This is a genomic window from Flavobacterium sp. BFFFF1, assembly GCF_002256285.1.
GTDB lineage: Bacteria > Bacteroidota > Bacteroidia > Flavobacteriales > Flavobacteriaceae > Flavobacterium.
In genome coordinates this window covers 1-89,239 of the sequence record NZ_NKJE01000016.1, presented here as the reverse complement: position 1 = coordinate 89,239, position 89,239 = coordinate 1, and the positions used below count along the sequence as shown (strand labels likewise).

Sequence of the window (89,239 nt, the reverse complement as noted above, 5' to 3'; positions counted from 1 at the left end):
TTGAATGGCGTCAGGCATTGGACCCCACACAGAAAGGGTTTACGCAATGGAGTCCGTTTAATGAAAAGACCCAATATTTTGCGCCCTCCACGAAGGAGTTTATGATCAATTACCGCGTGGCCAACATGGGTGCGTTGCTCGCGCAGTTAAAGCAGCAGGGCGTCGCGCCGGTCGACTCGGTACAGGCCTATGATTATGGCAAGTTTGTACACCTGATGGACCCGGAGGGCAATAAGATTGAATTGTGGGAGCCGGTCGATGCGGTGTACGACAAGATGGGGAAAGACATGGGCTACCCGACTACAAAGTAACCTTTTCCTAAGAACCGCCGTAGATCCTGTTGTACAGGTCGCGGTATTTTTCCAAAACGATCTTGCGTTTTAACTTCAGCGTGGGGGTGAGTTCGCCACCGTCAATAGACCATACATTGGGCGTGAGCTCAAAACGCTTGATCTGTTCCCAGTTGCCAAACTTTTTGTTGAGTTCGTCAACCTCCTCACCGATACGGCGGATCACGTCGGCATTTTCAGCAATTTCTTTATAGCTGCTTCCGATTTGGAGTTGGTGAATTTTGGCCCATTCCCGGACGAATTCAAAATTCGGCTGGATGAACGCGCCGGGCATTTTCTCCCCATCGCCCACGACCATGATCTGCTCGATAAAACGCGACTGCTTCATGGCATTTTCCAGCAGTTGCGGCGCGATGTACTTGCCGCCGGATGTCTTGAACATTTCTTTCTTGCGGTCAGTGATCTTCAGGAAGCCATCGGCATCGATCACACCGATGTCGCCGGTGTGGAAATAGCCGTCCTGCAATACTTCGGCGGTCTTTTCGGGATCTTTGTAATAACCCATCATCACATTCGGGCCTTTGCAAAGGATTTCGCCGTCGGCAGCGATCTTGACTTCGACATTGTCAATGACTTTCCCCACGGTTCCAATGCGGAAGCCATGGTTGCGCATGTCGTTCACCGCAATCACGGGAGACGTTTCGCTCAGGCCGTAGCCCTCCATCACATAGATTTCGGCCGCAGCGAAGATCCGCGCGAGGCGGGGCTGCAGCGCCGCACTTCCGGAAACCATCAGTTCGAGTTTGCCGCCCAGGCCTTCTTTCCATTTGCTGAAGATCAGCTTGCGCGCCATGGCGAGCTGGAACGTGTACCAGGGGCCATTCTGCCCATAAGGTTCGTATTTCAATCCGAGGTCAATCGCCCAGAAAAACAGTTTTTTCTTGATGCCGGTCAGCTCGCTACCTTTGGCATAAATGCGGTCGTATACTTTTTCGAGCAGCCTTGGGACGGCCGTAATTACCGTAGGGTGTGTCTCCTTGAGGTTGTCGACGAGTTTTTCAATCGACTCCGCAAAGTACACTGAAACACCATAGTACTGGTAAATGTACAGGATCATGCGCTCATAGATGTGGCAGATCGGCAGGAAGCTCAGCGCACGGCTTTGGCCTTCCTCAAACGGGATGCGCGGGGCACTGCCGAGTACATTCGACACGATATTGTTGTGCGACAGCATCACGCCTTTGGGTTTGCCGGTGGTTCCGGAGGTATAAATGATCGTGGCGAGGTCTTCGGACTGAATGGTTGCTTTGATTTGGTCGACTTCAGCCTGGTTGCTTTCGTCGCTGCCCAGTTCCAACAGCGTTTCCCAGTGGTCACAGCCGTCGATGTGGTCGAAGCAGAATACTTTCAGCAACGAAGGCACATTGTCCTTAATCGCATTGACTTTGCCGAGCACTTCAGGATCGGAAACGAAACAGTATTTGGCTTCCGAGTGGTTCAGGATGTATTCGTAGTCTTCTTCGGAAATCGTCGGATAGATCGGTACATTTTGTGCGGCGACCTGTAAAATACCGATGTCCATGATGTTCCATTCGGTGCGGTTGGATGACGAGATCACGGCAATCTTATCGTCTTTTTGTACGCCCATACGCAGCAATGCCCGCGAAATGGCATTGGCTTTGGAAATATACTCCCGTGTCGATGTGGCAACCCACTGCCCATTGTATTTGGTTACCAGTGCTTCTTTTAGATCGTGTTTTTCAAGCTGGTAATAGGGAAAGTCAAAAAGCCTGGTAATTGTCGTCATATCGGTCGGTATATTTGGCTGCAAATTAACGATTTTATGCAGAACGGCAAATTTTGTTTTGTCAGGCCCTTACAACGTGTTGGAATTACTTTTTGGCGAGCCTCGTCCGTACTTTGCTCAGGAACTCGGCCGAGATGCCAAGGTACGAGGCGATGTAGTGTTGCGCGACACGCTGTGGAATCGTAGGGTACTGTGCGACGAACTCGAGGTATTTTTCGGTCGCCGTCTTCGCAATGGTGTTGAACAGCCGGGCCTGGGTAACGGCGAGGCTGCGCATCATCAGGATGCGGAAGGCGCGCTCGAACTTCGGCGCTTTGGCAAAAAGCATTTCCTTGGTTTCCGGCGTGAATACCAGGAATTCGCAGTCTTCGAGCGTTTCGATGTACAACTGGCTCGGCTTGTCTTCATAGATACTGAACGAGGTATCGCTGACCCAGGCGTCCTCAATGGCAAACTGCAGGATGACCTCAAAGCCGTTCGCATCGATAAAATACTTGCGGATGCAGCCACTGACGACAAAAGCCTCGAAGTTGCATTTTTCGCCTTCGCGCAGCATGATGGTCTTTCGCGGCACTTTTCGGTATTCCAGCAGGCTGTGCATGGTATCGAGTTCTTCCTTGGAGAAGGTAACGTAACGTGAAATGGCGGCATCAATCTGCTCAAACATGTTTTTTTTCGTAAAGTAACAAAAATCTGCTGAATCGCGCACCACCTGCCACGGCGTTCATAAAAAAAGCCCGCTGGACACGGGCTTTGCTGTTTTTGTATGCGGTCGAAATAGGTTATGCTTTGATTGCGCCTAAAGTATACAGCTGCTCCATCGTAGGTGTCGGGCTTCCTCCGGCAGGCTCGAGGGTAATCCCGAATCCCTGCGGTGCCGCGGCACTGTCCACAGCGAACAGTTTGTAGTTGTTGGCTTTAAAGTCGGCAAGCAGACCGATGCTTGTAGGCACGAGCTGCGGACTCAACTGCAGTGCCCATACCTGGTATTCTTTTCCTTCCGGTGGTTCCGGCAATCCGCTTGCATCGACGTAAACGGCCTGTGTGGACTTGTTCCAATAGATCCTGGCTTTGGCTTCGGGTGCTACGGTTTGTCCACCAAGTGGTACGATGATGTTGTTTTCATCCCGAACCACGGCCAGCATGCTTTCAGTAGTTTTCGTTTTTTGCTCGAGCTGGTTCATGTCGCCTTTCATCCGGTTGTTTTCAGCGGACATGGTTGCGACCTGGTTTTGGGCAGAGGCATTCTCGTTGTAGAAGTAGTACGTACCCACGAGCAGCAGTATCGCCGCGGCCCATCCGATGTAGGCGCCGGCATTGCTGCGTTTCCTGATGTCGATCACGCCCGCATGTTTGTCAATCAGCTGTTTGCGGATGCGGTCAAAATTGGCGGCGGATAGGTAAGGGGACATGCTGAAGGACAGGCTGATCACGGCCTTCTCAATGGACAGGATCTCATCGCGGATATCCTGGTGCTTGGCGGCCATTTCGCTCACTTCCTTCATTTCGTCTTCATTTAGCGCCCCAAATACATAGAGCTCTAAAATTCCTGATTCAATATATGATGTATTTTCCATTTATACCTGTAAAAAGTTTCTCAAATCATTCATGCAGTTCCGGTTCTGGGTCTTGACGGTCCCCAGCGGGATTTCAAGCTCGTCAGAGGCTTCCTGTTGGGTGTAGCCTTTAAAGAAAAGCAGGTCGATGATCTGAATGCATTTCGGTTTCAATTTTTTGACGAATTCCTTGATACCAATCGTATCGATCCGGTTGGCCATCTTGTTGCTGTCGTCAAGTAGATGTACGAAATTATCTGCACTGAGGTTTTTCTGGCTGTTGTTAAAGCCCTTGGAACGCAGCTTGTCAATCGCGGTATTCCGTGCAATATTCAGGATCCAGGTGAAGAAGCGCCCTTTGCCTTCGTTATAGGTTTCAATGTTTTTCCAGATCTTTACAAATACCTCCTGGAGTACATCTTCGGCTTCTTCGCGGTCCTTTACAAGGTTGTAAATCACGCCGTAAAGGTTTTTCGAATACATGTCATACAGTAGGGTGAAAGCACGGTCGTCTTTTCTGAGGACCATGGGGAGTAATTCTTCCTGTGTCATTTGTGATGGATTAATGTTCTTACAAACATAGAAAATCGGCGTTACATAATAAAAGAAAGTTAATGTTTTCGTCGAAACATCGGCTGAAGAAATCATTTTGACGGTTAACCGCTGTTTTTTAGACGCGAAATTTTTATATGTTGGCGGATTTGAGTAATTTCCTCGAAAATTTTAAACAATGAAAAAAATAGCAATGCTCATCGGCTTTTCATGCCTGCTGTCGCCGGTTCGTATGCCAGCGCAGGAGAAAATGGCGCAGCCTGAATTAATCCAAACTGATATGAATGCGGAACCTGAGAAAAAGCCCAAAGTAAGTTTTTATGATTTTGTGGTAACCGATATTGACGGCAAGGAGTTTAAGTTCTCGACACTTAAGGGTAAGAAAGTCATGGTGGTGAATACTGCCTCAAAATGTGGCTATACCCCGCAGTACAAAGAATTGGAAGCGTTGTACCAGAAATACAAAGACATGAATTTTGTGGTTATTGGTTTTCCATCCAACGATTTTGGCGGGCAGGAGCCTGGGACCAATAAAGAAATCAGCACGTTTTGCCAGAAAAACTACGGGGTAACCTTCCCCATGATGGCGAAGGTGTCGGTGACCAATGAACAAAAGGCCCCGGTGTACCGTTACCTGACCGATGCGACGTTAAACCAATTTAAAACCACGACGGTAAAATGGAATTTCCAGAAATACCTGATCAGTGCTGACGGCAGGCTGGAGAAAATCCTGGAATCGGATGTCACGCCGATGGATCCAAAGATTACAAGCTGGATCGAAGCAGGAAATCCTGCCAGAAAATAATAAAGTAAAAGGGCCCTTACGGGCCCTTTTTTATACACTGTGTTTACTCTTTGATGTCCTGTTGGCCCATCATCATCAGGTAGGCTTTCAGGAATTCGTCAATTTCGCCATTCAGCACGCCATCGGTATCGCTGGTTTCATATCCGGTGCGTACGTCTTTCACGAGTTTGTACGGGTGCAAGACGTAGTTGCGGATTTGCGATCCCCATTCGATTTTCATCTTTTTGGCTTCGATTTCGTCCCGCAGCGCCTGCTTTTTCTTGAGCTCAATTTCGTACAGTTGTGATTTCAGCAACTGCATTGCCTTGGTCTTGTTGTCGAGCTGTGAGCGCGTCTCTGAATTCTCAATGATGATGCCTGTAGGATGGTGCCGAAGGCGTACTGCCGTCTCCACCTTATTGACATTCTGCCCACCAGCCCCGCTCGAACGCATGGTTTCCCATGAGATGTCGGAGGGGTTGATTTCGATTTCGATCGTATCGTCGGCCAGCGGATACACATATACGGATACAAAAGAAGTGTGGCGTTTCGCATTGCTGTCAAACGGCGAAATGCGCACGAGGCGGTGTACGCCATTTTCTCCTTTGAGGTATCCAAACGAGTAATCGCCTTCAAACTCGAGTGTGACCGTCTTGATTCCGGCGACCTCGCCACCCTGGAAGTTCAGTTCCTTGATTTTGTAGCCGTTCTTTTCGCCCCACATCATGTACATGCGCATCAGCATCTCCGCCCAGTCACAGCTTTCCGTACCTCCGGCGCCTGCGGTGATCTGTACGACGGCACTTAGCGAGTCGCCCTCATCAGACAGCATGTTTCGGAATTCGATATTTTCAATATGGGAATTGGCCTGGTCATACGCCTCATCGAGTTCGGTTTCAGAAAGCTCCCCTTCCTTAAAAAACTCGTAGGCGAGCTGTAACTCATCAGCCAGCTCGGTGGCTTTCTGGTAATCTTCGACCCATTTCTTTTTGGCCCTGAGGTTCTTAACGTAGATTTCGGCTTCTTTGGCATTGTTCCAAAAATCCGGAGCCAGTGTTTTCTCCTCTTCGTTTGTAATTTCGATTAGCTTGGCATCAACGTCAAAGATACCTCCTCAACGCACCAAGGCGCTCCACAATACCTTTTATTTGTTCGGTATTTGTCATAAATAGTTTAATTTTGTTTCCGCAAAAATAAGACATCCTTTCGAGAATATGGAAATAAATTTGGTCAGCGATACCGTTACAAAGCCTACCCCGGACATGCTCCGGTACATGTTTCAGGCTGCAGTAGGGGATGACGTATACAAACAGGACCCCACCGTGAACGCGCTCGAAGCAAAAGTGGCGGCGCTTTTCGGAAAAGAGGCGGCGATGTTTTTTCCATCCGGAACGATGGCAAACCAGACGGCGATTAAGCTGCACACACAGCCCGGCGAGCAGCTGATCGCTGACAAATGGGCACATGTGTTCAATTATGAAGGCGGGGGCGCTTCGTTTAATAGTGGTGTATCGTGCTGCCTGCTCGATGGCGACCGCGGCATGATCAATGCAGAACAGGTAGCCTCGGCGATCAACCCGCCGGAGTTTTATCACAGCCCGCTGACGAGCCTGGTGTGTGTAGAGAATACAACCAATAAAGGCGGTGGCGCCTGTTATGATATCAATGAGCTTGCCCGCATCAAACAGGTTTGTGCGGCCCACAACCTGAAGTTCCACCTTGATGGGGCGCGGTTGTGGAATGCGCTGGTGGTCACGCGGGAAAACCCGAAGGTATACGGACAATTGTTTGATACCATTTCGGTCTGCCTTTCAAAAGGGCTGGGTGCACCCATAGGCTCACTGCTTGTCGCAGACCAGGAAACAATCAACCGTGCGTTGCGCATCCGGAAAATCCTTGGTGGCGGGATGCGCCAGGTGGGGTATCTGGCCGCTGCCGGTATCTATGCACTGGACCACCATGTGGCACGGCTTGCTGATGACCACCGCAGGGCCAAAGAGCTCGGCGCGTTGCTGGAAACACTGCATTGGGTAGAAAAAGTAGAGCCTGTGGAAACCAATATCCTGATTTTCTCACTGAAAGCGGGTTTGAAGGAACACCAATTGGTTGCAGCCCTCAAAGAACGCAACATTGCGATCAGTTCGATGGGACACGGCAAACTGCGCATCGTCACACACCTCGACTACAAGGAGGTGATGCATGATTATGTGCGTGAAATCCTGTCTAAAATCAGTGTCCGCGTCTGACGGCTATTTGAAAAACTGGTCCATGCCGGGAAGGTTCGGCATACCGTCCTTTGCTGCTGAGGCCAGTTCTGCTTCGCTGATCTGTGTCGCTTTTACAATGGCATTGTTCATAACCATGATCAGGTAGTCTTCCAGTTGCTCTTTATCTTCGAGCAATTCGTCGTTGATTGCGATGGACCGGATGGTCCTGTTGGCAGTCATGGTTACTTTTAAAAGCCCGTCAGCGCTTTGTTCATCAATGAGTACCGTATCCAGTCGTTGCTTTGTTTCTGCTACTTTTTTCTGGGCTTCCTGCAGTTTGCCCATCATTCCCATCAGGTCTCCGAACATGTTGATAATTTTAAATAATTGTAAACGCAAAATTATTAAATTGCGGGTTACTATATAATACATTTCATGAAAAATATAACTGCAATGGTATGTGTTTCGCTTATTTTAGCAGTTTCATGCACTAAAAAAAGCAATCCAGAAATGACAGAAAAATTACCAGCCCCGGTAGCAAAAATAATCCCCAAACAACTTGAGAAATTCGGCGACGTCAGGACAGACAATTATTACTGGCTCAACGACCGTGACAATCCTGAAGTCATCGATTACCTGAAACAGGAAAATGAGTATTATGCGAGAATGACCGCCCACACAAAGGACTTCCAAAAGGACCTTTTCACAGAGATGAAGGCCAGGATTAAAGAAGACGACAGTTCTGTCCCGTATTTCTACAATGGCTATTTTTATATCACCCGCTACGAAACCGGTAAAGATTACCCTATTTATTCAAGGAAGAAAGGCAGCCTGGATGGGGCAGAGGAGGTATTGTTTGATTGCAATGTGCTCTCCAAAGGGCACAGTTATTTCCAATTGGGCGGCATGAGCATCAGTCCGGACAACCGGTTTGCGACTTTCGGTGTTGATGTCGTCGGACGCAGAATTTACACGATCCAGATAAAAGACCTGGGCAGTGGTGCCGTCATGCCCGACAAAATTGAAAATACGACGGGAAGTGCGGTTTGGGCGAATGACAACCAAACGATATTTTATACCCGTCAGGACAAAACAACCTTACGTTCAGACAAAGTGTACCGCCACAAATCGGGAACTGATGCTGCAAAAGACGTATTGGTCTATGATGAAAAGGACGACACTTTTTCTGTTGATGTGAGCAAAACCAAATCAAGGAAATACATTGTTATTGAGTGCGGAAGTACATTGACGACGGAATACCGCTTTTTGAGTGCAGACCATCCTGAAGCGGAGTTTAAGGTATTCCAGAAGCGGATTCGCGGGTTGGAGTACTCGATTTCGCACTACGGTAATGATTTTTACATCCGCACCAATGCGGATAAGGCAGAAAATTTTAAGCTGATGAAAACCCCGGAAACGGCGACGTCGAAAGACCATTGGAAAGAGGTGATTCCGCACCGCAAAGATGTCCTGCTCGAAGATGTAGAGATATTTAAGGATTTCCTGGTTGTGGAGGAGCGTTCGAACGGACTGACTAAAATCCAGATCAGGCCCTGGAGTGGGGAAGGAGCCTATTACCTGCCGTTTGAAAGCGAAACGTATACGGCCTATCCGGTGACGAACGTCGATTTCAACACGGACATCCTGCGTTACAGTTACCAATCGATGGCCACGCCTTCCTCGGTGATCGATTTCAACATGAAAACGAAGGCAAAAGAAGTGAAGAAGGAGCAGCAGGTGCTGGGCGGAACCTTTGACAAGCACAATTATACCGAAGAGCGGTTGTGGGCCACGGCGGGCGATGGTACAAAAATACCGATGTCGGTGGTGTATAAAAAAGGACTTAAAAAGAACGGCAGCAATCCAGTGCTGTTGTATGCATACGGGTCTTATGGCGCCTCGATGGATCCTTATTTCTCCTCGACGAGGCTGTCTTTACTGGACCGGGGTTTTGTGTACGTGATTGCGCACATCCGTGGTGGAGAAGAGCTTGGCAGGAACTGGTATGAAGACGGTAAGCTGCTGAAAAAGAAGAATACGTTTACCGACTTTATCGACTGTTCGAAATACCTGATTGCGGAAAAATACACCTCTGCAGCGCATTTGTACGCTGAGGGCGGTTCTGCAGGAGGCTTGTTGATGGGTGCGGTTGCGAACATGGCACCGGAATTGTATCACGGGATCATTGCACAGGTACCTTTTGTGGATGTGGTCACGACGATGCTTGACGATTCGATCCCACTGACGACAGGAGAATATGACGAATGGGGAAATCCAAACGAACAGGCTTATTATGAGTATATGAAATCGTATTCGCCCTATGATAACGTGGCGGCTAAAGCTTACCCTAATATGTATGTTTCTACGGGACTACACGACTCACAGGTGCAGTATTGGGAACCTGCAAAGTGGGTGGCTAAGCTGAGGGCGATGAAAACAGATCGGAACCTGTTGTTTCTGGACACAAACATGGATGCCGGACATGGTGGCGCTTCGGGCCGCTTTGAGGCGTTGAAGGAGCTGGCGAAGGAATTCAGTTTTTTATTAGATTTAGAAGGAATAAAAAGATAGTTTAAAATATTTTACTAAATTTGCAATGTTTTGAAGTCCGCAAAAATTGATTCCAAAACACGCCTTGACTAATTTATTTTATGAAAGAAGATATAAAAGCTTACGATAATGTTTTAGGTTTAATAGGAAATACACCTCTTATAAAACTCAACAAAATCACTGAATCTTTAACCGGGAATTTTTATGCTAAAGTAGAGGCATTTAATCCGGGACACTCAACAAAAGACAGGATCGCATTATACATTATCGAAGAAGCTGAAAAAAGAGGTATTCTTTCTCCAGGTGACACCATTATAGAAACCACTTCAGGAAATACAGGCTTTAGCCTTGCCATGGTAAGCATTATAAAAGGATACAGTTGTATCCTGGCGGTCAGTTCGAAGTCATCGAGAGACAAGATTGACATGCTCCGCAGCCTTGGTGCGAAGGTGTATGTTTGTCCGGCACACGTTTCTGCTGATGACGAGCGGTCTTACTACAACGTCGCAAAACGCCTTCATGAAGAAACCAAAGGTTCGGTTTACATCAACCAGTATTTCAACCAATTGAATATTGATGCCCATTATAAGTCTACTGGACCTGAAATCTGGGAGCAGACGAATGGCAAAATTACGCACCTTATTGCCTGTAGCGGAACAGGAGGTACGATTTCCGGTGCTGCAAAGTTCCTGAAAGAGAAAAATCCAAATATCCGTATCCTGGGCGTAGATGCCTTTGGGTCCGTGTTGAAAAAATACCACGAGACCAAGGAATTTGACTCGAACGAGATTTATCCTTACCGTATTGAAGGATTGGGCAAAAACCTGATTCCTACCGCTACTGATTTCGACGTAATCGATCATTTTATGAAAGTAACCGACGAAGAAAGCGCGCATACGACAAGGGAAATTGCGAAAAAGGAAGGCCTGTTCGTGGGGTATACTTCAGGTGCGGTGATGCAGGCCATCAAGCAGTATGCTGAAGAAGGCGAATTCGATGAAAACAGCAATGTTATTGCCATATTCCCGGATCATGGATCGCGTTACATGAGTAAAGTGTTTAGCGATGAATGGATGAATGAACAAGGCTTCTTTGACAGTGTGAATGCTGAAGAAGTGCAAAAGATAGAGTTTATTAAATAAGATGGCGCCTACTGCTTTTTAAAAGAAATATTGGGTATTTCCTTATTGATCGTTTTAAGTGGTAATTGCTGAATACAGACATACATCGTCCCCTTATAAATGCACAAACCCCGGAATCACTTCCGGGGTTTTTCGTTCTGTGTCAAACTACTAACTTTAACCGTATCAATACATTATTTTTTTTCGATACTTCCAGAACCAGAAACTTTGGTATCTTCTGCAGCGGGGTTTCCGCCATACTTGATGTCGCCTGAGCCTTCCACCCGGGCCATAATGGCTTTGGAAGCATACACGGACGCATCGCCTGAACCAGAGACATTGACTTTAACATTCTCGGATTCCAGCCTGATCGCTTCAAGATCGCCCGATCCAACCAGGTAAGCCTCGAAGTTTGAAGCCTTCCCTTCAAGCTTTAAATCTCCTGAGCCGTTTAGCGATGCTTTGACATTTTCTGCCCGAACATTTATTGTAATGTCCCCGGAACCCACTAATTCTACTTGTAAATTTGGCGTGTCGATATGGTCCTTTGTAACGATATCACCCGAGCCATTAAGGATGATCTGACGCATGGTATTGAAGGAAACTTCAATATGCACTTCGCCTTTTGCCTTGTATTTGCCTTCCATATAAATGTACAGGATGTCATTCTTTACCTCTGTTTTTAAATGATCGGTTACCTCTTTGCTGGCAGATACTGTGACACCTTCAGCCCCCTTTATTAGGGTTACATCCAAGGAACCGGTGACATTCAGGCCGGTGAAATGACCGGGGTTGCGCTTTTCCTGTGCCTGAATAACCATCGTGACGAACAATGCGGCTAGGATTTGGATTGTTTTTTTCATTTTAAATTTGTTTTTGATTAGAATTAATGATTGAAATACTTAAATTTTGGTCAGTTTTATGTTGCCGTAATCGGCGTTGATGCTCATTTTGTTTTTGCCGCTGCTTTTGTAAAAGCCTTTGTATAGTGCCGTGCTGACGCTTTCTTTCTTAGCCTGGAACGTTAGTCCGGGAGACTTCAGGTCGGTGTATTTCAGGCTGTAGTCGAAGTCAAAACTGTAGTCCTCATCATATTTAAGGTCGACGGTAGTGTAGGACAGATTTAATGCGATATTGTTTGCTCTCGCGGACACATTGCCAATAATTACCGTGCTGTAATCACTGTTGACCACCAGGTTGCCATCCAGCTTTCCTATTTTTATCTGGAGATAATCCCCCCGTAGCGTAAGGTTTGTCACAGACAATAGGTTCAGGTCTCCGTAATCGGCGTTATAAGTAACATTTTCAAACGCTTCAGAATCCAGATTGGAGTACTGTCCTTTGTAAGTGAGGTTAACGCCCTTTTTAAGTTTTAACCCCGAATACTGGCAGTCTACGACAACGTTTTTAGCATATCCAATGGCGGATTTGTCGCAGTATTTTAGTTTGATCGTATTGCTGTCTCCCTGCAGCTCTGCCACATTGATGTTTCCATAGTGGCATTCAATGGCACTGTTGGACAATATTTTATCGACAACAATGTTACCATACTGGTTGTTTAGGTCAATACTGCCCTTACGGGGGATTTTCACGGTATAATTGACCTGCATGTTGATATTGCCGGTTGACGATCCAAATACTGTCTTAGCAGCAATCCTTGCTTTCAATGGGTTGAACTCCACATCAATTGCATTTAGCCGTCTATTTACCACATCCTCATTTTTGCCTTCTACTGTAATAACGACATCGATCTGGATTTTGTCTTCCTCCCATGTCGTGACATAAATACTTCCGTATTTGTTGGTAATTTCAGCTGTTGCATCGGCATTGACATTATATGCCTTACTGATTTTCTTTTCCTTTTTTACTGGCAGCACTTCGGCCCTAGCGATGGGCATTTGCAATAGTAATACCAGTATGGTAAAACATTTAAAGATTTTGATATTCATGATGATTTGATTTTAACTTGTTGATGTTGTCAATTTGCTCGGATACTTTTTCCAAAAAGGAAATCCTGGTTTGAAGGTTTGTGATCATCGCATGGATAATTTGGCTGTTTTCGCCTTTCTCGGACAGCTCTGCCATTAGTTTGGTGTAGTCGCTGTCTAATTTTTTCAATTGCTGTAACGCATCATCTATAAGTGGTTTCGTTTCGGGCGAACTTTGTTTTTTCAGTTCGTCAAGTTCCTTGCAGATGATGTTACTAAAATACTGCTGCGTCTCCCGGTTTTGGGCAGACAAATGTACGGTGGCTTTATCATTTCCTGTCGGGATGTTCATCCAGATACCCAATAAAACTAAAATAGTAGCGGCAACCGAGAGTACACTGCCGTAAGGGAATCTCCTTTTGGCTTTCTTTTTGCCTTCCAACCGCTCCATGAAGCGTTGGTGGTGGCCTGTCGGCGGCTCCTCAGTGTCAAAATCTGTGGGAGTAAAGCCATATTTGTTGTGGTGTTCCATATTATATTTTGTCTATTTTCTGACGCAGGCTCTCTTTGGCACGGCTAATCAGGGTTCTGCAGTTGCCTGCGCTAATATTCATAATTTCACCAATTTCCTCCTGGTCGTATCCTTCTACGAAAAGCAATGTCAGGGCGATCCGGTAATTGTCCTTAAGCATTTTAATACACTCCAGGATTTGCTGTGCTTTTAGGCCCGCGAAGTCAAAACCTTCATCTTCCTGATCGTTATCAGGCACTTTATACAGGATGTCATCTACGGAAGACATTTGGTTCTTATTTATTTTTTTATAGTTGTCAATGCTGTGGTTGATGACAATCCGTTTTAACCAGGCCCCGAAAGTCACTTCTCCTTTAAAGGCATCGAGCTTTGTGAAGGCTTTTAAAAACGATTCCTGCATGATGTCCTCTGCCCAGTGGATGTCCTTGACAATCCGCAACGCGGTATTATACATCGTCTTGTAATAACGGTTGTATAATTCAAACTGCGCGGAACGGCTGTTCTCCTTGCACAGCCTGATCAGGTCATCGATATGGTTTCCGGTTTGTTCCAAACTTGGTTAGTAGCTTTTGGTTTAATGACTGTGCTTGTTTTCAGTTGTTACAGTTCACACGTTTTTTTTTCCAAATGTAATCATTAATGGCCTGTGTGTCGGTAATCTCATCAACACGCACAACCGCAAAACGGAGTCTGCACCAGCCTATGTATTAAACAAAAAACTCCGAAGTTTCCTCCGGAGTTTTCATTTTTATGTATTTTAATCGACCGTAATTGATACTATTCCTGCATCGTATGGTACACGTTCATCACGTCGTCATCTTCCTCGATTTTCTCAATCAGCTTCTCCACATCGGCGACCTGAGCTTCGGTGAGCTCCTTTGTGATCTGCGGAATCCGTTCAAAACCGGAGGATAGGATTTCAAGGCCCCTTCCTTCGAGTTCTTTCTGGATGGCACCAAAACTTTCAAATGGTGCGTAAATAAGAATGCCATCCTCATCGGCAAAAATTTCTTCGGCACCGAAATCAATAAACTCCAATTCCAGTTCCTCTACATCAATCCCTTCTGAAGGAATTCGGAAATTGCAGGTATGGTCAAACATAAATTCGACAGATCCCTGCGTCCCCATGGTACCATTACATTTGTTAAAATAACTGCGGATGTTTGCTACAGTTCGGTTGTTGTTGTCGGTCGCGGTTTCAATAAGCAGTGCAATGCCATGCGGTGCATATCCTTCAAATAAGACTTCTTTATAGTTTGCCGTATCTTTATCAGTTGCTTTTTTTATCGCACGCTCTACGTTTTCCTTAGGCATATTGGCTGCCTTGGCATTTTGAATGACGGCACGCAATCTTGAGTTGGCTTCAGGATTTGGCCCGCCTTCTTTAACAGCCATTACAATGTCTTTCCCGATTCTTGTGAATGCCTTGGCCATTGCGGACCAACGTTTCATTTTTCTGCCTTTTCTAAATTCGAAAGCTCTTCCCATAGTTGTATAATTTTCTTAACGCACGCAAAAATAATGTTTCTGCTTGTTTTTACAAATGATTTTTATCCTACCGGCACATGTTTTGCAACAAAATTGTCGGCGGTGATGTTCCAGTTCTCTATCGCACTGCTGCGATCGTTGTTATATTTGGTATTGATTTTGTTATAATTGTTTACGCCTTTGTTAAACTCTTCCACAAGTTTGTTGAAGCTATTGATATCTTCCTTTGTTTTCTGGCTGTCGGTTTTTGCATCCATAAGCTTTTTACTTTCCTCAAATTTCTGATTTAGCATCAGGAAGGCCGCAGCCTGTGTGGCATAATCAGTGGCTTCTTTTTTAGCAAATTCAAAATACTTTTTGGAAGCATTTACCAACATGGGATCATTCTTGTAAGGCTTAAAAATTTTCAGTTTTTCCAGTCCCTCGTCAGCATATAAAGAGAGCGCGTTTGCACTTTGCTGTATGGCATTGAGGTCCTTTTTCTCCAGGGCTTCCAGCATGGAACCCTCCGTAAAATTTACTTTGAAAAACAGCAGGTACAAATCGGTACGGTTGTCAAAAACTTCGTTAGAAGTTCTGATTTTTTGGCCTATGGCTGTCATTTCGCTGCTGATCCGGATATTGTATTTTTTAGCGAAAACATCCTGCGCCGCATTGATCTTGTCCACTTCGGAGCTAAATTTCTCATTGATCTTTTCCTGCATCATGATGTATGCCTCCATATAATCATAGGATTGTTCCGCTACTTCCTGCATGTCAATAATCGTTGCGTAATCTTCATTCACCATCTTTTCAGACATCGAAAGGTAAGCGATCATCTGGTCGCGGTATTCGACATCACCCTTGTAGCCGTCTTTAAGTGCCTGGATCTTTTTAGACGCGGACTGGATGGTCTTGAGTAATGCTTCCCGTGTATTGTTGATTTTACGCACGCGCTTGCTGTGTGCGGCCGCTTCCATGTATTTCCACGTCGACCTGGATATGTTGTCCGATTCTTTGCCAATATAATTCAGGTAGTCGACCGGCGTGTTGAATTGCTGTGCTTGGATAAGGAGTGTTCCCAGGAACAGGAACAACAGGGTACATTTAGCTTTCATTGTTTTGGTGGTTTAATTTCATTTTTGCAATCCGTTATAATCTTTGATGATATTGATTGCTTCCTCCAGGTACGGATTGCTTTTTACATCTTTCATGCGGTAATCACTGATTTCCTTTTCAAAGGCGTCGTTAGAGATCTTTCCTTTTTCGTATGAGGTGTTGCTGATGGACACGCCTGAAGGCTTTTCAGCCACCTCCTTGATCTTATTCCACAGCGGGTCGATTTCGTGAATATCTTTAAAAACGTCTGCGAATGTCAGCCTTATTGGACCGCGTGTTTTGTTGTACATGAGATTGATCTCACCGTCAAGTTGTTTCAACTCGTTAAACTTTACGCTGTTTTGTATACGGGATGTGCTCAGCGCGATGATTTTTTCTTTGTTCGGAATTAACATGGGTTGAAAGCGCGCTTTTGTGACAATCACGTCATTCGGCAGTGCAGTCTTGTAGCTGTCTTCCCGTTTGGTAACACTATCAAAAAGCATAGGGAGTTTGATGTCCGGTACTACACCTTTGATCTGGCCGCTTTCGCCGGTCACGCGGTAAAATTTTTCTGTCGTGAGTTTTACAAAGTCTTCATTTTTATTGTCCAAAGGCATGATGTTCTGCATGGTCGCTTTCCCTAATGAAGTGGCGCCAATAATAATCGCACGGTTGTAATCCTGCATCGCTGCTGAAAAGAACTCGCTCGCCGACGCAGAGTTGCCGTTGATCAGCACAACCAATGGTCCGGTATAAGCCATGCCACGGTTGCCATCCTTGAGCACATTCTGCTTTCCTTTGTTGTTGACCAATACGGAAACAGGTCCGATATCGACAAACATGCCTACCAGATTAATAGCCTCCTCCATCGAGCCGCCACCATTGTCTATAAGATCAATGACGATGCCTTCTACGTTATCATGCTGCAGTTTGATCACCTCTTTTACCACATCGTCAGCACAGCCATCGACAGTCCTACTCTCAAAATCAGAATAGAAATTGGGAATATTGATGTAACCGACTTTTGTGCCGTTTTTCTCAGCAATATAGCTGAACACGCTGTTTTCACTCGCTTTCATCACTTCTTTCCGGAGGTTCACTTCGACGATACTTCCGTTTTTCTTGCGAAGGGTAAGGTTAATTTCTTTATTGGAATCTGAAAAAATCATTTCCCCAATCATATCAAGCGAAGTACAGGAAACCCAATACTCCTGCCCGCGGTTATTGGCCACTTTGATGATGTTGTCGCCTTTTTCGAATTTCTCGCTTCGGGCGGCCGGACCACCGGGAACCACATCACCAACGATGATTTCCTCCTTTTCGTTAAGGCCGACATTGAGGCCCAAAGACAAATTGCTCGTTGACAGCGCCGAAAGAAAGCTGGACTTGGCGTCCATCGAAAAATAATTAGAATGTGGGTCAAAATAATTGCAGAATAGGTCCAGTAAAAAAGTCTGGAGTTGGTATTCAATGCCTTTTGAATCCTCTAATATGGTCGTCACCTTACATAAATTGCTCTCAATCATCTTGTCTTTTGATAATTTTTCGAGCGCAGTGAAGTGCTGCTTTAACGAATCGCCGTTTTTACTGAGTTTGGCAATGTCATCGAGAATCTCAAACCGCAGGCGCTTCTTCCAGACGCGGTCAAAATCGCCTTCGACAAGATCAAATTCGAAGTTTTTTTTGCTGAATTTCACGCTGTCTTTCGAATTGTAATCGAAATTTACGGCTTTCATCGATTCAATGATTTTCCTCTTTCGGAGCAGCGCGGTTTTCCAGGTGCTCGTAAAATCGTCAAGGAACGCACAGTCGTTGGCGTTCAGGTAATCATCAATTCGGGTTTTATGCACCAACAGTTTCTGGTATTCTTCTTTTGTGAAAATATTACGGCCGATGTCGAGCCGGTTCATCATTTCATCAAAAACATAAGCCGAAAGACTGTCGTCAATCGGCTTTGGCTTGTAATGCTCGCTTTGTACGAGCTTGTTTATTTTAGAAAGTAACTCACAGGCTTTGCCGCTGTCCTGCGCGAACAACGATACGGAACATAACAGCAAAACAGGTAACAGTCTTTTCATCAATTACTTTTTGTAAAAGGGCATTTTTACCACTTTCGCAGGGACATCATTTTTCCTGATCCGGATATAGATTTCACTATCGACCGCGCTATGTGACGAGGTGACATACCCCATTCCAATTCCTTTGTTTAGTGAAGGCGCCATGGTTCCCGAAGTAACCTGGCCAATCACAGCACCTTCCTTATCTACAATTTCGTAATCCTGTCTGGGAACACCCCGCTCCAGCAATTCAAACCCGACAAGCTTGCGGTGTACACCATTTTCCTTTTGCTTTTTTAGGTTTTCTGAATTCGTAAAATCCTTCGTAAACTTTGTAATCCATCCCAATCCGGCTTCCAGAGGCGATGTGGTATCGTTAATATCATTTCCATATAAACAAAAGCCCATCTCGAGGCGCAATGTATCTCGTGCCGCCAAACCAATCGGCTTGATCCCAAAAGCGGCACCAGCTTCAAACACTTTGTTCCAAAGCGATTCTACCTGGTCGTTTTTGCAGTAAATCTCAAAACCACCCGAACCTGTGTATCCCGTTGCTGAAATGATCACATCATCAAACCCAGCAAACGCACCAACTACAAAATGATAATAGGCTATATCCGAAAGATTTACAGTAGTCAATGACTGCATTGCTTCAACTGCTTTTGACCCTTGGATTGCGAGTAAGGAGTAATCATCTGAAAGGTTTTTCATGTCTACTCCGAGGTCGTTATGCGACGAAATCCAGTCCCAATCCTTGTCAATGTTCGACGCGTTGACCACCAGTAAATATTCGCCCTCTTTCATCATATAGACAATCAGGTCGTCGACGATACCGCCGTCATTGTTTGGCAAACAAGAGTATTGTGCCCGTCCCGGCGTGAGCACAGCGGCATCATTTGAAGTGACTTTTTGGATCAGTGTAAGTGCATTCGGTCCAGAAAGCAGGAATTCGCCCATGTGTGAAACATCAAATACACCCACACCGGTGCGCACGGTTTCATGTTCAGCATTAACGCCTTCATATAAAATAGGCATATTGTAACCTGCAAAAGGAAGCATCTTTGCTCCAAGGCTTTCGTGGACGTGTGTCAACGCGGTATTTTTCATTCTGGTTTTTATAAAAGTTTGTCCGCTAATGTATTATTTTTTATTGATTTCATAAAATTTTACCGCTGTCGTTATCAAAATATTTACATGGGTTTTTCAGGGTTTTCCTGAAATAAGAATATTTTATTTCGCGGCAAATTTCCGCTCTTGGTTTTATCTTTTTTCTTCGAAAAAGAGGAAAAAGGATACCGCCCCTCCCGAAGCTTCGGAAGGGGCCTCTCCGTATTACATTCAGGTGTCGTCGATTTTATTTATATTTAAGGTATGAAAACGACTAAAATAGACCGCGGACAAATTCTCACGCGGTACAAGCCCATGGAATCCTCGGCACACAAAGGAACACAGGGCCACGCTTTAATCATCGCGGGAAGCTATGGGAAAATGGGCGCAGCCTGCCTCGCCACAAAAGCGGCACTGAAATCGGGATGTGGATTGGTGACCGCTTTTATTCCGCGTTGTGGTTACGAAATTCTCCAAATCAGTGTGCCTGAGGCAATGGTGGTTACCGATGAGAAAAGGAGTCACTTGTCCGATATCAAATTTTCGGTCGCGCCACAAGCGATCGGCATTGGGCCGGGAATAGGGCAGGAGCCGGAAACGAAGAAGGCGTTTGCTAAATTCCTAAAAACGAATACATCACCGTTGGTCATTGATGCAGATGGCTTAAATATACTGGCGGCGAACCCCAGCCAATTGCAGTGGCTTATGTCAGGCTGCATCCTGACTCCTCATCCGAAAGAACTGGAACGCCTCCTTGGAAAATGGGATTCTGAAAAACAAAAGTTAGCGTTGGCGGTCCGTTTTTCAACGGAATATAAAGTGTTAATAGTGATGAAAGGCGCACCAACTTATATTGTGGACCAGGACAATATTTATGAAAACACAACGGGTAACGCGGCGTTGGCTACTGGGGGAAGCGGAGATGTACTGACTGGAATAATTACATCACTACTGGCTCAGGGATATGACGCTGTGTCGGCGGCGATCTTAGGGGTATACCTTCATGGTCTTACTGCTGATATTGCCGCCCCTGATATCTCACAGGAAGCTTTTATGGCGTCAGACATCATCAATAATTTGGGGAGAGCCTTTGTAAATATCCAGCAACCAATCGCTTAAGGTTAAAAAAAATCTAATTTTTTGATTTTAAAGTTTGTTATCCGAATAAAATGTTGTAGATTTATTTTGTAGCAATGATTGATTATAAGAAAGTTACGCGCGTAATGGATTTTTCCTGAAGCAATGTTTTTTCTTGCCGCAAAGTACTGTCAACGTAGAAAGCGGGTTGATCACCTCACTATAAGAGAGAGGCCTTTTAAAGAAGTGCCTCTCTTTTTTTATGATGAAATGGAAAGGTTTTTTCTGTTTTTTCGGCGCTTGTAGTGGGTTTGTCTTAAATGCTGGTCGCCTGAAATTATGCTGATGTTACCGTCAATTTCCAGCATACCCAATTTTACATCTTTAACATTTTCAATGCCGTGCTCGTGAATGGCTTCCATCAGCTCGTCGTATGATATGCTTTTGCTTGCCAGGACCTTATAGTCAGGTTTTCCATTATGGATTAATACCAATGGCTTTTCCTGCAATATTTCGCCGAAGAACTTGTACTTATAGATCAATTTTTTAATGATGAAATTTAGCGTAAATAATACCAATGCCGCGGCCAGGCCACCTAAGAGCGTGCTGTTTGAACCCACCATTGCGTTTTGCACGGAATTGCTGATCAATAGAATAAGCACAACGTCTGCCGTGTTTAACTGCGACAATTCCTTTTTTCCGAAAATGCGCAATGCCACCAGCATGAATACATAGACCGCAACGCTGCGGAGCAAAATATCAACGTATGGATTCATGCCTGAAGGTTTTGGAATTTTTGTTTTTAAAGTGGGCCTCAATGGCTAAAATCATTTCGCCTGCGATGTCTTTATTGGTAGCGCCTTCAATGCCTTCGAGCCCAGGTGAGGAATTGACCTCCAGAAGCAGCGGCCCCTTCGAGGAACGGATGATATCGACTCCTGCCACTTTTAAATCCATGGCTTTTGCCGCCTTGATGGCTATTTTTTTCTCTTCAGCGGTAATTTTAACGACTGAGGCGGTACCCCCCAGGTGAATATTGGCGCGAAACTCGCCCGGTAATGCTTCCCGCTGAATGGCTGCGACCACTTTGCCGTCAATTACAAAACAACGGATATCTTTCCCATTGGCTTCTTTGATGAATTCCTGCACCAATATATTGGCGTTTAGGCTTTTAAATGCGTTGATGACACTCTCCGCAGCTTTCTTGGTTTCTGCCAATACTACACCTTTTCCCTGAGTCCCCTCAAGCAATTTGACGATAATTGGAGGACCTCCAACCATTTTGATCAGGTCATTGGTGTCCAGTGGAGAGTTTGCGAAGCCAGTTGTAGGAATGTCAACACCATGATTCAAGAGCAATTGGAGCGAAAAGAGTTTATCCCTGGACTGGGTGATTGCAGCGGCGGAATTTAAGCAGAAAACCTTCAGTGCTTCAAATTGTCGCGTCAGTGCACAGCCGTAAAACGTAATGCTTGGCCTGATTCTTGGGATGATCGCGTCAAAATCGTTTAGGATGCGCCCCCCGCGATAGTGTATTTCGGGCGTGGTGGCATCAAGCTTCATATAACATTCCTTGATGCTGAGGAAATGCATCTCATGTCCGCGCATCTCGCCGGCTTCCATAATGCGTTTGTTGCTGTACAGTTCCGGGTTACTTGCGAGAACGCCGATTCGGAGGCCGCCCTGATGTGTGACGGCGGCTTTATAAATCTCTTTCAAACTGTCTGAGGTGGGTTCGCCTAACAAGTACTTTTCTTCCGGATCAACCAGGACCCTTCCGCTCATGGCCTCCCGGCCCAGTAACATCCGGAAACCCATAGAGTCGCGGTTGGTTAGTGTGATTTCGATTTGCCATCTTTTCCCGCCGATTTCGAGTTCGGAACCGATCACATAGCGTTGCTCGCGGTATCCGCTTGAGCTTTTTACGATCCTTTTGTCAATCAATTTCGATTCACAATGAATGATGGTTTTTGCATTGTTCTGGATTGGATTGATATCAAATTTTACCCAGTTTTCACCATTTTTCAGAAATGGCGCGATATTGATGGCGTGTAGTGCGGAAGTTTTTGCTCCCGAATCGACGCGCGCTTTGATGGTAGGGATTCCGAGGGCAGGGAAGGAGCACCATTCCTCACTTCCGACGATAACTTTTTCTGCGTGCATTTTTAAAGCTTATAGATATCAAATGTATGTTGAAAAAACTTAAGTGTAAAAAGAAAAGCCCCTGAAATTTTAGTTCCAGGGGCTTTGTGATCATAAAACTGCATTTAATTCGTTGGCTCTTCGGCTTTTTGTACCTTAACGGTCAGTTCCTGAGCGGTATCATCTTCAAGGTCCATGAAGATTTCATCACCATTTCCAATTTTAGAAGTAATGATTTCCTCTGCCAACGCATCTTCGACATACTTCTGGATGGCCCTTTTCAATGGTCTTGCTCCAAATTGTTTGTCGAATCCTTTGTCGGCAATAAAAGCTTTCGCCCGGTCTGAAAGGTTCAGTTTGTAACCAAGGTCAGCGATCCTGGCATATAATTTCCTTAATTCAATTTCGATAATCTGGTCAATATCGTGTTTTTCCAACGGATTGAAAACAATCACATCATCGATCCTGTTCAGGAATTCCGGTGCGAATGATTTTTTCAAAGCGTTCTCAATCACACTTTTCGAATGTTCATCCGCTTGGGAAATCTTCGCAGAAGTTCCGAAACCAACGCCCTGACCGAAATCCTTTAATTGGCGTGCGCCGATATTCGAGGTCATAATAATAATCGTGTTCTTAAAGTCGATTTTGCGTCCCAGACTATCCGTCAAGTAGCCATCGTCAAGCACCTGGAGCATCATATTGAATACATCGGGGTGCGCTTTCTCAATTTCATCCAAAAGTACTACGCAATAGGGTTTTCTTCTTACCTTTTCTGTCAGTTGCCCTCCTTCTTCATAACCAACATATCCCGGAGGTGCGCCAACCAATCGGGAAATGGCAAATTTTTCCATATATTCGCTCATGTCAATTCGAACCAGTGCGTCTTCAGAATCAAACAATTCCTTTGCCAAAACCTTGGCCAATTGGGTTTTACCAACTCCGGTTTGTCCAAGGAAAATAAAGGACCCAATAGGGCGATTCGGGTCTTTTAGCCCCGCACGGTTACGCTGAATGGAGCGTGCAATTTTTAACACCGCTTCGTTTTGTCCAATTACCTTATCTTTGATGAGATCAGGCAGCTTGGCCAGTTTGTTGCTTTCCGTCTGTGCGATGCGGTTAACCGGAATGCCCGTCATCATCGATACCACATCCGCCACATTGTCTTCAGTGACTAAAATTCGGTTGCTTTTAGAATCTTCTTCCCATTGTTCCTGTGCAATAGCGAGGTCTTTTTCAATGCGTTTTTCATCATCGCGAAGCTTGGCCGCTTCCTCGTATTTCTGTTTTTTAACCACCGTATTTTTAAGCTCACGCACTTCTTCAAGCTGGCGTTCGAGGTCCAGAATCTGCTTAGGCACGTCGATGTTCGTGATGTGTACCCTTGAACCCGCTTCGTCCATAGCATCAATGGCTTTGTCCGGAAGGAACCGCTCTGACATGTACCTGTTTGTCAACTTGACACAGGCATCAATCGCTTCTGGCGTGTAAATCACATTGTGGTGGTCTTCGTATTTGTTTTTAACGTTATTCAATATGGTTATCGTCTCTTCGACGGAAGTCGGCTCTACAATCACTTTTTGAAAACGACGTTCTAACGCACCATCTTTCTCGATATACTGGCGGTATTCATCCAGTGTTGTCGCACCAATACATTGGATTTCGCCTCTGGCCAGTGCAGGCTTAAACATGTTCGACGCATCTAATGATCCTGTCGCGCCACCAGCGCCTACAATGGTGTGAATTTCGTCAATAAACAGAATAATATCATCATTCTTTTCAAGCTCATTCATGACCGCTTTCATTCTTTCTTCAAACTGGCCGCGGTATTTGGTGCCTGCCACAAGGCTGGCCAAATCCAAAGTAACCACGCGTTTGTTGAATAGGATGCGCGATACTTTTTTCTGAATAATGCGCAAGGCAAGTCCCTCTGCGATGGCTGATTTACCAACGCCAGGTTCCCCGATTAACAATGGGTTGTTTTTCTTGCGACGGCTTAATATCTGCGAAACGCGCTCAATTTCTTTTTCGCGCCCGACTACGGGATCGAGTTTCCCTTCCTCTGCCATTTCAGTCAGGTCCCTTCCGAAATTGTCCAAAACGGGCGTTTTCGATTTCTTATTTGACTTATTGGCGGGGTTGTTAAAGCTGCCTTCTTTCAGGCTGTCATCTTGTCCTGAATCTTCGTTATAAGATTCGTTTTTCGGCAGATTGTCTAAAAATTCTTCTTCGCTTGGCGTCATATTTAAATATTGTTCTTTAGCTGTATCATAATCGATTTTGAGCTTATTTAACAGCTTGGTTGTGGGGTCATTTTCATTTCGTAAAATGCATAGTAAAAGGTGCGCTGTACTGATAGAACTACTCTGGAAAACCTTTGCTTCAAGAAACGTGGTTTTTAAGGCGCGCTCTGCCTGACGGGTAAGGTGGAGATTCTTTTTATCATTACTGATCTCAACGGTCGGACTGGCAGGACTGAGGATTTCCACCTTACGGCGCAAATGTTCCAGGTCTACTGAAAGGTTGTTGAGTATATTAATCGCTTTTCCGTTTCCGTCACGCAGGATGCCAAGCATCAGGTGCTCCGTACCGATAAAATCGTGCCCCAGACGCAATGCTTCTTCCTTACTGTAAGTAATAACATCTTTTACCCTTGGTGAAAAATTATCATCCATAATAAATAAGATTGGTATTGTAAATTTAATGATTATATCCTGCAAAAGCAAAAACCATACCTGCTCAGGGTGCTGACAGCTAATTGACAAAAAAATATCGGAAAATAAAAGTTAAATGGTCATCAACTTATTAACCGTTACCGCCGCGACTTTTGTTAATAAATCAGGCAAATTTCTACTCGTTTATATACGGGAAATAATGTGAAAAGGTTATATTAGCGGGATTTTATAACTAAGTAATTTTAAACCAAAATAAAGAATATGTCTGACGGAGAAAGGTTGATTCCTATTAACATTGAAGACGAAATGAAGTCAGCTTACATCGATTATTCGATGTCAGTTATTGTATCAAGAGCGTTGCCTGATGTCAGGGACGGTTTGAAACCGGTTCATAGGAGGGTACTTTACGGAATGTATGAATTAGGGGTGCTTTCTAACAGGGCCCATAAAAAATCAGCGAGGATTGTTGGAGAAGTTCTCGGTAAATATCACCCCCATGGTGATACCTCTGTATACGATGCCATGGTGCGTATGGCACAGGAATGGAGTCTGCGGTACTTATTGGTCGACGGCCAGGGTAACTTTGGCTCTGTCGATGGTGACAGCCCAGCGGCAATGCGTTACACCGAAGCCAGGATGAAGAAAATCTCGGAAGAGATTATGGCTGACATTGACAAAGAAACAGTGGATTTTCAGCTTAATTTTGATGATACGCTCTATGAGCCAAAGGTAATGCCTACCAAGGTTCCTAATCTTTTGATCAATGGGGCTTCCGGAATTGCTGTGGGTATGGCTACCAATATGCCTCCCCACAACCTCACAGAGGTGATTGACGGAACGTTGGCTTACATCGACAATAATGATATCGAAATTGATGAACTTATCCAGCATATTAAGGCGCCAGATTTTCCGACAGGAGGCGTGATTTATGGATATGAGGGTGTGCGGGAAGCATTTAAGACAGGTCGTGGCCGGATCGTGATGCGTGCCAAAGTCAACTTTGAAGAGGTTGAAGGACGTGAATCCATCATTGTTACTGAGATTCCTTACCAGGTCAATAAAGCTGAAATGATCAAGAAGACGGCGGACCTCGTGAATGACAAAAAAATTGAAGGCATTGCCAACATCCGTGATGAATCGGATAGGAATGGGATGCGCATCGTTTACATCCTCAAGCGGGATGCGGTTCCTAACGTAGTTCTAAATACCTTATATAAGTATACGCAGCTCCAGTCTTCTTTCAGTGTCAACAACATTGCACTTGTCAACGGCAGGCCGCAGATGCTGAACCTGAAAGACCTAATCCACTATTTTGTGGAGCACCGCCATGACGTGGTCGTGCGCCGTACGCAATTCGATTTGCGCAAAGCAGAAGAAAGGGCACATATCCTTGAAGGTTTAATCATTGCTTCGGACAACATTGATGAAGTTATTGCTATAATCCGCAGTTCTGCAAATACCGATCAGGCACGTGAACGCTTGATGGAGCGCTTTAGCTTATCTGACATCCAGTCGAAGGCCATCGTTGAAATGCGTTTACGCCAGCTTACTGGCCTGGAGCAAGATAAACTCCGTGCAGAATACGAAGAAATCATGAAGCTGATCGAGCGCTTGAAAGCGTTATTGGCAAGCAAAGAACTCCGTATGGAATTAATTAAGGAAGAACTGGCTGAAATCAGGGATAAATATGGAGATGAGCGTCGTTCGCAAATCGAATATTCCGGCGGGGATGTCAGCATTGAAGACTTGATTGCGGATGAAAATGTGGTAATCACAATTTCGCATGCCGGTTATATCAAGCGTACTCCGCTTACGGAGTACAAGACGCAAAACCGTGGTGGAGTCGGGCAGAAAAGCGCCGGTACCCGTGACCAGGATTTCCTGGAGCACATGTATGTGGCCACAAACCACCAATACATGTTGTTCTTTACACAGAAAGGAAAATGTTTCTGGATGCGTGTATATGAAATTCCTGAGGGAAGTAAAACCAGTAAAGGCCGCGCCATTCAAAACCTTATCAATATTGAAAGTGACGATAAGGTGAAAGCCTTTATCTGTACACAGGATTTAAAAGACCAGGATTATATCAATAACCATTACCTGATTATGGTGACGAAGCAGGGACAGGTGAAGAAAACTTCATTGGAGCAATATTCAAGGCCAAGGGTTAATGGCGTCGCTGCAATTACGATTCGCGAGGATGACGAATTACTGGAAGCAAAACTCACCAACGGTGAAAGCCAGGTACTCGTCGCGGTAAAATCAGGAAAGTTAGTGCGCTTCGAGGAAAGCAAAACCCGACCTATGGGTCGAACTGCCTCAGGAGTAAGGGGAATCACATTGCAGGATGACAAAGATGAAGTCATCGGGATGGTTACCGTAAATGATATGAATAGTGAAATTCTCGTAGTGGCTGAAAATGGCTATGGAAAGCGCTCAAGCCTTGAAGAATATCGCGTTACCAATCGTGGTGGAAAAGGTGTGAAGACTTTAAATATCACTGAAAAAACAGGTAAACTCGTTTCTATTAACAGCGTGACAGATGCCGATGACCTAATGATCATCAATAAGTCCGGACTTACCATTAGGATGGCAGTTGAGGATCTAAGGGTGATGGGCCGCGCTACTCAAGGTGTAAAATTGATCAACATCAAAGGCAACGACTCCATCGCTGCTGTAACTAAAGTAATGAAGGAAGACGAGGTTGAAGCACTCGAAGGTGCTGTAGAGGAAGCAGTTTCTGAAGGCAGGCCTCTTGAAACCGACGACATCACTTCTGAAGTCAATGACGACGAAAACGATGGGCCGGTCTCAGATGGGGATATCGATATTGAGGAATAGTAATTTAAATAATTTAATATGAAAACTAAATATGTAATATTGGCTTCGGCATTATTGTTTTCAGCAGGATCTTTTGCACAGAAAGACCAGTTAAAAGCCGCTGAAAAAGCCATAAAGTCTGGAAATACTTCCGGAGCGGAAGCAAGCCTTGCAGAAGCAGAACCACTGCTTTCAAACGATGATGACCGGGCACAGTTTTATTTTGTTAAAGGAAACATGTATGCGAAGCTGGCGGATCGGGGTGTCGAAACTACAAAAAATTACACCCTTGCTTTAAAAGCCTTCCAAAGTCTTAGCGAACTGGAGAAAAAGAATGGCAAATCCAAATACACCAAGCAAGTTGAAGCGGCACAGCTTATTGCAGTCAACGGATTGAAAAATGACGCATATAAAGACTACACTGCGAAAAATTATAAGGAGTCTGCAAAAAAATATTACCAGCTTTATGATTTGGACAAAACACAGGTGGATTATCTCTACAATGCGTCGAATGCCGGGTTACTTTCAAAAGACTATGATCTGGCGCTTCCATATTTGATCGAACTTAAAAAAATCAATTACACCGGAGAAGGAACTTCATTTATTGCGGTATCCAAACTTTCTGGCCAGGAAGAAGGATTTTTGACAAAAGAGGCAAGAAATAATGCAGTCACCATTGGAACACATGAGAAGCCGAAAGATTTGAAAATCGAATCAAAGAAGCCTGAGATTTTAAAGAACATTGCTTTAATAGAAATGGATAAGGGTGTCTTAAATGATGATGTCAAAACTGCCATTGCCGATGCCCAGGCCGCAAACCCCAGTGATACTTCCCTTTTGATGAACGAAGCGGTATTGTATTATAAAAATAAGGATACAGAAACATACAAAAGAATCATCACAAAGATTCTTGAAAAAGATCCTAACAACGCGGAGCTGGTGTTTAATCTTGGGGTGATCAGCTATAATAACAAGGATTATGCAAATGCTGAGAAGTTTTATAAAAGAGTTTCCGAGATTAATCCGAAATACAAAGGTGTAGATTTTAACATGTCCGCTTTGAAGCTTGATAATGCTCAAAATCTGCTCGACCAGATGAACAAACTAGGTACTTCACCCGCAGACAATAAAAAATACGATGAACTAAAAAAGCAACGGGATGCTGTATTGAAAGAATCAGTCACGTATTTGGAGCGCGCAATGGAGGCTGAGCCTACAGACTTAGATATAAAAAGATCTCTTGTAAGTGTTTATAAGGCCCTTGATATGATGGATAAGGCGGCTGCGCTGAAAGCAACGATCAAAGAATAAGTATTTTAAGTACTATAAAAAAGCCTGCATTTTGCAGGCTTTTTTTTATATGATTTTTTTAATCACCCTTAGTTTATGGGTGTGCCGATTGGTCTCTGCATTATAAATCCCTAAATGGTCCAACCGGTCAATCCGGACTTTTCCGCTCGCGTGAATGATGTAGTTGTCTTTCATGATAATGCCAACGTGGATAATGTTTCCTTCTTCATTGTCAAAAAAAGCCAGATCACCGGGCTCACTCTCTTCGATGAAGCTTAACGGTTCGCCCTGCGTAGCCTGTTGCGAGGCATCCCGCAAAAGTTTATATCCATTTAACTTGTATACCATCTGCGTAAAACCGGAACAGTCAATTCCAAACGGGGTTTTTCCACCCCACAGATAAGGTGCGTTGAGATACATAAAAGCCGTATTGATCATTTCATGCTTGGCCTTAACACCACTTGTCCTCATGCCTTCAAATACAAAATCAGTAGTATTTATATCTGTATGGTTGAGAAACGAGAGTGATGCGCCCAGAGGAACAGGCATCAGGATATTATTTCCCGAGGTAACATATTCTATCAGATCGGCATTCAATACGACTGCATCTTCGCAAAGCTGCAAATAGTCGTTTTTCGAAACTACCTGGAACTGTTTTACATCGACCCATCCCTCGTATTGGTCATAATGCAGTTTTATTTTTGCCCAGGGTCCGTATTGTTCAAGAACCTCAAAATGCTCGCCAAATAGTACCTGCGATACAATTTCACTCTTGTCGCTCGCCTCGGCGCGTAAAGGAATAATGGCCAGGTTACAGATTCCGTGCATTAATGGTTGGTTTTTTCTGGAAATTAGTTCCAAATGTCCGAAAATCATTCGGTATTTTAAAATTATAATCTAAAATTTGAAGTATAAATCCGATTCAAAAACAAGTAGCCGATGTTTGGATTCCGCGCTTTCACCCGGATTATTTTTTTGAGAAGCTATTCCTCCTGTCCGCTGTATTCGCGATTAACAAAAACTACGGCAAAAAGCCTTGTTTTTCTAAATCGCGAGATGCCACCCGACTTTTCGGGGCCATTAGGGCTAGGCGCGCCGGTGCAAAAAAAATAGATTCCAAATGAACCAAGCTGTGGTCATCTGAAATCTATTATTCCTGCCATTGTGGGTTTATACCCGTTCGATGACAATCGCCGAAGCGCCACCGCCACCATTGCAAATCGCAGCAGCACCGATTTTTGCATTATTTTGCTCGAGGACGTTAATTAGCGTTATGATAATCCTTACTCCGGACGCACCCAGCGGGTGTCCCAGTGAAACCGCTCCTCCGTTTACATTTACTTTATTGTTGTCTAATCCCAATATTTTTGCATTGGCCAAACCTACAACGGAAAAAGCTTCGTTGAATTCGAAATAATCAACATCAGCGATGGAAATACCTGCTTTTTCCAGTGCTTTCGGTAGGGCTTTCGCTGGAGCTGTAGTAAACCATTTTGGTTCCTGGGCTGCATCGGCATAGCTCTTGATATAAGCCAAAGGCTTTAAGCCCATCGATTGCGCTTTTTCCTCGCTCATTAATATTACGGCGCCGGCACCATCATTTATCGTAGATGCGTTTGCGGCTGTTACCGTCCCGTCTTTTGTAAAGGCTGGATTTAAGGTGGGGATTTTATCCAGTTTTACATTTGTATACTCTTCGTCCTTTATAACCATTACAGGCTCACCACGACGCTGTGGTACTGCTACAGGAACTACTTCATTGTCAAATTTTCCTTGCTCCCAGGCTTTTGCTGAACGCTCGTAAGACTGGACCGCAAAAGCATCCTGATCTTCTCTGGTAAAGCCATACTCTTTGGCACACATATCGGCGCAAACACCCATCGCGTTGTTGTCATAAGCATCAGAAAGGCCATCTTTTTGCATGCCGTCAATCATGGTCGCTGGGCCAAATTTATTTCCTGTCCTTAAATGAAGATAGTGCGGAATCAAACTCATATTTTCCATGCCACCCGCAACAACGATTTCTGCATCGCCAGACATAATCGCCTGCGCACCCTGCATCACTGCTTTCATTCCCGAAGCGCAAACTTTGTTTACTGTAGTTGCAATAACGCTGTTCGGAAGTCCTGCAAACAATGCGGCTTGGCGGGCTGGCGCCTGTCCAACACCGGCCTGTACCACATTACCCATGATTACTTCATCGACAAGGTTTGGGTCCAGGTTAATTTTTTCCAAAGCGCCTTTTATGGCAGCAGCACCCAAATTGGGAGCAGATACGGTGGATAAAGCACCCATAAAGCTTCCTATAGGCGTCCTTGCAGCAGAAACTATTACAACTTTTTTATTCATGACATGGTATTTGTTTAATTAAGTTGCGAATTTAATAAATTGCCATAAATAAATGTAGAATGAATTAAGAATATTGCATTTTAAAATCAATCGATTTCGTGAACACCTGCTAATCTTATTTTGTTTGTGATTTCAATACATTAATCGGAACGATGAGATTAGTTGCGCGTGATTGAGTTGAAGCAGCCTGCCATCGATACTAAGTACAGTCAGATTGGCATGCGTAAATGCAGGCGATTGATAATCCTGCGAAGCATTCTTTTTTGAAATAGAAAAATGCGACCGTTTATGAATAAAAAAGAAATTGAAAATCAGTGGTTATGTTGTGATCGCAGCATTCCCGAAGCTTCGGGAGAACCTTCGACCGTCCAACAATAACGAATCATTTTTGGAAGGAACTGTGCGTAAATAAAAAAACCACTGAAAATCAGTGGTTATGTTGTGATCGCAGAAGGATTCGAACCTTCGACCGCCTGCTTAGAAGGCAGGTGCTCTATCCAGCTGAGCTATGCGACCGCTTAAGAGCTGCGTCCGAGAACTTCAATCTGTCGGGGTGGCAGGATTCGAACCTGCGGCCTCCTGCTCCCAAAGCAGGCGCGATAACCGGGCTACGCTACACCCCGAAAAAAACAGCGGAGAGACAGGGACTCGAACCCTGGCGACGTTTGCACGTCGACAGATTAGCAATCTGCTCCGTTACCACTCCGGCACCTCTCCTGTTTTTTAAGAACGCTCTATCGTTTTAAAGCGGTTGCAAATGTAAGTGTTCAATATATATTTTACAAACAAAATAATTGTTTTTTTGGAAGTTTTTTTAAAGCTGTTAACAATCAGTTACATACATTTTCAAATTTAGTGATAAATTGACTTTACAATTAAGATTGGTTCCGTATTCATTTTTGACTAACTTCGTTCTAAGCCAATTTCAGCCTATATGAAGCATTTCCTCTTACTCTTATTTCTATTGATTTCGTTTAGCAATTCAGCCCAGGAAATCATCTCAGACACAACATTCGTAAGGCTTAGCGACTACAGTTCGGATTTTGTCTTCGACATGAAGTATGCCACAGCTGATAATTTTCTTAAAGCAAAAGTATACGATTGTGCTGAATGCTACCTTCGGTTAAAGACAGTGAAATCGCTTATTGTTGCCAATAATAAGTTTATGAAACTTGGTTACAGAATCAAACTATTCGATTGTTACAGGCCCATTTCCGTGCAGAAGAAAATGTGGATTATCGTCAATAATCCAGACTATGTGGCTGATCCGTCGAAAGGTTCGATCCACAATCGGGGCGGAGCGGTGGATATTACCCTTGTTGATATGACAGGCGCAGAATTAGATATGGGGACTGCTTTCGATTTCTTCGGAATTGAAGCGTCACACCGTTACGATGGATTTTCGGCAACGGTCAACCGCAACCGCAGGAAGCTTAGAAAAATAATGGTCAAGAGCGGGTTTAAATCGTTTGACTCGGAATGGTGGCATTATAATCTTGCAGGTTCAAATAAGAATTCCTTGTCTGATTTTAAATGGGAATGCCCCTAATCTTCAATGCACTTTAGGTATTCCAGAAAATAACGCGCAGGTTGGTAGGACTTACCAGTCAACTCTGATGTTAGTTCCTTTTTTATAATATAATCAACTACCTCTGTACTATATTTCACACGTAAAAGGGAAACAGGAGAAGTCTTTAAATCGTCCATACCGCCCTGAATGAATAAAAAATTCCCAGATAAAAAACGGGTATATTTGTTCTCTTCTTCCACGCGCATCATGGTACCGCACGTCTCCTCCTTGGTATGCAGAAGCGTCACAATCTTACCGTTTTCAAGCTGCAAATAAATCCTGGAGTTTGCATCGAAGCAATTGGCCTTGATGAAGTCACCACTTTTTTGGATGTTCTGTAACTTTAAAATCGGTGTACCACTGCTGTTAACGAGCGAAAAAAAGACATAGGCAGATTTTCCTGCGAAATTTTTTTCCGTCATTACATAATCTGCCGTAGCCCTATAAGTACCGAGGCTATCGGTAAATTTCTGTGCATAGTCACAGTCCTGGGCTTTTGTCGTCAGACCAGTAATAAACGATAAGATAATTAGGGCGTATTTCATTGTCGTGTAATTTTGGCACAAATTAAAGCTATTTTATTATTATCGGCGTCGGTGGTGAAAAAACAATAATCGTTACCACCGTCTTTTATTTTCCATTTTTTTCGGATGGCGTCAACCGTTTCGGGAAAATTACGAGTAGAAATATTAATTTTCCTGCCTTCGAACTTTGTTTTCATGGTTGTTTTGTCATACTTAAGTGACTCCAGAACCTCGAAAATACGTCCAGGAAACCCGCAAACTTCATCTGATGTATATAAGTGCGAGTGCCTGTGCAGTTTTTCAACGTTGTATTTTACTGCAACCGCATCAAATCCTCCTGATTTCATGATGGCGCTGTTTGGTTCATACAAATATTTTTTCGGCATCGATAAAGGAGCATGACAAACCGCGCTTGCATCAAAGGCAAAGACTTGCCGGCCATCTTTCTTAAGGTTGACGGTCTTGATTTGTGTACTGCCCCTGTGGTTGCGATCCAGCTCCCACAGCAATTCTTTCACCTCGTTTTCCAACGCAACAACATGGATACGCTTTATATGCTTCAACTCTGAACCGCCGGCGGATATATCCAATAATGGTGCAGTTTTGATGAAGACTTTGTCTGATTTTAAGAAATACGTATCTAGTAATTCCGGGACATTTGGCAGGCAGTCCTTCAACATAAAAACTTTTCCCTTAACATCGTTGCGGCGCGAGGGGTCGACATAAATCCAATCGTATCCGGCGGCTGAATTTTGAATAATCGAATCGCTGTTTCCTGAAATGCAGGTGATGTTATCGGCATGAAGCTGTTTAAAATTATGCGCGACAATCGATGATAGCTCAGGGTTGATTTCACAATGGATCACTTGTGAAACCACTTTTGCAAAGTAATAGTCATCCACGCCGAAACCGCCCGAAAGGTCAATCAGGCTTTCTCCTGAAACGATTTCAGATTTGTATGCAGCCGTTTGCTCCGACGAGGTTTGCTCGACCGAAATCCTGGAAGGATAATAAATATCAGCAGTATTAAACCAGGTGGGCAGCTTGGTTTTGGCTTTGGTTTTGGCTGCGATCTGGTTTAAGATTTCAATCCAATTTGTCTCCGGGAATGGGTTTCTTTGGAATGCCAATGCATTCAAGTCGGCATCAATATGATCGTCAATAAAACTTTGAATTTCAAGGGATAGTAATGAAGCTTCCAAAGCCTAGATATTTTTTGTCAAAGCCTGTATGATCTTATTATCAGGAAGGAATTCTTTACCGATAACTTTCAGTATCGTATACACCGGTACCGCGATAATCATGCCCAGTACACCAAATAGAAAACCACCAATTAAAATGACCAGAAATATCTCCAACGGATGTGAGTTGGTGCTTTTCGAAAAGATAATGGGCTGTGAAAAGTTGTTGTCAATAAACTGCACGGCGGCAAAACCCAACATCACATAAATGGTTTTGGGCAGTATTTCCGACTGAAAATCCAATCCCAGATTACTGATCATTGTGAGGACTGCTGCCAATACCGATCCAATCAGGGGGCCGATGTATGGAATGATGTTCAGCACAGCGCACAGGAATGCGATCACAAACCCGTTTTCAATGCCGAAAATCAACAATACAATCCAATACAAAACGAATACGATAAACAATTGCAATAGAAGCCCAATGAAATAGCGGCTTAAGAGGTCATTGATCTTGTTTAACGAGTTTAAAATTTTCTCCTCATGATTGTCAGGCAGGATTCTCTTAATCCCTATGATAAACATGATTTTATCCTTGAGGAAAAAGAACGCGATAAACAGCGTAGAAGCCAGCCCCATTCCAAAGCTGCTTAACGTGCCCAATACGGAATTAAGGAAAACAGGAATATAGTTAAAATCTAGGCTCGAAGTTATTTTTGAAACATTGATTGTGTTTTCAGCGTCAACACCATGGTTCATCAGGAAGTTGTTTATTTTAGCAAGGAGTTGCTGTACGTTTGTCTCTATCTGGGAAGTGCTTAAAACCGAGAGGTTTTCGGATTGGGAAAGCACCAACGGTACAAACATCATGATCAAGCCGAATATCAGCAATACAAAAATAATGATGGTGGCGATGGTCGCCAGCGTGTGCGAAAATTTAAGCTTTCTTTTGAAAAATAACTGGATAGGATTGCCAATCAGTGTCAGGATCAACGCCGAAATCAGGTAATAAATTACCGTTTGAACCTGCCAAACAAAATAAATGAACAACGCGGCCAGGGCCAGTATACCAATCGCCCTCAAAATTCCGTTGCAGATCGTTTTCGCTGTGAACATCGCTAATTATTGAAAATGTAATTGATGATATTGGCTCCCATTTTCAGGGCTTTCTCGCGGACTTCTTTAGGGTCATTGTGAACTTCAGGATCTTCCCAGCCATCTCCAAGGTCGCACTCAAAAGTGTATAAAAAAACCAATCGGTTTTCGATAAAAATCCCAAAAGCCTGCGGACGCTTTCCGTCGTGCTCGTGAATTTTCGGCAAGCCTGCCGGAAAAGCGTAGGGTTTCTGGAAAATGGGGTGTGTAGCGGGTATTTCTACCAATTCCTGGTCAGGGAATACCTTTTTTATTTCTTTGCGCAGGTATTGGTCCATGCCGTAGTTGTCGTCAAAATGCACAAATCCCCCACCCAGCATATATTTCCTGAGGTTTGTGACTTCAGCATCCGTGAATACCACGTTTCCGTGGCCAGTCGCGTGTACAAACGGATAGGAAAAGAGATCCGGGCTGGAAAGCTCTACTGTCGCGGGTTTGGCATTCAACCTGGTACGGATGTTCTGGTTGCAAAATTTAATCAGATTGGGAAGTGATGTGGGATTTGCATACCAGTCGCCGCCGCCATTGTATTTTATCAACGCAATTTCCTGTGAGAACCCCATCATCGGGATAAGCAGCAATAGGTTCAGCAATTTTTTCATTTGGTCTTATTGTTCATTAAAAAATACCACACTGTGGGCCGCAACGACAGCCGCAGTTTCTGTACGCAACCGGGTTTCGCCCAACGTCACTGGGATAAAGTCGTTTTCAAGGGCTAATTTAATTTCTTTTTCGGAAAAATCCCCTTCAGGACCGATCATAATCACGCAGTCACTATTCGGAATAAGAAGGCTTTTTAGGGTTCTCTTTCCTGTTTCTTCGCAGTGGGCAATAAATTTCTGCCCCGAATCGACTTTGCCGGCAAAATCCCTAAAGGGAATTGCCTCGTGTAGTATGGGAAGGAAAAACTGGTTCGACTGCTTCATTGCCGACAAAAGGATTTTGTCCATTCGCTCTGTTTTCAGCACTTTTCTTTCAGAATGGTCACAAATGATTGGTGTGATTTCAGCAATCCCTATTTCTGTCGCTTTTTCGAGGAACCATTCGAAACGTTCGTTCATTTTCGTCGGGGCTACGGCAAGATGCAGGCTTGGTTTGGGCCTGTCAAATTTTTCGATCGAAACCACATTTACCAGACACTTGTTTTCCGAAGGAAGTGCAATTTCGGTTTTAAACAGCAATCCTAATCCGTTTGTAACGAATAAAATATCACTACCCTGCTTGCGTAACACTTTAATAATATGTCTACTCTCTTCCTTATCAAAAGCAAAGGATGATGTCGTTTCGTCGATGTCAGGATGGTAAAAAAGCTGCATAATTAAAATTGGATTCGCGCTTTTGAGACGACGGCGTTATCATTAAATTGTTGTTCAAGGTATTTCTGATAACCGACAATCCCAATCATCGCGGCATTGTCAGTAGTGTATTCGAATTTTGGGATAAATGTTTTCCAGCCGTATTTGCTTTCTGCGGCTTTCAGGGTGTTTCGGATTCCCGAATTTGCTGAAACGCCGCCGCCGATCGCAATCTGTGTGATGCCAGTTTCCGACACCGCCAACAGCAGCTTATCCATCAGTATGTTGATAATGATCTGCTGAATGGAGGCGCAGATATCGTCCATGTTCTTTTCAATAAATTCGGGGTCCTTGGAAACATTATTTTGGATGAAATACAAAATCTGGGTTTTCAGTCCCGAAAAACTGAAATCCAGCCCGGGAACTTTAGGCTTTGTAAACGCGTAGGCATTTGGATTGCCCAATTTCGCATGTTTGTCTATCAATGGCCCACCGGGATACGGAAGACCTAAAATCTTGGCACTTTTGTCAAATGCCTCTCCAACCGCATCATCAGTGGTTTCGCCAATGATTTCCATATCAAAAAAGCCATTGACTTTAACGATCTGCGTGTGGCCACCCGAAATAGTCAATGCCAAAAATGGAAATTCGGGTTTATCAAATCCTTCCTCATCAATAAAATGCGCAAGAATGTGTGCGTGCATGTGGTTTACGGCAATTAACGGAATATTTAACGCCAATGATAACGATTTGGCAAATGACGTTCCGACGAGCAGCGAACCCATCAGCCCGGGGCCTTGGGTAAACGCAATGGCATTGAGTTGTTCTTTCTTAAGACCCGCTTTTTGCAGGGCCGCATCAATTACGGGAACAATATTTTGCTGATGGGCTCTTGAAGCAAGTTCAGGAACAACACCACCATATTGCTGGTGCACGAGCTGGTTTGCCACAACATTAGACAGTACTTTGTCGTTATGGAGTACAGCTGCTGCAGTATCGTCACACGAACTTTCGATTGCGAGTATAAAAACTGCTTCTGATTGCATGAAAAGACACGATTTTTGAGTTATATTTGACCAAGCCAAAAGTAACTATTTTTTACAAAAAGCGGTTTCTTCTTTATTTAAAATAAAATTTAAGGAAAATTAAACATTTAGGTTTCAGAAGAGCAAAAAAAATAGCATTCCGCATTCTGCTTGGAATGTTTCTGCTATTGTTAACACTGGCTATTGTCCTTTCACTTCCCGTGGTCCAAACTGCAATTGCAGGATATGCTACTGATCGCATCAACAAGGAATTTAAAACCAATATCAAAATAGACAAGGTTGCCATTTCTCTATTTGGCGGTATAAAACTCAAAGGCGTGATGATCAGGGACCACCACAACGATACTTTGATTTATTCAAACCGAATCAAAACCAATATTCTAAGCTATAGCCAAGCCTACAATGGGGATTTATTTTTTGGCGACATCAGGCTGGACGGGTTGGTGTTTAAACTACAGACATACAAAGGCGAGAATGAATCCAATATCAATAAGTTTATATCGCTTTTCGACTCGGGAAAAAAACCATCAGGGCATAAATTTTTGCTCAAGGCGCAGAATGCGTATTTTACAAACAGCCGATTTATCGTTTTGGACGGGAACCGTTCGAATCCAAAGGATGCAGAGTTTTCCAAACTCGACGCTTCGTTAAACAATTTCAAGATCTATGGACCTGAAGTGTCGGCGAAAATAAATAAAATGGCATTCAGGGATTACCGCGGTATGCAGGCGAAAAACCTGACTGGGAAATTTCGCTACGATAAGACGTACATGAGTCTTGATGATTTCGAACTTGAAACCAAATACTCGCATTTTAAAGGAAACGTCCGGCTCGATTACCAGAAAGGTGGACTCGCCGATTTTAATAATAAAGTCAGGATCACTGCCAAAAAAATGGAGGCAACCATCTCTAGTAATGACATCAGGTATTTTTATAAAGGCATTAGTGGCGACAAGGTGTTTGACATGAAATCAGACATTTCAGGAACACTGAACAACCTGTTTTTTAATAACCTGCGTTTGGTCGACAACCGAAATTCACGTATCGACGGCAATATCATCTTTAAAAACCTGCTCGGAAATAAAGGGGATCGTTTTTACATGAAGGCAGGCTTTAAAAGGCTGAATTCTACTTATGGTGATTTGGCGGCGATCATGCCCGATGTACTCGGTAAAAAGTTGCCGACATCGCTTAAAAAGCTGGGTAAATTCAATCTCGTGGGAAATGTAGAGCTCACCCCGGAAACGCTGCTGACTGATTTTAACCTCACCACTGCGATTGGAAATGTATCCGCAGAGCTGGATATGGGCAACATCGACAATATTGATAATGCGACTTACACTGGCCATATTGTCGCTGATCGTTTTAATATTGGCAAATTTATTGAACGGAGTGACCTTGGAATCGTTTCATTTGATATTGATGCCGATGGGAAAGGTTTTACCACTAAAAACCTGGATACTAAAATCAATGGCAGGGTTTCAAAATTGTATTACAACAAATACCTGTACTCGAATATCGAAGTCGACGGAAATTTGCAAAGTCCGTTTTATAAAGGAAAAGCCGTGATTAACGATCCAAATTTGTTCATGGATTTTGACGGCATGCTCGATTTGAGTGGGAAAGAGCGGCGGTACGACTTCCGTACACAAATTGACTATGCCGATCTTCACAAACTAAATTTCATAAAAGACTCGATATCAATATTTAAGGGTGATATACGTATGAATATCTCGGGAACCACCGTCGACAATATGCGTGGGAAAGTGAACATTGCACAGAGCTCTTATCAAAATAGAAAAGACACTTATATCTTTGATGATTTCACGCTGGAATCGTCGTTTGACAATGACGGTGTGCGCACGATCGCGGTAAATTCGCCGGATATAATTGAAGGGAAAGTGACGGGGAAATTTCGTTTTGCCGAGTTGGGGAAGATTTTGCAGAATTCGGCCGGCAGTCTTTACACAAATTACAAGCCGAATAAAGTCCGGAAGGGACAATTCCTGAAATTTAATTTTAGCATCTACAATAAAATTGTCGAAATATTCTATCCGGGTATTGAAGTCGCTTCAAATACATTTGTACGCGGAAGCATCAACTCGGACGCTACCGATTTCAAAATGAATTTCAGTTCGCCGAATGTAAAAGCGTTTGACAACGAATTCCAGAAAATCAATGTCAACATCGATAACAAGAATCCGCTTTTTAATGCGTTCGTCGAGATGGACAGCATCAAAACACAGTATTATAAAGTATCTGCCTTCAGTGCCATTAATGTAACGATGAAGGACACCATGTTTGTGCGGTCGGAATTTAAAGGCGGTACTGCAGGAACTGATTTTTTCAATTTGAATTTCTACCATACTATTGATAAGGATAAGAATAATGTTGTCGGAATTAAAAAGTCAGAGTTAAAGTTTAAGGATTATCTGTGGTTTTTAAATGAAAATGAAAATGGACAAAACAAGATTGTCTTTGATAAGAAACTCCAGAATTTCAATATCGACAATATTGTGATGTCGCATGAAAACCAGAAAATGGAGTTCATGGGTACGCTTCGTGATTCCACTTATAAAGATCTGAAACTGAATTTTGAAAAGGTAGATCTTTCCAAGGTGCTGCCAGCGATTGATAGCCTTAAAGTAGCAGGAAGGCTCGAGGGGCAGATTAACTTTAAACAGGATAAAAAAGTATTTCAGCCTACGTCAACGCTTCGTATTGACGATTTAAATGTGAACAATATCGCATTGGGTAATTTGCGTTTGAATATCGAAGGCGACGATTCATTAAGGAAGTTTACGGTAAATTCGGCATTGGAAAATAACAATGTGGAATCATTTTTTGCTGAAGGGACTTTTGAAGTGTCAAACAAAGAAACCTTAATGGATGTTGATATGCGTTTCGACCGATTCAACATCGCAGCACTGAGTCCGCTTGGAGGGAATGTGATTTCAAACATTCGTGGTTTCATTTCCGGAACGACCAATATTGCAGGGACATTCAAAAAACCTGACATCAACGGGCGCTTGTTTCTTGAAGAAGCAGGTCTTAAAATCCCTTACCTTAACACTGATTATTCATTTAGGGAAAATTCCATTGTTGATCTTTCCGAAAATCAGTTTATTTTCCAGAATGCAACATTGGTAGACACAAAATACGGCACTGAGGGAAGGGTAAACGGGACCATAAAGCATAAAAATTTTAAGGATTGGAAGCTTGATCTCGCGATCAGCAGTAACCGTTTTCTGGCTTTGGACACCAAAGATTCCGAAGACGCAGCCTATTACGGAACTGCGTTTATTGATGGCACGGCGAGCATTTCAGGTCCTACGGGGAATTTGTTTATCGGGGTCACCGCAAAATCTGCAGAGGGAACCACTATAAAAATTCCAATTAACAATACTGATGCCACGGCGTCAAAGAGCTATATGCATTTCTACAGCCCGAAGGAAAAAGAGAATTTGCTAAAAGGAATCACATCTTTGGAAACCCGTGATTACAAAGGTCTGGAATTGAAGTTTGATTTGGATGTCAAACCCAATGCAGATATCGAGGTAATCCTGGATCGGGAGTCAGGGCACGGTATGAATGCACGTGGAAATGGAAACCTGCTGCTTGAAATCAATACGCTGGGTAAATTCCAGATGACAGGCGATTTTGCAGTTTGGGAAGGATCGTACAATTTCAAATACCGCGGTCTTAATAAAGTGCTTGCTGTAAAAAGAAATAGCTTCATTAACTGGGATGGAGACCCTTTGCGCGCGCGGCTGAACCTGGAGGCGGTTTATAAGACGGACGCCAATCCAGCGATTTTACTTGATAATGCCTCAGTGAATCGAAAAGTGCCTGTGAATGTTGGTATTTTGGTGACAGGTATACTAAGTAATCCTGAAATCAATTTTGATATTAATTTCCCCACCATAAACGCGGTTTTAAAATCTGAGATACAAACGAAGCTTGACGACAAGGATATCCGCCAGACGCAGGCCCTGACGCTTTTGGCTACGGGGGGATTCCTGAGCAATGAAGGTGTGACCCAGGGAGCTTTCACCAACAACCTGCTGGAAGCCGGCGTCAATCTTTTTGATAATATATTCCAGAATCCTGATGACAAAGTGAACGTGGATGTTTTGGTTGTTTCCCCTGACAGGACACCCGGAATTGAAACCCCGGGGCAGGTTGGTTTTAAAGTGTCGACACAGGTAAATGAGCGCGTTTCTGTTAACGGACAGGTCGGCGTTCCTGTGGGTGGTGTCAACGAATCGACCATCATTGGGAATGTCGAGGTGCAGTATCGTATTAATGAAGATGGTACCGCAAACCTTCGTTTTTTCAACCGTGAGAATGACATCAATTATTTGGGTGAAGGGATTGGATATACGCAGGGAGTAGGTATTACCTATGAAGTTGATTTTGATACGTTCCAGCAATTGATAGACAAAATATTTAAAAAGCAACAGGACGAGAAGAAGGAAAAAGGTAGTACGGAAGAAGTTCCTGACTCTGAGGTGCTTCCATCTTATATGCACATTCAGGAAAAAAAGAAAAAGGAAGACACACCCGTCAAGCAAAACACTGAGGGTGTGCCTCCTAAGGATGAGTAAGAAAATAACGTATTATTAAAATTCTCCATTTTTGGAGATTTTTTTTTTGATTTAATTCGGTTAATTAAAAACTTATTAACGAAATCGTTTGAAATTCGTCATTTTATTAAATTAATAAAAACAGCGGTTTTCAAGTGGGCTAACTTTGCTACATTAGCATTTTAATATTGTAAAAAATGTCAAAAGAGATAAAAAAGATAGGTGTATTGACATCCGGTGGTGACGCTCCGGGAATGAATGCTGCCATCCGTTCGGTGGTCAGGACATGCGCCTATCATAATATTGAATGTATCGGGATTTATCGCGGTTACCAGGGCATGATTGAAGGCGATTTCAAGGAAATGGGTCCACGAAGTGTAAACAACATCGTTAATAAGGGTGGAACCATTTTAAAATCAGCGCGTTCGAAAGAATTCATGACGCCTGAAGGCCGCAAAAAAGCACACGAAAACCTGGTGAATGCAGGTGTAAATGCCCTTGTGGTAATTGGTGGCGACGGAAGTTTTACCGGAGCCGAAGTCTTTAACCACGAGTACGGTTTTCCCGTGATGGGAATTCCCGGAACGATTGACAACGATATCTTCGGTACGAGCCATACTTTAGGTTACGATACGGCCTTGAATACCGTAGTAGAGGTAATCGATAAGATTCGGGATACTGCGAGTTCACACAACCGTCTTTTCTTTGTGGAAGTAATGGGCCGTGACGCGGGGCATATTGCCCTGAATGCGGGAATCGGTGCTGGAGCTGAGGAAATCCTGATTCCAGAAGAGGATTTAGGACTGGACCGTTTGCTGGAATCGCTTAAGAAAAGCAAGGCTTCCGGAAAATCATCAAGTATTGTGGTGATTGCGGAAGGGGATAAAATTGGTAAAAATGTTTTTGAGTTAAAAGACTATGTCGAGGAAAACCTGCCCGAATATGACGTACGTGTGTCTGTTTTGGGACACATGCAGCGCGGCGGTGCGCCAACCTGCTATGACCGCGTATTGGCCAGCCGTTTGGGCGTGAAGGCGGTAGAATCAATTCTTGAAGGAAAATCCAATTTCATGGTTGGGGTTTTGGCCGATAAAATTGCATTGACGCCTTTAGAACAGGCCATTAAGGGAAAAAGTGAGATCGATATGGAACTGCTTCGCGTTTCCGATATCATGTCTACATAAAAACGTTAAGGTTTAATCAGGTGAGCGATAAAAGCCTTAAGCATTAAGCAGAACCCGGAACTTGGCTGAATCAATAGCCTGTATCGGAATAATTTTTAAACTAAAATTAAAAGAAATGTCAAAAGTAAAATTAGGAATTAACGGTTTTGGACGCATTGGAAGAATTGTCTTCAGGGAAACATACAACCGTGATAATGTTGAAGTTGTTGCCATCAACGACCTGCTCGATGTAGATCACCTGGCTTATTTATTGAAATACGATTCGGTACACGGCCGCTTCAACGGAAAAGTGGAAGTAAAAGAAGGAAAATTATACGTCAACGACAAACACATTCGTGTCACCGCTGAGAAAGATCCATCGACACTAAAATGGGATGAAGTAGGTGTAGATGTGGTTGCCGAGTCAACAGGTATTTTCACCACGATAGAAAGTGCTCAGGCACACATCCGTGGAGGTGCCAAGAAAGTTGTGATTTCTGCACCATCTGCTGATGCACCGATGTTCGTTATGGGTGTAAACCATACAGAAGCCAAAGCGACAGACACGGTAGTTTCGAACGCTTCCTGCACTACAAACTGCCTGGCACCATTGGCAAAAATAATCAATGACAATTTTGGAATTGTAGAAGGCCTGATGACAACGGTTCACGCAAGTACTTCAACCCAAATGGTTGCCGATGGACCATCAAGAAAAGACTGGCGTGGTGGACGCGCGGCCAGTGTGAACATTATTCCATCTTCGACAGGCGCTGCGAAAGCAGTAGGAAAAGTAATTCCAGCGTTAAATGGAAAGTTGACCGGGATGTCGTTCCGCGTGCCTACGATTGACGTTTCCGTGGTTGACTTAACCGTTAAAGTGGCCAAAGAGACCACTTATGAAGAAATCATGGCCGTCCTGAAAAATGCTTCTGAGACAGATTATAACGGAATTTTAGGATACACCGAAGATGATGTGGTTTCTCAGGATTTCGTTTCGGATACACGCACTTCAATTGTTGACGCTAAAGCCGGAATCGGTTTGAACTCGACCTTCTTTAAAATCGTGTCCTGGTATGACAATGAGTACGGCTATTCAAGTAAATTGATTGACCTTTCTGTGCATATTGCCGGATTAAAATAATTGATATATTTACAACTCCCGTTAAATGATTTTGGCGGGAGTTATTTTTTTAAGCTTTTCCCGCTTTTTGCTGTCACCCCGAGCGCAGTCGAGGGGTTTTCTAATACGCAGAAAGAACTTCCGCTGCACTGAACGAAGTGACAGTCGATGGAAGCCGGGTTTAGGCGCAAAAGGGCAGGGGACTAACCAACTTTGCTTTACTCAAAACAAAAACTAACGCCAACCTGAATATGAAATTATTAGTAGACAGTGGTTCGACAAAAGCGGACTGGATTTCAATCGATGAGTCCGGGAAAGTTTTGTTTACGACCCAAACCCTTGGTCTGAACCCTGAAGTTTTGTCGAAAGACGAAGTCATCACGAGGCTAGACGACAAATTTGATATTTCCCACAACCGCAGCAATGTTTCGCATTTGTATTTTTATGGTGCAGGCTGCGGAACCGATCGCATGAAAAACTTCCTTGCTGAAGTGTTTCGGGAATATTTTCCCAATGCGATTGTGTCTGTTCATGAAGACACCTACGCCGCCGTCTATGCGACAACACCAAAAAATGAAAAAGCGGTTGTTTTCATTCTGGGAACGGGGTCAAATTGCAGCTATTTTGATGGCGTCGTGCTGCACCAAAAGGTACAGTCATTAGGTTATATTGCAATGGATGACTGCTCCGGAAACCGTTTTGGGCGGCATTTGCTGCGTGCGTACTATTTTAATAAGATGCCGAAAGAACTCGCCAAAGAATTTGGAGAGGAATACGATATTGAACCGGACACCGTGAAACACCATTTGTATAAAGAGCCGAACCCGAATGCTTATCTGGCAACCTTTGCAAAGTTTCTGATCAAGCACAAAGACACCGAATTCTGTAAAAAATTCATTTTTGAGGAAATGGAGAAATTCGTGGACAATTATATCCTTCAGTATGACGAAGCGCGTAAATATCCAGTACATTTTATTGGGTCGATCGCTTTTTACCTAAAAGACGAGTTGGCGGAGGTGCTTCACAAACACGGGCTGAAGATCGGAAATGTACTCCGGCGTCCTATTGATGGATTAATCCAGTACCATGCTTTAAATAAATAAAAAAAGCCGATTTTTAAAATCGGCCTTTTTTTTAAATTCTCCTGCGGTAAATTATTTCGAGGCGATCATTGAAATTTCAACATTGACACCTTTTGGCAATCCTGAAACCTGAACCGTTTCCCGTGCAGGCGCTGTTTCATCGTTGAAATAACTACCGTACACTTTATTGACATTGTTAAAGTCGTCCATGTCCATTAGGAAAATCGTTGTTTTAACGACATTTTCAAAGCCCATACCAGCGGCTTCCAGGACCGCTTTAAGGTTTTCCATAACTTGTTTGGTCTCTGTTTCAATGTCGTGTATCACCAGGTGCATTGTCGCAGGATCCAGCGCAATCTGCCCGGATGTAAAAAGCAGGTCGCCGATGCTTACCGCCTGACTGTATGGGCCAATAGGTGCAGGGGCTTTGTCAGTGTTGATTATTTTTTTCATGGTATAGTTGTTATTTGTTTAGCGGATCACCCGATCTGCAGTTTTTCTTTTCTCCCACTTCAGGTCACTCAACAATCCGGATTTTACCCCAATGAAAAATCCCCATGAAGTATTGTCACCAATCGGAATCCAGCTGAAATCCATCCGCCAGCTCAATAAATCCCTTTCAAAACGAAGCTGTGTAAATGTAATTCCCTTCTGGACAAAGTCATAACCGGTAGATACCCCGACTTTCCATTTCGGAGCCAGGTCAATATTGCCTGAGACCATCAGTGAATTTCCCACAATGTCGTTTTGACGGTTATTGTTGCTGTAGGAAAGCGAATACGCGAGGTTTAAATCCCATGGCAGTTTCGTATGGTAAAAGGCTGCAGGTGTGTCGTTGTCTTCTGTCTTATCGTCATCGAACTGGCTTTGCCTTCGGTCACTGAGGTCAGTACTTCGGCCAAAGAGATCGTCGTCACGTCCCCCGTTTCGCTGGCTTTGCTTGTCCGAACTTCCGGTGGTCTTTTCGCCTCCTTTGCTATCAATCGTATATCCAACCGTCAGGAAAGCATTGGTTAAACGGAACAAACTTCCGCCATTGTTGATATTAAATTCATTAATGGTTCTGCCGGCCTTATTGATAGTGTATGGATCAAGTGCGCCTCCAAAATTAATGTTCATTTTCTCCTTTAAGATAGCGGTTCCTCCGGAAAACCGCACGGGGCTCCATTTCAATGAGTCGGCAGAAATGTCATAGGAAGTCTGAAAATTTAAGCTGTTAAGCAGTATAATTTTCTTTAATTCTGTTTTGGTCGTGTCCCGGTCTTTTACTTTCGCTTCCAGCGTATTGTTTAAAGCGAAACTTAAAACATTCGAGTAACTGGCACTTGGCCCGCCATAAATTCCGCTCGCGAAACGCGTGTACTGTTTTCTAACCGTTTTGGACGGGTCTGTGTAATAATAGTCGAAATACCGATCAAAACTTGGGGTGTAAACATAACCGATAGATGGTTTTATGACGTGCCGCAATGATTTTATCTTTGCTTTTTCACCGAAGTTAAAAGTACCATAAACGGTCGTTCCAACCCCGGTATTAAATGAATACGTCCGGAATGCATCAAAACCATTTTGGTCTTTGTCTACGACTCTGTTCAATTGATCGTCAAATTCTTTTTTTGTGGTTTTAATGTACCATACTTCGGTGTAATTCACTGAAATGGGAACACTGAAAAATTTCGCAAATTTAAAATTGGTACTCAACGGAATCTGGTGCTTTACGCCATTCATGGCATTCTTAAACATCTCTGGTTTAAAAAACAACGAGTCAACCGTATTAAAACGGTTTTCTGCAATGATATTGTACTGTAGGTTAATGTTCTTGATAACACCTTTCTTGATTCCATCTTTTGGTGCAAAAGGATACACACGGTCGACGCTTCCTGTAAAAGTAGGCAGCGTCATGCTGATCGCTTTGGTGGAAGTGTTTTGGGTATGCGTAGCGGCTATGGCGATATTTACCAACGGCAGCGTGTTGAAAGTCCTTGAATAAGAGATGGTTGAGCTAAGGGAATTATTCAATCGGGCGCTCACATTTTGCTGGTTGAGGGAATTGGTGAAGTAAGTACTCGATCCAAGGTTTACCGACGCCGTAAACTTGGCATTCGGATTTGATTTTGAATCCTGCCGGTGGCTCCATTGGATATTGTATTCACGTGCCTTGCCATAACCGGGAAGTCCGCGCTCGCCGCTAATCTGGTTTTCAAAACGGATGTTTATGTTTCCGCCGAATCGGTATCGTTTTGCATATTGGGATTCGAAACGCATCGCATAGCTGCCATTGGTATAATAGTCGCCGAGAAATGTCAGGTCATAGTTATCGCTTAGCGCAAAATAGTAGCCGCCGTTCTGAAGGGAATAACCCTGTCGGTTTGTGTCTGTAAAGCTTGGGATAATTACACCCGACTGCCCCTTGTCTGTCATAGGGAAAAAGGCAAACGGAATAGCAATCGGTGTGGGAACGTTTGCAATCCAGAGATTCGAAAACCCTAAAACCACTTTCTTCTTCGGCACAAATTTTGCTTTCGTCGCGAGAATAAAATACTCCGGATCATCAATGTTTTCGGAGGTGGTGAACTTGCTGTTTTTTAAGAAATAAACAGAATCATTTTCCTTCTTCGCAATTTCAGAAATGATGTTGAAATCCATTTGCTTCGTCCTTGAATTCCAGATTAATGCCTTTTTGGTTTCTGTATTAAAACGGATGGAATCGGGTTCAATCACGTTGCTGCCCTGCTTGAAAACCGGACGCTGTGTCAATGCGCCGGTGGAATCCTTGATGCGCCCCGCGTAAATTTCGTTTTTTTCGTAGTTGATCTGAATGATGCCCGCTTTCAACTCCACATCCTGATAATACAGCTCTGCTTCATTGTACAAAGTACCGATTTTTGTCTTGACATTCATCCGTTCATAGTCCTTTGCCTTGCGTTTAATGATGTCTGTCAGTACTGGTTTTTTGTCGGGGTCTTGTTGCGTGGTAAGAGGCAATTTAACTTCCTCGGGAGCGTTAACTTTATTAGAATCAGGAATTTGTTTTGGAGGAAGTTCAAACTTGTTGGTTTTAACGTCCTGGGCATACGTTTTAGCAGTTGCCAATGTTAAGAACGTTGCTGATAAAACGATATGAAATAAGTTTGTCCGCAAAGGTTTAAATACTATTTTTGTAAAAATTAGGCTTACTTTTTCCGGTGTCAAACTTACAGTTATTTTTTGCAAAAATAGTCAGTTTTAAATATTATACGCTAAGGTTTTACTAAAATTAACTTTTAACCAAAATATGAATTTTTCCCATAAAATCAAACCTTTATTCCTGTTGTTATTATGCTTTTCCTCGGCAGCGGTTTTTGCTCAGAAAGGCACAAAATTTAAGGTTACATTGGATGCCGGTCACGGCGGTAAAGATTTCGGAGCAGTTTATAATGGCCACGTTGAAAAGAACATCGCACTTTCGGTGGCATTGAAGGTGGGAAAAATCCTTGAAGGAATGTCTGCTTTCGAGGTAAATTATACCAGGAAGACCGATGTATTTATTGATCTCGTTGAGCGCGCCAATATCGCAAACCGCGCTGATGCCAACATTTTTGTCTCCATACATTGCAATGCGAATCCGAATACGGCTGCCTATGGAACAGAGACGCACGTAATGGGTATGTCTAAGAACGCTTCCGCACTTGCTGTGGCAAAACGTGAAAATGAGGTTATCACCATGGAGAAGGATTACAAGGAGAAATATGACGGTTTTGACCCAAATTCACCGGAATCTATTGTGAACACAACGCTTATGGTGGAAGAAAATCTTGAAAATAGTATAGCGCTTGCCAGTAAAATACAAAAGCGATTTACCAACGACCTTAAGAAACGGGATCGCGGGGTAAAACAGGCGCCTTACATGGTGCTCCACAAAGCGTTTATGCCAAGGGTTTTGATTGAAATGGGTTTTATTTCAAACCCAAAAGAAGGTGGTGACCTTGATACTGAAGAGGGCCAGATGGAAATTGCACAGGCCATTGCGAATGCCATTGTAAGTTACAAGAAAGATTATTTCGGAAGCGGAGAAAATGAGAACGAAATCAAGCCTTCGCAACGGATCGAGCCCGTAAAATCAACCGCGGACGAAGACAAGCCGACGCCGGGCAATGCGCCAGTTCAAGTGGATAAACCAATTGATAAGACGGAAGTCGCCAACGGGAAGGTTATATTTAAAGTACAAATATCTGCAAGCGGTAAAAAACTTGAAACCACGCCGTCAAATTTTAAAGGGCTTAAAAATATTTCTGTAACGTCTGACAATGGAACGCTGTATAAATATATGTATGGCGAAACTACCGATTATAACGAAGCCAAACAAAACCTTGCCGAAGCCAAAGCCAAAGGATTTGATTCGGCGTACCTGATAGCGTTCAGGGATGGTAGAAAAATTACAATACAGGAAGCTTTAAAATAAACACCCAATCCAATTATTTATTTTATTTTTGTTAAAAAATAAGCTTTGAAAATTTCACGAGAGATTAAAACCGCCATTCTAGTCATTGCCTCAATATTATTATTTATTTGGGGCTATTATTTTTTAAAAGGACGAGATTTGTTTACCGATTATAAATTAGTGTACGTTCAATACGACAATATTGAAGGCCTGACGCTTTCGGCTCCGGTAACGATAAACGGATTTACGGTCGGGAAAGTAAATAAGTTTGACATCGATAAGAAAACAGGGAGGCTAACGGTGGAACTCCAGATTAAAAATGATTTCCCGATTGGTAAATCGAGCATTGCCGAATTGTATTCGCCAAGTCCGTTTCTAGGAGGGAAACAAATCGCGATATTGCCTAACCTGCAGGATAGTGCTCTTATTAATGATGGAGATTACCTCCGTGCCTCAAACAAAGCGGGACTTACTGACCAATTGGCCGATCAAATCAAGCCGATAAAGGAAAAAGTAGAAAAGCTGCTGGAGAATGCAAACCTTATGGTGGTGAACCTCAATCAGGTTTTTGACGAGAAAACCAAACAAAACCTTAGAAGCAGTATTGCAAACCTGAATGAAACGCTCGCCGAATTTAAAGGCGCGTCTATAAAAGTCAACGATATGCTTGCGGAGAATAAAACAAAAATTGGAAGCACCATCACTAATTTTGATAAGACTGCAGCCAATTTCGCCAAAGTTTCCGATACAATCGCCAAAGCCGACATCGGGAAAAGCATCAGGAAACTGGAAGCTACACTGGCAAGTGTCGATAAAATAATGTCTGATCTGAATTCTGGTAAAGGTACGGTGGGTAAATTAATTAAGGATGAAACGTTGTACAATAACTTTGCAAAGACATCCAAGGAACTTGAGCTGCTTCTGCAAGACCTGAGACTCAATCCAACGCGCTACATCAATGTGTCGCTTTTTGGAAAAAAGAATAAACCCTATAAAGTGCCGGCTGAAGATCCTGCTACTTCTAAATTGTAACGCCTATGCATTATCTTGACAATATTTTATTTGCCATAATTTTGGGTCTTGGAATTGGTTACTTTACCTTGAACGTAAAAAAAATAATTCGGAACATCAATCTCGGGCGTGATGTTAATCGATCTGACAATCCTTCTTTGCGTTGGAAAAACATGGCGCTTATTGCGTTAGGCCAGTCCAAAATGGTTAGGCGGCCCATTGCAGGATTTCTTCATATCAACGAGTATGTTGGATTTGTGATCATCAACATCGAAGTGTTGGAGATTGTCATTGACGGCCTGTTCGGAACGCATCGTATTTTTTCGTTTCTTGGCATCGTTTACGACATTCTTATAGGTTCTTTTGAAATACTTGCCGCGCTGGTGTTGGTGGCAGTGATTATTTTCCTGGCCAGGAGGAACGTCATTAGGTTAAAGCGTTTTATCCATTCCGATTTAAAAGGGTGGCCAAAAAGTGATGCCAATTACATCCTTTATTTTGAAGTCGTGTTGATGAGCCTGTTCCTGATTATGAACGGTGCTGATTATCATTTACAGCATGTAAATGGCGGGTTTATGGATTTTCATGAAGCTGGTTCGTTTCCCATAAGCCAGTATATCTCAGTGTTGTTTGATGGCGTTTCAAATAATTTTGTTTATATGATGGAACGTGGTGCGTGGTGGCTTCACATCACCGGCATCCTGATATTCCTGAACTACCTTTATTTCTCGAAACACCTCCACATTTTACTGGCATTTCCAAATACGTATTATGCGGATCTGAATCCGAAAGGAAAATTTGACAACCTGGAATCGGTCACCAATGAAGTGAAATTAATGCTCGATCCCAATGCAGATCCTTTTGCAGCGCCAGCTCCTGACGCCAGCGCGGTTCCTGCTAAGTTTGGAGCGAGCGACGTACAGGACCTGAATTGGGTTCAATTGCTGAATGCCTATACGTGCACAGAGTGTGGACGATGTACTTCATCATGCCCGGCGAATATTACAGGTAAGAAGCTTTCTCCAAGGAAAATCATGATGGATACGCGCGATAGACTTGAGGAAGTAGGCAGAAATATGGATGCCAATAAAGGGATTTTTGTTGACGACGGCAAAACCCTTTTAAATGATTATATCACGCCAGAAGAACTTTGGGCTTGTACATCTTGTAATGCCTGTGTAGAGGAATGCCCTGTAAACATCAGCCCGCTCTCCATTATTATGGATATGAGGAGGTATCTTGTAATGGAACAGAGTGCAGCACCGATGTCACTGAATGCAATGATGACGAATATTGAAAACAATGGCGCGCCGTGGCAATACAATCAGCAGGACAGGCTTAACTGGAAAAACGAAAACAATTAATACAACAGAAGTAAAAATTCTCTTATAGGTGAGGTTAAGGGTGTTTTTAATCCATTTTTAAATAAAAATAATTAGAAACAAAACGAAAATGAAAGCAGACGAAATTGAAAAAAATCTACAGGAAGCAACTGAAAACGGACACAAAATAAGCCCGATTTTGCCTGAAGGGATTAAAAATTACCTCATTGACATCGATGGAACGGTTTGTGATGATATTCCGAATGAAGAGCCAGAAAGAATGTTGACAGCAGAATTGTACCCGGATGCACTTATTACATTAAACAAATGGTATGACGAAGGCCACATTATTTTCTTTTTTACGTCAAGAACTGAGGCACATCGCGAGTATACTGAAATTTGGCTGAAAAAACACGGATTCAAGTACCACGGAATAGTTTTCGGTAAGCCACGAGGTGGAAATTACCATTGGATTGACAATCATTTGGTGAAAGCAACGCGTTATCGCGGAAAATTTACGGACCTGATTGAGAAGGAGGTTACCATCCAGGTTTTCGATGACGGAAAGCACTAGTATGAAAACTTTACAATGGTGCAGTTTTGCACATTGTAATATTAAACAAAATATATGGCAGATAATTTAATTGTGCCAACAATGGCCGAAATGCTCGCAGAAGGGAAACAACCCGAGGTTTTGTTTTGGGTTGGCTGTGCAGGTAGTTTTGACGACAGGGCAAAAAAAATCACGAAGGCGTTTGTGCGTTTGTTGAACCGCGCCGGCGTTTCGTTTGCGGTTCTTGGCACGGAAGAAAGCTGCACCGGAGACCCGGCAAAACGGGCAGGCAACGAGTTTTTATTTCAGATGCAGGCCATGATGAACATCCAGGTGCTGAACGCTTACGAAGCCAAAAAAATCGTAACGGCATGCCCTCATTGCTTTAATACGATCAAAAATGAGTATCCGGAACTGGGAGGTAAATACGAAGTAATCCACCACACCCAATTCCTGAAATCACTGCTTGATGACGGAAGACTGACCATTGAAGGTGGGCAGTTTAAGGGCAAACGCATTACTTTCCATGACCCCTGTTATTTGGGCCGTGCCAATAATATCTACGAAGCACCACGTGACCTGATTCAAAAACTCGATGCGGAACTGGTGGAGATGAAACGATCACGTGCAAACGGCCTGTGCTGTGGTGCAGGAGGCGCGCAAATGTTTAAGGATGCAGAGTCCGGCGACAAAGAAGTAAACGTGGAACGTACCGAGGATGCGCTTGAAACTGCGCCGCAGATTATTGCAGCCGGATGTCCATTCTGCAACACAATGCTGACAGATGGTGTAAAAAATAAAGAACGCGAAGCAAATGTAAAAGTGATGGATGTCGCTGAGTTGATCGCCAATGCCCAGGATTTATAAAAAACAACAACATGTACGTTCCTTTTGAAAGTTTACCGGAAGAATCCAAAATCTGGATTTATCAGTCTAATCGAAAATTCACTGACGAAGAATTTCAGAGGATAGAATTATTGCTTAACGATTTTTTAGCCCAATGGACTGCCCACGGACATGACCTCCAGGCCTCTTTTGAGCTCAAATACAACCGGTTTATAATCATCGCCGTCGATACTTCCGTACAAGCCGCAACCGGCTGTTCGATCGATGCTTCAGTGCAGTTTATCCAAAGCCTTGAACTCGAGTTTGGAGTCGATTTGCTGGATAAAATGAATGTAACCTACAAATTGGGTCAACATATTGCACACAAGTCGTTGGTCGATTTTAAAAAAATGGCCAAAGAAAAAGCGGTTTCAGGAAATACTATTGTCTTTAATAATCTTGTCAACAATATCGCGGAATACAAAAATTCATGGGAAATCCCCGCAGACGAAAGCTGGCACAGCCGTTTTTTTTAAAAAATTATCATGCTTCAATCTTTCTTACGGCTTTGTTTGATCTCTATTTTCGCATTTTTTGCGACCAATTGTGCACCAAAGAAAAATTACAATGTTAATCCGGTTAATCCGGTGATCGACACCGTGCATCAGTTCAAGCAGAACGAACTTGGCAATGATGCTTCAAAGGGTAGAGATAAGTTTCCATTCCTGAAAGACTCAGACGCCGAAAATCGCTGGGTGGACAGTGTTTATCGCAAAATGGATTTTAGCGAGAAATTGGGGCAGCTATTCATGGTGTCTGCATATTCGAACAAGGATTCAGTCCACTTCAATGCCATTGACAGGCTAATCCGCGATTATAAAATTGGGGGTTTGATTTTCTTTCAGGGAGGTCCAGTACGGCAGGCAAAGTTGACCAATCGATATCAGTCAAAATCAAAAATTCCGTTATTTATTGCAATTGATGCAGAGTGGGGCGTAAGCATGCGGCTCGATTCCACCTACCGATTTCCATGGAATATGACACTTGGCGCAATAAAAGACAAGTCACTTGTCGAAAGGGTTGGCGCCCAAATGGGTAAGGAAAGTAAGCGTCTCGGAGTAAATTTCAATTTCGCTCCGGTACTGGATATCAATACGAATCCTAAAAACCCCATCATTGGATTTAGGTCCTTTGGCGAGGATAAGTATAACGTGACAAACTCAGCGGTTGCTTTAATGAAAGGCGTGCAGGGACAAGGCGTGTTTTCGACAGGGAAACATTTCCCCGGGCATGGCGATACGGAGACCGATTCCCATTATGCACTTCCTTTGGTGAATTTCTCAAAGGAACGACTCGAACAGGTGGAATTGTATCCCTACCGTAAAATGTTTGACGAAGGCTTGGTTTCCGTGATGGTCGCCCACCTGAATGTTCCCAGCCTGGAATCCCGTGAAAGTTATCCGTCGTCAATCTCATACAATGTTGTCACAGACCTTTTGCAAAAAGAAATGGGCTTCAACGGGTTGGTATTTACAGATGCCCTGAATATGAAAGCAGCTGCAAATTATCGGAAGCCTGGTGAAATTGACCTTGAAGCTTTTCTGGCGGGAAACGACATGCTGCTCTGCCCGGAAAACGTGCCGACAGCCATTGAGAAACTTTGTGTGGCTTATCAGGATACGTTAATCTCGGAGGAACGACTGGCCTATTCCGTTAAGAAAATTCTCAAATTCAAATACAAAGCGGGTTTGAACAATCGCAGGCCTGTAAATACGGCCAATTTATACTCTGATATCAACCCGTCCGAGAATACGGCATTGCAGTATCAGTTGTTTGAAAATGCAGTAACGGTGCTTAAAAGCAAAGACGCAATCCTTCCCATAAGACACCTGGAAAATAATCGCATTGCATATGTAAAGATTGGTGACGATTCTAATGCCGCTTTTCTTTCAACGCTAAAAAAATATACCGACGTTACCGAAGTGTCTGATACGAATATCGATTCCCTAAATGTCAAACTCAAAAACTTTGATTTGGTAATTGCCGGTTTCCACAAATCGGATAAGGCATGGAAAAGTCATGCATTTTCCCAAGCGGAAATTGAATTTGTGCAACAATTGGCCAAACAAAATAAAGTGATCCTGGATGTATTCACGAAACCTTATTCCTTGTCAGCGATTCCGGATTTTTCGGATGTTGAAGGTCTGATCGTTTCCTATCAAAATGCCGATATCGCACAGGAGGTTTCGGCAGAGGTGATTTTCGGTGCCGTCGATGCAAAAGGGAAACTTCCAGTGACGATCAACGACGAGTTTAAAGTGAATTTCGGGCTGACAACGGAAAAACTCAACAGGCTGGGGTTTACCGCACCCGAGAATGTGGGAATGAATCCATCAGTCTTGTCGAAAATTGACGCTGTTGCACAGGCAGCGATTGATCAAAAAATGACACCCGGCGCACAGATTCTGGTCGCTCGGAAAGGAAAAGTCATTTATCAAAAATCGTTTGGTTATTACACTTTCGATAATTTGAGAAAGGTACAAAACGCTGATATTTATGATCTGGCGTCTTTGACTAAAATTTTAGCGACACTGCCTAATGTCATGCTGGCTTATGATAAAGGGAAGGTGAACTTGAATACAAAGCTCGGGACGATGTTGCCCATCTTTGAAAAAACCGATAAAAAGGACATCGGCTTTAAAGAACTGCTTTCCCATTTTGCAGGCTTCGAAGCATGGATTCCGTTTTACAAATCAACTTTGGATTCAAACAAAGTGCCGCTTGAAAAGTACTACCGTAAAATTCCGCAAGGCGAATTTACGAGCCAGGTTGCAGACAGCCTTTACATTGAAAAAAATTACAATGAAACCATTATGAAGGCGATTGCTGACAGCAAGCTGTCTGGAAAGAGAGTGTACAAATACAGTGACTTTACGTTTCTGATTCTTAAGGAATATCTTGAAAAAATAAATCATAAGTCATTGGATGTTCTTGCGTATGAAAATTTTTACAAGATATTGGGAGCCAACAACACCTTATTCAACCCACTTCAAAAAGTAAATAAGACTGATATTCCGCCAACAGAGATCGACAACTATTTCAGGCACCAATTGCTCCAGGGTTATGTACACGACATGGCCGCTGCTATGGAAGGTGGTGTCGCGGGCCATGCCGGCTTGTTCTCCAATGCGATGGATGTCGCCAAGATCATGCAGATGTACCTGCAGAAGGGAAATTATGGCGGCCATGCCTTCTTTAGCGAAAAGACGTTCACCGATTTTAACACCTGTTATTTTTGCAGCGAAGGCAACAGAAGGGCATTGGGGTTTGACAAGCAGCAACTCCCCGGAACCCAAGGACCTACTTGTGGATGTGTTTCGGCTTCAAGTTTTGGCCATACCGGATTTACAGGAACTTATGCCTGGGCCGATCCGGAAACAGAAATTGTCTACATCTTTCTTTCGAACAGGACTTATCCCGATTCGATGGCCCCAAACGCACTTTCTAAAGGAAATGTAAGGGAAAATATTCAAAAGATAATCCAGGAAGCGATAGTGAAATGACATTTTTATCAGGTGGTTGAATACCTTGCTAAATGTTCTGCCAATTGTTTTTTAACGTAAATAATCTGATAGGAGCCTCCTTTTTTCTTAATTTCGTTACTCTAAAATTCTATAATGAGAATAGCTATTGTTTGTTATCCGACATTCGGGGGAAGTGGTGTCGTTGCTACAGAGCTGGGATTAGAACTTGCCCGACGGGGCCATGAAATCCACTTTATTACGTACCGACAGCCAGTGCGGCTCGCCTTGCTGAATCCAAATGTACACTACCACGAGGTCAACGTGCCTGAGTATCCATTGTTTCATTACCAGCCATACGAGCTGGCGTTGTCAAGCAAACTGGTGGATATGGTGAAATTGTATAACATTGAATTGCTCCACGTGCATTATGCGATTCCGCACGCTTATGCTGGTTATATGGCAAAACAGATGCTCAAAAGCGAAGGCATTAAAATTCCGATGGTCACCACATTGCATGGCACCGATATTACGTTGGTGGGAAATCATCCGTTTTATAAACCCGCTGTCAGTTTCAGCATCAACAAATCGGATATTGTTACTTCTGTCTCCCAAAGCCTAAAGGATGACACATACAAGTTATTCAATATTAAGAAGGAGATTCATGTGATCCCGAATTTCATTGAGCTGGACAAAAACCTGAATGATTCCAGTATTCCCTGCCGAAGATCCATCATGGCAAAGCCAGAAGAGCGGATTGTAACACACATTAGCAACTTCCGGAAAGTGAAGCGTATTCCTGATATTATTGATATTTTTTATAAAATACAACAGCATATCCCGGCTAAACTGATGATGGTCGGCGATGGGCCGGAAAAAGAAAGAGCAGAGCAATTGTGTTCAAAGCTGGGCATCAACGACAAAGTGATCTTTTTCGGTAACAGCAACGAAATTGACCGCATCCTGAGCTACACCGATTTGTTTTTACTGCCGTCGGAAACTGAAAGTTTTGGTCTGGCAGCGCTCGAAGCCATGGCGTGGAGCGTTCCCGTGATTTCGAGTAATTCCGGTGGACTTCCAGAGGTAAATTTTGATGGGATTTCCGGTTTTCTAAGCGATGTTGGAAATACAGATGAAATGGCGGCCAATGCCCTTAAAATATTAGCCCACGACTCCACGTTATCCTTATTCAAGGAGAATGCGCTTAAAGTCGCGGAACAATTTGATATAAAAAATATCCTGCCGCTGTATGAAGCGCTTTACCATGAGGCCTTAACCAAAATCAGATTATGAAAAAAATTCTATTGGCTGCGATTGCTTTAACCGTATTATCCTGTGGCGGTGCAAAAAGTACCGTCTCAAAACCCTTGTATGAAGTTTTGGATCAGCGCAGTACCGGCGGGGCAAGGATAAAGTTTTACGAAATTATTACAGAACCGAAAGAATTTAACATGATTAAAAACGATCCGGCTTTGAGAAAGAAAATCAAGCCAGACGATATTAATACCGCTAACTTCCTCATCCTTAGTGCTGGGGAGAAAAACACGGGTGGATATTCGATTGGGATTGAATCCGTAGAGGAAACTGCTGATAACATCATCGTGAAGGTGAAAGAAAACGAACCCAAACCGGGCGGCATGGTAACGGAATCCCTTACGACGCCTTTTGCCATCATAAAAATAAACTCAAAGAAAGAGATTATTATAAATTAAAAAATCCCGCTATAATGCGGGATTTTTGTTGATTTTTTAAAATCTATATCGAAGGCCAAGTGCAATGTCCGGACCGAAATTGTCATCCCTGAAATCATCGCCAAAATACAATTCCGGACGGATATCAAGAGATACCTGCAACGGAATGTCAAAATTATATTCAATTCCGATATCACCCGCTGCGACAAGAAATGTACCGCTGTCATTTCCATCATACCCCGGATAACGGTTAATGCTGTAGCTCCCGATTCCGCCTCCAACACCCGCATACCAATAGAACCCTTGGTCAATGTTCCAAAACCATTGGTAAACACCGACGAGTTTGTAAGCATCATAATGGTCATTATTACGCCATCCTAAGTCTAACTCAAGCCTGTTATCGCCTGATAAGCGGCGTTGGTATGACAACTCACCACCAAATCCATCACTGTCACCCAGACGTAAACCCAAAGCATTTTTTGAAACTTCCTGTGCCTCAGCGCTGAACGCAAGTCCAATTAGCATCACAGCAGATAAAATTACTTTTTTCATATTAATTGTTTTTAAATGGTTAGTTTAATCAAAACTTTGTCCTGATTAATTCAATTCAAAAGTAGTTCTTTGGCTCGGCGCATTTGTTATGAAATTTCCTCTTAAATTTTCAAATAAAAAAGGCTGTCAATAGACAGCCTTTAGCATTTCGAGCGATTTAGTTTAATTTGCAGCCAGTTACAAAATATTATAGTTGTCAAGCTCTTCCTTTTGGTTTTGACTGTCTGACTGCGGAATCGGCAGTTGGATTTGCAATAAGGAAAGATCGTTTAGTGTATAGGTAATGTTTGTACTGGCATAAACCATACCAATGCCTTCCGCGTAGTATTGTGTGGAAGTTACAACGTCCTGTGTGGGCAGTATCGCGATTGGGAAACCACCAAACGTGGCATTAATACTCAGGTTTAAAACGGTAACCACTTTTTTTACATTATTATAAGCCGTTCCGTTTGGGGTGCTATAGCTTGCTAAGTTTTCACCAGCGGTTGCTTTTAAGTTATATGTAATCGTCAAAGGAATTCCTTGAAAATCCTGGCTCAATGATCCGTTTAATACACCAAGCTGTTGATTGGGAGAAGCGTTTTCGTCCAAAACCACAAAATCGGTCACATCAAGGTTTACCGGTAACGCATTTCCGAAATTGAGCCCCGCAGACCCTGTTAAATATAATTTTCCGTTTTCTTTCCGGACAGCATTGCCATTCAGTGTAGTCGAGAAGAAACCTGTCGGCGTGACTTCAGTCTTGAATTTGCTGTACGTCTTTGCGTTGATGATCGTATCTTTTTCAATGTACAGGGAATCCCTTCCTGCGAGGTTTTGTGAGCCGCTTACATCGTAAACCCAATAGTTTCCGGTGGTTAAAGGAAGAAAATAGGTATTGGTAGTGCCATTTGATTCGTCGCTGGAGGAACATGACATCATCAATCCACATGCCGCAGCCATGAGTAACAACTTGTTTTTCATAAAATTGAGTTTAGTTGACTGCTAAAATAAGCAAAACATGCTAATGTCTCAAAAAAATTGAATGTTGTTCCAGTTCGCGACTCAATTTATCTTCCAGTTCAAAATAATCCTCGTCGTTCAGGTTTTTTTCGTCTTCTGAATAACGGTAGAGCTTCCACCGCTTTTTATTGTACTCCAGTGCAGTCAGATTTTCTACCCAGTCTCCGGAGTTCAGGTACATTGTTTCGCCCCGTTTATCCGATTTTCGTAAAATCTTTGGTTCGTGTATGTGTCCGCATATAACAAAATCATAGCCTTTTTCCAAAGCGATATCCGTGGCAGTTTCTTCGAAATCCGAAATGAATTTTACCGCTTTTTTTACACTGGCCTTTATTTTTTTCGAAAACGAGTAGGGTGCCTTTCCTAATTTAGTCAGTACCCAGTTTACAAAACGGTTCATAAGAATGAGATAATCGTAGCCAATGCCTCCCAGCTTGGCAATCCATTTGGCATGGCTTACCGACGCGTCAAATACATCGCCATGAAAAACCCACGCCTTCTGTCCGTCAAGGTCCAGTACGATTTTGTCTACAATAGAAAGGTTACCAATGTGCGCGTCACTAAACTTACGCAGCATTTCGTCATGATTTCCCGTCAGGTAATACACCTTAGTGCCCTTCGTTGCGAAATCCAGAATTTTTTTGACCACTTTCAGGTGTGTTTTTGGGAAATATGATTTCCTAAACTGCCAGATGTCTATAATATCACCATTCAAGACCAGGATTTTTGGCTTAATTGATGATAAATAGCGCAGCAGTTCCTTGGCATGACAACCGAAAGTGCCCAGATGCACATCCGAAATTACAACCAGTTCTACTTTTCGCTTTCTCATATTTTTGATGTTTTACAAATGAAGCATTGCCATGTAAACTGGACTATACCGAAAGGTTATTATTTCGTGTCGGGAACGTTATTAAACATCGACGGAATCGCTGCATTTCGGATTCTCAAAATTCCCTTTATTGTGTATATTTGTAAAAAACCAAAATATAATGGCCGGAAACAGCTACGGAAACCTGTTCAGGATAACTACCTTCGGAGAGTCACATGGAGAAGCACTAGGCGGTGTAATTGACGGATGCCCTCCCGGTATCACACTCGATTTCGATGCCATTCAGGCCGAGATGCGACGCCGCAGGCCGGGCCAGTCTGCCATTGTTACCCAACGGAAGGAAGATGATGAAGTCGAATTCCTTTCCGGCATTTTTGAAGGAAAAACCACCGGCACACCCATGGGGTTCATCATCCGCAACAACAACCAGAAATCCGATGATTACAGCCATATCAAGTCAACCTATCGGCCAAGCCATGCCGATTATGTTTATGAAAAAAAGTACGGCATCCGCGACTACCGTGGCGGCGGACGCAGTTCGGCACGGGAGACCGTCAGCAGGGTGGTGGCCGGAGCTGTAGCGAAGCAAGTCATCAGCAGTATTAAAATCAATGCATTTGTATCGTCTGTTGGGGAGATCTTCATCGATAAACCCTACCAGGAGTTGGATTTTTCAAAGACAGAGTCGAATCCGGTGCGCTGCCCTGACGCGGAAACTGCCGCCAGAATGGAAGCGCACATCCGCGACATTCGTAAAGCGGGAGATACCATTGGCGGAACCATTACCTGTGTGATCAAGAATGTACCGATTGGACTGGGTGAGCCGGTTTTTGACAAGCTCCATGCCGAACTCGGGAAAGCGATGCTGTCGATCAATGCCGTGCACGGATTCGAATACGGCAGCGGTTTCTGCGGTGCCCGAATGAAAGGCAGCGAACACAACGACCGTTACAACGCGGACGGAACAACCAAAACCAATCTGTCCGGTGGCATACAGGGTGGCATTTCGAACGGAATGGACATCTATTTTCGCGTGGCATTTAAACCCGTGGCGACCATTATGCAGCCACAGGAAACATTGGATGACCAGGGAAATCTGGTCGAAATGCAGGGAAAAGGCCGCCATGATCCGTGCGTCGTGCCACGTGCGGTACCCATTGTAGAGGCCATGGCAGCAGTCGTTCTGGCCGACTTTTACCTGATCAATAAGATATATAATAATTAGGAGCTATTCCGGCTGTACGCTATTATCTTTTATTTTTAAAGAAAAAATAAAAGGATAGCCGCTGCCATCCGGGCTAGCGCTCCAAACCAAAATCAAGAAATAGTCAACCATGGAAGTAACGGAAAGTAAGAAATCAAACCTGACCCGCAACATCTTTATCGCGCTCGTTTTAGGCATCGCACTGGGATTTGCACTAAATAAGTTTTATGTCACCGACGAAAATAAGAAAATCGATTTCTACAGCAAGCAGACTGAAAACCTTACGAAAGAACTGAAAACGTATTTGCCAGACTCGACAAGTTTGGCTTACAAGCAGCTTTCCAAATCTTTGGGCAAGTACAATGATGTCAAAAAACAGCTTCTGGAAGACATCAATAAGGACGGGCGACAGTTCGCGATGAATTTTAAATTGGTAAAAGCTACAGATGGTGCCATAAGCAAACTGGAAGACCAGCTAAGAGCGCCGCGCAAAGACACACTGACACCTGCCTATGAAAACCTAAAGGAACAAAAGACTTTCGCTGAAGACAAACTCACTGAGCTGACCAAAGCCCGCGACAAGAAGCTGGAATGGTTTGCATTGATTGCTGACATTTTCCTACGCCTGATTAAAATGATTGTGGCGCCATTGGTATTTACGACATTGGTCGTCGGTATTGCGAGGCTCGGCGACATTAAGACAGTGGGAAGGATAGGCGGCAAGACGATGCTTTGGTTTATTTCGGCATCATTGATGAGCCTGGTGTTGGGAATGATTCTGGTAAATATTTTTAAACCGGGGGAAGCCATGCACCTGGCGTTACCATTAGACAACCAATCCACCGGAATTGACAAGGCCGCTTTATCCGTTAAGGATTTCGTAGCCCATGTGTTTCCTAAAAGTTTTATTGAATCCATGGCCAATAACGAGATTCTGCAAATTGTCGTATTCTCGATATTTTTTGGGATTGCCGCTGCTGCACTGGGCCAAAAAAGCGAACGCGTGGTCAAAGCGCTCGATGATATGTCGCACATCATCCTGAAAATTACAGGATACATCATGAACTTTGCCCCGTACGCCGTCTTCGGTGCGATGGCTGTCGTCATCGGAAAACAGGGGATCGGGATCCTGACCACCTATGCTATTTTTATCTCAGAATTTTATTTTGGCTTGTTATTGCTTTGGGGAATCCTGATTCTTGCCGGTTCTGCATTCATCAAAAGGCGCATATTCGTACTGCTAAAGAGAATCAAAGATCCGATACTGCTGGCGTTTAGTACCAGCAGTTCTGAGGCTGCGTTTCCAAAAACCATGCTCGAACTCGAACGTTTCGGCTGCAACCCAAAAATCACGAGCTTCGTACTTCCGCTGGGGTATTCATTCAACCTCGATGGCAGTATGATGTACATGACATTTGCTTCGATATTTATCGCACAGTCCTACGGAATCCACCTATCAATCGAAACACAGATCTCGATGCTGCTCGTGTTGATGTTGACCAGCAAAGGCATAGCAGGTGTTCCAAGGGCATCGCTCGTCGTAATCGCTGGTACGCTGGCCAGTTTTCACATTCCGGAAGTGGGTATTGCGTTGCTGCTTGGCATCGATCCTATTCTGGATATGGGAAGAAGTGCTACAAATGTCGTGGGGAACAGCATCGCTACCGCAGTAGTCAGTAAAATGGAAGGACAACTTTCAGATTAAGTGGAGGCCGGGCGGCGAATTGCTTTTTTTTTGCGCCAATTTTACCAAAAACTTTTCATGCGTAAATTGTTTTATTTATTTTAGTGTTTATTAAACGCCATATAAAACTGTATACGCCATGCTCATTAAAATTTTTGGAAGCGCCGTCTTTGGCGTTGAAGCCACCACGATTACTGTCGAAGTCAATATGGATAGAGGGATCGGATACCACTTGGTGGGACTCCCTGACAGTGCGATTAAGGAAAGCAGCTACCGCATCACTGCTGCACTAAAAAACAACGGGTATAGTATGCCCGGAAAAAAAATCATTATCAATATGGCGCCAGCCGATTTGCGCAAGGAAGGTTCAGCTTACGACCTTACCTTAGCGATTGGAATCCTCATGGCTTCCGGACAAATCCGGGCTGATGAAGTGGAACGGTACATCATCATGGGTGAACTCTCACTTGATGGCAGCCTGCAACCGATCAAAGGAGCTTTACCCATCGCCATTAAGGCGCGTGAAGAGGGTTTTAAAGGTTTTTTCCTGCCGATACAAAATGTGAATGAAGCCGCTATTGTTGATGGGCTGGAGGTGTACGGTATATCAAATGTATCCGAGGTAATTGATTTCTTTGAAGGAAATGGAACCATAGAACCGACCGTAATAGATACCCGTTCAGAATTCTACAGGACCATCGACTTTCCGGAGTTCGATTTCTCCGATGTTAAAGGCCAGGAAAGTATCAAACGCTGTATGGAAATAGCTGCTGCTGGCGGACACAATATCATCCTGATTGGACCGCCCGGCGCGGGAAAAACGATGCTTGCAAAACGACTGCCAAGCATCTTGCCACCGATGACACTTCGGGAGGCGTTGGAAACAACAAAAATCCATAGTGTCGCCGGGAAGCTAAAGGAGGCAGGCCTGATGAACCAGCGTCCATTCAGGAGCCCGCACCATACCATTTCAAACGTAGCACTTGTCGGTGGCGGAAGCTATCCCCAGCCCGGTGAAATTTCCATGGCGCACAATGGCGTATTGTTTTTGGATGAACTCCCGGAATTTAAGCGCGATGTACTCGAAGTGATGCGACAGCCTTTGGAAGACCGCGAAGTGACAATCTCCAGGGCAAAATTTACAATCACCTATCCTTCTTCGTTTATGCTGGTGGCGAGTATGAATCCCAGCCCGAATGGCTTTTTCAATGACCCGGATTCGCCTTCAACAACGTCCCAAAATGAGATGCAGCGCTATCTGGGCAAAATATCAGGGCCTTTACTGGACCGGATCGACATCCATATTGAAGTAACGCCGGTACCATTCGAAAAATTATCGGACGAACGCAAAGCGGAAAGCAGTGCCAGCATCCGTGAACGGGTGACGGCAGCGCGGGAACTGCAAACGCAAAGGTTCGCCGCTGTTGAAAAAGTACACTACAACGCCCAAATGAGCACCAAACTCATTCGGGAATTTTGCCGCCTGGACGAACCGTCTTTGCAACTGTTGAAGACGGCGATGGAACGCCTCAATCTTTCGGCACGGGCGTATGACCGAATCCTCAAGGTGTCGAGAACAATTGCTGACCTATCGTCTGAACCACATATCAGTGCAGCGCATATTGCAGAGGCAATCCAGTATAGGAGTTTGGATCGCGAAGGTTGGCTAGGGTGATCATGGTTTCATATCCTGTTTATAGCTGGTTGCATAATCTGAATCTTACCATTAGAGCATAGATAACCTATATTACACGCTATAAATACGCTATATATACGCTATATATACGCTATATATACGTCGTAATATGTAATTTATATCGCGTACGAAGGCAACGGTTGTCAATGAGGTAATACTATAAAAACACATTGGTAGCGTGAGAGTGTTGGCGGTTTAGTTCAAAGCGAAAAGCCGATTTGGATATATAATCTATACGTGACAAAAAAAACCCGGCACAAGTCCGGGTTTCTTATAAAAATGGGGCAAATGCTATTTATCTATCGAGCCCAGCACACGCTGCATAAACGTGTTCAGCGCTTCCTTTTTTTCCATACCGTCGCGCGTCATTTTGTTTACTTCCAGCGCGCCGTACATATTGGAGATCAGTTCGCCAATCACATCCAATTCCTCATCTTTCAGAGAAGGAATTTCGGTTAGTGCTTCGAGGACCTCGATGGTTTCAATCAGGTAATCCTGGTCGTTGTCTTCAATAAACTGGGTGAGGTGTTTGATAACAGGGAGTTTCATAATGTGTTTGCGATTTCATCAACCAGTTCTGCCAATACTTCCGTTTTATTCGTCTGCGTTTCATTAACGAGTTTGCCATTCATGAATGCGGCAAACGTCGGCAGATTAGACACATTGGCCAATTTCCTTGATTCTGGTGATTTTTCCGCATCGACGATAACAAAGGTTATCGATTCGTTTTCTGTGGCCATCTTTTTGAACTTGGGTTTCATGATCCGGCAATTGCCACACCAGGATGCAGCGTATTGCACGACCACCTTAGCATTGTTGTCTACAACGCTTTGTAACGTATCTTCAGTTAATTCAATTAACATAGTCTTTGGGTTTTAGGATGTAAGTTAAAGGCACAGGGTTCCGGAAATATTTTGTCCTGAACCCTGGACCTTAAGCAATTTAGTTACTCAGGTAAGATGCTACACCTGCTCTTGTGGCAAGCATAGCTTCTTTACCTTCTTCCCAGTTTGCAGGGCATACTTCGCCATTTTTCTGAATGTGGGTGTAGGCATCCACCATTCTTAGGTATTCGTTTACATTACGTCCCAGCGGCATATCGTTTACGCTTTCGTGGAAGATTTTTCCCGTTTCATCAATTAGGTATGTCGCGCGGAAGGTCACGTTAGATCCTTCAATAATTACGGAATCAGTTTCTTCGCTGTAGCTTGTAGATTCGATATCTAAAATTCCGAGGATATTGGAAAGGTTCCTGTTCGTATCGGCAAGGATTGGATACGTCACACCTTCAATACCACCTTGGTCTTTCGGGGTGTTTAGCCAGGCAAAGTGCACTTCATTGGAATCACAAGAGGCACCAATAACGATGGTATTCCTTTTATTGAATTCAGGTAATGCATCCTGGAAGGCATGAAGTTCAGTAGGACATACGAAAGTGAAATCTTTTGGATACCAGAACAATAGCACTTTTTTATTGTTTTTTACGGCTTCATCAAGGATGTTGATCTTTAGGTTATCGCCCATTTCAGACATGGCATCAACACTGATGTTCGGGAATTTTTTTCCAACTAGTGACATAAATTTTTGAGTTTAAAAGATTATAATTTTTTAGCACTGCAAATGTACCGCTAACCAGTAGTGTTTAATAATAGATTTGCATGATTAATTATTATAAATCGATAGTTTTTTATTATGCGATTGAAGCGTATGATTAAAATGCTTTATCTTCCAAGCATATCACAAATTTTCGTTGATGGGTCGATTGCTTTACGATTTTTATATATTTGTTTCCTATTCCAAACCAATATAGACTATGGCATTCGCAGATTTATTCAGGAAGAAAACCGCAACCGCAATCATCAATGAAGAAGGTGGTACTGATCACGGAGGGGGAAGGCTGAAGAAAGTCCTCACGGTTACCGATCTCACATTTTTCGGAATCGCTGCTATCCTCGGTGCCGGTAGCTTCAGCAGCCTTGGCGAGGCGGTTTTTAAAGGTGGTCCGGGTGTCGTAATACTATTCCTCATTACGGCGATCGCCTGTGGATTTACGGCTTTTTGTTACAGTGAATTTGCGAGTAGGATTCCCGCCGCAGGTAGTGCCTATACCTACGCTTATGCTAGTTTTGGCGAAATGTTTGCGTGGATTATTGGTTGGGCATTGATCATGGAATATTCAATTGGCAACATCTATGTGGCGTTTTCCTGGAGTGACTACTTCACATCTTTTCTGAGTAAATGCAGCATTCATTTGCCGGAATACCTTACGACGAGTTATATGGAAGCCAAACATGCCATTGCAGCAAATACCACCAATGAAGAATTGATAGCTGCCTGGAATAACGCGCCTGTCTTCGGAGATTATAAATTTATTGTAGATATTCCCGCTTTGGTAATCAACCTTTTAATTACCTATTTGGTGTACCGCGGAATTAAGGAAAGCCGCAATTTTAGCAATTTGATGGTTATACTGAAAATGGTGGTTGTTGCTTTAATCATATTGGTCGGCGGTTATCTGGTCATTTCAAATGGGCTGACCTTCAATTGGACTCCTGCAAATGATGCCGGCGTACATTCTTTTATGCCAAACGGTTTCAGTGGTGTGATGGCCGCCGTAAGCGGGGTGTTTTTTGCCTATATTGGATTCGATGCTGTGAGCGTGTTGGCGGAAGAAAGTAAAGATCCGCAGAAGGATTTGCCACGCGGAATGATCTGGTCTTTATTAATTTGTACCGCCGTTTACATCCTGTTGACATTGGTGCTTACAGGAGCGGTAAATTATAAGCATTTTGATGGTGTCGGAGATCCACTGGCGTTTATCTTTGAAAAGGATAACCTGAATATTGGCTGGATGCAACTGCTTGTTTCTGTTTGTGCCGTAATAGCAATGACCAGTGTTTTACTGGTTTTTCAGATGGGACAGCCAAGGATTTGGTTGAGCATGAGCCGTGACGGACTTTTACCGAATGTATTCCAGAAAGTACACCCAAAATACAAAACCCCATCCTTCTCGACAATTGTAACCGGGTTGGTTGTCGGGATTCCAATTTTGTTTACCGATAAAAAATTCGTGTTGGATTTTACCAGTATTGCCACGTTGTTTGCATTTGTACTCGTTTGCGGCGGTGTTCTGCTGATTCCAAGACGGAATAAGGAAGAAGGAAAATTCCACTTGCCCTACATCAATTCGAAATTCATTTTTCCCATATTATTGATCATTGCAGCGTTCCTCGCAAACCATTATATGCCGGATTTTTTTTCGGGGATGTCTGACATTAACGATGACAATGCCGCTTATAAAGTGCCGATGCTGTTGTTTTTCGTATTGTGCATCATCATGGCGGTTATTGCCTTCATAAAAAACCTCTCGTTAATTCCGCTTCTAGGTCTTGTATTTTGCAGCTACCTGCTCACTGGAATGACAGCAGATAACTGGAATTGGTTTGGCATGTGGCTCGCTTTGGGGCTCATATTCTACCTGTCATACGGACTGAAGAACAGCCGTTTGAATCCAAACAGGAAACCGGCATAAAATAATAAAACGAAAACCCGCAGTGTTCGCTGCGGATTTTTTTTAGGTATTATCGTGAAATAATCGGTAAAATAAATTTTAAGAAAAAGTATGGATTTCGCGTAAAATCATGTGCTGCAAATTTGTAATTTTCCTTTAGGGAAGGGGATAATGGAAGTATTCCCTACAAAATCCCGGAATTATTTCGCTACGCGAATTCCGGAAATTTTGTTAATCTTTTCGGTTGCTGAGCACATAAAGTCCACATCAATTTTTAACAGCGCATTTTTATACGGCGATTGAAGTACTACGCTTCTGAAAGTGATTTGTCCAAAACGCCTGTTTCTTCCATACATTCACGCATCATAAGATAAGTTCGTTCAATATCATTGTCCAATCCGATTGAAAAACGGATCAGGCCGTCGCTGAGTCCCATTTCCTTTTGCTCTTCCAGTGGAATTTCGCTCGATGTCGACGTTCCAGGAGCACTAAACAATGTCTTGTAAAATCCAAGGCTAACCGCGAGGTAACCAAGGTTTCGCTGTTGCATCAGTTCCATGAGGTCATTCGCTTTATCTAACGAGCCGACGTCGACCGTCATCATTCCGCCAAACCCATATTCCGGATTGATCATGGACGCATAAGTTTCATGACTTGGATGGCTTTTCAATCCTGGATAAACTGTTTTTAAACCTGCCTTTTCAAATTGCTGTGCAAGATACATCGCGTTGTGGCTGTGTTGCTTCATACGGATGTGTAACGTACGTAGGTTTTTCATAATACTCGCCGAACGGAAACTGTCCATTGTTGGTCCCAGGAGCATGCTCGCACCGTTGTTTACATTTTTCAGGCTGTCGATAAATTCACGCGACGCACAGGTTACCCCGCCCACCGTATCACTACTGCCGTTGATGTATTTTGTCAAGCTGTGGATCACGATGTCCGCGCCTAGTTTTACTGGTGCGACAGACATCGGAGAGAACGTATTGTCCACCACCAATTTAAGTCCATGCTGCTTTGCGATTTTCGATAATGCAACAATATCAGCGACTTCCAGCAACGGATTGCTGACGGTTTCACAATAAATAACTTTGGTTTCAGATGTAATTGCCGCTTCCACCATCTCGATTCTGGTAATATCCACGAAGGTCGTTTTTATACCGAATCGTGGGGTAAAATTTTTCAGGAACGCATACGTACCGCCATAAATGGTGCGGCTTGAAACGATATGGTCGCCGTTACCGCACAATTGAAGTAGGGTAGAAGTAATCGCACCCATTCCTGACGCGGCCACGTTAGCGGCTTCGGTGCCTTCCATGGATGCCATCGCTTTGTCAAGGTAGAGGTTACTTGGTGAGGAGTGCCGTGAATACAGGTAGCAGCCTTCCGCGTTGCCTTCAAAGGTATCGAACATCGTTTTGGCAGAAAGGAATGTATACGTTGAAGAATCTGAGATGGATGGGTTTACACCGCCAAATTCTCCAAAGTACTGTAAATCCTGAATCCTGTCAGCCGGATTGAAATCTGTTTTCATATTTGTGTTGTTTTTTTGAAGCTATCCCTGCTGTCCGCTGTATCTTTTTCTTTCTAAAGGCGAAAGAAAAAGGATGCCGCTCCTACCGAAACGTCGGGACAGGGCTAGGGTTTGTAAGCCAAAACAACGTACTTTGGTGATATAATACAATGATTGGGTGTTTTTTTGGAATATAAATCTATCATAGTAATTTATCTTAGTTTTATTTTCTAATATTGCGCAAAATATTAGCCATTGCCCAACTTTTCAACATTTTAAGAAATGACACTTGATATTATTGATAGAAAACTCCTGATGTTGCTGCAAACGGATTCTAAAATGACGAACAAGGAACTGTCCTCAAAACTCAATTTATCGGTTACGGCGGTCTATGAGCGCATCCGAAAGCTTGAACGTGAAGGAATTATTTCAAACTACACCGCTTTGCTGGATCGGAACAAGATAGGGAAGGGGTTTGTCGTGTTTTGTCATTTGAAACTGCAGCAACACACGCGTGAATATATCGTAGAGTTCGAAAAGGAAGTAGTTTGCCTAGATGAAGTCCTCGAATGTTTTCATGTGAGCGGCGATTACGATTACATCCTGAAAATCTGCGTAGAAAATATGGAAGCCTATCGGGAATTCATGGTAACCAAATTAACGACGCTACAACACATCGTCAGTACACACAGCACGTTCATGATAGGTGAGGTAAAGAATACGACGGTTTTTAATTTTGACAAATAGAAATTTCCGCTGTTCACTATTTTATTGCTAATTTTGTACTGCAAAAATTAAAAACCTAAAAAAATATACCATGAGTTCATTTGATGTAGTCGTTATTGGATCAGGACCAGGCGGATATGTAGCTGCCATCCGTTGTGCACAACTGGGATTTAGCACCGCAATTATTGAGAAATACCCAACACTCGGCGGAACCTGTCTCAATGTGGGCTGTATTCCATCAAAAGCGCTTTTGGATTCGTCGCACCACTATTATGATGCAGTTTCCCATTTCAAGGAACATGGAATCGAAATTTCAGGGGAAATCAAGTTCAATATTGATCAAATGATTGCGCGTAAAGGTACTGTAGTAGACCAAAATACTTCGGGAATCAAATACCTGATGGATAAAAATAAGATTACCGTGTTTGAAGGCTTGGGCTCATTCGAAGATGCTACCCACATAAAAGTCACTAAAAATGACGGTTCGTCCGAAATACTGGAGGCTAAGTATACCATCATCGCTACGGGTTCAAAACCGGCCAACCTGCCTTTTATCACAATAGACAAAGAACGCATCATAACCTCAACGGAGGCTTTAAAACTGAAGGAAGTGCCAAAACACCTTATTATCATTGGCGGTGGTGTCATTGGCCTGGAGCTTGGACAAGTGTACCTGAGGTTGGGAGCACAGGTTTCTGTAGTGGAATACCTTGACAGGATCATTCCGGGAATGGATGCCGGGCTGTCAAAAGAGCTTACAAAAGTGCTTAAAAAGCAAGGCATGAAGTTTTATACCTCACATAAGGTGAAATCGGTAGAGCGCACCGGCGATGCAGTCCAGGTTCAGGCGGAAAATGCCAAAGGTGAAACCATCACCCTTGATGGCGACTATGCCTTGGTAGCCGTTGGCAGAAAACCTTATACCGATGGTCTGGCCGCTGAAAAGGCAGGCGTAAAGGTTACTGAGAGAGGACAAATTGAAGTTGACAACCATTTGCAAACGACCGTTTCAAATATCTATGCTATTGGTGATGTCATTAAGGGAGCTATGCTGGCGCACAAGGCGGAGGAAGAAGGTGTCTTTGTTGCAGAAACGTTAGCAGGGCAGAAGCCGCATATTGATTACAACCTGATTCCGGGAGTAGTGTATACTTGGCCGGAAGTGGCGGCGGTTGGAAAAACAGAAGAACAATTGAAGGAAGCTGGAGTAGCATATAAGACAGGCAGCTTTCCATTCAAGGCATTGGGTCGTTCCCGTGCCAGCGGAGATACGGATGGCTTTGTAAAAATCCTCGCCGATGCCAAGACGGACGAAGTTTTGGGCGTTCATATGATTGGTGCCCGAACTGCCGACCTGATTGCCGAAGCGGTAACTGCAATGGAATTCAGGGCGTCTGCAGAAGATATTTCAAGAATGTCACACGCACATCCTACTTACGCTGAAGCAGTAAAAGAAGCGGCGCTTGGCGCGACAGACAACCGCTCACTGCATATTTAAGGAACACACATAAAATATAAACCCCGCCAGCGATGACGGGGTTTTTTATTTCAAGAAATTTATCTCGCTGAAACCACCGTTTTATAATGGTTCCAATAGCGGTAGATCAGGAATAGGTTCCCGACAAATAATACTGCGCCCATTGCTATTTGTTCCGGTCCCATAAATGCATGAACCAACACAATGTTGATGCTGATTGGGAGGATTACAAGGTTTGCCAAAGCGACAAATCTCCCGGAAATAAATGCCAACCCACAAAGCAATTCCAAAGCCTTAACGAAGGGCATCAAATACGTGGACGCGCCTAGTCCTTCATTAAATTTCATCATCTCGGGACTCATTTTTGGCAGCGGGCCCATATCAATTTTGGCAAAGTAGGCAATCGATGCAAAAAGCAGTAAAGCACCGATTAAAAGTCGGACGACAATGGTCAGGATTCTCATAATATATTGGTTTATTGGTTACTGATTTGTTTCTAAGAGGCGCTTCATGTTGCTCAGTCCCGTTTCAAAATCTTTGCCAATCATCTTATCCATATTCATAAATAGTAACATAAAGTTCATTGGATATTTCATGCTGCTGTTTAAATCCCAGGTCACTCTTGACTGGTTTTCTCCAAGCGGAAACACACTGATTTTAGCATCGGCGCGACCTTCAAAAGGTTTTATGAAACGAAGTTCAGTTTCAATACTTTCTCCGTCAGTTACCGCTTTGATTTCCTGTTCACCCTGGCCCACTTTTTTATTTTTGCTTTCCCATGTATAAATAAATCCCGGTTCGCCGTCGGTTCCGGAATATGTTTTCTTCATTTCCGGATCCATGCCGTTCCATACCGCATAGGCCTCCTGATTTTGCAAATACCGGAAATAATTATAGATAGCGACGGATGGTTTGTTAATCACTATTTCCTGTTTTACGGAATAGTCTCTCGGGACAAATAATGCAACAAGCAGTATTAAGGCAATAAAGCTTACTATGATGTAAATCAGGATCATTTTTGGTTTTTTAGGTAACCAAATATAAAAAAAATCTTGTTTAAGTTAGTTGTAGATTTTTCTTATCTAACACAAAATCAAATGGAAGCCCACTATTTTTTCTTATTTCGCTTGGCGGTCTGCGTTCTTAGCATGTTTCGGTTTACCGAGCCATGGGTTTTCTTTTTGGTTTTTGAAGGTCCACCCAAATTCACTTTTTGGTTTTTCTTTGCTTTCTCATGAAACGCACCGTCGCCATCCAATTTTGGCTTTTTCATTAGAAATTTGATGGGCTGTTTGTCTTTTTCAGGCCCGATAAGTTTGTTCGAAATCTCTACTTCTTCAGGAAAAGTAATGAGTTCGATTTCGGTATTCATCAGTACTTCGGCTTCGAGTTTCATTTCTTCTTCCCTGCCAGTGAAGAAACTGATTGCGGTTCCGGTAGCATCGGCACGGCCAGTACGGCCGATCCTGTGCATGTACAATTCAGGCATTTCGGGCATTTCAAAGTTGATTACGTGCGTAATATCTGAAATGTCCAAACCACGCGCCATAATATCAGTAGTAATCAGGCCGCGCAGGTTTCCTTCCTGGAATTGCGCCATGGTATTCAAACGATAATTTTGTGACTTATTAGAGTGGATTACACCAAATTGCTCCGGAAAATCGACATCAACATTGTCGAAAAGCATGTCAGCAATTTTCTTGTTGTTCACGAAAATAAGCAGGCGGCTCATGTCGTCATTTTGCTGCAGCAAATGCTTGAGTAAGTTGATTTTGGTGTTGAAATTCACTACGGGGTACGCCAACTGCTTGATATTTTCCAAAGGTGTTCCTGACGCAGCCAAACTAACTTCTTCCGGAAAATCGAAAAAGTCATTCAGAACAGCATCAACCTCATCAGTCATTGTTGCCGAAAAAAGGATGTTTTGCCTTTTTGGTTTCATCATTGCCAGAATTGAAGTGAGCTGGGGACGGAATCCCAAATTCAGCATTTCATCGAATTCATCAATCACGAGCTTGCTTGTCTCATCAAAACGGATAACATTGTCCAGTGCCAAATCCATTACACGTCCCGGCGTTCCCACAAGAATATCAATTCCGTGGTACACTGCCGTTTTCTGGGTGTTAATATTTACACCTCCGTAAATTCCGAGCGTACGGATAGACATATAGGTCGTTAATTTTTCAACTTCTTCAACGACCTGCACAACCAATTCACGTGTGGGGACGAGGATTACGATTTTGGGCGTATGGGTAGGGGAGAATTTATACAATTTCAATAGAGGCAAAAGGTACGCGAAAGTCTTCCCTGTTCCGGTTTGCGCAATTCCCATCATGTCGCGTCCGGACATGATGACGGCAAATGATTTTTCCTGGATTGGAGTAGGGGTCACAAATCCAAGTTCATCCACTGCTTTTTGAAGTGATTTTGGAAGATTGAATTGTTCGAATGTAGCCATTTACCTGATTTTCGGCAAAGGTACCGATTTTAAAGACAATTAGCGTCACGAAATTGCATTACCTTTGTGCGCAACAAATTACAAAGAACATTATGGGCAGTGTTTTGATAAAAGGGATGGCTTTTTCGGAGATGAAAGAATTCCTGGATCAAAAGGCAGATCAATACAACAATCGCGATTTTATTGATTCGGATCCCGTACAAATTCCGCATCGTTTTACTTTGAAAGAAGACGTCGAGATTGCCGGTTTTCTGGCGGCGACGATTGCGTGGGGCAATAGGAAATCGGTCATTGCCAACGCCAAAAAGATGATGGATATCATGGGTAATTCGCCATTTGATTTTGTAATGTCTCATTCAGAACACGACCTTGACCGTGCCGAGGGTTTTGTACATCGCACATTTAATGCTGATGACTTCAGGACCTTCATCCGTGGATTGCAACATATTTACAGGAATCACGGTGGTATGGAACAGGTTTTTCTGTCAAACCATGCTGAAGGTTATCTGCACAACAGCATCTCGGTATTCAAAAAGCTGTTTTTCGAAGTAGGACACCAGCAACGGACGCAAAAGCACGTAGCAGATCCTGCAACAAATTCAGCCGCAAAACGAATACACCTCTTTCTACGCTGGATGTCGAGAAAAGACAATCGCGGCGTCGATCTCGGTATCTGGAGTTCTATTTCACCGGCATTGTTATCGTGTCCTTTGGATGTACATTCCGGAAATATTGCGCGAAGCCTTGGTTTGATTGATCGAAAGCAAAATGATGGCAAAGCACTAATGGAACTTGACTCGAAGCTACGGGCCTTCGACCCCATTGATCCCGTAAAATACGATTACGCCCTCTTTGGTATTGGTGCTTTCGAAAAGCAGATTTTGCTGTAATCAGTTGCTTTGGACGGAAATATGAATGTGGTCGAAACAACCGGGAATTTTAAAATGATTGTTTCGAATGCCATCAGTTTCAGTTTTATGCTTAAAGAACGGACCGAAGTTTTCCCGAATTTTCGGGTTTTCATCAAATGCCTTTTGTAATTCAAATACCCCATTTTCAGTCGCGGATAGGAAAATTTGCTGACCGTTCACTTTGCTAATGTCCAAAGCGGTTTTGTTGTAATGGTTGCTTCGCAAATGATGCGTTCCGTTGGTTGTCGCTTTTATTTCAACTGAAGCGATTTTTTCAATCAACACTGAGTTCGCTTTTTTCAGGCTCGTTTTCAGGACCTCAACAAGTAGCGGCGAAACCATTTTGTTCGATTGTTCGGTGTCGCTATAGGTGTCTCCAAAACAGATTGAAACCAAACTGCCATCATCCATTTGAAACGAATCGGGTATTTCAACTACAGATCCATTATAAATTTCGTTGAACTCATCGTTATCCGCAATGAATTGGTCTTCGGAATAGTTGTCGTTGTAAGCCATCGACCAGATCATATAGTAAGCGATAAGCTCGTTTCGTGGAGTGTAATCGGTAATAAACTCGTTTACAATTATGGCATAAAGATTGGCGTTGTGTGTCGTCCATTCAAATAAATCGGGCGGCAGCGAACTTCTAAATGCCATTTCCCGTTCAATCAGGATTTCCGCTTTGGTCAAAGGCACAATATCGACAATGGAAGGAGAATGAACCATAGAATCGTTGTATTCTGGCGCAGGCGTTTTCTCTTTTTCGGATTCTCCCGCGTCCCAGGCGCATGAGACAAATCCATACAATAATATTACTAAGGTGATGTATTGTTTCGGCATGGCGGTTATAAAATATCTTTTTGGCTTCTTTGTACAAAGCTACCATTGCCATTTCAATACCAATTACGTATTTGCCGTAAAAATTGTTAATTATTTCACCGGGCTGGAATAGAATCCATCGTCTAAACGTCCCGTTCTGAGTTGCGGTATAAAATGGTATCGGGCTTTAAAACGCTTCACGATCCTTCGGCTGGTGCAGGGTAAAGGACCATTTGCCGTGCCATATGAGAAAAAAATCTTTTCAGGCGAATAGTATTTCAGATTGCCTTCTGTAGTTTCAATAAATCTTATGCCGTCGTACCTTGAATTGGGATAGGGTAGGTATAGCTGGGTCCATCTGGGTTTTTCAATGGATAAATTGAGCTTATTAGAAGTCATTAATTTAAAATCAATGATGTAAACGGTAAAAAAGGGAAGTAACACTGACAGAAATACCATTACTCTTAAAGACATTTCTTTAATCCTAAGTCGCTGGAATAAAGCTTCCGCAAGTACCGCCGCGAGAAAAATAAAATCAATTAAAAAGAAACGAAACTGAGGCGAAACGAGGAACACCGTAACGAAATGCAATAATAGAACCACGTATAAAGCCCGGAATCGCTCGAACCGCATTCGCGGAATAAAAACGACTACCGCAAAAAGCACCAAAATGCCTTTGTTGAAAACCGAATTAATACCACCGAACCGGATCCAGATCAAAAATTTGTCCATAACGGAAAACGTTTCATAGCCTTTTAACGTCATAAATTCATGGTTTCGGATGGCATTGTTTAAGTTGTTTAACAAGGCTTCGGGAATTTTCCAATCAGCATTTACAGCAAAAAGACTGGTCGGAAACAAGGGGTAGCCGAATAAAACGGTGTTTTTTGCAACCCACAACGTAAAAAACAACAAGGAGCTCAAAATAAAAAATAATGATTCTTTCCGGCTCTTGTAAACAGACCAAAGCACCAAAAATAGAAGCGGCACGACGGTAATTTTGACAAAAATCAGATAGATGATAAACAGTGCGTTCGATCTGGCGTTGTCATTATCTTCTTTGTTTAGAAATTGATAAAAAACAACTTGGCCCACGACAATCAACGGGAAATCCGGTGAAGGTGAATCGATAAACTGAAACAGCAAAACATTGAAGAAAAACAAGAATCCAACCCATAGTTTTTTTTCCCGATCGAATCCTGCCATAAAAAAGAATGAGCAGACCACCATAAGGAAGCCGTTGATATCGTTTAGCCGGTTCGTGAGAAAATTAAAGTTAAACCCCGATTGCAAAATATGCCAAGGCGAGGTTTGGCCATAGGCTACGTTTAGGTTTGCAATCCCTTTCACAAAACCATATTCGTTGAGCCATTTAATGGTTTGGACATAATAGCTTTCATTGTCCAGGATAAATGGTGATTGCGCAGATTTAAACAACGCCGCTAAAACAATCAATACCATGGATATTTTCGCAAACGATGAAAATCGCTGCCACTCCATCCTTATCGCCTGAATTTCTATAAAAATCTTCCGGCGGTAGAAGTATGCGGTAACCACTGTAAAAAGGACATTGAATGTAAAGCACCAAAACCCAATCGGAATAAAAAAAGCCGCAGTCGTCAGTACAACAGTCTGGAAAATGATTCCAACAACGATTTTCAGAATGGGATTTCTGGAATTGATTTTAAAAATGCTGTCCGCCGCGACACCGCAAGTCAGGAATATACCCAACATGAAACACCAGCTGGCAAAAATGGGCAGCATGGTTAGCGGATGATATTTCCGTCAGACATTACAAGTTTCCTGTCCGCCATGTTGGCAAATTCTTCGTTATGCGTGACAATCACGAAAGTTTGCTCAAATTCATCCCGCAGCTTAAAAAACAATTGGTGCAGGTTTTCGGCAGAAGCAGTATCCAGATTTCCGGAAGGCTCATCAGCAAAAATAACCGCAGGTTTATTAATCAGCGCACGTGCCACGGCCACCCTTTGTTGTTCGCCACCCGATAATTCACCGGGTTTGTGAGAAACCCGGTGCGATAGTCCAAGATAGGCGAGCAGATGCTGCGCTTCCTTTTCGGTATCCGACTTTGATTTCCCGGCGATAAAAGCAGGAATACACACGTTCTCAAGCGCTGTAAATTCCGGTAGAAGCTGGTGAAACTGAAAAATAAAACCAAGATTTGTATTCCTGAAACGCGATAACGCTTTGTCATTCATTTTCATCACATCTTCACCGTTTACCAACAACTGCGTCATTACATCCGGTTGGGGTTTATCCAACGTGCCTAAGATATGCAACAGCGTTGTTTTGCCGGCTCCAGATGCACCGACAATCGAGACAATCTCCCCTTTTTCAATGTGCAGGTTAACGCCCTTAAGGACATGAAGGTCGCCATAATGCTTCTGAATGTGTTTTGCCTGGATCATAATTGCGGTTTTGGCAAAGTAACGAAGAATTTGATGAGCAGGCAAGCGGCACGACAAACCGTACATTCCTAAATTGCTGACCACTACATTGCGATGCAACATCTACTAAAATAAAGTTAAACCCGAAACCAAACTTCTTCCATTACGTATATTTGTTAAACACTTAAAAATTATGAAAAAGACCGCAGTTTTGATCTTGGCTTTACTGGGAATTTCCTGCCAGTCGAAAGCAAAAGATGAAGTAATCAATGATACAGCAACAATAAACGAACCAATTAAGATGGATATACAGGACGGAATGGAAGTAGCAACTTTTGCAGGGGGATGCTTTTGGTGTACAGAAGCTATTTTTTTAGAACTCGACGGCGTGAAATCGGTGGTTTCCGGATATACCGGAGGTGCCCGTGCTAATCCGACTTATGAGCAGGTTTCTTCCGGGGCTACGGGACATGCTGAAGCCACACAGATTACTTTTGATCCAAAAAAAGTGTCTTTCGGGGAATTGCTTGAGGTGTTTTTTGCGACACACGATCCGACAACACTAAACCGCCAGGGCAATGACGTAGGAACGCAGTACCGCAGCGAGATTTTTTACCATAACGATGCACAGAAGAAAACGGCTGAAGATTACATTGCACAGTTGACGGCGTCAAAGACATTCAGTGATCCGATTGTGACCAAAGTCTCTCCGGCAGTTGTTTTCTACGCCGCCGAAGATTACCACCAGAATTACTACAACCAGAATAAAGGACAATCGTACTGCCATTATGTAATCACCCCAAAGGTAGAAAAGGTCAGGACGAAATTTAAAGACAAATTGAAAAACGAATAAGTACGAAGAACTCCCGTCAGGGAGTTTTTTTTTGGCCAAAAATGAAGCCCAAACCGATGCCGCGAAGCATTTTTTTAGCAAAAGGGAAAAAGAACTTTGATTGCCCGAACAGATATCCAACACCCATTAGCAGGAAAGGATAGAGCGGAAGCACCAGGATGATGAGCAGCGGGTAATAAATATAGCCCGCGGTATTTGCTTTGGTAATACCCAGGAAACCCATAAGAAACTTGGAAATCTCCGCAGAAATGGTTCCGTTAATCGCAAATACAACGAAAATGACAACCATCTGAAAGTTGGAAGTGATGCCCCAGCGTTGTTTAAGATTGCCCATCGGTTTAATTTGACCCAAAAATACTACTTTATATCCTTGGCGCAAAACCGCCAAGCTGAACCTTATTCACAATCTGGAAATAGGTCATGTAATTGTACAGCATATAATTTACTTCATAACCGTAATCGATGTTGCTGTTATAATCAATGCGCATCTCATAAAGATTACCGTTGCTAAGCGGGCTTGACGCCCTGATATTCCATTCACTGACCCAAACCCGATTCCGTGCCTCCAGATAAGGCTGGGAATAATAATTACGGGGTTTTGCATACGAATTAAACCAGGAAGAAAAACCGGGATCGATAATAATTATTTCATACTCCAATTTGTCGTTCGCAATCCGGATCGTGTCGTTCACCGCCATTGTCGCGTCTTTACCTGTTGTCCCGGGTGCGCCATTCTTCGACGCGATACAGGCCGTAAACACCGCGGAAATCGCCAATGTTATCATGAGTATCTTTTTCATCACTTTTTAATTTAAATGTAATAAAAAAAGCGCTCCGGTAGGAACGCTTCTTATAACTTTAACGATTAAGACTAAGCATTTTCTGTATTCAATAGACCGATAATCTGCTCCGCCAATTCGGTTCCAATGCGGTCCTGCGCTTCTTCCGTGGCAGCACCAATATGTGGTGTCAGCGAAATTTTAGGATGCATCAGGATCTGGATTTCAGGTTTTGGTTCGCTTTCAAAAACATCGAGCCCGGCAAAAGTGACTTTTCCGCTGTCCAAAGCTTCAATCAATGCCACTTCATCAATGACGCCTCCGCGCGCGCAGTTGATGATCCCAACACCGTCGCGCAACTGCCTGAACTCTTCAGCACCAATTACATAGCCGTCCTGTGCAGGAACGTGCAACGTGATAAAATGCGAGTGCTTAAACAAGTCTTCCTGTGGCTCAGTCGGAATTTCCACATTAATGAATTGCCCATTGTAGAAATCAACCTTAATCTCTGCCTTCCCGATGAATTTATCGGCGGCAATTACTTTCATACCCAATCCCAACGCCATCTTGGCCACCGCCTGTCCAATCCTTCCGAAGCCGATAATGCCCAAGGTTTTGCCACGCAACTCAATGCCATTAGCATACGCTTTCTTCAGTCCTTCAAAATTCGTGTCGCCTTCCAATGGCATATTCCTGTTGGAATCCTGAAGGAAACGCACGCCGGTAAACAAATGTGCAAAAACAAGTTCGGCTACCGACTCTGAAGACGATGCCGGGGTGTTGATTACGTGTTTTCCGTTTTCACGGGCATAGTCCACATCAATATTATCCATCCCAACACCGCCACGCCCGATGACTTTCAGTCCGGGACACGCGTCGATGATGTCTTTCCGTACCTTAGTCGCACTGCGCACAAGCAATACGGAAACGCCATTTTCATTGATGAAATTCGCAACCTGTTCCTGGGCTACTTTCGTAGTGATTACTTCAAATCCGCCTTTTTCAAGCGCCGCAATCCCACTTTTTGAGATTCCGTCATTGGCTAATACTTTCATATGTCAATTTAATAATTCGAAAATGAGTTAATGAGATAATTGTTCAATTTTCACATTAGCAAATTTTCTGATTTTATACTTTGGTTTCTAACTCTTTCATTACGTCTACCAGTACCTGTACGCTTTCCAACGGAAGCGCATTGTACATTGACGCCCTGTATCCGCCGACTGATCGGTGTCCAGGCAATCCCGAAATACCGGCTTTTTTCCACAATTCGTCAAATAATGGTGCATTCGATTCATCGTTCAAAAGGAACGTCGCATTCATGGTACTTCTGTCTTCCACGTTTGCAGTACCTTTAAACAAAGGGTTCCGGTCAATCTCAGTATATAAAAGCGCGGCTTTTTGTTCGTTAATCTTCTCAATGGCAGGAATACCGCCAAGGTTTTTCAGCCACTGCAGTGTTAGCAATGAGGCATAAATCGGGAAAACAGATGGCGTATTGTACATACTTTCCGCGGCAATATGTTTCTGGTAATCCAGCATGCTCGGAATCGTACGGCCTGTCTTTCCTAAGCTCTCCTCCTTTACAACAACCAATGTAGCACCAGCAGGTCCCATGTTTTTCTGTGCTCCGGCATAAATCAAATCAAATTTGGAAAAGTCCAGCGTCCTCGAAAAGATATCGGAACTCATGTCACAAACTACCGGAACACCGGTTTCAGGAAACGACTTCATCTGCGTCCCAAAAATAGTGTTGTTGCTCGTACAATGGAAATAATCCACATCGGCAGGAATTGCATAATCTTTTGGGATAAAAGAATAATTGGCGTCTTTTGACGAAGCAACCACAAGCGTTTCACCAAAATGCTTTGCTTCCTTAATCGCATTGTTTGCCCAGGTTCCCGTATCTAAATACGCCGCCTTACCATTGGATTTCATCAGGTTATAAGGTACCATCAGAAATTCCAGGCTGGCACCACCATGCATAAACAATGCCTGATATCCTTTGCCTTCCAATCCAAGCAGTTCCAATGCCAGGGCACGCGCTTCATCCATGACGGCCACAAAATCCTTGCTGCGGTGTGAAATTTCCAGGATGGACAATCCGGAATTGTTGAAGTCTAAAATCGCTGCTGCCGATTTGTCAAAGACTTCCTGGGGAAGGATGCATGGACCGGCGCTGTAATTGTGTTTTTTCATTTTGGCTTTGTAAAAAAATTCAGAGGCAAATTTCTTAAAATGGAATTAATACCCTGATTGCGATTTGATAATAATTTCATAAGGTTATTAACAAAAACGTTGTAGTGAGTAGAGAGGACAGCATCAAGAGACAAGAATCAAGATGGTAAATTCCAAAAATAATGTACCCTTACCGGGACATTCCGTCTTGATTCTTGTTTCTTGTTTCTTCTTTCTAAAGTGATTGTAGGAAAACCATCGTATCCACGTTGTCGGCATAATCCCATAATTCTGGTTTTTGGGTTTTTCCAAATGGAATACTGTTTTCAATTAAGCTGTTGGAAACCACACATTGTATTTGGTCCTGTTCCCGTTTCAAACGTTCTTGCACTTCGGTAAGGTCATCGTAAAACTCATAAAAAACACTCGAAATAGGGGAGGCGTAACCAGGATCTTCTTTAATCGTCAGGAATTCGTTATCGAGCAGTTTAAAATTACTCATCAGGAACACGGCCTTATTGTAATCGTAGTTGTTTGCGTATTTTTCATACTTAACCACATCCTGGTACGGAAACATGCCGTTGAAGAACTGGTCGAAATTATAGTCTCTTGGAATGAATATTTTGGACACATTGCGGCAGCCCAGCCCAAAATAACGGAATACATCTTCGCCCAAAGCCACCATCTGCTCTTTGGATTCGCTGCCATCAAGGACCGCAACCGAATTCCGGCTCTTCCGGATAATCGCCGGCTTGTCCTTAAAGTAGTATTCAAAATACCGTGCGGTGTTGTTGCTTCCCGTGGCAATGACAGCGTCAAAGTGTTCCATTTTTCCTTCAACAAAAGCGATGTAATCTTTCAGGGCGGGTTCCAACGCCATTAGGTAGTCGGCGATAAAGGGCAGCAGCTTCTGGTCATTGGAGGATAATTTGACCAAGGCTTTGTGGCCGCTCATCAGCACACATAAGAAGTCGTGAAAACCAACCAGCGGAATGTTCCCGGCCAATATTAACCCGATGGTCTTTGCCTGATGTGCTTTGATCTCGTATGCGGAAAGCCATTGGTCCAGGTTTTCTTCCGTCAGGGCCTCAGACCAGGATTGTATGGCGAAATTTACCTGCTCCGGTGTATACCAGCCATTGTGCGATTGGGACAATTGGATCAAATCTGCGAAAGCGTCAAAAAATGCGTCATTGTGCGCCAAGCCTGCAATCTTCTGATTTCCTTTTTCGGAAAACTGGCTTAAGAATTTACCCAGGGAAACGAAAATACTTTTTTTTTGCGCTAGAGTCATATTGATTTGCTTATGAAGAGTTTTGGACGTAATTTTGCGCAAAAATAAGCTAATAAAGTTGAAGGTTAAAAGTTGAAGGTTAAAAGTCGAAAGTCGAAAGACTAAAGTCAAAAGATTCGATACCAAAACCCAATACCTAAAACCCAACACCCAATACCAATACCCAAATGGCTATCATCATAACAGACGAATGTATCAACTGCGGTGCTTGTGAACCGGAATGTCCAAACACTGCTATTTACGAAGGCGCCGACGACTGGCGCTATAAAGACGGTACCAAACTGCGCGGAAAAGTGGTCCTGCCCAGCGGCGAGGCCATCGACGCGGAAGCAGCGCAGACCCCAATATCAGACGATATCTATTATATCGTTCCCGGAAAATGTACGGAGTGTAAAGGGTTTCACGAAGAGCCGCAATGTGCTGCCGTTTGTCCTGTAGACTGTTGCGTGCCCGATGACAACCATGTCGAGAGCGAAGAAACGCTGCTCAACAGGCAGGCTTTCCTGCATAACGAATAAAAAAAATCCTGAGTTTGCGCTCAGGATTTTTCATTTTATAGGAGATGTGGTTTATTTTACTTTCGCAAAAGTCTGTACCGTCACTTTATCCGATTTGTCATCGTACGTTTCCAGGACCAGGTTGCCATTTGTATCGAAATACCCGATGGACGTCTGGTCTTTACCCCTGTAAATGTAACTGTTGGTAGAGGTTTTTCTCAGCAATGCCGGCTTTTTAAGGGAAGGTGCGGTGACCGTATACCCCTGGGCATCCAATTTTACACTGTATTGCACACCGTTCGATTCATAATACGAAGAGCGGTCTACGTCTACAGTCCTGGTGCTTCCGTCAGGATTGGTAATTTGTGTGGTCGAAGTTACTTCAACCGGTGTCGCTTTCATGTCCTTGTTCAACTCTTTTGATTCAGCGTTCTGAAGTTCAATATTCTGTACTTCCTGTACATTTTCCTTCTTCACCTGTTTTTTCTCGCCATCCGAGTCTTTTACCGTGGTGACTGTGGTCTTTGTTACGTTGGTAACATTTTGGTTCTGCGCTATGGCATTCAATCCGAATAGGAAAAATGCGCTTAAAATGATCTTTTTCATTGTGTTTAGTATTTGTGATTTATACACTTACAAAAGTAACCGTCCGCAACACGAAGGCTGTTATGGAATTTCAACGAAATTTATCAGAATCGCACTTGGCGAACCCAAGTAAATGCTTGGAAGATCCGGAAGCGGGGTCTTCATGCCCGTTGCTTCGCTATGGGAATCCGGCGTATCCATCCGGGCATCCACCTTTTCAGTCCGGGCATCGATTTTTTGGCTCCGGGCGTCCTCTGCTTTAATCCGCGCATCCAGCGCTTTACTCCGGGTGTTCGTCTTTTTACTCCGGGCGTCCTTTGCTTTACTCCGGGCGTCCGTCGCTTGGGGTTGGTGCATGCCAAACCATATCGGTCTGTTCCATCTCATTTCGGCGCATTGGCATGGGTGGGTATGGCTTATCCCAAACGGTGGGTAATGACGGCCTAAGGTACGCTTTTATCACGCATTGTCCTAAATTGTATAACTTTGGCGTAAATCCTTTGGCATGAATTGTAACACGCTTTCCCAAATTTTTTGTTTGTTGTGCTTTTTTGTCGGATGGCCTGCCGCGGCCCAATCTGTAAAGGTCTCTGTCGAAAATACGCTGGACTTTGACCGCGTCGAAGTGGCCGCCATTGAGAAAGCGTCGCTGTCCGGATTTCTTGCCCGGCACGATAAAAAACACCTGCGCATCAAACGCGAAGGCACTGAAGCCTTTCTTCCGATCCAGTGGACGGACTATGACGGCGATGGCAACCCGGATGCGCTGTTGTTCCAGGCGTTTGTTCCTGCCAAATCAACGACAAACTATGTAATCGTATCGGACAGTATTAAGAAAATATCGCGTACAGAAATTAAGGCGTATTGTAAATTCAACCCAGACCGTGACCATGATGTGGCCTGGGAGAACGACAAAGTCGCCTTCCGGGCGTATGGGCAAAAGAAGCAAAGGCAGTCCAAAAAAGCCACACTGGATGAGGGTTCCAGCGGCATTTGCCCGTTGTTAAAAAAGGTGAATTACGCGGTATTGGATGATTGGTATGCAAAAAATAAGAAGTTAGCGGGGTATTCCCACACCGATCACGGCGAAGGCTATGACGGCTACAGCATGGGCAACGGCCGTGGCATAGGCGGTACCGGACTGTGGCTAAACGATACGCTGCAGGTCCCAAAGCGTTTCAGCGAGTGCCGGATTGTAGATAATGGACCGCTGCGGGTGACCTTCGAACTGGTTTATGAAGCGTGGAGCACGCACCTCGTCGAGGAGACGAAGCGGATTTCAATGGATTTAGGGTCTAATTTTTCGAGGTTCGACGTCTATTTTACCTCAAATACCAAAGCACCAAATTACGCCATCGGCATCAGCCTGCACCAGAATACAGGACAGGCAAAGGCCGATCGGGAAAAGGGATTGTTTCGCTATTGGGAAACTATTGATGGCGTGCCTATTGGAACAGGGTTGATCGTAGAACCCAAGCTGGTGGCCGATGCCCTGACCCACACGGATTCCGATCCGGACCAAAGCCACCTGCTGGTGGTCACCAAACCGCGTGACCGTCTTTCGTACTACGCTGGTTTTGCCTGGCAGAAAAGTGGGCAGGCCAACACCGCGGCAGACTGGGATGCTTTAATGGAAAAGCAATTGTTGGTACTGCAAAATCCTTTGCGCGTGACAACATATTAATGTCCGGCTGGTTCTTGTCATCTGTTCACGGAACTTGTGACGAGTCATTACGAAGTGTAATTATTCCTGTAAATTTTTAGCAGTATCATAAATTTTTAGCGTTAAAAAAATCAATATGAAAATTTAATGCTATGAGTTGGCCGAATTGTGCTATTGTTTTTTGTTCACCAAAACTACTTTTGGATGAATATTAAAAATCAAATACACATGGATCATATTGTTAAAAGACCTGAATTCAAGGCAAAGTACGATAATTACATTGGCGGTAAATTTGTCCCTCCGGTGGATGGGACCTATTTCGACAACAGTTCCCCGATTGACGGCAAAGTGTTCACGCAGGCTGCGCGTTCCAACAAGGCGGATATCCATCTCGCACTGGACGCTGCGCATGAAGCATTTAAGACGTGGGGTAAAACTTCGGCCACGTACCGCAGTGGTGTATTGAACAAAATCGCCGACAGGATTGAAGAAAACCTCGAATACCTCGCCGTTGTGGAAACCATCGACAACGGAAAGGCGTTGCGGGAAACCCGCGCGGCAGATTTACCGCTGGTCATCGATCATTTCCGTTATTTCGCGGGCGTTATCCGTGCCGAGGAAGGATCGATTTCTGAACATGATGAGCATACGGTCAGCATCTGCCTCAGCGAGCCGTTGGGCGTCGTGGGCCAGATTATCCCGTGGAATTTCCCGTTGCTGATGGCGACCTGGAAGATCGCGCCGGCGTTGGCTGCCGGAAACTGCTGTGTTGTAAAACCCGCCGAGCAGACCCCAACTTCGATTATGATCCTGATGGAATTGATTGGTGACCTATTGCCTCCAGGCGTTTTAAATATTGTTACTGGTTTTGGCCCTGAAGCGGGCAAGCCGTTGGCACAATCTGAGAAGATCGCCAAAGTATCTTTTACGGGAGAAACCACCACGGGCAGGCTCATTATGCAATATGCGTCTGAGAACCTGATTCCGGTGACGATGGAGCTTGGCGGCAAATCACCGAACATTTTCTTTTCGTCGGTGGCTGATGAAGATGACGCATTCTTCGACAAAGCAGTAGAAGGCGCAGTATTGTTTGCGTTGAACCAGGGTGAAGTTTGTACATGTCCGT

80 protein-coding genes and 3 tRNA genes are annotated in these 89,239 nt (G+C 43.6%); 33 read left to right on the top strand and 50 right to left on the bottom strand.

Annotated features, from left to right (window positions below; genetic code table 11):
* Positions 1 to 311 (top strand): VOC family protein (locus CFE23_RS11200; protein ID WP_291087960.1); only part of this gene is annotated, 311 nt, incomplete at its 5' end.
* A gap of 7 nt (positions 312 to 318) precedes the next feature.
* On the opposite strand, the gene CFE23_RS11195 is transcribed toward CFE23_RS11200, so the two are convergent.
* The 4 genes from CFE23_RS11195 to CFE23_RS11180 form a co-directional block, all read right to left on the bottom strand.
* Positions 319 to 2,097, bottom strand: a complete 1,779-nt coding sequence (locus CFE23_RS11195) for a long-chain fatty acid--CoA ligase (RefSeq protein ID WP_291087957.1) — start codon at positions 2,095 to 2,097, stop codon at positions 319 to 321.
* An 85-nt stretch (positions 2,098 to 2,182) separates the two neighbouring features.
* On the bottom strand, positions 2,183 to 2,806 hold the full coding sequence (locus CFE23_RS11190) for a Crp/Fnr family transcriptional regulator (protein WP_291087955.1): 624 nt from the start codon (positions 2,804 to 2,806) through the stop codon (positions 2,183 to 2,185).
* A gap of 73 nt (positions 2,807 to 2,879) precedes the next feature.
* Complete coding sequence (locus CFE23_RS11185; protein ID WP_291087952.1) at positions 2,880 to 3,674, bottom strand: anti-sigma factor; 795 nt, start codon at positions 3,672 to 3,674, stop codon at positions 2,880 to 2,882.
* Positions 3,675 to 4,205 carry an RNA polymerase sigma factor gene (locus CFE23_RS11180; RefSeq protein ID WP_291087975.1) on the bottom strand — a complete coding sequence of 177 codons (531 nt, stop codon included), beginning with the start codon at positions 4,203 to 4,205 and terminating at the stop codon, positions 3,675 to 3,677.
* A gap of 280 nt (positions 4,206 to 4,485) precedes the next feature.
* Between CFE23_RS11180 and CFE23_RS11175 the strand changes: the two genes are divergently transcribed.
* Positions 4,486 to 5,010 carry a glutathione peroxidase gene (locus CFE23_RS11175; protein ID WP_291087971.1) on the top strand — a complete coding sequence of 175 codons (525 nt, stop codon included), beginning with the start codon at positions 4,486 to 4,488 and terminating at the stop codon, positions 5,008 to 5,010.
* A gap of 43 nt (positions 5,011 to 5,053) precedes the next feature.
* On the opposite strand, the gene prfB is transcribed toward CFE23_RS11175, so the two are convergent.
* A protein-coding gene (prfB, locus tag CFE23_RS11170) for a peptide chain release factor 2 (protein ID WP_291087949.1) occupies positions 5,054 to 6,155 on the bottom strand; the annotation gives its coding sequence in 2 pieces (ribosomal slippage) (positions 5,054 to 6,091 and positions 6,093 to 6,155; 1,101 coding nt in all).
* Between the two features lie 48 nt (positions 6,156 to 6,203).
* Here prfB and CFE23_RS11165 point away from each other — a divergent pair.
* Entirely contained in the window at positions 6,204 to 7,235 is a 1,032-nt protein-coding gene (locus CFE23_RS11165) for a GntG family PLP-dependent aldolase (protein ID WP_291087946.1), read from the top strand.
* Positions 7,236 to 7,238: 3 nt separating this feature from the next.
* Here the strand turns inward: CFE23_RS11165 and CFE23_RS11160 are convergent, their stop codons facing one another.
* The gene (locus CFE23_RS11160; RefSeq protein ID WP_291087944.1) at positions 7,239 to 7,565 is read right to left on the bottom strand and encodes a YbaB/EbfC family nucleoid-associated protein; all 327 of its coding nucleotides are present in this window, start codon (positions 7,563 to 7,565) and stop codon (positions 7,239 to 7,241) included.
* A gap of 141 nt (positions 7,566 to 7,706) precedes the next feature.
* On the opposite strand from CFE23_RS11160, the gene CFE23_RS11155 reads away from it, so the two are divergent.
* Both CFE23_RS11155 and CFE23_RS11150 read left to right on the top strand, forming a co-directional pair.
* Positions 7,707 to 9,767, top strand: a complete 2,061-nt coding sequence (locus tag CFE23_RS11155) for a S9 family peptidase (RefSeq protein WP_291087941.1) — start codon at positions 7,707 to 7,709, stop codon at positions 9,765 to 9,767.
* A gap of 80 nt (positions 9,768 to 9,847) precedes the next feature.
* A complete protein-coding gene (locus CFE23_RS11150) occupies positions 9,848 to 10,888 on the top strand; it encodes a cysteine synthase family protein (RefSeq protein ID WP_291087939.1) in 1,041 nt (346 codons plus the stop codon).
* A gap of 173 nt (positions 10,889 to 11,061) precedes the next feature.
* Here CFE23_RS11150 and CFE23_RS11145 read toward each other — a convergent pair whose 3' ends face one another.
* The 8 genes from CFE23_RS11145 to gcvT form a co-directional block, all read right to left on the bottom strand.
* The gene (locus CFE23_RS11145; RefSeq protein WP_291087936.1) at positions 11,062 to 11,730 is read right to left on the bottom strand and encodes a head GIN domain-containing protein; all 669 of its coding nucleotides are present in this window, start codon (positions 11,728 to 11,730) and stop codon (positions 11,062 to 11,064) included.
* A gap of 39 nt (positions 11,731 to 11,769) precedes the next feature.
* The gene (locus CFE23_RS11140) at positions 11,770 to 12,816 is read right to left on the bottom strand and encodes a hypothetical protein (RefSeq protein ID WP_291087933.1); all 1,047 of its coding nucleotides are present in this window, start codon (positions 12,814 to 12,816) and stop codon (positions 11,770 to 11,772) included.
* Complete coding sequence (locus CFE23_RS11135) at positions 12,797 to 13,327, bottom strand: anti-sigma factor (RefSeq protein WP_291087930.1); 531 nt, start codon at positions 13,325 to 13,327, stop codon at positions 12,797 to 12,799. Before CFE23_RS11135 ends, CFE23_RS11140 begins: the two co-directional genes overlap by 20 nt.
* A 1-nt stretch (position 13,328) precedes the next feature.
* Positions 13,329 to 13,880 carry an RNA polymerase sigma factor gene (locus CFE23_RS11130; RefSeq protein ID WP_291087927.1) on the bottom strand — a complete coding sequence of 184 codons (552 nt, stop codon included), beginning with the start codon at positions 13,878 to 13,880 and terminating at the stop codon, positions 13,329 to 13,331.
* A 224-nt stretch (positions 13,881 to 14,104) separates the two neighbouring features.
* Positions 14,105 to 14,815, bottom strand: coding sequence for a YebC/PmpR family DNA-binding transcriptional regulator (locus CFE23_RS11125; protein WP_291087925.1), 711 nt, complete (start codon positions 14,813 to 14,815; stop codon positions 14,105 to 14,107).
* 62 nt (positions 14,816 to 14,877) lie between these two features.
* Complete coding sequence (locus CFE23_RS11120; RefSeq protein ID WP_291087922.1) at positions 14,878 to 15,912, bottom strand: hypothetical protein; 1,035 nt, start codon at positions 15,910 to 15,912, stop codon at positions 14,878 to 14,880.
* An 18-nt stretch (positions 15,913 to 15,930) separates the two neighbouring features.
* Entirely contained in the window at positions 15,931 to 17,973 is a 2,043-nt protein-coding gene (locus tag CFE23_RS11115; protein ID WP_291087919.1) for a carboxy terminal-processing peptidase, read from the bottom strand.
* A 3-nt stretch (positions 17,974 to 17,976) separates the two neighbouring features.
* Entirely contained in the window at positions 17,977 to 19,059 is a 1,083-nt protein-coding gene (gene gcvT, locus CFE23_RS11110) for a glycine cleavage system aminomethyltransferase GcvT (protein WP_291087916.1), read from the bottom strand.
* A gap of 264 nt (positions 19,060 to 19,323) precedes the next feature.
* Here gcvT and CFE23_RS11105 point away from each other — a divergent pair, with 264 nt between their 5' ends.
* On the top strand, positions 19,324 to 20,178 hold the full coding sequence (locus tag CFE23_RS11105; protein ID WP_291087913.1) for an NAD(P)H-hydrate dehydratase: 855 nt from the start codon (positions 19,324 to 19,326) through the stop codon (positions 20,176 to 20,178).
* Positions 20,179 to 20,396: 218 nt separating this feature from the next.
* On the opposite strand, the gene CFE23_RS11100 is transcribed toward CFE23_RS11105, so the two are convergent.
* From CFE23_RS11100 to CFE23_RS11090, 3 genes are all read right to left on the bottom strand, one after another.
* Positions 20,397 to 20,912 carry a YetF domain-containing protein gene (locus tag CFE23_RS11100; protein ID WP_291087911.1) on the bottom strand — a complete coding sequence of 172 codons (516 nt, stop codon included), beginning with the start codon at positions 20,910 to 20,912 and terminating at the stop codon, positions 20,397 to 20,399.
* Positions 20,896 to 22,299, bottom strand: coding sequence for a 30S ribosomal protein S6--L-glutamate ligase (gene rimK, locus CFE23_RS11095; RefSeq protein ID WP_291087907.1), 1,404 nt, complete (start codon positions 22,297 to 22,299; stop codon positions 20,896 to 20,898). The genes CFE23_RS11100 and rimK overlap by 17 nt, the downstream gene beginning before the upstream one ends.
* Positions 22,300 to 22,403: 104 nt before the next feature.
* Entirely contained in the window at positions 22,404 to 24,950 is a 2,547-nt protein-coding gene (locus CFE23_RS11090; RefSeq protein ID WP_291087903.1) for an ATP-dependent Clp protease ATP-binding subunit, read from the bottom strand.
* Positions 24,951 to 25,211: 261 nt separating this feature from the next.
* Here CFE23_RS11090 and gyrA point away from each other — a divergent pair, with 261 nt between their 5' ends.
* Positions 25,212 to 27,791 (top strand): DNA gyrase subunit A, encoded by a 2,580-nt coding sequence (gene gyrA / locus CFE23_RS11085; protein ID WP_291087900.1) that lies wholly within the window; start codon positions 25,212 to 25,214, stop codon positions 27,789 to 27,791.
* Between the two features lie 18 nt (positions 27,792 to 27,809).
* The gene (locus CFE23_RS11080) at positions 27,810 to 29,081 is read left to right on the top strand and encodes a tetratricopeptide repeat protein (RefSeq protein WP_291087897.1); all 1,272 of its coding nucleotides are present in this window, start codon (positions 27,810 to 27,812) and stop codon (positions 29,079 to 29,081) included.
* Between the two features lie 45 nt (positions 29,082 to 29,126).
* Here the strand turns inward: CFE23_RS11080 and CFE23_RS11075 are convergent, their stop codons facing one another.
* The 5 genes from CFE23_RS11075 to CFE23_RS11055 form a co-directional block, all read right to left on the bottom strand.
* Positions 29,127 to 29,888 carry a C40 family peptidase gene (locus CFE23_RS11075; protein ID WP_291087894.1) on the bottom strand — a complete coding sequence of 254 codons (762 nt, stop codon included), beginning with the start codon at positions 29,886 to 29,888 and terminating at the stop codon, positions 29,127 to 29,129.
* Between the two features lie 342 nt (positions 29,889 to 30,230).
* Positions 30,231 to 31,409 carry an acetyl-CoA C-acyltransferase gene (locus CFE23_RS11070; RefSeq protein ID WP_291087892.1) on the bottom strand — a complete coding sequence of 393 codons (1,179 nt, stop codon included), beginning with the start codon at positions 31,407 to 31,409 and terminating at the stop codon, positions 30,231 to 30,233.
* A gap of 442 nt (positions 31,410 to 31,851) precedes the next feature.
* Positions 31,852 to 31,925 (bottom strand) — tRNA-Arg (locus CFE23_RS11065).
* Positions 31,926 to 31,957: 32 nt separating this feature from the next.
* Positions 31,958 to 32,032, bottom strand: a tRNA-Pro gene (locus tag CFE23_RS11060).
* A gap of 10 nt (positions 32,033 to 32,042) precedes the next feature.
* Positions 32,043 to 32,126: transfer RNA gene (locus CFE23_RS11055), tRNA-Ser, on the bottom strand.
* Positions 32,127 to 32,343: 217 nt separating this feature from the next.
* Here CFE23_RS11055 and CFE23_RS11050 point away from each other — a divergent pair.
* A complete protein-coding gene (locus CFE23_RS11050) occupies positions 32,344 to 32,958 on the top strand; it encodes a M15 family metallopeptidase (RefSeq protein WP_291087888.1) in 615 nt (204 codons plus the stop codon).
* Here the strand turns inward: CFE23_RS11050 and CFE23_RS11045 are convergent.
* From CFE23_RS11045 to tsaD, 6 genes are read right to left on the bottom strand one after another with little or no spacing between them, the layout of a single operon-like run.
* Positions 32,955 to 33,524, bottom strand: coding sequence for a hypothetical protein (locus tag CFE23_RS11045; protein WP_291087886.1), 570 nt, complete (start codon positions 33,522 to 33,524; stop codon positions 32,955 to 32,957). The genes CFE23_RS11050 and CFE23_RS11045 overlap by 4 nt on opposite strands.
* Positions 33,521 to 34,705, bottom strand: a complete 1,185-nt coding sequence (locus CFE23_RS11040; RefSeq protein ID WP_291087883.1) for a class I SAM-dependent methyltransferase — start codon at positions 34,703 to 34,705, stop codon at positions 33,521 to 33,523. Before CFE23_RS11040 ends, CFE23_RS11045 begins: the two co-directional genes overlap by 4 nt.
* Positions 34,706 to 34,708: 3 nt before the next feature.
* The gene (locus tag CFE23_RS11035) at positions 34,709 to 35,800 is read right to left on the bottom strand and encodes an AI-2E family transporter (RefSeq protein WP_291087880.1); all 1,092 of its coding nucleotides are present in this window, start codon (positions 35,798 to 35,800) and stop codon (positions 34,709 to 34,711) included.
* Between the two features lie 2 nt (positions 35,801 to 35,802).
* Positions 35,803 to 36,441, bottom strand: a complete 639-nt coding sequence (locus CFE23_RS11030) for a DUF4159 domain-containing protein (RefSeq protein ID WP_291087877.1) — start codon at positions 36,439 to 36,441, stop codon at positions 35,803 to 35,805.
* 6 nt (positions 36,442 to 36,447) lie between these two features.
* Positions 36,448 to 37,155: a 16S rRNA (uracil(1498)-N(3))-methyltransferase gene (locus tag CFE23_RS11025; RefSeq protein WP_291087875.1), complete on the bottom strand. Its 708-nt coding sequence runs from the start codon at positions 37,153 to 37,155 to the stop codon at positions 36,448 to 36,450.
* A gap of 2 nt (positions 37,156 to 37,157) precedes the next feature.
* Complete coding sequence (gene tsaD, locus CFE23_RS11020; RefSeq protein WP_291087872.1) at positions 37,158 to 38,180, bottom strand: tRNA (adenosine(37)-N6)-threonylcarbamoyltransferase complex transferase subunit TsaD; 1,023 nt, start codon at positions 38,178 to 38,180, stop codon at positions 37,158 to 37,160.
* 155 nt (positions 38,181 to 38,335) lie between these two features.
* Here tsaD and CFE23_RS11015 point away from each other — a divergent pair, with 155 nt between their 5' ends.
* From CFE23_RS11015 to CFE23_RS11000, 4 genes are all read left to right on the top strand, one after another.
* Entirely contained in the window at positions 38,336 to 42,787 is a 4,452-nt protein-coding gene (locus tag CFE23_RS11015; RefSeq protein ID WP_291087871.1) for a translocation/assembly module TamB domain-containing protein, read from the top strand.
* 176 nt (positions 42,788 to 42,963) lie between these two features.
* Positions 42,964 to 43,950, top strand: coding sequence for a 6-phosphofructokinase (gene pfkA, locus CFE23_RS11010; protein ID WP_291087868.1), 987 nt, complete (start codon positions 42,964 to 42,966; stop codon positions 43,948 to 43,950).
* A 115-nt stretch (positions 43,951 to 44,065) separates the two neighbouring features.
* A complete protein-coding gene (gap, locus tag CFE23_RS11005) occupies positions 44,066 to 45,070 on the top strand; it encodes a type I glyceraldehyde-3-phosphate dehydrogenase (protein ID WP_291087865.1) in 1,005 nt (334 codons plus the stop codon).
* A 230-nt stretch (positions 45,071 to 45,300) separates the two neighbouring features.
* Positions 45,301 to 46,152, top strand: a complete 852-nt coding sequence (locus CFE23_RS11000) for an N-acetylglucosamine kinase (RefSeq protein ID WP_291087863.1) — start codon at positions 45,301 to 45,303, stop codon at positions 46,150 to 46,152.
* Between the two features lie 51 nt (positions 46,153 to 46,203).
* Here CFE23_RS11000 and CFE23_RS10995 read toward each other — a convergent pair whose 3' ends face one another.
* Both CFE23_RS10995 and CFE23_RS10990 read right to left on the bottom strand, forming a co-directional pair.
* Positions 46,204 to 46,584, bottom strand: a complete 381-nt coding sequence (locus tag CFE23_RS10995; protein WP_291087861.1) for a RidA family protein — start codon at positions 46,582 to 46,584, stop codon at positions 46,204 to 46,206.
* Positions 46,585 to 46,602: 18 nt separating this feature from the next.
* On the bottom strand, positions 46,603 to 49,320 hold the full coding sequence (locus CFE23_RS10990) for a putative LPS assembly protein LptD (protein WP_291087968.1): 2,718 nt from the start codon (positions 49,318 to 49,320) through the stop codon (positions 46,603 to 46,605).
* A gap of 82 nt (positions 49,321 to 49,402) precedes the next feature.
* Here CFE23_RS10990 and CFE23_RS10985 point away from each other — a divergent pair, with 82 nt between their 5' ends.
* The 9 genes from CFE23_RS10985 to CFE23_RS10945 all read left to right on the top strand — a co-directional run bounded on the left by CFE23_RS10985 (position 49,403) and on the right by CFE23_RS10945 (position 59,492).
* Positions 49,403 to 50,569: an N-acetylmuramoyl-L-alanine amidase gene (locus tag CFE23_RS10985; protein WP_291087858.1), complete on the top strand. Its 1,167-nt coding sequence runs from the start codon at positions 49,403 to 49,405 to the stop codon at positions 50,567 to 50,569.
* A gap of 45 nt (positions 50,570 to 50,614) precedes the next feature.
* Positions 50,615 to 51,580: an MlaD family protein gene (locus CFE23_RS10980; protein WP_291087855.1), complete on the top strand. Its 966-nt coding sequence runs from the start codon at positions 50,615 to 50,617 to the stop codon at positions 51,578 to 51,580.
* 5 nt (positions 51,581 to 51,585) lie between these two features.
* Positions 51,586 to 52,923, top strand: coding sequence for a (Fe-S)-binding protein (locus CFE23_RS10975; RefSeq protein WP_291087852.1), 1,338 nt, complete (start codon positions 51,586 to 51,588; stop codon positions 52,921 to 52,923).
* Positions 52,924 to 53,011: 88 nt separating this feature from the next.
* Positions 53,012 to 53,455: a phosphoheptose isomerase gene (locus CFE23_RS10970; protein WP_291087849.1), complete on the top strand. Its 444-nt coding sequence runs from the start codon at positions 53,012 to 53,014 to the stop codon at positions 53,453 to 53,455.
* A gap of 54 nt (positions 53,456 to 53,509) precedes the next feature.
* The gene (locus tag CFE23_RS10965) at positions 53,510 to 54,301 is read left to right on the top strand and encodes a (Fe-S)-binding protein (RefSeq protein ID WP_291087847.1); all 792 of its coding nucleotides are present in this window, start codon (positions 53,510 to 53,512) and stop codon (positions 54,299 to 54,301) included.
* Positions 54,302 to 54,312: 11 nt separating this feature from the next.
* A complete protein-coding gene (locus CFE23_RS10960) occupies positions 54,313 to 54,795 on the top strand; it encodes an ABC transporter ATPase (RefSeq protein WP_291087844.1) in 483 nt (160 codons plus the stop codon).
* A gap of 9 nt (positions 54,796 to 54,804) precedes the next feature.
* Complete coding sequence (locus CFE23_RS10955) at positions 54,805 to 57,822, top strand: glycoside hydrolase family 3 N-terminal domain-containing protein (RefSeq protein WP_291087842.1); 3,018 nt, start codon at positions 54,805 to 54,807, stop codon at positions 57,820 to 57,822.
* Positions 57,823 to 57,936: 114 nt separating this feature from the next.
* On the top strand, positions 57,937 to 59,073 hold the full coding sequence (bshA, locus tag CFE23_RS10950) for an N-acetyl-alpha-D-glucosaminyl L-malate synthase BshA (protein ID WP_291087840.1): 1,137 nt from the start codon (positions 57,937 to 57,939) through the stop codon (positions 59,071 to 59,073).
* Positions 59,070 to 59,492, top strand: coding sequence for a protease complex subunit PrcB family protein (locus tag CFE23_RS10945; protein WP_291087837.1), 423 nt, complete (start codon positions 59,070 to 59,072; stop codon positions 59,490 to 59,492). The genes bshA and CFE23_RS10945 overlap by 4 nt, the downstream gene beginning before the upstream one ends.
* Before the next feature lie 36 nt (positions 59,493 to 59,528).
* Here the strand turns inward: CFE23_RS10945 and CFE23_RS10940 are convergent, their stop codons facing one another.
* The 3 genes from CFE23_RS10940 to CFE23_RS10930 all read right to left on the bottom strand — a co-directional run bounded on the left by CFE23_RS10940 (position 59,529) and on the right by CFE23_RS10930 (position 61,857).
* A complete protein-coding gene (locus tag CFE23_RS10940; RefSeq protein ID WP_291087834.1) occupies positions 59,529 to 60,023 on the bottom strand; it encodes a hypothetical protein in 495 nt (164 codons plus the stop codon).
* Between the two features lie 177 nt (positions 60,024 to 60,200).
* Positions 60,201 to 60,986: a hypothetical protein gene (locus tag CFE23_RS10935; RefSeq protein WP_291087833.1), complete on the bottom strand. Its 786-nt coding sequence runs from the start codon at positions 60,984 to 60,986 to the stop codon at positions 60,201 to 60,203.
* Positions 60,987 to 61,026: 40 nt separating this feature from the next.
* Positions 61,027 to 61,857 (bottom strand): UDP-2,3-diacylglucosamine diphosphatase, encoded by an 831-nt coding sequence (locus tag CFE23_RS10930; RefSeq protein WP_291087830.1) that lies wholly within the window; start codon positions 61,855 to 61,857, stop codon positions 61,027 to 61,029.
* A 160-nt stretch (positions 61,858 to 62,017) separates the two neighbouring features.
* Here CFE23_RS10930 and aroC point away from each other — a divergent pair, with 160 nt between their 5' ends.
* From aroC to CFE23_RS10915, 3 genes are all read left to right on the top strand, one after another.
* On the top strand, positions 62,018 to 63,082 hold the full coding sequence (gene aroC, locus CFE23_RS10925) for a chorismate synthase (protein WP_291087827.1): 1,065 nt from the start codon (positions 62,018 to 62,020) through the stop codon (positions 63,080 to 63,082).
* Between the two features lie 109 nt (positions 63,083 to 63,191).
* Positions 63,192 to 64,766, top strand: a complete 1,575-nt coding sequence (locus CFE23_RS10920; RefSeq protein ID WP_291087824.1) for a cation:dicarboxylase symporter family transporter — start codon at positions 63,192 to 63,194, stop codon at positions 64,764 to 64,766.
* A gap of 118 nt (positions 64,767 to 64,884) precedes the next feature.
* Entirely contained in the window at positions 64,885 to 66,420 is a 1,536-nt protein-coding gene (locus CFE23_RS10915) for a YifB family Mg chelatase-like AAA ATPase (protein ID WP_291087821.1), read from the top strand.
* Positions 66,421 to 66,732: 312 nt separating this feature from the next.
* Here CFE23_RS10915 and CFE23_RS10910 read toward each other — a convergent pair whose 3' ends face one another.
* The 3 genes from CFE23_RS10910 to CFE23_RS10900 all read right to left on the bottom strand — a co-directional run bounded on the left by CFE23_RS10910 (position 66,733) and on the right by CFE23_RS10900 (position 68,019).
* On the bottom strand, positions 66,733 to 66,990 hold the full coding sequence (locus CFE23_RS10910; protein WP_291087818.1) for a hypothetical protein: 258 nt from the start codon (positions 66,988 to 66,990) through the stop codon (positions 66,733 to 66,735).
* Positions 66,987 to 67,304, bottom strand: coding sequence for a thioredoxin family protein (locus CFE23_RS10905; protein ID WP_291087815.1), 318 nt, complete (start codon positions 67,302 to 67,304; stop codon positions 66,987 to 66,989). Before CFE23_RS10905 ends, CFE23_RS10910 begins: the two co-directional genes overlap by 4 nt.
* 79 nt (positions 67,305 to 67,383) lie before the next feature.
* Positions 67,384 to 68,019 carry a peroxiredoxin gene (locus CFE23_RS10900; protein ID WP_291087812.1) on the bottom strand — a complete coding sequence of 212 codons (636 nt, stop codon included), beginning with the start codon at positions 68,017 to 68,019 and terminating at the stop codon, positions 67,384 to 67,386.
* A gap of 235 nt (positions 68,020 to 68,254) precedes the next feature.
* On the opposite strand from CFE23_RS10900, the gene CFE23_RS10895 reads away from it, so the two are divergent.
* Entirely contained in the window at positions 68,255 to 69,973 is a 1,719-nt protein-coding gene (locus CFE23_RS10895) for an amino acid permease (RefSeq protein ID WP_291087809.1), read from the top strand.
* A gap of 286 nt (positions 69,974 to 70,259) precedes the next feature.
* Here CFE23_RS10895 and CFE23_RS10890 read toward each other — a convergent pair whose 3' ends face one another.
* Positions 70,260 to 71,486, bottom strand: coding sequence for an aminotransferase class I/II-fold pyridoxal phosphate-dependent enzyme (locus CFE23_RS10890; RefSeq protein WP_291087806.1), 1,227 nt, complete (start codon positions 71,484 to 71,486; stop codon positions 70,260 to 70,262).
* 261 nt (positions 71,487 to 71,747) lie between these two features.
* Here CFE23_RS10890 and CFE23_RS10885 point away from each other — a divergent pair, with 261 nt between their 5' ends.
* Complete coding sequence (locus CFE23_RS10885) at positions 71,748 to 72,212, top strand: Lrp/AsnC family transcriptional regulator (protein ID WP_291087803.1); 465 nt, start codon at positions 71,748 to 71,750, stop codon at positions 72,210 to 72,212.
* 70 nt (positions 72,213 to 72,282) lie between these two features.
* On the top strand, positions 72,283 to 73,689 hold the full coding sequence (gene lpdA, locus CFE23_RS10880) for a dihydrolipoyl dehydrogenase (RefSeq protein ID WP_291087800.1): 1,407 nt from the start codon (positions 72,283 to 72,285) through the stop codon (positions 73,687 to 73,689).
* A gap of 59 nt (positions 73,690 to 73,748) precedes the next feature.
* On the opposite strand, the gene CFE23_RS10875 is transcribed toward lpdA, so the two are convergent.
* The 3 genes from CFE23_RS10875 to CFE23_RS10865 form a co-directional block, all read right to left on the bottom strand.
* Positions 73,749 to 74,132 (bottom strand): DoxX family protein, encoded by a 384-nt coding sequence (locus CFE23_RS10875; RefSeq protein ID WP_291087797.1) that lies wholly within the window; start codon positions 74,130 to 74,132, stop codon positions 73,749 to 73,751.
* A gap of 18 nt (positions 74,133 to 74,150) precedes the next feature.
* Complete coding sequence (locus tag CFE23_RS10870) at positions 74,151 to 74,684, bottom strand: SRPBCC family protein (protein ID WP_291087795.1); 534 nt, start codon at positions 74,682 to 74,684, stop codon at positions 74,151 to 74,153.
* A gap of 92 nt (positions 74,685 to 74,776) precedes the next feature.
* Positions 74,777 to 76,126 carry a DEAD/DEAH box helicase gene (locus CFE23_RS10865; RefSeq protein ID WP_291087793.1) on the bottom strand — a complete coding sequence of 450 codons (1,350 nt, stop codon included), beginning with the start codon at positions 76,124 to 76,126 and terminating at the stop codon, positions 74,777 to 74,779.
* A 116-nt stretch (positions 76,127 to 76,242) separates the two neighbouring features.
* Between CFE23_RS10865 and CFE23_RS10860 the strand changes: the two genes are divergently transcribed.
* On the top strand, positions 76,243 to 77,016 hold the full coding sequence (locus tag CFE23_RS10860) for a TIGR02757 family protein (RefSeq protein ID WP_291087966.1): 774 nt from the start codon (positions 76,243 to 76,245) through the stop codon (positions 77,014 to 77,016).
* Here CFE23_RS10860 and CFE23_RS10855 read toward each other — a convergent pair whose 3' ends face one another.
* The 3 genes from CFE23_RS10855 to CFE23_RS10845 form a co-directional block, all read right to left on the bottom strand.
* Positions 77,017 to 77,877 (bottom strand): hypothetical protein, encoded by an 861-nt coding sequence (locus CFE23_RS10855; RefSeq protein ID WP_291087791.1) that lies wholly within the window; start codon positions 77,875 to 77,877, stop codon positions 77,017 to 77,019.
* Positions 77,878 to 77,967: 90 nt separating this feature from the next.
* Complete coding sequence (locus CFE23_RS10850) at positions 77,968 to 79,620, bottom strand: hypothetical protein (protein WP_291087788.1); 1,653 nt, start codon at positions 79,618 to 79,620, stop codon at positions 77,968 to 77,970.
* 2 nt (positions 79,621 to 79,622) lie between these two features.
* Positions 79,623 to 80,285 (bottom strand): ABC transporter ATP-binding protein, encoded by a 663-nt coding sequence (locus CFE23_RS10845; RefSeq protein ID WP_291087786.1) that lies wholly within the window; start codon positions 80,283 to 80,285, stop codon positions 79,623 to 79,625.
* Positions 80,286 to 80,565: 280 nt separating this feature from the next.
* On the opposite strand from CFE23_RS10845, the gene msrA reads away from it, so the two are divergent.
* Positions 80,566 to 81,117 carry a peptide-methionine (S)-S-oxide reductase MsrA gene (msrA, locus tag CFE23_RS10840; protein WP_291087963.1) on the top strand — a complete coding sequence of 184 codons (552 nt, stop codon included), beginning with the start codon at positions 80,566 to 80,568 and terminating at the stop codon, positions 81,115 to 81,117.
* A 16-nt stretch (positions 81,118 to 81,133) separates the two neighbouring features.
* On the opposite strand, the gene CFE23_RS10835 is transcribed toward msrA, so the two are convergent.
* The 5 genes from CFE23_RS10835 to CFE23_RS10815 all read right to left on the bottom strand — a co-directional run bounded on the left by CFE23_RS10835 (position 81,134) and on the right by CFE23_RS10815 (position 85,368).
* On the bottom strand, positions 81,134 to 81,451 hold the full coding sequence (locus CFE23_RS10835) for a DUF6787 family protein (protein WP_291087784.1): 318 nt from the start codon (positions 81,449 to 81,451) through the stop codon (positions 81,134 to 81,136).
* A gap of 28 nt (positions 81,452 to 81,479) precedes the next feature.
* A complete protein-coding gene (locus CFE23_RS10830) occupies positions 81,480 to 81,917 on the bottom strand; it encodes a DUF6146 family protein (protein WP_291087783.1) in 438 nt (145 codons plus the stop codon).
* 71 nt (positions 81,918 to 81,988) lie between these two features.
* Positions 81,989 to 82,951, bottom strand: coding sequence for a D-2-hydroxyacid dehydrogenase (locus CFE23_RS10825; RefSeq protein WP_291087780.1), 963 nt, complete (start codon positions 82,949 to 82,951; stop codon positions 81,989 to 81,991).
* A 73-nt stretch (positions 82,952 to 83,024) separates the two neighbouring features.
* Positions 83,025 to 84,095, bottom strand: coding sequence for a 3-phosphoserine/phosphohydroxythreonine transaminase (serC, locus tag CFE23_RS10820; protein ID WP_291087779.1), 1,071 nt, complete (start codon positions 84,093 to 84,095; stop codon positions 83,025 to 83,027).
* Between the two features lie 214 nt (positions 84,096 to 84,309).
* Entirely contained in the window at positions 84,310 to 85,368 is a 1,059-nt protein-coding gene (locus CFE23_RS10815; protein WP_291087776.1) for an acyl-CoA reductase, read from the bottom strand.
* A 167-nt stretch (positions 85,369 to 85,535) separates the two neighbouring features.
* Here CFE23_RS10815 and CFE23_RS10810 point away from each other — a divergent pair, with 167 nt between their 5' ends.
* A complete protein-coding gene (locus CFE23_RS10810; RefSeq protein WP_291087774.1) occupies positions 85,536 to 85,886 on the top strand; it encodes a 4Fe-4S dicluster domain-containing protein in 351 nt (116 codons plus the stop codon).
* Between the two features lie 51 nt (positions 85,887 to 85,937).
* Here CFE23_RS10810 and CFE23_RS10805 read toward each other — a convergent pair whose 3' ends face one another.
* Both CFE23_RS10805 and CFE23_RS10800 read right to left on the bottom strand, forming a co-directional pair.
* Positions 85,938 to 86,471 (bottom strand): hypothetical protein, encoded by a 534-nt coding sequence (locus CFE23_RS10805; RefSeq protein ID WP_291087772.1) that lies wholly within the window; start codon positions 86,469 to 86,471, stop codon positions 85,938 to 85,940.
* A 60-nt stretch (positions 86,472 to 86,531) separates the two neighbouring features.
* Positions 86,532 to 86,837: a hypothetical protein gene (locus CFE23_RS10800; RefSeq protein ID WP_291087769.1), complete on the bottom strand. Its 306-nt coding sequence runs from the start codon at positions 86,835 to 86,837 to the stop codon at positions 86,532 to 86,534.
* Positions 86,838 to 86,955: 118 nt separating this feature from the next.
* Between CFE23_RS10800 and CFE23_RS10795 the strand changes: the two genes are divergently transcribed.
* Both CFE23_RS10795 and CFE23_RS10790 read left to right on the top strand, forming a co-directional pair.
* Entirely contained in the window at positions 86,956 to 88,134 is a 1,179-nt protein-coding gene (locus CFE23_RS10795; protein WP_291087766.1) for a DUF4861 family protein, read from the top strand.
* A 207-nt stretch (positions 88,135 to 88,341) separates the two neighbouring features.
* The coding region (locus tag CFE23_RS10790) for an aldehyde dehydrogenase family protein (protein WP_291087765.1) at positions 88,342 to 89,239 on the top strand (898 nt) is incomplete at its 3' end.

Excerpts from the sequence above, each read along its gene's own strand:
- CFE23_RS11125 (WP_291087925.1), bottom strand. The coding sequence starts at position 14,815 with ATGGGAAGAGCTTTCGAATTTAGAAAAGGCAGAAAAATGAAACGTTGG.
- CFE23_RS10910 (WP_291087818.1), bottom strand. The coding sequence starts at position 66,990 with ATGAAACTCCCTGTTATCAAACACCTCACCCAGTTTATTGAAGACAAC.
- CFE23_RS11000 (WP_291087863.1), top strand. The coding sequence starts at position 45,301 with ATGAAATTATTAGTAGACAGTGGTTCGACAAAAGCGGACTGGATTTCA.
- CFE23_RS11100 (WP_291087911.1), bottom strand. The coding sequence starts at position 20,912 with ATGAATCCATACGTTGATATTTTGCTCCGCAGCGTTGCGGTCTATGTA.
- CFE23_RS11165 (WP_291087946.1), top strand. The coding sequence starts at position 6,204 with ATGGAAATAAATTTGGTCAGCGATACCGTTACAAAGCCTACCCCGGAC.
- CFE23_RS10935 (WP_291087833.1), bottom strand. The coding sequence starts at position 60,986 with ATGAAAAACAAGTTGTTACTCATGGCTGCGGCATGTGGATTGATGATG.
- CFE23_RS11140 (WP_291087933.1), bottom strand. The coding sequence starts at position 12,816 with ATGAATATCAAAATCTTTAAATGTTTTACCATACTGGTATTACTATTG.
- aroC (WP_291087827.1), top strand. The coding sequence starts at position 62,018 with ATGGCCGGAAACAGCTACGGAAACCTGTTCAGGATAACTACCTTCGGA.
- CFE23_RS11075 (WP_291087894.1), bottom strand. The coding sequence starts at position 29,888 with ATGCACGGAATCTGTAACCTGGCCATTATTCCTTTACGCGCCGAGGCG.
- CFE23_RS11180 (WP_291087975.1), bottom strand. The coding sequence starts at position 4,205 with ATGACACAGGAAGAATTACTCCCCATGGTCCTCAGAAAAGACGACCGT.
- CFE23_RS10955 (WP_291087842.1), top strand. The coding sequence starts at position 54,805 with ATGCTTCAATCTTTCTTACGGCTTTGTTTGATCTCTATTTTCGCATTT.
- CFE23_RS10830 (WP_291087783.1), bottom strand. The coding sequence starts at position 81,917 with ATGAAAAAGATACTCATGATAACATTGGCGATTTCCGCGGTGTTTACG.
- CFE23_RS10825 (WP_291087780.1), bottom strand. The coding sequence starts at position 82,951 with ATGAAAGTATTAGCCAATGACGGAATCTCAAAAAGTGGGATTGCGGCG.
- CFE23_RS11050 (WP_291087888.1), top strand. The coding sequence starts at position 32,344 with ATGAAGCATTTCCTCTTACTCTTATTTCTATTGATTTCGTTTAGCAAT.
- rimK (WP_291087907.1), bottom strand. The coding sequence starts at position 22,299 with ATGCACGCAGAAAAAGTTATCGTCGGAAGTGAGGAATGGTGCTCCTTC.
- CFE23_RS11195 (WP_291087957.1), bottom strand. The coding sequence starts at position 2,097 with ATGACGACAATTACCAGGCTTTTTGACTTTCCCTATTACCAGCTTGAA.
- CFE23_RS10945 (WP_291087837.1), top strand. The coding sequence starts at position 59,070 with ATGAAAAAAATTCTATTGGCTGCGATTGCTTTAACCGTATTATCCTGT.
- CFE23_RS10920 (WP_291087824.1), top strand. The coding sequence starts at position 63,192 with ATGGAAGTAACGGAAAGTAAGAAATCAAACCTGACCCGCAACATCTTT.
- CFE23_RS10885 (WP_291087803.1), top strand. The coding sequence starts at position 71,748 with ATGACACTTGATATTATTGATAGAAAACTCCTGATGTTGCTGCAAACG.
- CFE23_RS10805 (WP_291087772.1), bottom strand. The coding sequence starts at position 86,471 with ATGAAAAAGATCATTTTAAGCGCATTTTTCCTATTCGGATTGAATGCC.
- CFE23_RS11185 (WP_291087952.1), bottom strand. The coding sequence starts at position 3,674 with ATGGAAAATACATCATATATTGAATCAGGAATTTTAGAGCTCTATGTA.
- CFE23_RS10845 (WP_291087786.1), bottom strand. The coding sequence starts at position 80,285 with ATGATCCAGGCAAAACACATTCAGAAGCATTATGGCGACCTTCATGTC.
- CFE23_RS11175 (WP_291087971.1), top strand. The coding sequence starts at position 4,486 with ATGAATGCGGAACCTGAGAAAAAGCCCAAAGTAAGTTTTTATGATTTT.
- CFE23_RS10875 (WP_291087797.1), bottom strand. The coding sequence starts at position 74,132 with ATGAGAATCCTGACCATTGTCGTCCGACTTTTAATCGGTGCTTTACTG.
- gap (WP_291087865.1), top strand. The coding sequence starts at position 44,066 with ATGTCAAAAGTAAAATTAGGAATTAACGGTTTTGGACGCATTGGAAGA.
- CFE23_RS10865 (WP_291087793.1), bottom strand. The coding sequence starts at position 76,126 with ATGGCTACATTCGAACAATTCAATCTTCCAAAATCACTTCAAAAAGCA.
- CFE23_RS11135 (WP_291087930.1), bottom strand. The coding sequence starts at position 13,327 with ATGGAACACCACAACAAATATGGCTTTACTCCCACAGATTTTGACACT.
- pfkA (WP_291087868.1), top strand. The coding sequence starts at position 42,964 with ATGTCAAAAGAGATAAAAAAGATAGGTGTATTGACATCCGGTGGTGAC.
- CFE23_RS10800 (WP_291087769.1), bottom strand. The coding sequence starts at position 86,837 with ATGAGATGGAACAGACCGATATGGTTTGGCATGCACCAACCCCAAGCG.
- CFE23_RS11035 (WP_291087880.1), bottom strand. The coding sequence starts at position 35,800 with ATGTTCACAGCGAAAACGATCTGCAACGGAATTTTGAGGGCGATTGGT.
- CFE23_RS11150 (WP_291087939.1), top strand. The coding sequence starts at position 9,848 with ATGAAAGAAGATATAAAAGCTTACGATAATGTTTTAGGTTTAATAGGA.
- CFE23_RS11145 (WP_291087936.1), bottom strand. The coding sequence starts at position 11,730 with ATGAAAAAAACAATCCAAATCCTAGCCGCATTGTTCGTCACGATGGTT.
- CFE23_RS10930 (WP_291087830.1), bottom strand. The coding sequence starts at position 61,857 with ATGAGAAAGCGAAAAGTAGAACTGGTTGTAATTTCGGATGTGCATCTG.
- CFE23_RS10940 (WP_291087834.1), bottom strand. The coding sequence starts at position 60,023 with ATGAAAAAAGTAATTTTATCTGCTGTGATGCTAATTGGACTTGCGTTC.
- CFE23_RS11030 (WP_291087877.1), bottom strand. The coding sequence starts at position 36,441 with ATGAAAAAATTGCTGAACCTATTGCTGCTTATCCCGATGATGGGGTTC.
- CFE23_RS11115 (WP_291087919.1), bottom strand. The coding sequence starts at position 17,973 with ATGAAAAGACTGTTACCTGTTTTGCTGTTATGTTCCGTATCGTTGTTC.
- CFE23_RS10895 (WP_291087809.1), top strand. The coding sequence starts at position 68,255 with ATGGCATTCGCAGATTTATTCAGGAAGAAAACCGCAACCGCAATCATC.
- CFE23_RS10810 (WP_291087774.1), top strand. The coding sequence starts at position 85,536 with ATGGCTATCATCATAACAGACGAATGTATCAACTGCGGTGCTTGTGAA.
- CFE23_RS10975 (WP_291087852.1), top strand. The coding sequence starts at position 51,586 with ATGCATTATCTTGACAATATTTTATTTGCCATAATTTTGGGTCTTGGA.
- CFE23_RS10855 (WP_291087791.1), bottom strand. The coding sequence starts at position 77,877 with ATGCCGAAACAATACATCACCTTAGTAATATTATTGTATGGATTTGTC.
- CFE23_RS10815 (WP_291087776.1), bottom strand. The coding sequence starts at position 85,368 with ATGACTCTAGCGCAAAAAAAAAGTATTTTCGTTTCCCTGGGTAAATTC.
- CFE23_RS10850 (WP_291087788.1), bottom strand. The coding sequence starts at position 79,620 with ATGCTGCCCATTTTTGCCAGCTGGTGTTTCATGTTGGGTATATTCCTG.
- CFE23_RS10860 (WP_291087966.1), top strand. The coding sequence starts at position 76,243 with ATGGCTTTTTCGGAGATGAAAGAATTCCTGGATCAAAAGGCAGATCAA.
- CFE23_RS11080 (WP_291087897.1), top strand. The coding sequence starts at position 27,810 with ATGAAAACTAAATATGTAATATTGGCTTCGGCATTATTGTTTTCAGCA.
- CFE23_RS11155 (WP_291087941.1), top strand. The coding sequence starts at position 7,707 with ATGACAGAAAAATTACCAGCCCCGGTAGCAAAAATAATCCCCAAACAA.
- bshA (WP_291087840.1), top strand. The coding sequence starts at position 57,937 with ATGAGAATAGCTATTGTTTGTTATCCGACATTCGGGGGAAGTGGTGTC.
- CFE23_RS10965 (WP_291087847.1), top strand. The coding sequence starts at position 53,510 with ATGGCAGATAATTTAATTGTGCCAACAATGGCCGAAATGCTCGCAGAA.
- CFE23_RS11160 (WP_291087944.1), bottom strand. The coding sequence starts at position 7,565 with ATGTTCGGAGACCTGATGGGAATGATGGGCAAACTGCAGGAAGCCCAG.
- CFE23_RS10890 (WP_291087806.1), bottom strand. The coding sequence starts at position 71,486 with ATGAAAACAGATTTCAATCCGGCTGACAGGATTCAGGATTTACAGTAC.
- CFE23_RS10915 (WP_291087821.1), top strand. The coding sequence starts at position 64,885 with ATGCTCATTAAAATTTTTGGAAGCGCCGTCTTTGGCGTTGAAGCCACC.
- CFE23_RS10900 (WP_291087812.1), bottom strand. The coding sequence starts at position 68,019 with ATGTCACTAGTTGGAAAAAAATTCCCGAACATCAGTGTTGATGCCATG.
- serC (WP_291087779.1), bottom strand. The coding sequence starts at position 84,095 with ATGAAAAAACACAATTACAGCGCCGGTCCATGCATCCTTCCCCAGGAA.
- CFE23_RS11090 (WP_291087903.1), bottom strand. The coding sequence starts at position 24,950 with ATGGATGATAATTTTTCACCAAGGGTAAAAGATGTTATTACTTACAGT.
- CFE23_RS10795 (WP_291087766.1), top strand. The coding sequence starts at position 86,956 with ATGAATTGTAACACGCTTTCCCAAATTTTTTGTTTGTTGTGCTTTTTT.
- CFE23_RS10905 (WP_291087815.1), bottom strand. The coding sequence starts at position 67,304 with ATGTTAATTGAATTAACTGAAGATACGTTACAAAGCGTTGTAGACAAC.
- CFE23_RS11025 (WP_291087875.1), bottom strand. The coding sequence starts at position 37,155 with ATGCAGCTTTTTTACCATCCTGACATCGACGAAACGACATCATCCTTT.
- CFE23_RS10835 (WP_291087784.1), bottom strand. The coding sequence starts at position 81,451 with ATGGGCAATCTTAAACAACGCTGGGGCATCACTTCCAACTTTCAGATG.
- gcvT (WP_291087916.1), bottom strand. The coding sequence starts at position 19,059 with ATGAAAAATACCGCGTTGACACACGTCCACGAAAGCCTTGGAGCAAAG.
- CFE23_RS10970 (WP_291087849.1), top strand. The coding sequence starts at position 53,012 with ATGAAAGCAGACGAAATTGAAAAAAATCTACAGGAAGCAACTGAAAAC.
- CFE23_RS11105 (WP_291087913.1), top strand. The coding sequence starts at position 19,324 with ATGAAAACGACTAAAATAGACCGCGGACAAATTCTCACGCGGTACAAG.
- CFE23_RS11120 (WP_291087922.1), bottom strand. The coding sequence starts at position 15,912 with ATGAAAGCTAAATGTACCCTGTTGTTCCTGTTCCTGGGAACACTCCTT.
- CFE23_RS10985 (WP_291087858.1), top strand. The coding sequence starts at position 49,403 with ATGAATTTTTCCCATAAAATCAAACCTTTATTCCTGTTGTTATTATGC.
- gyrA (WP_291087900.1), top strand. The coding sequence starts at position 25,212 with ATGTCTGACGGAGAAAGGTTGATTCCTATTAACATTGAAGACGAAATG.
- CFE23_RS11015 (WP_291087871.1), top strand. The coding sequence starts at position 38,336 with ATGTTTCTGCTATTGTTAACACTGGCTATTGTCCTTTCACTTCCCGTG.
- CFE23_RS10870 (WP_291087795.1), bottom strand. The coding sequence starts at position 74,684 with ATGATCCTGATTTACATCATAGTAAGCTTTATTGCCTTAATACTGCTT.
- CFE23_RS11070 (WP_291087892.1), bottom strand. The coding sequence starts at position 31,409 with ATGAATAAAAAAGTTGTAATAGTTTCTGCTGCAAGGACGCCTATAGGA.
- tsaD (WP_291087872.1), bottom strand. The coding sequence starts at position 38,180 with ATGCAATCAGAAGCAGTTTTTATACTCGCAATCGAAAGTTCGTGTGAC.
- msrA (WP_291087963.1), top strand. The coding sequence starts at position 80,566 with ATGGATATACAGGACGGAATGGAAGTAGCAACTTTTGCAGGGGGATGC.
- CFE23_RS10995 (WP_291087861.1), bottom strand. The coding sequence starts at position 46,584 with ATGAAAAAAATAATCAACACTGACAAAGCCCCTGCACCTATTGGCCCA.
- CFE23_RS10960 (WP_291087844.1), top strand. The coding sequence starts at position 54,313 with ATGTACGTTCCTTTTGAAAGTTTACCGGAAGAATCCAAAATCTGGATT.
- lpdA (WP_291087800.1), top strand. The coding sequence starts at position 72,283 with ATGAGTTCATTTGATGTAGTCGTTATTGGATCAGGACCAGGCGGATAT.
- CFE23_RS11045 (WP_291087886.1), bottom strand. The coding sequence starts at position 33,524 with ATGAAATACGCCCTAATTATCTTATCGTTTATTACTGGTCTGACGACA.